This window comes from Sulfitobacter noctilucae, from assembly GCF_000622365.1.
GTDB classification, from domain to species: domain Bacteria; phylum Pseudomonadota; class Alphaproteobacteria; order Rhodobacterales; family Rhodobacteraceae; genus Sulfitobacter; species Sulfitobacter noctilucae.
Window position 1 is genome coordinate 1 of record NZ_JASC01000013.1, and the last position, 111,581, is coordinate 111,581.

Annotated in this window: 124 protein-coding genes, 1 tRNA gene and 2 pseudogenes (1 of these 127 running past the window's edge); 53 read left to right on the forward strand and 74 right to left on the reverse strand. The window is 58.1% G+C overall.

Annotated elements, in window-relative coordinates; translation table 11 throughout:
* From tuf to Z945_RS0106645, 5 genes are all read right to left on the reverse strand, one after another.
* Window positions 1-1,118: elongation factor Tu (gene tuf / locus Z945_RS19490; protein WP_037970756.1), on the reverse strand; the 1,118-nt coding region annotated here is incomplete at its 3' end.
* A gap of 217 nt (window positions 1,119-1,335) precedes the next feature.
* Window positions 1,336-1,917 (reverse strand): hypothetical protein, encoded by a 582-nt coding sequence (locus Z945_RS0106625; RefSeq protein ID WP_025051315.1) that lies wholly within the window; start codon window positions 1,915-1,917, stop codon window positions 1,336-1,338.
* 209 nt (window positions 1,918-2,126) lie between these two features.
* The gene (locus tag Z945_RS0106635; protein ID WP_025051316.1) at window positions 2,127-3,221 is read right to left on the reverse strand and encodes a M48 family metallopeptidase; all 1,095 of its coding nucleotides are present in this window, start codon (window positions 3,219-3,221) and stop codon (window positions 2,127-2,129) included.
* Window positions 3,218-4,612, reverse strand: coding sequence for a DUF898 family protein (locus tag Z945_RS0106640; RefSeq protein WP_241434475.1), 1,395 nt, complete (start codon window positions 4,610-4,612; stop codon window positions 3,218-3,220). Before Z945_RS0106640 ends, Z945_RS0106635 begins: the two co-directional genes overlap by 4 nt.
* Window positions 4,590-6,896 carry a DNA topoisomerase IV subunit A gene (locus tag Z945_RS0106645; RefSeq protein WP_025051318.1) on the reverse strand — a complete coding sequence of 769 codons (2,307 nt, stop codon included), beginning with the start codon at window positions 6,894-6,896 and terminating at the stop codon, window positions 4,590-4,592. Before Z945_RS0106645 ends, Z945_RS0106640 begins: the two co-directional genes overlap by 23 nt.
* A gap of 205 nt (window positions 6,897-7,101) precedes the next feature.
* Between Z945_RS0106645 and Z945_RS0106650 the strand changes: the two genes are divergently transcribed.
* The 6 genes from Z945_RS0106650 to Z945_RS0106675 all read left to right on the forward strand — a co-directional run bounded on the left by Z945_RS0106650 (window position 7,102) and on the right by Z945_RS0106675 (window position 11,331).
* Window positions 7,102-7,692: an SH3 domain-containing protein gene (locus Z945_RS0106650; protein ID WP_241434476.1), complete on the forward strand. Its 591-nt coding sequence runs from the start codon at window positions 7,102-7,104 to the stop codon at window positions 7,690-7,692.
* Window positions 7,693-7,755: 63 nt separating this feature from the next.
* Entirely contained in the window at window positions 7,756-8,598 is an 843-nt protein-coding gene (locus tag Z945_RS0106655) for an SDR family oxidoreductase (RefSeq protein ID WP_025051320.1), read from the forward strand.
* A 56-nt stretch (window positions 8,599-8,654) separates the two neighbouring features.
* Window positions 8,655-8,861: a twin transmembrane helix small protein gene (locus Z945_RS0106660; RefSeq protein ID WP_025051321.1), complete on the forward strand. Its 207-nt coding sequence runs from the start codon at window positions 8,655-8,657 to the stop codon at window positions 8,859-8,861.
* A complete protein-coding gene (locus tag Z945_RS0106665; RefSeq protein WP_025051322.1) occupies window positions 8,861-9,433 on the forward strand; it encodes a cob(I)yrinic acid a,c-diamide adenosyltransferase in 573 nt (190 codons plus the stop codon). Before Z945_RS0106660 ends, Z945_RS0106665 begins: the two co-directional genes overlap by 1 nt.
* Window positions 9,434-9,645: 212 nt before the next feature.
* Window positions 9,646-10,404 (forward strand): electron transfer flavoprotein subunit beta/FixA family protein, encoded by a 759-nt coding sequence (locus tag Z945_RS0106670; protein WP_025051323.1) that lies wholly within the window; start codon window positions 9,646-9,648, stop codon window positions 10,402-10,404.
* Window positions 10,405-11,331, forward strand: a complete 927-nt coding sequence (locus Z945_RS0106675; protein WP_025051324.1) for an electron transfer flavoprotein subunit alpha/FixB family protein — start codon at window positions 10,405-10,407, stop codon at window positions 11,329-11,331.
* A 50-nt stretch (window positions 11,332-11,381) separates the two neighbouring features.
* Here the strand turns inward: Z945_RS0106675 and Z945_RS0106680 are convergent, their stop codons facing one another.
* A complete protein-coding gene (locus tag Z945_RS0106680; protein ID WP_025051325.1) occupies window positions 11,382-12,215 on the reverse strand; it encodes a DUF6473 family protein in 834 nt (277 codons plus the stop codon).
* Window positions 12,216-12,374: 159 nt separating this feature from the next.
* Between Z945_RS0106680 and Z945_RS0106685 the strand changes: the two genes are divergently transcribed.
* Window positions 12,375-13,250 (forward strand): 3-hydroxybutyryl-CoA dehydrogenase, encoded by an 876-nt coding sequence (locus Z945_RS0106685; protein ID WP_025051326.1) that lies wholly within the window; start codon window positions 12,375-12,377, stop codon window positions 13,248-13,250.
* Window positions 13,251-13,361: 111 nt separating this feature from the next.
* Here the strand turns inward: Z945_RS0106685 and Z945_RS0106690 are convergent, their stop codons facing one another.
* The 7 genes from Z945_RS0106690 to Z945_RS0106720 are packed head-to-tail and all read right to left on the reverse strand — an operon-like array spanning window position 13,362 to window position 18,732.
* Window positions 13,362-14,237, reverse strand: a complete 876-nt coding sequence (locus Z945_RS0106690; RefSeq protein ID WP_025051327.1) for a lysophospholipid acyltransferase family protein — start codon at window positions 14,235-14,237, stop codon at window positions 13,362-13,364.
* Window positions 14,238-14,269: 32 nt separating this feature from the next.
* Entirely contained in the window at window positions 14,270-14,539 is a 270-nt protein-coding gene (locus Z945_RS0106695) for an HPr family phosphocarrier protein (protein WP_025051328.1), read from the reverse strand.
* 10 nt (window positions 14,540-14,549) lie between these two features.
* On the reverse strand, window positions 14,550-14,942 hold the full coding sequence (locus Z945_RS0106700; protein ID WP_025051329.1) for a PTS sugar transporter subunit IIA: 393 nt from the start codon (window positions 14,940-14,942) through the stop codon (window positions 14,550-14,552).
* Window positions 14,939-15,856: an RNase adapter RapZ gene (gene rapZ, locus Z945_RS0106705; RefSeq protein WP_025051330.1), complete on the reverse strand. Its 918-nt coding sequence runs from the start codon at window positions 15,854-15,856 to the stop codon at window positions 14,939-14,941. The genes Z945_RS0106700 and rapZ overlap by 4 nt, the downstream gene beginning before the upstream one ends.
* Complete coding sequence (locus tag Z945_RS0106710) at window positions 15,853-16,290, reverse strand: HPr kinase/phosphorylase (protein WP_025051331.1); 438 nt, start codon at window positions 16,288-16,290, stop codon at window positions 15,853-15,855. The genes rapZ and Z945_RS0106710 overlap by 4 nt, the downstream gene beginning before the upstream one ends.
* A gap of 6 nt (window positions 16,291-16,296) precedes the next feature.
* Window positions 16,297-17,997, reverse strand: a complete 1,701-nt coding sequence (locus tag Z945_RS0106715; RefSeq protein ID WP_025051332.1) for a sensor histidine kinase — start codon at window positions 17,995-17,997, stop codon at window positions 16,297-16,299.
* 33 nt (window positions 17,998-18,030) lie between these two features.
* A complete protein-coding gene (locus Z945_RS0106720) occupies window positions 18,031-18,732 on the reverse strand; it encodes a response regulator transcription factor (RefSeq protein ID WP_025051333.1) in 702 nt (233 codons plus the stop codon).
* Window positions 18,733-19,095: 363 nt separating this feature from the next.
* Between Z945_RS0106720 and Z945_RS0106725 the strand changes: the two genes are divergently transcribed.
* Window positions 19,096-20,694: a phosphoenolpyruvate carboxykinase gene (locus Z945_RS0106725; protein ID WP_025051334.1), complete on the forward strand. Its 1,599-nt coding sequence runs from the start codon at window positions 19,096-19,098 to the stop codon at window positions 20,692-20,694.
* Window positions 20,695-20,748: 54 nt separating this feature from the next.
* On the opposite strand, the gene Z945_RS0106730 is transcribed toward Z945_RS0106725, so the two are convergent.
* Together Z945_RS0106730 and Z945_RS0106735 are read right to left on the reverse strand one after the other, a co-directional pair.
* Window positions 20,749-21,465, reverse strand: coding sequence for a hypothetical protein (locus Z945_RS0106730; RefSeq protein ID WP_025051335.1), 717 nt, complete (start codon window positions 21,463-21,465; stop codon window positions 20,749-20,751).
* A 93-nt stretch (window positions 21,466-21,558) separates the two neighbouring features.
* Complete coding sequence (locus tag Z945_RS0106735) at window positions 21,559-22,506, reverse strand: helix-turn-helix domain-containing protein (RefSeq protein WP_025051336.1); 948 nt, start codon at window positions 22,504-22,506, stop codon at window positions 21,559-21,561.
* A 166-nt stretch (window positions 22,507-22,672) separates the two neighbouring features.
* Here Z945_RS0106735 and Z945_RS0106740 point away from each other — a divergent pair, with 166 nt between their 5' ends.
* Entirely contained in the window at window positions 22,673-23,032 is a 360-nt protein-coding gene (locus Z945_RS0106740; protein ID WP_025051337.1) for a helix-turn-helix domain-containing protein, read from the forward strand.
* A gap of 2 nt (window positions 23,033-23,034) precedes the next feature.
* Here Z945_RS0106740 and Z945_RS0106745 read toward each other — a convergent pair whose 3' ends face one another.
* Complete coding sequence (locus tag Z945_RS0106745; protein ID WP_025051338.1) at window positions 23,035-23,799, reverse strand: sulfite exporter TauE/SafE family protein; 765 nt, start codon at window positions 23,797-23,799, stop codon at window positions 23,035-23,037.
* Window positions 23,800-23,954: 155 nt separating this feature from the next.
* On the opposite strand from Z945_RS0106745, the gene Z945_RS0106750 reads away from it, so the two are divergent.
* The 3 genes from Z945_RS0106750 (at window position 23,955) to Z945_RS0106760 (ending at window position 26,627) form a co-directional block, all read left to right on the forward strand.
* On the forward strand, window positions 23,955-25,646 hold the full coding sequence (locus Z945_RS0106750; RefSeq protein WP_025051339.1) for an acyl-CoA dehydrogenase family protein: 1,692 nt from the start codon (window positions 23,955-23,957) through the stop codon (window positions 25,644-25,646).
* 64 nt (window positions 25,647-25,710) lie between these two features.
* Complete coding sequence (locus Z945_RS0106755; protein WP_025051340.1) at window positions 25,711-26,229, forward strand: TetR/AcrR family transcriptional regulator; 519 nt, start codon at window positions 25,711-25,713, stop codon at window positions 26,227-26,229.
* A gap of 5 nt (window positions 26,230-26,234) precedes the next feature.
* Window positions 26,235-26,627 carry an META domain-containing protein gene (locus Z945_RS0106760; RefSeq protein WP_025051341.1) on the forward strand — a complete coding sequence of 131 codons (393 nt, stop codon included), beginning with the start codon at window positions 26,235-26,237 and terminating at the stop codon, window positions 26,625-26,627.
* On the opposite strand, the gene recO is transcribed toward Z945_RS0106760, so the two are convergent.
* From recO to folK, 12 genes are all read right to left on the reverse strand, one after another.
* Complete coding sequence (gene recO, locus Z945_RS0106765) at window positions 26,611-27,336, reverse strand: DNA repair protein RecO (protein WP_025051342.1); 726 nt, start codon at window positions 27,334-27,336, stop codon at window positions 26,611-26,613. The two genes, Z945_RS0106760 and recO, sit on opposite strands and share 17 nt — an antisense overlap.
* On the reverse strand, window positions 27,336-27,665 hold the full coding sequence (locus Z945_RS0106770) for a DUF1491 family protein (RefSeq protein WP_025051343.1): 330 nt from the start codon (window positions 27,663-27,665) through the stop codon (window positions 27,336-27,338). The genes recO and Z945_RS0106770 overlap by 1 nt, the downstream gene beginning before the upstream one ends.
* Before the next feature lie 67 nt (window positions 27,666-27,732).
* Entirely contained in the window at window positions 27,733-28,659 is a 927-nt protein-coding gene (gene era / locus Z945_RS0106775) for a GTPase Era (RefSeq protein WP_025051344.1), read from the reverse strand.
* Window positions 28,656-29,342, reverse strand: a complete 687-nt coding sequence (rnc, locus tag Z945_RS0106780) for a ribonuclease III (protein ID WP_025051345.1) — start codon at window positions 29,340-29,342, stop codon at window positions 28,656-28,658. The genes era and rnc overlap by 4 nt, the downstream gene beginning before the upstream one ends.
* On the reverse strand, window positions 29,339-30,175 hold the full coding sequence (lepB, locus tag Z945_RS0106785) for a signal peptidase I (protein WP_025051346.1): 837 nt from the start codon (window positions 30,173-30,175) through the stop codon (window positions 29,339-29,341). Before lepB ends, rnc begins: the two co-directional genes overlap by 4 nt.
* Window positions 30,176-30,282: 107 nt before the next feature.
* Window positions 30,283-30,693 (reverse strand): holo-ACP synthase, encoded by a 411-nt coding sequence (gene acpS, locus Z945_RS0106790; protein WP_025051347.1) that lies wholly within the window; start codon window positions 30,691-30,693, stop codon window positions 30,283-30,285.
* Window positions 30,693-31,184 (reverse strand): nucleoside deaminase, encoded by a 492-nt coding sequence (locus Z945_RS0106795; RefSeq protein ID WP_025051348.1) that lies wholly within the window; start codon window positions 31,182-31,184, stop codon window positions 30,693-30,695. Before Z945_RS0106795 ends, acpS begins: the two co-directional genes overlap by 1 nt.
* A complete protein-coding gene (locus Z945_RS0106800) occupies window positions 31,181-31,930 on the reverse strand; it encodes a pyridoxine 5'-phosphate synthase (protein WP_025051349.1) in 750 nt (249 codons plus the stop codon). The genes Z945_RS0106795 and Z945_RS0106800 overlap by 4 nt, the downstream gene beginning before the upstream one ends.
* Window positions 31,931-31,942: 12 nt before the next feature.
* Window positions 31,943-32,608, reverse strand: coding sequence for a DUF2062 domain-containing protein (locus Z945_RS0106805; RefSeq protein ID WP_025051350.1), 666 nt, complete (start codon window positions 32,606-32,608; stop codon window positions 31,943-31,945).
* Between the two features lie 56 nt (window positions 32,609-32,664).
* A complete protein-coding gene (locus tag Z945_RS0106810) occupies window positions 32,665-34,806 on the reverse strand; it encodes a RelA/SpoT family protein (protein ID WP_025051351.1) in 2,142 nt (713 codons plus the stop codon).
* Between the two features lie 30 nt (window positions 34,807-34,836).
* Complete coding sequence (gene rpoZ, locus Z945_RS0106815; RefSeq protein ID WP_025051352.1) at window positions 34,837-35,190, reverse strand: DNA-directed RNA polymerase subunit omega; 354 nt, start codon at window positions 35,188-35,190, stop codon at window positions 34,837-34,839.
* A 72-nt stretch (window positions 35,191-35,262) separates the two neighbouring features.
* Window positions 35,263-35,835, reverse strand: coding sequence for a 2-amino-4-hydroxy-6-hydroxymethyldihydropteridine diphosphokinase (gene folK, locus Z945_RS0106820; protein WP_025051353.1), 573 nt, complete (start codon window positions 35,833-35,835; stop codon window positions 35,263-35,265).
* 165 nt (window positions 35,836-36,000) lie between these two features.
* Between folK and Z945_RS0106825 the strand changes: the two genes are divergently transcribed.
* From Z945_RS0106825 to Z945_RS0106860, 8 genes are read left to right on the forward strand one after another with little or no spacing between them, the layout of a single operon-like run.
* Entirely contained in the window at window positions 36,001-36,555 is a 555-nt protein-coding gene (locus Z945_RS0106825; RefSeq protein ID WP_025051354.1) for a LabA-like NYN domain-containing protein, read from the forward strand.
* A gap of 48 nt (window positions 36,556-36,603) precedes the next feature.
* Window positions 36,604-37,554, forward strand: coding sequence for a 4-hydroxy-3-methylbut-2-enyl diphosphate reductase (gene ispH, locus Z945_RS0106830; protein WP_025051355.1), 951 nt, complete (start codon window positions 36,604-36,606; stop codon window positions 37,552-37,554).
* Entirely contained in the window at window positions 37,541-38,074 is a 534-nt protein-coding gene (locus Z945_RS20045) for a putative glycolipid-binding domain-containing protein (protein ID WP_025051356.1), read from the forward strand. The genes ispH and Z945_RS20045 overlap by 14 nt, the downstream gene beginning before the upstream one ends.
* On the forward strand, window positions 38,074-38,688 hold the full coding sequence (locus Z945_RS0106840; protein WP_025051357.1) for a LysE family translocator: 615 nt from the start codon (window positions 38,074-38,076) through the stop codon (window positions 38,686-38,688). Before Z945_RS20045 ends, Z945_RS0106840 begins: the two co-directional genes overlap by 1 nt.
* 4 nt (window positions 38,689-38,692) lie before the next feature.
* Window positions 38,693-39,148, forward strand: a complete 456-nt coding sequence (locus Z945_RS0106845) for a DUF3429 domain-containing protein (RefSeq protein WP_037970758.1) — start codon at window positions 38,693-38,695, stop codon at window positions 39,146-39,148.
* The gene (locus Z945_RS0106850) at window positions 39,145-39,738 is read left to right on the forward strand and encodes a class I SAM-dependent methyltransferase (protein WP_025051359.1); all 594 of its coding nucleotides are present in this window, start codon (window positions 39,145-39,147) and stop codon (window positions 39,736-39,738) included. Before Z945_RS0106845 ends, Z945_RS0106850 begins: the two co-directional genes overlap by 4 nt.
* Entirely contained in the window at window positions 39,731-40,183 is a 453-nt protein-coding gene (rnhA, locus tag Z945_RS0106855) for a ribonuclease HI (RefSeq protein WP_025051360.1), read from the forward strand. Before Z945_RS0106850 ends, rnhA begins: the two co-directional genes overlap by 8 nt.
* The gene (locus tag Z945_RS0106860) at window positions 40,180-40,803 is read left to right on the forward strand and encodes a trimeric intracellular cation channel family protein (protein ID WP_025051361.1); all 624 of its coding nucleotides are present in this window, start codon (window positions 40,180-40,182) and stop codon (window positions 40,801-40,803) included. Before rnhA ends, Z945_RS0106860 begins: the two co-directional genes overlap by 4 nt.
* Before the next feature lie 45 nt (window positions 40,804-40,848).
* On the opposite strand, the gene Z945_RS0106865 is transcribed toward Z945_RS0106860, so the two are convergent.
* The 5 genes from Z945_RS0106865 to def (Z945_RS0106885) are packed head-to-tail and all read right to left on the reverse strand — an operon-like array spanning window position 40,849 to window position 43,521.
* Complete coding sequence (locus Z945_RS0106865; RefSeq protein WP_025051362.1) at window positions 40,849-41,085, reverse strand: hypothetical protein; 237 nt, start codon at window positions 41,083-41,085, stop codon at window positions 40,849-40,851.
* Between the two features lie 4 nt (window positions 41,086-41,089).
* Entirely contained in the window at window positions 41,090-42,004 is a 915-nt protein-coding gene (gene fmt, locus Z945_RS0106870; protein ID WP_025051363.1) for a methionyl-tRNA formyltransferase, read from the reverse strand.
* A 10-nt stretch (window positions 42,005-42,014) separates the two neighbouring features.
* Complete coding sequence (gene def, locus Z945_RS0106875) at window positions 42,015-42,512, reverse strand: peptide deformylase (RefSeq protein ID WP_025051364.1); 498 nt, start codon at window positions 42,510-42,512, stop codon at window positions 42,015-42,017.
* Entirely contained in the window at window positions 42,509-43,006 is a 498-nt protein-coding gene (gene def, locus Z945_RS0106880) for a peptide deformylase (protein ID WP_025051365.1), read from the reverse strand. Before def (Z945_RS0106880) ends, def (Z945_RS0106875) begins: the two co-directional genes overlap by 4 nt.
* Window positions 43,003-43,521: a peptide deformylase gene (gene def / locus Z945_RS0106885; protein ID WP_025051366.1), complete on the reverse strand. Its 519-nt coding sequence runs from the start codon at window positions 43,519-43,521 to the stop codon at window positions 43,003-43,005. The genes def (Z945_RS0106880) and def (Z945_RS0106885) overlap by 4 nt, the downstream gene beginning before the upstream one ends.
* Before the next feature lie 95 nt (window positions 43,522-43,616).
* On the opposite strand from def (Z945_RS0106885), the gene Z945_RS0106890 reads away from it, so the two are divergent.
* Window positions 43,617-44,786 (forward strand): MalY/PatB family protein, encoded by a 1,170-nt coding sequence (locus tag Z945_RS0106890; RefSeq protein WP_025051367.1) that lies wholly within the window; start codon window positions 43,617-43,619, stop codon window positions 44,784-44,786.
* Between the two features lie 25 nt (window positions 44,787-44,811).
* Here Z945_RS0106890 and Z945_RS0106895 read toward each other — a convergent pair whose 3' ends face one another.
* A complete protein-coding gene (locus Z945_RS0106895) occupies window positions 44,812-45,165 on the reverse strand; it encodes a hypothetical protein (RefSeq protein WP_025051368.1) in 354 nt (117 codons plus the stop codon).
* A gap of 156 nt (window positions 45,166-45,321) precedes the next feature.
* Here Z945_RS0106895 and Z945_RS0106900 point away from each other — a divergent pair, with 156 nt between their 5' ends.
* The gene (locus Z945_RS0106900; RefSeq protein WP_025051369.1) at window positions 45,322-46,302 is read left to right on the forward strand and encodes a glutathione S-transferase family protein; all 981 of its coding nucleotides are present in this window, start codon (window positions 45,322-45,324) and stop codon (window positions 46,300-46,302) included.
* Here Z945_RS0106900 and Z945_RS0106905 read toward each other — a convergent pair.
* Complete coding sequence (locus tag Z945_RS0106905; RefSeq protein WP_025051370.1) at window positions 46,299-46,664, reverse strand: response regulator transcription factor; 366 nt, start codon at window positions 46,662-46,664, stop codon at window positions 46,299-46,301. The genes Z945_RS0106900 and Z945_RS0106905 overlap by 4 nt on opposite strands.
* A gap of 201 nt (window positions 46,665-46,865) precedes the next feature.
* Here Z945_RS0106905 and cobD point away from each other — a divergent pair, with 201 nt between their 5' ends.
* Genes cobD through Z945_RS0106925 form a run of 4 tightly spaced genes read left to right on the forward strand, consistent with a single transcriptional unit; the run spans window position 46,866 to window position 50,316 of the window.
* On the forward strand, window positions 46,866-47,813 hold the full coding sequence (cobD, locus tag Z945_RS0106910) for a threonine-phosphate decarboxylase CobD (RefSeq protein ID WP_025051371.1): 948 nt from the start codon (window positions 46,866-46,868) through the stop codon (window positions 47,811-47,813).
* Entirely contained in the window at window positions 47,810-48,724 is a 915-nt protein-coding gene (gene cbiB, locus Z945_RS0106915; protein WP_025051372.1) for an adenosylcobinamide-phosphate synthase CbiB, read from the forward strand. The genes cobD and cbiB overlap by 4 nt, the downstream gene beginning before the upstream one ends.
* A 9-nt stretch (window positions 48,725-48,733) precedes the next feature.
* Window positions 48,734-49,906 (forward strand): lytic murein transglycosylase, encoded by a 1,173-nt coding sequence (locus Z945_RS0106920; protein ID WP_025051373.1) that lies wholly within the window; start codon window positions 48,734-48,736, stop codon window positions 49,904-49,906.
* A gap of 14 nt (window positions 49,907-49,920) precedes the next feature.
* A complete protein-coding gene (locus Z945_RS0106925) occupies window positions 49,921-50,316 on the forward strand; it encodes a rhodanese-like domain-containing protein (RefSeq protein ID WP_025051374.1) in 396 nt (131 codons plus the stop codon).
* Window positions 50,317-50,320: 4 nt separating this feature from the next.
* Here the strand turns inward: Z945_RS0106925 and smc are convergent, their stop codons facing one another.
* Together smc and Z945_RS19500 are read right to left on the reverse strand one after the other, a co-directional pair.
* The gene (gene smc / locus Z945_RS0106930; protein ID WP_025051375.1) at window positions 50,321-53,776 is read right to left on the reverse strand and encodes a chromosome segregation protein SMC; all 3,456 of its coding nucleotides are present in this window, start codon (window positions 53,774-53,776) and stop codon (window positions 50,321-50,323) included.
* Window positions 53,777-53,903: 127 nt separating this feature from the next.
* A complete protein-coding gene (locus Z945_RS19500; RefSeq protein ID WP_025051376.1) occupies window positions 53,904-54,308 on the reverse strand; it encodes a hypothetical protein in 405 nt (134 codons plus the stop codon).
* A 114-nt stretch (window positions 54,309-54,422) separates the two neighbouring features.
* On the opposite strand from Z945_RS19500, the pseudogene Z945_RS21030 reads away from it, so the two are divergent.
* Both Z945_RS21030 and Z945_RS21035 read left to right on the forward strand, forming a co-directional pair.
* Window positions 54,423-54,632: pseudogene (locus Z945_RS21030) on the forward strand (FadR/GntR family transcriptional regulator); the annotation flags it as partial.
* A 102-nt stretch (window positions 54,633-54,734) separates the two neighbouring features.
* Window positions 54,735-55,190, forward strand: a pseudogene (locus Z945_RS21035) (FCD domain-containing protein); the annotation flags it as partial.
* A gap of 81 nt (window positions 55,191-55,271) precedes the next feature.
* Here the strand turns inward: Z945_RS21035 and Z945_RS0106945 are convergent.
* From Z945_RS0106945 to Z945_RS0106970, 6 genes are all read right to left on the reverse strand, one after another.
* Complete coding sequence (locus tag Z945_RS0106945) at window positions 55,272-55,832, reverse strand: F0F1 ATP synthase subunit B (RefSeq protein ID WP_025051378.1); 561 nt, start codon at window positions 55,830-55,832, stop codon at window positions 55,272-55,274.
* A gap of 5 nt (window positions 55,833-55,837) precedes the next feature.
* On the reverse strand, window positions 55,838-56,389 hold the full coding sequence (locus tag Z945_RS0106950) for a F0F1 ATP synthase subunit B' (protein ID WP_025051379.1): 552 nt from the start codon (window positions 56,387-56,389) through the stop codon (window positions 55,838-55,840).
* 100 nt (window positions 56,390-56,489) lie between these two features.
* Complete coding sequence (locus Z945_RS0106955) at window positions 56,490-56,714, reverse strand: F0F1 ATP synthase subunit C (protein WP_011567586.1); 225 nt, start codon at window positions 56,712-56,714, stop codon at window positions 56,490-56,492.
* Between the two features lie 59 nt (window positions 56,715-56,773).
* Window positions 56,774-57,529 (reverse strand): F0F1 ATP synthase subunit A, encoded by a 756-nt coding sequence (locus Z945_RS0106960; protein ID WP_025051380.1) that lies wholly within the window; start codon window positions 57,527-57,529, stop codon window positions 56,774-56,776.
* Window position 57,530: 1 nt separating this feature from the next.
* Window positions 57,531-57,881 carry an AtpZ/AtpI family protein gene (locus tag Z945_RS0106965; RefSeq protein ID WP_025051381.1) on the reverse strand — a complete coding sequence of 117 codons (351 nt, stop codon included), beginning with the start codon at window positions 57,879-57,881 and terminating at the stop codon, window positions 57,531-57,533.
* Window positions 57,882-58,070: 189 nt separating this feature from the next.
* The gene (locus tag Z945_RS0106970) at window positions 58,071-58,958 is read right to left on the reverse strand and encodes a LysR substrate-binding domain-containing protein (RefSeq protein WP_025051382.1); all 888 of its coding nucleotides are present in this window, start codon (window positions 58,956-58,958) and stop codon (window positions 58,071-58,073) included.
* Window positions 58,959-59,335: 377 nt separating this feature from the next.
* Between Z945_RS0106970 and Z945_RS0106975 the strand changes: the two genes are divergently transcribed.
* Window positions 59,336-59,656: an ArsR/SmtB family transcription factor gene (locus tag Z945_RS0106975; protein WP_025051383.1), complete on the forward strand. Its 321-nt coding sequence runs from the start codon at window positions 59,336-59,338 to the stop codon at window positions 59,654-59,656.
* A 173-nt stretch (window positions 59,657-59,829) separates the two neighbouring features.
* On the opposite strand, the gene Z945_RS0106980 is transcribed toward Z945_RS0106975, so the two are convergent.
* Together Z945_RS0106980 and Z945_RS0106985 are read right to left on the reverse strand one after the other, a co-directional pair.
* Entirely contained in the window at window positions 59,830-60,723 is an 894-nt protein-coding gene (locus Z945_RS0106980; protein WP_025051384.1) for a DMT family transporter, read from the reverse strand.
* Window positions 60,720-61,598 carry a LysR family transcriptional regulator gene (locus tag Z945_RS0106985; protein ID WP_025051385.1) on the reverse strand — a complete coding sequence of 293 codons (879 nt, stop codon included), beginning with the start codon at window positions 61,596-61,598 and terminating at the stop codon, window positions 60,720-60,722. The genes Z945_RS0106980 and Z945_RS0106985 overlap by 4 nt, the downstream gene beginning before the upstream one ends.
* 117 nt (window positions 61,599-61,715) lie before the next feature.
* Here Z945_RS0106985 and Z945_RS0106990 point away from each other — a divergent pair, with 117 nt between their 5' ends.
* The 13 genes from Z945_RS0106990 (at window position 61,716) to rpmE (ending at window position 69,549) form a co-directional block, all read left to right on the forward strand.
* Window positions 61,716-62,294 (forward strand): FMN-dependent NADH-azoreductase, encoded by a 579-nt coding sequence (locus tag Z945_RS0106990; RefSeq protein WP_025051386.1) that lies wholly within the window; start codon window positions 61,716-61,718, stop codon window positions 62,292-62,294.
* 237 nt (window positions 62,295-62,531) lie between these two features.
* Complete coding sequence (gene ffh, locus Z945_RS0106995) at window positions 62,532-64,028, forward strand: signal recognition particle protein (RefSeq protein ID WP_025051387.1); 1,497 nt, start codon at window positions 62,532-62,534, stop codon at window positions 64,026-64,028.
* Window positions 64,029-64,290: 262 nt separating this feature from the next.
* Window positions 64,291-64,812 (forward strand): GNAT family N-acetyltransferase, encoded by a 522-nt coding sequence (locus tag Z945_RS0107000; protein WP_025051388.1) that lies wholly within the window; start codon window positions 64,291-64,293, stop codon window positions 64,810-64,812.
* A complete protein-coding gene (locus Z945_RS0107005; protein ID WP_025051389.1) occupies window positions 64,809-65,105 on the forward strand; it encodes a chorismate mutase in 297 nt (98 codons plus the stop codon). Before Z945_RS0107000 ends, Z945_RS0107005 begins: the two co-directional genes overlap by 4 nt.
* Before the next feature lie 29 nt (window positions 65,106-65,134).
* Window positions 65,135-65,536, forward strand: a complete 402-nt coding sequence (rpsP, locus tag Z945_RS0107010) for a 30S ribosomal protein S16 (protein WP_025051390.1) — start codon at window positions 65,135-65,137, stop codon at window positions 65,534-65,536.
* Between the two features lie 19 nt (window positions 65,537-65,555).
* Complete coding sequence (bluB, locus tag Z945_RS0107015; protein ID WP_025051391.1) at window positions 65,556-66,185, forward strand: 5,6-dimethylbenzimidazole synthase; 630 nt, start codon at window positions 65,556-65,558, stop codon at window positions 66,183-66,185.
* Entirely contained in the window at window positions 66,185-66,334 is a 150-nt protein-coding gene (locus Z945_RS20690) for a hypothetical protein (protein WP_169736948.1), read from the forward strand. Before bluB ends, Z945_RS20690 begins: the two co-directional genes overlap by 1 nt.
* A complete protein-coding gene (rimM, locus tag Z945_RS0107025) occupies window positions 66,331-66,852 on the forward strand; it encodes a ribosome maturation factor RimM (RefSeq protein ID WP_025051392.1) in 522 nt (173 codons plus the stop codon). Before Z945_RS20690 ends, rimM begins: the two co-directional genes overlap by 4 nt.
* Window positions 66,852-67,643 (forward strand): hypothetical protein, encoded by a 792-nt coding sequence (locus Z945_RS0107030; RefSeq protein WP_025051393.1) that lies wholly within the window; start codon window positions 66,852-66,854, stop codon window positions 67,641-67,643. Before rimM ends, Z945_RS0107030 begins: the two co-directional genes overlap by 1 nt.
* Entirely contained in the window at window positions 67,640-68,437 is a 798-nt protein-coding gene (trmD, locus tag Z945_RS0107035) for a tRNA (guanosine(37)-N1)-methyltransferase TrmD (protein WP_025051394.1), read from the forward strand. Before Z945_RS0107030 ends, trmD begins: the two co-directional genes overlap by 4 nt.
* Before the next feature lie 62 nt (window positions 68,438-68,499).
* Window positions 68,500-68,661 carry a DUF1328 family protein gene (locus Z945_RS20300; protein ID WP_025051395.1) on the forward strand — a complete coding sequence of 54 codons (162 nt, stop codon included), beginning with the start codon at window positions 68,500-68,502 and terminating at the stop codon, window positions 68,659-68,661.
* 280 nt (window positions 68,662-68,941) lie between these two features.
* Window positions 68,942-69,316: a 50S ribosomal protein L19 gene (gene rplS / locus Z945_RS0107045; RefSeq protein ID WP_025046987.1), complete on the forward strand. Its 375-nt coding sequence runs from the start codon at window positions 68,942-68,944 to the stop codon at window positions 69,314-69,316.
* Window positions 69,317-69,327: 11 nt separating this feature from the next.
* A complete protein-coding gene (rpmE, locus tag Z945_RS0107050) occupies window positions 69,328-69,549 on the forward strand; it encodes a 50S ribosomal protein L31 (protein ID WP_025051396.1) in 222 nt (73 codons plus the stop codon).
* Window positions 69,550-69,608: 59 nt separating this feature from the next.
* Here rpmE and Z945_RS0107055 read toward each other — a convergent pair whose 3' ends face one another.
* Window positions 69,609-71,750, reverse strand: a complete 2,142-nt coding sequence (locus tag Z945_RS0107055; RefSeq protein WP_025051397.1) for a Hint domain-containing protein — start codon at window positions 71,748-71,750, stop codon at window positions 69,609-69,611.
* A 425-nt stretch (window positions 71,751-72,175) separates the two neighbouring features.
* Between Z945_RS0107055 and Z945_RS0107065 the strand changes: the two genes are divergently transcribed.
* Window positions 72,176-72,985, forward strand: a complete 810-nt coding sequence (locus tag Z945_RS0107065; protein ID WP_025051399.1) for a division plane positioning ATPase MipZ — start codon at window positions 72,176-72,178, stop codon at window positions 72,983-72,985.
* On the opposite strand, the gene Z945_RS0107070 is transcribed toward Z945_RS0107065, so the two are convergent.
* Window positions 72,982-73,860 (reverse strand): DMT family transporter, encoded by an 879-nt coding sequence (locus tag Z945_RS0107070; protein ID WP_025051400.1) that lies wholly within the window; start codon window positions 73,858-73,860, stop codon window positions 72,982-72,984. The genes Z945_RS0107065 and Z945_RS0107070 overlap by 4 nt on opposite strands.
* 26 nt (window positions 73,861-73,886) lie before the next feature.
* Complete coding sequence (locus Z945_RS0107075; protein ID WP_025051401.1) at window positions 73,887-74,336, reverse strand: MarR family winged helix-turn-helix transcriptional regulator; 450 nt, start codon at window positions 74,334-74,336, stop codon at window positions 73,887-73,889.
* Between the two features lie 80 nt (window positions 74,337-74,416).
* Between Z945_RS0107075 and hmgA the strand changes: the two genes are divergently transcribed.
* From hmgA to Z945_RS0107095, 4 genes are all read left to right on the forward strand, one after another.
* Window positions 74,417-75,778, forward strand: coding sequence for a homogentisate 1,2-dioxygenase (gene hmgA, locus Z945_RS0107080; RefSeq protein WP_025051402.1), 1,362 nt, complete (start codon window positions 74,417-74,419; stop codon window positions 75,776-75,778).
* 74 nt (window positions 75,779-75,852) lie between these two features.
* Window positions 75,853-77,106, forward strand: a complete 1,254-nt coding sequence (gene fahA / locus Z945_RS0107085; RefSeq protein WP_025051403.1) for a fumarylacetoacetase — start codon at window positions 75,853-75,855, stop codon at window positions 77,104-77,106.
* Between the two features lie 69 nt (window positions 77,107-77,175).
* Window positions 77,176-78,126 (forward strand): MBL fold metallo-hydrolase, encoded by a 951-nt coding sequence (locus Z945_RS0107090; RefSeq protein ID WP_025051404.1) that lies wholly within the window; start codon window positions 77,176-77,178, stop codon window positions 78,124-78,126.
* A gap of 550 nt (window positions 78,127-78,676) precedes the next feature.
* Window positions 78,677-80,341, forward strand: a complete 1,665-nt coding sequence (locus Z945_RS0107095) for an ABC transporter substrate-binding protein (RefSeq protein WP_025051405.1) — start codon at window positions 78,677-78,679, stop codon at window positions 80,339-80,341.
* 70 nt (window positions 80,342-80,411) lie between these two features.
* On the opposite strand, the gene Z945_RS0107100 is transcribed toward Z945_RS0107095, so the two are convergent.
* The 14 genes from Z945_RS0107100 to Z945_RS0107165 all read right to left on the reverse strand — a co-directional run bounded on the left by Z945_RS0107100 (window position 80,412) and on the right by Z945_RS0107165 (window position 93,366).
* Window positions 80,412-80,921 carry a 3-hydroxyacyl-CoA dehydrogenase family protein gene (locus Z945_RS0107100; RefSeq protein ID WP_025051406.1) on the reverse strand — a complete coding sequence of 170 codons (510 nt, stop codon included), beginning with the start codon at window positions 80,919-80,921 and terminating at the stop codon, window positions 80,412-80,414.
* On the reverse strand, window positions 80,908-81,822 hold the full coding sequence (locus tag Z945_RS0107105; RefSeq protein WP_025051407.1) for a helix-turn-helix transcriptional regulator: 915 nt from the start codon (window positions 81,820-81,822) through the stop codon (window positions 80,908-80,910). The genes Z945_RS0107100 and Z945_RS0107105 overlap by 14 nt, the downstream gene beginning before the upstream one ends.
* A 24-nt stretch (window positions 81,823-81,846) precedes the next feature.
* Window positions 81,847-82,269: an acyl-CoA thioesterase gene (locus Z945_RS0107110; RefSeq protein ID WP_025051408.1), complete on the reverse strand. Its 423-nt coding sequence runs from the start codon at window positions 82,267-82,269 to the stop codon at window positions 81,847-81,849.
* The gene (gene boxA / locus Z945_RS0107115; protein WP_025051409.1) at window positions 82,270-83,448 is read right to left on the reverse strand and encodes a benzoyl-CoA 2,3-epoxidase subunit BoxA; all 1,179 of its coding nucleotides are present in this window, start codon (window positions 83,446-83,448) and stop codon (window positions 82,270-82,272) included. It abuts the gene before it with no gap.
* Entirely contained in the window at window positions 83,445-83,615 is a 171-nt protein-coding gene (locus tag Z945_RS20695) for a hypothetical protein (RefSeq protein ID WP_169736949.1), read from the reverse strand. The genes boxA and Z945_RS20695 overlap by 4 nt, the downstream gene beginning before the upstream one ends.
* A gap of 75 nt (window positions 83,616-83,690) precedes the next feature.
* The gene (gene boxB, locus Z945_RS0107125) at window positions 83,691-85,142 is read right to left on the reverse strand and encodes a benzoyl-CoA 2,3-epoxidase subunit BoxB (protein WP_025051410.1); all 1,452 of its coding nucleotides are present in this window, start codon (window positions 85,140-85,142) and stop codon (window positions 83,691-83,693) included.
* Between the two features lie 70 nt (window positions 85,143-85,212).
* Window positions 85,213-86,871 carry a 2,3-epoxybenzoyl-CoA dihydrolase gene (gene boxC, locus Z945_RS0107130; RefSeq protein WP_025051411.1) on the reverse strand — a complete coding sequence of 553 codons (1,659 nt, stop codon included), beginning with the start codon at window positions 86,869-86,871 and terminating at the stop codon, window positions 85,213-85,215.
* 105 nt (window positions 86,872-86,976) lie between these two features.
* Window positions 86,977-87,423: a DUF309 domain-containing protein gene (locus tag Z945_RS0107135; RefSeq protein ID WP_037970764.1), complete on the reverse strand. Its 447-nt coding sequence runs from the start codon at window positions 87,421-87,423 to the stop codon at window positions 86,977-86,979.
* Window positions 87,416-88,243, reverse strand: a complete 828-nt coding sequence (locus Z945_RS0107140; RefSeq protein ID WP_241434477.1) for an alpha/beta fold hydrolase — start codon at window positions 88,241-88,243, stop codon at window positions 87,416-87,418. The genes Z945_RS0107135 and Z945_RS0107140 overlap by 8 nt, the downstream gene beginning before the upstream one ends.
* On the reverse strand, window positions 88,240-89,778 hold the full coding sequence (locus Z945_RS0107145) for a benzoate-CoA ligase family protein (RefSeq protein ID WP_025051414.1): 1,539 nt from the start codon (window positions 89,776-89,778) through the stop codon (window positions 88,240-88,242). The genes Z945_RS0107140 and Z945_RS0107145 overlap by 4 nt, the downstream gene beginning before the upstream one ends.
* A gap of 105 nt (window positions 89,779-89,883) precedes the next feature.
* Window positions 89,884-91,203: a TRAP transporter large permease gene (locus Z945_RS0107150; RefSeq protein ID WP_025051415.1), complete on the reverse strand. Its 1,320-nt coding sequence runs from the start codon at window positions 91,201-91,203 to the stop codon at window positions 89,884-89,886.
* 1 nt (window position 91,204) lies between these two features.
* A complete protein-coding gene (locus Z945_RS0107155; protein WP_025051416.1) occupies window positions 91,205-91,786 on the reverse strand; it encodes a TRAP transporter small permease in 582 nt (193 codons plus the stop codon).
* A 71-nt stretch (window positions 91,787-91,857) separates the two neighbouring features.
* The gene (locus Z945_RS0107160; protein WP_025051417.1) at window positions 91,858-92,889 is read right to left on the reverse strand and encodes a TRAP transporter substrate-binding protein; all 1,032 of its coding nucleotides are present in this window, start codon (window positions 92,887-92,889) and stop codon (window positions 91,858-91,860) included.
* A gap of 400 nt (window positions 92,890-93,289) precedes the next feature.
* Window positions 93,290-93,366, reverse strand: a tRNA-Met gene (locus Z945_RS0107165).
* A 183-nt stretch (window positions 93,367-93,549) separates the two neighbouring features.
* Between Z945_RS0107165 and Z945_RS0107170 the strand changes: the two genes are divergently transcribed.
* Window positions 93,550-94,530 (forward strand): phosphatase PAP2 family protein, encoded by a 981-nt coding sequence (locus tag Z945_RS0107170; protein WP_025051418.1) that lies wholly within the window; start codon window positions 93,550-93,552, stop codon window positions 94,528-94,530.
* Here the strand turns inward: Z945_RS0107170 and Z945_RS0107175 are convergent, their stop codons facing one another.
* From Z945_RS0107175 to clpS, 3 genes are read right to left on the reverse strand one after another with little or no spacing between them, the layout of a single operon-like run.
* A complete protein-coding gene (locus Z945_RS0107175) occupies window positions 94,531-95,331 on the reverse strand; it encodes an SDR family NAD(P)-dependent oxidoreductase (RefSeq protein ID WP_025051419.1) in 801 nt (266 codons plus the stop codon). It lies immediately after the preceding gene.
* Between the two features lie 29 nt (window positions 95,332-95,360).
* The gene (locus Z945_RS0107180; RefSeq protein ID WP_025051420.1) at window positions 95,361-96,359 is read right to left on the reverse strand and encodes a class I SAM-dependent methyltransferase; all 999 of its coding nucleotides are present in this window, start codon (window positions 96,357-96,359) and stop codon (window positions 95,361-95,363) included.
* A 3-nt stretch (window positions 96,360-96,362) separates the two neighbouring features.
* Window positions 96,363-96,704, reverse strand: coding sequence for an ATP-dependent Clp protease adapter ClpS (gene clpS / locus Z945_RS0107185; protein ID WP_025051421.1), 342 nt, complete (start codon window positions 96,702-96,704; stop codon window positions 96,363-96,365).
* 90 nt (window positions 96,705-96,794) lie between these two features.
* Between clpS and Z945_RS0107190 the strand changes: the two genes are divergently transcribed.
* Together Z945_RS0107190 and Z945_RS0107195 are read left to right on the forward strand one after the other, a co-directional pair.
* On the forward strand, window positions 96,795-97,502 hold the full coding sequence (locus Z945_RS0107190) for an HAD family hydrolase (RefSeq protein ID WP_025051422.1): 708 nt from the start codon (window positions 96,795-96,797) through the stop codon (window positions 97,500-97,502).
* 255 nt (window positions 97,503-97,757) lie between these two features.
* Window positions 97,758-99,212 (forward strand): D-alanyl-D-alanine carboxypeptidase family protein, encoded by a 1,455-nt coding sequence (locus Z945_RS0107195; RefSeq protein ID WP_025051423.1) that lies wholly within the window; start codon window positions 97,758-97,760, stop codon window positions 99,210-99,212.
* Here the strand turns inward: Z945_RS0107195 and Z945_RS0107200 are convergent.
* A complete protein-coding gene (locus Z945_RS0107200; RefSeq protein ID WP_025051424.1) occupies window positions 99,193-100,089 on the reverse strand; it encodes a LysR family transcriptional regulator in 897 nt (298 codons plus the stop codon). The genes Z945_RS0107195 and Z945_RS0107200 overlap by 20 nt on opposite strands.
* Before the next feature lie 383 nt (window positions 100,090-100,472).
* Here Z945_RS0107200 and Z945_RS19505 point away from each other — a divergent pair, with 383 nt between their 5' ends.
* The gene (locus Z945_RS19505) at window positions 100,473-100,691 is read left to right on the forward strand and encodes a DUF6552 family protein (protein WP_052862631.1); all 219 of its coding nucleotides are present in this window, start codon (window positions 100,473-100,475) and stop codon (window positions 100,689-100,691) included.
* Here Z945_RS19505 and Z945_RS0107215 read toward each other — a convergent pair.
* The 6 genes from Z945_RS0107215 to Z945_RS0107240 form a co-directional block, all read right to left on the reverse strand.
* Window positions 100,666-101,445, reverse strand: coding sequence for a DUF2189 domain-containing protein (locus Z945_RS0107215; RefSeq protein WP_025051426.1), 780 nt, complete (start codon window positions 101,443-101,445; stop codon window positions 100,666-100,668). The two genes, Z945_RS19505 and Z945_RS0107215, sit on opposite strands and share 26 nt — an antisense overlap.
* Window positions 101,446-101,498: 53 nt before the next feature.
* Window positions 101,499-103,076: an ABC transporter ATP-binding protein gene (locus Z945_RS0107220; protein ID WP_037970767.1), complete on the reverse strand. Its 1,578-nt coding sequence runs from the start codon at window positions 103,074-103,076 to the stop codon at window positions 101,499-101,501.
* A complete protein-coding gene (locus Z945_RS0107225; protein WP_025051428.1) occupies window positions 103,076-104,182 on the reverse strand; it encodes an ABC transporter permease in 1,107 nt (368 codons plus the stop codon). The genes Z945_RS0107220 and Z945_RS0107225 overlap by 1 nt, the downstream gene beginning before the upstream one ends.
* Window positions 104,182-105,267 (reverse strand): microcin C ABC transporter permease YejB, encoded by a 1,086-nt coding sequence (locus Z945_RS0107230; RefSeq protein WP_025051429.1) that lies wholly within the window; start codon window positions 105,265-105,267, stop codon window positions 104,182-104,184. The genes Z945_RS0107225 and Z945_RS0107230 overlap by 1 nt, the downstream gene beginning before the upstream one ends.
* A gap of 9 nt (window positions 105,268-105,276) precedes the next feature.
* Window positions 105,277-107,115 carry an extracellular solute-binding protein gene (locus Z945_RS0107235; protein ID WP_241434489.1) on the reverse strand — a complete coding sequence of 613 codons (1,839 nt, stop codon included), beginning with the start codon at window positions 107,113-107,115 and terminating at the stop codon, window positions 105,277-105,279.
* Between the two features lie 244 nt (window positions 107,116-107,359).
* The gene (locus Z945_RS0107240) at window positions 107,360-107,857 is read right to left on the reverse strand and encodes a c-type cytochrome (protein ID WP_025051431.1); all 498 of its coding nucleotides are present in this window, start codon (window positions 107,855-107,857) and stop codon (window positions 107,360-107,362) included.
* A 127-nt stretch (window positions 107,858-107,984) separates the two neighbouring features.
* On the opposite strand from Z945_RS0107240, the gene Z945_RS0107245 reads away from it, so the two are divergent.
* Window positions 107,985-108,827 (forward strand): prephenate dehydratase, encoded by an 843-nt coding sequence (locus Z945_RS0107245; RefSeq protein ID WP_025051432.1) that lies wholly within the window; start codon window positions 107,985-107,987, stop codon window positions 108,825-108,827.
* A gap of 98 nt (window positions 108,828-108,925) precedes the next feature.
* Here the strand turns inward: Z945_RS0107245 and Z945_RS0107250 are convergent, their stop codons facing one another.
* The gene (locus Z945_RS0107250) at window positions 108,926-109,393 is read right to left on the reverse strand and encodes an SRPBCC family protein (protein ID WP_025051433.1); all 468 of its coding nucleotides are present in this window, start codon (window positions 109,391-109,393) and stop codon (window positions 108,926-108,928) included.
* Window positions 109,394-109,490: 97 nt separating this feature from the next.
* Window positions 109,491-110,459: an NAD(+) diphosphatase gene (gene nudC, locus Z945_RS0107255; protein ID WP_025051434.1), complete on the reverse strand. Its 969-nt coding sequence runs from the start codon at window positions 110,457-110,459 to the stop codon at window positions 109,491-109,493.
* Between the two features lie 159 nt (window positions 110,460-110,618).
* Between nudC and Z945_RS19510 the strand changes: the two genes are divergently transcribed.
* Window positions 110,619-111,581, forward strand: the 5' portion of a protein-coding gene (locus tag Z945_RS19510; protein ID WP_025051435.1) for a 5'-nucleotidase C-terminal domain-containing protein. The gene runs 909 nt beyond the window's last position; the window shows 963 of its 1,872 coding nt (coding positions 1-963); its start codon is at window positions 110,619-110,621; its stop codon lies off the right edge, out of view.

Sequence of the window (111,581 nt, forward strand, 5' to 3'; positions counted from 1 at the left end):
GCGAAGCGCAGGCCCTGCTCCATCGCGATGGGCGCGATCAGCTCTACGTCGAACTTCAGGTTGTCGCCAGGCATCACCATTTCAGTGCCCTCGGGCAGCTGAACGGTGCCGGTGACGTCTGTTGTCCGGAAGTAGAACTGTGGACGGTAGTTCGCAAAGAACGGCGTGTGACGGCCACCCTCTTCCTTGGTCAGGATATAGGCTTCGGCTTCGAACTTCGTGTGCGGGTTCACGGAGCCGGGCTTACACAGCACCTGGCCACGCTCAACACCTTCACGGTCCACACCACGCAGCAGAGCGCCGATGTTGTCGCCCGCTTCACCACGGTCCAGCAGCTTGCGGAACATTTCCACGCCGGTACATGTGGTCTTCTTGGTGTCGCGGATACCCACGATTTCGATTTCGTCGCCCACGTTGATCACGCCACGCTCGACACGGCCGGTCACAACCGTACCACGGCCGGAGATCGAGAACACGTCTTCCACAGGCATCAGGAACGGCTGGTCTACAGCACGGGCAGGCGTCGGGATGTACTCATCCACAGCTGCCATCAATTCCCTAATTTTCTCTTCACCGATTTCAGGTTTGTTGCCTTCCATCGCCGCCAGCGCGGAACCCGCGACGATCGGAATGTCGTCGCCCGGGTACTCGTAAGAGGACAGCAGCTCGCGGATTTCCATCTCGACCAGCTCCAGCAGCTCTTCGTCGTCCACCTGGTCCACTTTGTTCATGAAAACAACCATGTACGGGATGCCAACCTGACGGCCGAGCAGGATGTGCTCACGCGTCTGGGGCATTGGGCCGTCGGCTGCGTTCACAACCAGGATCGCGCCGTCCATCTGGGCGGCACCGGTGATCATGTTCTTGACGTAGTCGGCGTGGCCGGGGCAGTCGACGTGCGCGTAGTGGCGTGTCTCCGTCTCGTACTCGACGTGCGCTGTGGAGATCGTGATGCCACGTGCTTTCTCTTCGGGCGCACCGTCGATCTGGTCGTAGGCTTGGAAGTCACCGAAGTACTTCGTGATCGCCGCTGTCAATGTCGTCTTACCGTGGTCAACGTGGCCGATTGTGCCGATGTTAACGTGCGGTTTGTTACGTTCAAACTTTGCCTTTGCCATGGTGGTAGCACCCTTATGTATTTGAGGGGCCACAGGGGCCCGGACCTTCTTCGGCACACGACAACACGCCCTGCACCGTTATGGCGGGCGATGTATTGGGTCTGGGCGGTAAAATCAAGCGTGTTTCACGCGGCTGCGTGATCTACAACGTCATAGTCGCAAGAGTGTATCTGCTTGGTCGTCTGCGATGCCAAAAGCCGCGGCCGCGATGCCAGCGTTATGCAGGGTCTTCTGCAACAGATTCGCCGACCGCGACAGGTGAGCCATTGAACCAGCCCTGTTCCTTGTTTTGCTTCACAAGAAAGTTCTCGATCTGTTTGGCCGCATTCTGTGACAGGTTTTTTAACTGCTCTTCCGCAGATTTGGTGTAGCCAGACCCGACAACCGGCCCCTGATCAAGCGATTCAAGCACCGTGATCGTATGCGGCTCGGGTGTCAGCTTGAGGTTTTTGGCATCGTCCCAAACAGTCAGCTTGATGATCAGGATGGATTTGGGCGAAAACACCAGCGGAATACCGGGCTGCGCCAGCACATAGCCTTCAACACTCATCCCGAAATGGTAATCCCGGCTGCCATTGTAGCGGCCAAAGCGTTCTTCCGTGGCATCAGAAAGTGCCTTGGCCAGAACCTCTTCGCTCACAGTACGGCTTAACGGACCTTTCTGCGCTTTGGGTGCCACTGCGATGTTATGCACCAAATTGAAATCGCCCAATGGCACCGGTGCGTCCTGCAAGTCACGTGCGCCATTGCAGGCAGTCAGGATCGAAAGACAGGTCAGAATGGCAAACAGGCGGATCATGGCGCGAACTTTCCGGTAACACCCCCAAGCGATAGCGCACGCCCCCTCAAGGTGCAATCAATTGCCACGTTTGCGGGGCGTGGTCAGCCGTTTACCTTCGTTCCGAACACCAAAGGGATTGCGATGGCCGATGACGCAGAGTTGCAGGAGGCGGCGATAAACCTGCCCCTGCGCCCACAGGGCGATGTTCGGTTAATAACAGAACCCGCCTAGTCGCAGATCGTTTGCACGGCGGCCCAGTCTGCGTCCATCATTGACGGGGTGTAAACCGCGTCTTCCTCCACCTCGGCCTGTGCCGCATTAATGCGATCACCAAGCGATGGATGGCTCAGGAAATGGGCAACCAGACCGTCCACGTCTCCGGTCTTGGCCCGCATGTTTTCAAACATGTCGCTCAGCGCACCGGGGTTGATGCCCGCCTGCGCCAACACATCATGGGCAAACGTATCCGCACCGATCTCGGCTGCCTGGCTGTATTGCGCGGCGATCAAGCGCTCGGCCAGAAACAGTACCACCGCACCGCCAGCAAAATCACCGAACAGCAGGCCTAGCACACCGATTGATCCCGCAGAGCGCAGCGCGTGGCGCGTGGGATCGGCGCTGATCACATGGCCAATCTCATGAGCGAGCACGGCGGCCACTTCGTCCGGGCCATTCGCCGCCTCGATCAAGCCGCGGAACAGGACAACAAAGCCGCCGGGCAGCGCGAAGGCGTTGACCATTTCGTGGTCCAGCACCGAAATGGTAACCTCCTGACTGAAATCGCGGTCTCCGCCCAAACGGCCCACAAGGGCGTTCAGCGCCGCAGTCCCTTCCGCGCCCTCGCAAATCTCCAGCGGGCTCAAACCGGATTCATCCAAGGCTTCGCGTATCTGACCAAAGGTCGCCTCGCCCAGCGCACGTTCACCTCCGGGCGGGATGAAGCCTGCGAGATTATCCGCAAGCAGAGGAACCAGGACAAATATTTGAAACGCCACAGCGGCCACCGCAGCCACAGCCCAGGCCACCAACCGCCCGCGTCCCTTTGGCGGTGCGCGCCGCGTCAGATGGGGCAAATGCTCCAACACAGATTTATCCGTCAGGTACAGCCGCCCGACCGGATCGGTGATACGGCGCAGGACAACTCCCGTCTTGCCGGCATGATCAGGCAGTTGGCGGACTTCACCTACAGGCCAACGCAGGGTATCGCCGTCATCCAATCCAATCTGCAACATGCCGCTGGCAATATGCAGGCTGACCTCCTGTGGCTCTGGCCTGTCACCGTCAAAATAGGCGGCCCCCAGGCCATCAAACCCGAGGCTCATATCGCAGCCCCCAGATCCAGAGCTTCGGCAAAGCCTTCTGCCTCGGCAAAATCATCGCGGTCCCTTTGGCTGATCAATCCCAAACCCTCTGTCACCGGCAGCGTGGTGGTACGCGCCATGTGACGCATCAGCGGAAAGGTCACAAATGTATTATAGAGCACGCCCCAAAGCAGAAAAAACGTCAGATACAAGACGGCGAACACTACAACCGATATCCAACGCGGCAGATCGGCAAGATAGTTTCTTCCCCATATGTCGTCAGCCAGCACCATATCCCCCCCAACGAACACCACCAGCGCCAGCAGCACGAGAGAGACAAGCCCCAGCACAAGTGTCAGATAGGCGATGAAATTGCCCAGCACATAGATAAAGGTTACGCGCACACCGCTGAGAGCAGAAGCGAACTGCACGCCGGGACCAAGCTTGTGATTGGCCATAATCCGCTTGCTGACCCACCGGTAATAGATCGCCCCGAAAAGCAGGCCGGACAGAGTGATCGGGATCAGCAAAAGCCGCTCTGGCCCCAGCAAATCAAAAGACGACCAGCTCCCGTTCATTGCATCATCAAGTTCCTTGATCAACTGGGTCGCGGTGATGGCGTCACCATCAAATACCGGATCAATATAGAATACCCACGCGATACTGGCACCCAGCGCGATCAAGCTAAAAACAAAGGGCAGCGTCGCGCGGTAGAGCATGGGCCATCGGCCGCCTTGATAAAGCCGCGCAGACCCAAAGAACATCCTGTCCGTTTTGTATTTTTCCAACAAGAACGTCATGCGCGGCCAAAGGATACCCAGCGTGACAATCGTGCAGAACCAATACCATAGCGCCCGCCAGGCATAACCCCAGGCGCCCTTTTCCAACCCAAAGCGCACACCGCGCCAGCGCGTGCGCGCCAGAACGTAACGTCGCGCCCGATAGCGTGCATAAAACCACAATGGGATCACGCCGGCAAAGCTGGCCAGATAGCCGATGACCGAGGAGTTGAAGACCGAGAAGCTGACGAACATCAGCAAGAGGTTCACCAGACCAATGTAGAACGTCAGGATCACCACAGCGATGAAGAACCCCAAAAGCTTTTCAATTGGATCGCCAGCATATTCCATGGGATGCCCACCGGGCCGCATGGCGGACCAGTACCACCGCCGCAGCCGCGTCTTCATCCAGAACCGGTAAAAGCCCAACGTGAGAATGGTGAAAAACCCGGTCTTGAGCGCCAACCAGAACAGCGCCCCGCGCCGTCCTGTGAAATCGACCCGCATTGTCCCGTCATCTGCTGGACCCACTGGCGCTGCGCTGCGCATTTTCGGGGTTGCGGCCCAGGGGCCTGTCTGGATCGACGTATCGCTCATCCCAACACAGGCGTCAGGACGTAAACTTGTTGTCACGCGGGAACCCACGCGGGGCCATCCGCCCGGCAGAAGCCCGTTTGCCGGTCCATTCGGCCAGCTCTGTCTCTGTCCGGGTGCGGCCCGCCGGGTCCAGCCAGCTCAACCCTTCCTCGCGGGTGAAAGTTGTCGCATCCGACAGTCCACCGTCCCTATATTTCTGCAAGCGTACGCCTTTGCCGCGTCCCATTTCCGGCAGCTCGTCCAGACCAAAAACCAGCACCTTGCGGTTTTCGCCAACGGTCGCCACCGAATCGCCGGTCACCGGCTTGCACACCAGCGCCTGCGAAGGTGCCCGCACGTTCAACACCTGTTTGCCACTGCGCGTCTGCGCGACAACGTCGGCCTCAGGCACCACAAATCCGTCACCCGCAGAGGACGCGAGCAGCAATTTGCCTTCAGGCCGGTGAATGAACAGCGCGACGATCTGTGCCTCATTAGGGAGATCGACCATCAAGCGCAGGGGTTCACCCATGCCACGCCCGCCGGGCAAGTTTGACGCAGATATCGTATAGAACCGACCGTTTGATCCAAAGACCAAGAGCCTGTCCGTGGTTTCAGCATGGAAGATGTGGCGCGGCCCGTCACCGTCTTTGAATTTCAAGTCGCGGGCCAGATCGATATGGCCGGTCATCGCCCTGATCCAGCCCATCTGCGAACAGACCACAGTGATCGGCTCTCTGTCGATCATCGCCTCAAGCGGCACATCCTCGACCTCGCCCGCTTCGGCAAAGGTGGTGCGACGTGCGCCGCCGACCCAATCCTTGCCAAATTGCTTTTTGGTCGCCTTCAACTGCTCGGTGATGGACTGCCACTGCAAATCCGCACTTTCCAGCAGGTCTTCCAGCCCGGCGCGTTCTTCCATTAGCTCGGATTGTTCACGAAGCAACTCCAGCTCTTCCAGACGGCGCAAAGAGCGCAGGCGCATGTTCAGGATCGCATCGACCTGCACGTCTGACAGCTCGCCCTCTCCGGGCGGTGGCGATACGTAGTCGGCTTCGTCCATCGCACGAACGTGGTCTTTGCCCCAATCCTCGCGCATCAGGGCCGCCTTGGGATCATCGTCATAGCGGATGATGTCGATCACACGGTCAAGGTTCAGGAAGGCAATGATAAAGCCTTCGAGTACTTCCAACCGGTGGTCGATCTTTTCCATCCGGTGCGTCGAGCGGCGTTGCAGCACTTCGCGACGGTGATCAAGAAAGGCGCGCAGCACTTCCTTCATCGAACAGACGCGCGGAGTGACCCCGTCAATCAGCACGTTCATGTTCAGCGAGAACCGCACTTCTAGATCGGAGTTGCGATAGAGCATGCCCATCAAGACTTCAGGGTCCACGTTCTTGGACCTCGGCTCGATCACCATGCGGATGTCGTCGGCGCTTTCATCCCGGACATCGGCCAGAATGGGTATTTTCTTGGTCTGGATCAGCTCGGCGATCTTCTCGATCAGCTTGCCCTTTTGCACCTGATAGGGAATTTCGGTGACCACGATCTGCCACAGTCCACGGCCCAGATCCTCAACCTCCCAGCGGCAGCGGAGGCGGAAGCCGCCCTTGCCCGTGCGATAGGCGGTCGCGATGTTCTCGGGCGGTTCAACAATGATGCCGCCCGTCGGAAAGTCGGGCCCGGGCACATAGTTCAACAACGTCTCGTCCCGACAATCGGGCACTTTGATCATGTGGATGCAAGCGTCACAAAGCTCGGCAATGTTGTGCGGCGGTATGTTCGTCGCCATGCCCACCGCGATGCCACTTGATCCATTGGCCAGCAGATTCGGAAATTGCGCAGGCAGCACCGCAGGTTCGGTCAGCGTGCCATCGTAGTTCTCGCGGAAATCGACGGCGTTTTCGTTCAGCCCTTCGAGCATCGCTTCTGCGACTGCGGTCATCCGCGCTTCGGTATAGCGGCTGGCAGCGGGGTTATCCCCGTCAATGTTGCCAAAGTTGCCTTGCCCGTCGACCAGCGGGTACCGGACGTTGAAGTCCTGCGCCAGCCGCGCCATCGCATCATAGATCGCAGCGTCGCCATGCGGGTGATAGTTGCCCATCACATCGCCACTGATCTTGGCCGACTTACGGTATCCCCCGTTCGACGCCAGCCGCAATTCGCGCATCGCATAAAGGATACGACGGTGCACGGGCTTGAGCCCATCGCGGGCATCCGGCAAGGCACGATGCATGATGGTAGACAAAGCATAGGTCAGATAGCGGTCGCCCAGCGCAAGGCGCAGCGGTTCCGAGATATTGCGAGGATCAACCTCGGGGGGATCGGTGATATCTGACATGACGGTTTTTGTATCTCCGTGATGCCGTCTCAGCAAGCGCTTGCTGATGCGGTTGCGACCATTCTGGCACAGATGCCACGGGGGAAAGGTTTCTGTGAATTCCCGTCTATCGTTTACCGAATTAAACGCTATTGGAACTTTGACGCTATTTTTTGTGTTAAACTATCAAGAATCACGAATGTGGGGTAAGGTGATGATACGGTTCATGTTATTGTCGTTCGGCTTTCTCGGCTGGGCCTTTTACGAGATGAGCGGTGGCAGTGATTTCGATGCTGGCGCGATCCGCGAAGCACGCCTAGCTGCCATTGAGGCGGAGAAACCGCAAAAGCCGGCACCTGCGCCCGCCCCTGTGATCGTTGCGGATGCGCCGAAGGTTTTCGTAGATACTGATCCACCACAAACGGGCGATGTAACACGGGTGGCGTTGAACCTGACAGAACTCGAAAGCGCCGTCACCGCCGACGCGCAAGAGCAGCAAGCTGTGCCTCAAAACGTGGCAACTGTGACCTCTTCGGCAGATACGCCCGCGATCATCCCCAGTTTGATTGACCCGAATGATGGCGTGACCAGCGGGCATTCTATTCCTACCTCCGCAGCGGGCGACATCCGCACCGTCACCGGCAACCGAGTGAATGTGCGTGGCGGACCGGGCACAGACTTTGGCATTGTCGCCCGTCTGGTGCGCGGTGACGCGGTGAAAATTCTCCAGGATGATGGCAACGGCTGGGTCCGGCTTGAGCCAATCGACGGTGGCCCCGGCGGCTGGATGGCGGATTTCCTGCTTGAAAGCAGCTGACAGGTTGCTTTGACACCCAACTCACGCGATCAAAGGCCTGCGGTGATACCGGAGGCCTTTTTCATGTCAGAAACCCCGTCCAAGCGATCTATTCTGATCACCGGATGTTCCACTGGCATCGGCTATGCTGCAGCGCACAGCTTGCGCGACCGGGGCTGGCGCGTCTTTGCCGCCTGTCGTCAGACCAAGGACTGCGCCCGCTTGCAGAGTGAAGGTTTCGACGCGCCGCTCTTGGACTATCAGGACGAATCCAGCATCCATGCCGCCCTTGCGCAGGTGCTTGACGCGACGGGCGGACGGCTGGATGCGGTCTTTAACAACGGTGCTTTTGCCATTCCCGGTGCTGTCGAAGACCTGCCCACCGATGCGCTGCGCAGCATATTCGAGGCGAACTTTTTTGGCTGGCACACACTGACCCGTGCTGTGATCCCCGTGATGCGCGACCAAGGGGCCGGCCGGATTGTGCAATGTTCCTCGGTGTTGGGTCTCATCTCCACTCCCTGGCGCGGGGCCTATAATGCCACGAAATTCGCGTTGGAAGGACTGAGCGATACGCTGCGGCAAGAAATGAAAGGCACCGGGATCGAGGTAATCCTGATCGAGCCGGGGCCAATCACATCGGATTTCCGCAAGAACGCGGCAGCGCAGTTTGAACGCTGGATCGAGTGGACCAAAAGCCCGCGCGCCGCGCAATACGAAAACCAGCTGCGCAAACGGTTGTACGATTCGGTGAACAAGGCCTCCTTTCAACTGGAGCCAGATGCGGTGGTAGGCAAACTGATCCATGCCATCGAAAGCCAGCGACCAAAGCCGCGTTACTACGTCACACTCCCTACTTATTTCGCCGGTTTCGCACGGCGCATCCTGCCGACGGGCCTACTTGATAGGATTATGGGGCGCCAATAGCCCTTGCACAGCGCGACAACGCGGCTACATCTCGGTGCCTGACAAAGGGGAATACCATGACCGAAGATCCACTTTTCACCATCGTTCTGCTGGCGGTGTTCGCTGTCCTGGTTGTTTTGATGATTGGTTTGGGGGGATTCGCCGGCGGCGGGGCTTTTAACAAGAAAAACGCGAACCGGTTGATGCGCTACAGGATCATCGCACAATTCATTGCGGTGGCGCTGATACTGGCGTTCGTTTGGCTGCGCGGGGGGGCAAGCTGATGGTTGTGCTGAACAAGATTTACACGAGAACCGGAGACAAAGGCACAACAGCACTTGGCAACGGGGACCGGGTTGCGAAACACGATGCACGCGTCGAAGCCTATGGCACGGCGGACGAATTGAACTGCTTTGTGGGTGTGGCGCGACTTGAGGCGACGGGCGAAACAGATGCCGCCCTGTCGCGCATACAAAATGATCTGTTCGATCTTGGTGCCGATTTGTGCCGTCCCGATATGGCCGCCGATAAAGACGCAGAATATCCGCCGCTGCGCATGGCGCCTGCACAAGTTGACCGGCTCGAGGCCGAGATTGATCTGATGACATCACAACTCGAGCCACTTCGCAGTTTTATCCTGCCAGGTGGATCAAAACTGTCGGCGCACCTGCATGTTTGCCGCACAGTGGCCCGCCGGGCAGAGCGTCTTGCGATGTTGTTGTCCGAACGTGAAGACGTGAATGTGGCGGCCGTGACGTATTTGAACCGGCTCAGCGATTGGTTCTTTGTCGCCGCCCGCATGGCGAATGATACCGGCAAGAAAGATGTCCTGTGGGTGCCGGGTGCCAACCGCTAGGACAGCTAAACGAAGCGGGAGCTCTGTTTTCGCATGGTATGAAACCATGCAAACAAAGCCGATGGCCGCGCTCAGACACGAAACGCGGCGTCCTAAGTGCCGCAGATGCCGATTTTGCCCTGTTTTGACGTGATTTGTTTCGTTAAACCAGCGCAAGAGAGATAAACCGCTCCGCCCCAAAGGCTGGGCAGCAACCAAGGAGAGTAACGCTCATGAAGGTGCTTGTACCTGTCAAACGCGTGATCGACTACAACGTGAAAGTGCGCGTCAAAGCGGACGGATCGGGTGTTGATCTTGCCAATGTCAAAATGTCGATGAACCCCTTTGACGAGATTTCGGTCGAACAGGCGATCCGCCTGAAAGAAGCCGGTCAGGTCGAAGAGGTCGTTGTGGTCTCTATCGGCGTCAAGCAGGCGCAGGAAACTCTGCGTACCGCACTGGCAATGGGTGCAGACCGGGCCATTCTCGTCGTCGCCTCCGATGATGTGCACAATGACATCGAACCGCTGACTGTGGCCAAGATCCTCAAGGGGATCGTGGACGAAGAGCAGCCCGGATTGGTGATGTGCGGCAAACAAGCGATCGACAACGATATGAACGCGACCGGCCAGATGCTGGCGGCGCTGATGGGGTGGTCACAGGCGACCTTTGCCTCTGACGTCGAGATTTCGGGCGACAAGGCCAAAGTCACACGCGAAGTGGACGGCGGCTTGCAGACCATTGAAGTGACCATGCCGACAGTCATCACTGTTGACCTGCGCTTGAACGAGCCGCGCTATGCATCGCTGCCCAACATTATGAAGGCAAAGAAAAAGCCTTTGGAAGAGAAGACACCAGCCGACTATGGCGTCGACGTCGCGAACCGCTTGGAAATCGTCAAAACGGTCGAGCCAGCCGAACGTGCTGCGGGCATCAAAGTCGGATCAGTCGATGAACTGGTTGCGAAACTCAAAGAAGCGGGGGCTGTGTAAATGGCTGTTCTACTCCTTGCAGAAATCACCGATGGCGAACTGGCAATGGATGCCACTGCCAAGGCCGTGACCGCATGTAAGTCACTGGGCGATATCACTATTCTGGCCGCAGGTGGCACCGCCGCAGCTGCGGGTGAAGCCGCTGCCAAAATCGACGGCGTGTCCAAGGTGCTTGTCGCTGAAGACGAGACATTGGGCCATCGGTTGGCGGAATCCACTGCCGCCTTGATCGTGTCGCTCGCGGGCGATTACGACCACATCGTCGCCCCGGCAACCACAGACGCAAAGAACGTGATGCCACGGGTCGCGGCTCTTTTGGATGTAATGATCATCTCCGACGCCTCCGGCGTGGTGGATGCCGACACATTCGAACGTCCAATCTATGCAGGCAACGCGGTGCAGACCGTCAAATCCTCGGACGCCAAGAAGGTCATCACCTTCCGTGGCGCGTCCTTTGATGCAGCAGGCGAAGGCGGTTCCGCCTCTGTCGAAACCATCGGTGCTGCTGCTGATCCAGGCCTGTCGAGCTGGGTTGAAGACAAGGTCGCCGAGTCAGATCGCCCCGAACTCACATCTGCTGGTGTGGTTGTGTCTGGTGGTCGCGGTGTCGGTTCCGAAGAAGACTTTGCGCTGATCGAGAAACTGGCCGACAAGTTGGGTGCCGCCGTTGGCGCATCGCGTGCTGCGGTTGACAGTGGCTATGCCCCGAACGACTGGCAAGTTGGCCAGACCGGTAAGGTCGTGGCCCCAGAGCTTTATGTCGCCGTCGGCATTTCCGGTGCGATCCAGCACCTTGCCGGTATGAAAGACAGCAAGATTATCGTCGCCATCAACAAAGACGAAGAAGCGCCGATCTTTCAGGTTGCCGACTACGGGCTCGTGGCCGATTTGTTCGAGGCCGTGCCAGAGTTTATCGACAAACTCTGATCCTGCCTCAAACGAAGTTCAAAAGGCCCGCCTTCATCGGCGGGCCTTTTTTATCGCAAGGCTGCAATGGCGTTACAAAGCGCTTCCGCAGCCTCGGCATGCGCCGCCGGACCAAGCATTCCAGAGGCAGCAACAACATCCATGTCATCATAGATCATGCCCTCGGTGCCGCGCGATAGCGCGTTCTTGGACGGGACCACTTCGACAACAGATGTGCAATATGGCGCAATCTCATCCATCATCTGACGGGTGACAAACAACGGATCACGGCCCAGGTCGCCGGCTCCATCGTCGCTCTCATCCTCCGGTGCATGATCCGCAAACCACAGCACAATGGACTTGCCCGTAATGCGTTTCAGCATCAGACGCATACGCGCGCTCCAGGCATCCTGAAGCTCTTGGCGAACGGCGGCAAAGCGCTCCGCCGATGTTTGTTTGAGGCAGTTCAGCATGTGTTTATTGAAATGGAAGTCCGAAAAATCCACCTCGCGGTAGATCGTACGTAATAGAGATGCTGTCGTTACGAACCGATCGTTGCGCCGCGGATGCACCGCATAAAAGCGATTCGTCATATTCTGCGCCCCCATCACCTGAATAACAGCAATGTCTGAACCGGATGCCGCATCCATGACAAAAGGATCAGAAGAGAAGGCATCAATACCCGCGTTGATCTGACCGAAGTTTGCACAGGTCAGTCCTGTGGCTTTCTCGACCAGGGCCGGAAACGGCGTTTCGATGAACTTTCCGTATGTTTCGGTTGTGCCGATAAAGGACAGATACGGCTCTTTCAGCTCGCGCCGGGGACCCCGGAACAAAAGTTTCGACGTGCCATAACGGCACGGCAGATAGTCTAGGGGACCCTGCCCCAATGCGTCATAGGTCATCTCACCCACCTTGTTTTACTCACCCAAGGCCCTGTTTGACAAAGCGGGCTTGCGATTCTGTTAAACGCAGCATTTGCCATGTGTTTGAGTGAAACGCTGCCCTTGCGGCGCGCCCCCTGCCCGCCCTATTGTACCCCGAAGACCTAGAAAGGACCTTTGATGGACATCCAGACAATCGGGATTGTAGGCGCGGGCCAAATGGGCAACGGCATTGCGCATGTGATGGCTTTGGCCGGGTATGAGGTGATGCTTACGGACGTCAGCGCCGAAGCGCTGGAAAATGCGATGAAGATCGTTGAGGGCAATATGGCCCGACAGGCCGGACGCGGCAAAATCACCGATGAAGAGATGGTCGAGGCGATGAAGCGCATCGGCACCACAACCACGCTGACCGATTTGGGCAAGAGCGACCTGATTATTGAAGCCGCAACCGAGCGGGAAACCGTCAAGCAGGCGATCTTTGAAGACCTGTTGCCCTCCCTCAAGCCCGAGACGATCCTGACGTCAAATACGTCCTCAATTTCGATCACCCGACTGGCCAGCCGGACCGACCGGCCCGAGCGGTTCATGGGGTTCCACTTCATGAACCCCGTTCCTGTGATGCAATTGGTTGAATTGATCCGGGGCATCGCGACGAACGAGGAAACCTATGCGGCCTGCAACGCAGTCGTCGAAAAGCTTGGCAAGACCGCGGCGGCGGCAGAGGATTTCCCGGCCTTCATCGTGAACCGGATCCTGATGCCGATGATCAACGAGGCGGTCTATACGCTTTATGAGGGGGTCGGTAACGTCAAATCCATCGACAGCTCTATGAAGCTGGGGGCCAACCATCCGATGGGTCCATTGGAGCTGGCCGATTTTATCGGGCTGGATACCTGTCTGGCGATTATGAATGTCTTGCACGACGGTCTGGCAGATACCAAATACCGGCCCTGCCCCTTGCTGACGAAATATGTCGAAGCAGGATGGCTTGGTCGCAAGACCCAGCGCGGGTTTTATGACTATCGCGGCGACACGCCGACGCCGACGCGCTGAAACACAAGCGGGCGGCTTGGGTTGAGAGTGCGGACGGTATATAAGGCCAAAAAGAGAAAGTAGGGCGGCACTGCGACTGCGAATTGGTGCGCCTGCGGGTCGGGGCGCGGTTCAGTCGGTTAGCGAGAGCGTGTGCTTGCGCAGCCAAGCCATGAAACCGCGCGGATCATCGGCGCGGGCTTCGATTTCGGCGTGAGGGATCGGATGGCCCACAATCGGCCCTTGTGGCTTGTTGCAGGCATGCACGATTTCATGCAGCAAAAGACCCTGACGCAGCATCGGGCTGAGTTTGTTGGCGATCTGGTAGGCGCGGCTGTTCTGGCCGGGGAACTTCATCGGCACGACTGTCGCACCGGAGCGGCGGATCATCTTTGCGGTAAAGACGTTCCATTCCGCTTCGACTGCTGGCCCCCACCATGTCTCGGACGCCGCCACCACGCCGGACGGAAAGAGCGCCACGACACCGCCATTCTGCAAGTGTTTCATCGCCTTCGCACGCATCTCAACACCCTTGCGCTGGGCATCAGGGTCATGCGGAAACGGCACGGGGATCATGAAGCTACCAGCGACTTCGTCGATAGACGTCAGGAGCGAGCGTGTGAGGATGCGATAATCGGGGCGGACTCTGCCGATCAGATCGGCAAAGATCATACCATCAACCATGCCATGCGGATGATTGGCGACAACGACCACGGGCCCTTCACGGGGGATGCGGGAGAGTTGGTCCTGCGGGGTGGTCAGGTCGATCCCCATCGTATCAAGCGCACCACGCCAGAACGCCTGCCCTGTGGGCGCGCCGGCACGCTCGAACTTGCGCACAAGGCGCAAAATCGTGAGCTTTCCGGTCAGCAATTCGATCAGCCCGATGATCCGCGATTTCACCGGATCGCTGAACGTGGAGGCATAAGACAAACTGCTGCGGTCGTATTTGACCGGTGCATCTGTATCGGCTCTCGGCTCCGCTATGGACTGTGCCTCATCGACCAAGAAGATCCCCTTTTCAGGTCCGCTTGCAGGCCCTAGTGGCCCTCGCCAAACTTGTCCGCAACCAACGCGGTCAAGGCCTCGGCCAGCGCCTGCGCATCCGGGCCCGAAGTCGTCACTTCAATAGTGCTTCCCCGTGCAGCTGCCAACATCAAAAGACCCATAATACTATCGCCTGATGCAGTCATGCCATCCTTGGCGACCTCGGCGCGGGCGTCGAATGCCTCGACCACTTCGACCAGTTTGGCTGACGCACGGGCATGAAGCCCTTTTTCGTTTACAATTTTCAGAGAAACCTGGGTCATTTTGGGGCCTTTAGCTGACGCTGACATTTTGGCTGTCGATATATTTCTTACCAGCCTCAAGAGCGGCACGCACGGCATCGGGCACATCCATCTGGCGCGATTTCGCCAATTTGATCAACATGGGCAAATTCGCCCCGTATAGAATGCGCCGGTTCTCAGGCTGACAGGCGCGCATCGACAGATTGGACGGCGAGCCGCCGAACAAGTCGGTGACAACCACAACGCCCTGGCCCTGGTCAACTTCATCGGCAGCGATACAGATCTCTTCCTGCTTGCCATCCCGGTCGTGATCAGCGTGGATTGCGATTGCCCGAACGCCGTTCTGAGACCCGACGACGTGTTCAATCGCCGCGAGGTATTCCTGCGCCAATCCGCCATGTGCGACGATCACTATACCGATCACTGACTACCGTTTCCTTCCAACTGACGATCAAGTTCGCGGTGCCTTATTGACACCTGCCACCCCCGTTGCGCAAGGCGCAAAGCGTGGTGCTCTGCCAAGGTTACTGAACGGTGACGGCCCCCTGTACAGCCAAATGCAATCGAGATGTTGGACTTGCCCTCTTCGCGGAATGCTGGAAGCAGAAGATCACTCAGCGACAGCACCTGATCCGCAAAAGAATCAAATCGCGGATCAGCGCTGACGAATTCCGCAACACTGGCCTGTCTGCCATCCCCTTCACGCAGGCTCGGCTCCCAGTAAGGGTTCCGCAAAAACCGGCAATCGTAAACCATGTCGACCGACCGTGGTAAGCCCCGTTTGTAGGAGAAGGACTGCACCGAAATACTGAGCAAACGCTGGCCTTGGGGGGCAAACCACCGCTCTACCTCGGCACGCAGTTCGTGGATGTTCAGATGCGTGGTCTCGATCAGGACATCTGCCCGGAACCGCAGGGGGCGCAAGAGAACCTGCTCTCTCTCGATCCCGGCAATGGGAGGGCCACCATCAGCCAAAGGATGGCGGCGCCGTGTTTCAGAGAAGCGGCGCAGCAGAACATCAGGCGCGCAATCGAGATAGAGCATTTCGACCGAGACGTCAGTTCGTGCGGATAGTTGAGCCAACAAGTCAGTCACGCCGTTGGTCGAGAAATCCTGCGTGCGGGCGTCAATGCCAAGCGCAAGTGCGCCATCACCCGCCCCCTGGTCCAGAAGTTGAGGCAAAAGGCGCAGCGGCAGGTTGTCGATTGCTTCGAATCCGGCATCTTCAAGCACGTTAAGGGTAGTGGAGCGCCCGGCACCGGACGCACCGGTGACCAGAACGATCCGACGCTTCCGCGGCGGTAGCTCAATTTCAGTGGACGACGCGTTCTCGCTCATGGGTGACGAGGTATACCATGGCGCAGGCAAAGCAAGACAGCAGCGGCAAAATCGCCGGTGTCAGGATGCCAAAGACACGGCAATGTGACCCCCAGCACGCTGTAGTCGTGCGGGCGGGGCAGGCGATCAGGTTCTTCCCGATCCAGATCGACCACCAACGCCACGGGCGCCGGTCCTGCTTGTGGTAGTTCGAGCAAACCTACGCCACGTGCTTCGATGCGGCCTTCAAGGGCAGGCGGTACGGAAGCTATGAGTTTGGTGCCGTTGACGTGGAGAGTGGTTCTGTCATCCGCAACCAGCACCGCGCCGTAGCAGATAAGTTGCAACGCCAGCGTGGATTTCCCCGCACCCGATGCCCCTAGGATTAACGCCGCGCGTCCGCCAACACTGATGGCCGTTGCATGAAGCGTTTCGTGAAGCGACTCACTGCTCATGACAGATCAGATGGGCAAACCTACCACAAAGCGGGCACCCAATGGGTCGGAGGTGATATCCGCCTCGGTTGGGCGGATATTCTCGGCCCAGATCACACCGCCATGGGCTTCAACGATCTGCTTGGAAATCGCGAGGCCAAGACCGGAGTTGTTGCCGAAGTGTTCGTCAGGCCGCTGAGAGTAGAAACGTTTGAAGATTTTGGACAGCGCCTGTTCAGGGATGCCGGGACCCGTGTCTTCAACCACAACCAGCACACGGTTTTCGCGCTTGCGGGCCCAGACACGAATCGCGTCTCCGTCTTCGCAAAAGGAAATCGCGTTGGTGATCAGGTTAACGAATACCTGCGCCAAGCGCGCTTCCAACCCGTGTACAAAGATGGGCTTCTCCGGAAGGTCGGTGATGAAATCAATACCTTTGCTTTGGGCATCCTCACCCAGATACTGGCCCAGATTGCCCACCATTTTAAGAAGGTCAAATCGCTCTTCTTCTTCTTTGACCAGTTCGGAATCAAGCCGCGAAGCGTTAGAGATGTCACTGACAAGCCGGTCCAGACGACGCACGTCATGGTCGATCACATCCAGCAGTTTCTCGCGCTGGTCTTCGCGCTTGATCATCCGCAGGGTGCCCACGGCAGAGCGCAAAGAGGCAAGCGGGTTCTTGATCTCATGCGCAACGTCAGCGGCAAATTGTTCGTTGCCATCAATTCGGTTGTATAGCGCCGATACCATGCCACGCAGCGCACCGGACAGCCGCCCAATCTCATCGGGCCGCGCCGTCAGATCGGGGATCCGAATGCGGCCCGGGTTCATCTTGCGAGCATCCTTATCGCGACCCAATTCAGCAGCAGCAGCCAAATCCGCCAGCGGATTGGCAATGGTCGAGGCCAGAACAAGGCTCAGGCCGATGGAAACAAGTGTGGCAATCACGAACATGCGCAGCACGCGCTCGCGTTCACCGCGCACAAGACGGTCGATTTCACCGGCGGCCGAAACGATGGCAACAACGCCGTATTCGGTACCATCCTTCAGGATCGGGGTCAGGACGGTAAAGAGCGTGCCGCCCTCAGCATCCAGCGTGTCCTCAATCCGCGTACCGTTTTCAAGACTGCCGGCAATCAGCGGTTTAAACTGCTCTTCAAGCGGCAGAATAGGCGCAGCATTGCCACTGCTGAAAGGCGCAGAAAGCTTGTCCCAGACCCAGCTCAACCCATCCGTCAGGAATGTCGGTCCGCGCATATCGTCGCCATTGCCTGTCTCGCGAACGGTCATCGTGCCTTCGGACCGCGCGACAAGCTCTGGCACTGTGTCGTAGATATAAACGGTGATGCCACTGCGCAGCTCGATCGCGTCAAGCGTGGCTGCCGCATCAATTGCCCCATCGCCGGACAGGGCAGCCTCGCCCGTATCGGGCAATTTCGCTTCGAACACATTGGCGATCAGCTCGGCTTCAGAGACCAGTCCGGCCGCCCGCTGAACCGCTAATGAATCCCGCGAGGAATTGAGGTAGAGAATGCCCGCAACAAGGATGTTGAGGGCAATCAGATTGAAGGTGATGATCTTGCGCGTCAGCGCGGAGCCCCGAAGCGAGAAAAGCCCCCGCCGTTCCCGGTGCATGCGCATCTCGTCGACACCTGTGCTGTTCGGGGCGACCCAATCGTCGCCCAGTACAACATCACCGTCCCGCGCAGATGTGCTTAGATCACGCACACGATTCCTTTCGGCAATTGCCCTTAGGCAATATCACTCTTCATTATATCTGTAGCCGATACCGTAGAGCGTCTCAATCGCAGAGAATTCATCATCGGCGGTGCGCATCTTCTTGCGCAAGCGCTTGATATGGCTGTCGATGGTGCGGTCGTCGACATAAACCTGATCGTCATAGGCGACATCCATCAACTGATCGCGCGACTTAACGAAGCCGGGACGTTGGGCCAAGGCTTGCAACAGCAGGAATTCAGTCACCGTCAGGGACACGTCATTGCCCTTCCAGGACACTGCATGGCGCAGTGGATCCATCCGCAGATCGCCACGCTCCATCACTTTTGTTTCTTCGGTATCTCCAACTTCGCCCGTATCAACCGCATCCTGGCGGCGCAGCAATGCGCGGATACGTTCGACCAACAGCCTTTGGCTAAAGGGTTTTTTGACGTAGTCGTCGGCACCCATCCGCAGGCCCAGCACTTCGTCAATTTCGTCATCCTTGGACGTCAGGAAGATGACCGGCATCGCCGTCTTCTGGCGCAGACGCTGCAACAGGTCCATCCCGTCCATGCGCGGCATCTTGATGTCGAGCACGGCCATATCGGGGAGCCTTTTGTTAAATGCATCCAACGCGGCCTGACCGTCGTTGTATGTTTCCACCTCAAAACCTTCGGCTTCGAGAGTCATCGACACAGACGTCAGAATATTTCTGTCGTCATCCACCAACGCAATTTTTGACATTGCCTGTTTCCTTGTACTGCTCAATTTTCGTTTTTTGTATTTTGAGCCATTGATCACCACTTTTGCCCGGCGAATCAATCTCTAACTGCGAATCACCCAAGCCTCTGGCCATATTTCCGCCATAATTTGGTTAGGAATGACTAAATTGCCGCAGTTTCCCCGCCGCGATGATCCATAGACTTTGTCCTATTTCACGCTTCGCGGCCAAAGTTTGCCATGATGGCGCTAACTGCCACTTGGCCGTCTGTTCATTTCGCAAATCATCGTGTTAAGAGCCACACATGGCCTGATCCAGGGCCACGGGCGCATCCGCCCTTTCTTAAGCTCTGCGCCTGAAACACGTGCGCCTACAGGAGAGATTACATGACATTTGGACGGGTAAACCCGCAGTTCCGCCTTGAGGATCAACAGATCACCGGGTTGGGCGATGTCTATTACAACCTGATGGAACCCGCGCTGATCGAAACCGCGCTGAAGCGGGACGAGGGCACACTGGGCAATGGCGGTGCCTTTTTGGTCACCACCGGCAAGTTTACCGGGCGCTCTCCCAAAGACAAACATGTGGTCAAGACCGCCAGCGTGGCCGAAAAAATCTGGTGGGAAAACAACGCCGAGATGTCGCCCGAAGGGTTCGACGCGCTTTATGAAGACATGCTGGCCCACATGCAGGGCAAGGAATATTTCGTCCAGGATTTGGTCGGCGGTGCGGACCCGCGTCATTCGATCAACGTACGCATGGTCACCGAATTGGCATGGCATGGCCTGTTCATCCGCCACATGCTGCGCCGCCCGGACCGTGCCGATCTGGATGATTTCATCGCCGACTTCACAGTGATCAACTGCCCCAGCTTCTCTGCTGATCCGCAAAAACACAATTGCCGGTCAGAGACCGTTATCGCGATGAACTTTGACCGGAAGCTGATCCTGATCGGCGGCACGGAGTATGCGGGCGAGAACAAGAAATCCGTCTTCTCACTGCTGAACTATCTTCTTCCTGAAAAAGGCATCATGCCGATGCATTGCTCTGCCAACCATGCGGTAGGCAATCCTGTTGATACAGCTGTGTTCTTTGGTTTGTCCGGTACGGGCAAGACAACACTTTCCGCAGATCCGCAGCGCGTTCTGATCGGCGACGATGAACATGGCTGGTCTGACAACGGCACCTTCAACTTTGAGGGGGGCTGTTACGCCAAAACAATCAACCTCAGCCGCGAAGCGGAGCCGGAGATTTACGACACTACGTCGAAATTCGGTACCGTGATCGAAAACATGGTCTACGATGAAGAGACCAAGGAACTGGATTTTGACGACGACTCACTGACGGCGAACATGCGCTGCGCGTATCCGCTGCACTATATTTCGAATGCGTCAGAGAAAGCGGTCGGCGGACACCCGAAGAACATCATCATGCTGACCTGCGATGCCTTTGGCGTGCTGCCCCCCATCGCACGGCTCACCCCGGCGCAGGCGATGTATCACTTCCTGTCCGGCTTTACTTCCAAGGTTGCGGGCACAGAGCGCGGCGTGACCGAACCTGAGCCGACCTTCTCCACCTGCTTTGGCGCGCCCTTCATGCCACGTCGGCCGGAAGTCTACGGCAACCTGCTGCGCGAAAAGATCGCCCAGCACGGCGCGACTTGCTGGTTGGTGAATACGGGCTGGACCGGCGGCGCTTATGGCACCGGGAGCCGGATGCCGATCAAGGCAACGCGCAACTTGCTGACGGCCGCGTTGGAAGGTGCACTGGCGTCCGTTGAATACCGCAAGGACGCGAACTTCGGTTTCGAAGTGCCCGTCGCGGTACAGGGTGTGCCGGACATCCTGCTTGATCCGCGCCGCACATGGGACAACCCCGAGGCCTATGACCGTCAGGCAGCTAAACTGGTTGGCATGTTCTCGTCCAATTTTGAGCAGTACCTGCCCTTCATCGACGATGATGTGAAATCAGCCGCGATCGGCTAACGCAAATGCGCACAAGAGCCGCCCGATAAGGCTCTTGTGCAACGACAAAAACGATCAGCCCGCTTCAGCCACCAAATCCTCGATCGGGATATCGAGCATGTATTTCGCATCTTGACGGCTAAGATAGATAAGAAACGCCTCGATCAGCTTTTCGCGCCCATGCACCGCCCAGTTCAACGCCCCAGGTTCGCAGTGCATATAGCCGACCCGGCTGGAAAAGCCTTTGAACACGACAGCACGTACCATAAAGGCAAAGATCCAGTCAGGATCCCAACGCCGGATCGCTTCCGTCAGGCCGAAACGTGTCAGAACGGTCGACAGCCCGTTTCCTCGGTAAAGCGTGCCCTCCGGTGCCATCCAGACCTCACCATGGTAAACTGTGCTGCCTCTGATTCCATGTGCACCCGGTGACGAACGATAGCGGGATCTTGAAAAATCCACACCCGGGATCGGCGGTGGAAACTTACAATAGTTGCGCCGCAAATATTGGCTGAGCGGCAGGCCAGTCAAATCGATGGTCTTGAATGCCTGGGTATGTACCAAAACCCCATCGCTATTGCGCCCGATCAGCCAGAAGCCGTTTCCATCCCCAAGGGGATGAAGTTCTGGATTAAAGGGGTCGCCCAGTTTCTGGGTAGGTCTTTCTTCCGCGATAACACGCGCATACTCGGTAAAATCACTGCTGATGGTCACATCAATCCCGTGTCCAGCAAGAATCGTATTGCTGGCCGCGACCAAAGCAGCGGGACCATTCGAAAATTGAAACGTCATGGCCTAGTGCCTCCTTGTCCGTTCACCCGTTAAAGTAGGACAAAAGGCATGGAAATACCCGCAATTTGAATCTCGTCGGCTAAATCTTGTCGTTCAGGGGCCTTCACCCGAGGCCAATGCCTCGAACTTGGCATCCGCCAAGTCGAGCGCCGGGATGCTCAGATCAGCCAATGCGGCAAGATCCTCGCTGGGCAAACCAGTGATTTGAACACTAGCAGTGGGATTTACCAAGGTCATTACCGCAAGGGAGCCATCCGGGAAAAACCCTGATATCATAAGGCGTTCGTAGGCCATCGGGGCCCATCCTTGGCCATCCTCGTCCGGCATTCTTGTAAAAACGTGATCCAGACGGGCCAGCTGCGTTGCCTGCACATCAAAAAATGCCTCGTTCAGCATATGGCCAAATGCCTCTCCGGCGGGCAATTCACCAATCGCCAGCCCGACGCTTGAGCGGGCGTAATCCAGACCGAACCAATCCACATATGCAGACTTCTCGCCGAACTCGACGCAAATCCATTTATTGCCTGATTCGCGGTAGATCATCAGGTACGGCCGAATATGCGCAAAATGTGGACTTTGGATGTGGCCGCCCGCCATTGTCCACGCACGGAAGGCCTCGCGCAGAATTAAGTGCTCCTGCTGCCAGATCAATCCCATCGGTTTCTGCTCTTGGTAGAAGTCCCAATCGCCCTTATGCGCCTTGAGGAACTGCAGCGCCCCAACTGACCCTGCGCCACCGCCAAGCCAGATCTCGCCCCGTGCAAGGATGTCTTTCGCGCCAGGTAGCACCCTTTTGCCGAGATCGGTCAGGACGTATCGGCGCTCCTCAACGAAAAAAAGCGGCCCTTTCATCTCGACTTCGAGGTTCAAAATATGCCGCCTCACGGTTTGCCGGGTGCTGCCAAGTACCTTGACTGCATGACTTAAATTTAGCGTGGAGGCCAAAGTGACAAAGGAACGGATCATCTCGAACAAGAGCGCTGGCGGCGCACTCGCTTCAGGGACCGTCGTACCACTTTCAAAACTTGGATTAGCATTCATAGTGTTATCTTTATAACTGATTGGGTAAACAAATAATACATCAATATAATAAATTTAATACTTCGACTATCTATCCGTGTATCAAAGATAACCAAATGTATGCAATTGATTGAATATGGTGTTTTAGCGAATAACCCTGAGGATACACAACCAGAGGTTAACACTTATGTCACATCCCGTCGATCTGCACGTCGGTCGCAAACTCAAACAGATTCGCACCCTCCGGCGTTTGTCCCAAACGGATGTTGCGAAGAAACTGAACTTGTCCTTCCAGCAAATTCAGAAATACGAAATTGGATCAAACCGTGTCGCAGCCAGCCGCCTGTTTGAACTTGCCCAGATTCTGGATGTGCCGCCGTCTTTCTTTTTCGAAGGCCTGCATGACAACGAAAACAGCGCGCCTCAAAAAGACCCCGGCATGGAGATTGTAAGCGCGCTTGCCTCTATTAAGGACGACGAGATTAAAACGCGCATCGTGACCTTTATAGAAGACGTGTCAGGTGTAACGGTCGCCCGCCGCGGTTAAGCCTAATACAGCGCGCGCCGCATCAGGTTTGCCCCAGCGATCAGCAACATGATCAAGGTAAACCGCTTGAACGTGCGTTGATCCACGCGATCAGAGAATTTACCGCCAGCCCACATTCCGATCAGGGCTGGTAGAACCAATACTAGTGAAAACGGCAGTGTCTCTGCACGCAACACGCCTGATCCGGTATGCGCGAGTGTTAACGCCACAGCGCCCATGCCGTAGATCACGCCTTGCACCCGCATTTGATCCCCTTTCGGCGTGCCAAGCGCTGTCAGATACATGACTGTCGGCGGCCCCCAGACCCCGGCCAGCCCGCCCATTACGCCAGCAACCGCCCCCACCGCTGTCTCGACGACCGCGCTGCGACGTTTGATGGAGAACAACACGCCCAGCAATTGCAGCGCCGCATAGGAAAACGCAGGCAAACCGATCGCGAACAGCAGAACTTCTTCGGGCACCACCCGAACCATTTGAGCGGCCAGCACCAGCGTCACGCCGCCTGCCATCAGGAAATACCGGAACGCCTTGATCGACTCCCAAGCCGCCTGTGGCCCCTGCCGCAACGCTTGGACGCCGTTAGACATCAAAGTCGGGATGATCAGGCCAGCCAACGCCAGTTCCGGCGCGAGAAACAGCGTCAGCCCTGAGATCAGCACGAGCGGCATCGCGAAACCGACCACGCCTTTGACGAATCCCGCGCAGAAGGCGATAGTCAAAGCAAGCAGACCCGTGAGCGGGCCCAGAAATGGGAAAAGCGCGTCCATAGGTCTACATAACAGGTCCATTTCCGACTGCACGACGAAACCGCAATACATTTGGGCGCGCAATTTTAAACCAAATTGACGCAGCAAAACGTATCTTTGTTGTGCTGCACCTGCGAAGGCGCTATGTGCGGGATAACAATATGAGGATAGAAAATATGGCACATGATGGTCAGGATATGACACTCGTGCAGGCACCGGTCCTGCTGGATGACTTGCTTGGTTTGACAGCCGCTGCTGTCCCCCCGGTCGAGGCTGTTTTGGAAAAGGCAAAGGACGCAGTCCGCGCTCTGGTCAGCGACAATGACCGCGTATGTGCCGCCCTTGTCGAACAGCACCAGACCGCATCCCACGGCCTGGCCTGGCTGGCAACCTATACGCAATCCTTACAGCAAATGCAGAAATGGGCCGAAGCCCTGAATGCCCAAGGCAAATTCGGCGAGACTGAACAACTGATCCATCAGATCGCATTTGGCGAATACCTTTGCCAGATCTACGGCGGTATCCAGATGAACCAGGGCGAAATCCTGCGCCTGCAGGATATGGGCCTGAGCCAGGATGACATGCTTGGCCAGATGGAACCTGCCATCCAGACCCTGACGCAGGGTGGCAATACACAAGGCGCACGGACCCGTCTGGTCGAGCTGATGCAGGAGCAGTCTGCCAATATCACTGTCGGCGCTTCAGGCCTTGATGAAGAGCTTGAAATGATTCGCGAGCAGTTCCGCCGCTATGCGGTCGACAAGGTCGAACCCTTTGCCCACGAATGGCACCTCAAGGACGAGCTTATCCCGATGGAGGTGATCAACGAACTGGCCGAGATGGGTGTATTCGGCCTGACCATCCCCGAAGAATTCGGCGGATTCGGCCTGTCCAAAGCGTCGATGTGTGTCGTTTCCGAAGAGCTTTCCCGCGGCTACATCGGTGTCGGCTCGCTCGGGACCCGCTCCGAGATTGCGGCAGAGCTGATTATCGCAGGCGGCACGCAAGAGCAGAAAGAAAAGTGGCTGCCCAGGATTGCCTCTGCCGAAACACTGCCAACAGCTGTCTTCACAGAGCCGAACACCGGTTCTGACCTCGGTTCCCTGCGAACACGCGCGGTCAAGGATGAGAACGGCGATTACAAGGTGACAGGCAACAAGACCTGGATCACCCATGCTGCCCGTACCCAGATCATGACATTGATGGCGCGTACCGATCCGAACACGACAGACTACAAAGGCCTGTCGATGTTCCTTGCGGAAAAGACACCCGGCGATGATGCGAACCCCTTCCCGACCGACGGAATGACCGGCGGCGAGATCGAAGTGCTCGGCTACCGTGGAATGAAGGAATACGAACTGGCATTCGATGACTTTCACGTCAAAGGCGAGAACCTGCTCGGCGGCGAGGAAGGCAAAGGCTTCAAACAGCTGATGGAAACCTTCGAATCGGCCCGCATCCAGACCGCAGCCCGCGCCATTGGTGTGGCCCAATCCGCGCTCGATATTTCAATGCAATACGCACAGGACCGCAAGCAGTTCGGCAAGGCGCTAATCAACTTCCCCCGTGTCTCTTCCAAACTAGCAATGATGGCGGTCGAGATCATGGTTGCCCGCCAGCTGACCTATTTCTCTGCATTTGAGAAGGACGACGGGCGTCGCTGTGACGTCGAGGCCGGCATGGCCAAGTTGTTGGGCGCCCGTGTGGCATGGGCCGCAGCGGACAATGGTCTGCAAATCCACGGCGGCAACGGTTTCGCGCTTGAATACAAAATCAGCCGCGTGTTGTGCGACGCCCGCATCTTGAATATCTTTGAAGGTGCGGCTGAAATTCAGGCACAGGTGATCGCGCGTCGTCTTCTCGGCTGATACCCGCACTAAGCAGAGGAGGCATGACTTGCCTCCTCTACGCCCTCGGGCGTAACAAGGGCCTATGTCCCGTACCCGTCTCTCCCGCGAAAAATGGATCACCGCCGGTCGTGCCGCTTTGGCTGATCACGGTCCGACAGCCCTTGCTGCCGAACCGCTTTCCCGCGCGCTGAAGACGACCAAAGGGTCATTCTACTGGCATTTCAAAGACGTACCCGCCTTTCAGCAAGCGGTAATCGCCCAGTGGCAGGCAGATGCATTGCAACATGTGGTGGAACAGCTGGGTCGAGATGACAGCGCAGACCAGCGGTTGCGCCAATTCGGCAATATGATTCTAGCAGACCGTGCCGAACCGCAGTTGCGCATCTGGGCGCAGCATGATGGTGATGTCCGCGCTGTTCTGGCTGAAGTAGACGAGGAACGGTTGAACTATATCACCCGCCTTCTGGCCCAACTTGGCCTGCGCAATCGCGACTTTGCCCGCGCCCTTCAAGCATCCCTTATCGGGCTGCCTTTGCTGGCTTCGCCGTCCGACAAAGCCCCCTTTGATACACTTGTTGATACGATACTTGCGCTGGAATAACGCGAATGATTTGGCACCTCCTCCTTTCCACCCTGATGATTGCGCATACATTGCAACCCGACGAAACCGTCTGGCGATATGGAGGAGCGGACCGCGAATGGCACCTGGTCTCGCTCCATGGTGATCCGTTTGATGCAAAGGCGACCCTTACTTTTCCCGCCCGGCATGAGGTAGCAGGACGAGGGCCTTGCAACAGCTTTCGCAGCACCAACCGCACCCCGTATCCGTGGATCAAACTTGGCCCGATCATGGCAACCCGCCGCGCCTGTCCGGAGTTGCAAGCCGAGACCGCGTATTTTAAAGCGCTCAGCCTAGCATCAGTCGTCGTGATCGACGGCGACACGCTCACGCTGTCGGACGAAGAAAAATCGTTGATGATTTTCAAAGCCCGCGGCTGAACGCCTCGACAAATCGGGCGCGTGCTTCCGGCAAGGGCTTGTCACCAAGATCCTTCGCCAGATGCGCCGTCAGAAAGTATCCCGTCGTGACAAAACCTTGCGCAATTTCCGCATCCGGTGCAGCGCCAACGCCGCGAAGCACCTCTGGCAGGGGCAAGAGCTTTTCGGCCCATTCGCCGGCCCCTGCGGCCGATACTGCCCGTCCAGATTTGGGCGACACATAAACCAGGCCATCCACCGCCCCTGTTACCGCGCATTCCGTCAGATCAAGGCCGTAGCCCATCTCCTCCAACAGCGCCAATTCCCACTTCAGATAGGCCAGGGGCCACAAATCGCCCTGCCCCAGCAGATCCAGCAAAGCTTCGGTCCGGGCGTAAAGCGGGGGATGCGCCTCGCGCTCGGGCAGACAAAACGCCAAAAGCCCGGTCACCGCGTTCAGCCCCGCCAAAGCCAATCGGTCACTCATCGCAATGGCTGCACGGCTGCGTACCGGCTCCACGGTGAAACTGCCGATATGTTCTTCCAGCCGCCCACGCCAGGAAACATCGAGTTGTGCACCAGGCTGTAGGATGGGAGCGATCTTGCGACTCGTGCCCCCGCGCACAACGCCCGCATGCCGCCCGTGTGACGGCGTAAACACTTCAATAATCGCGGATGTCTCTGCATGGCGGCGCGCACTCAACAGTATCCCCTGATCGCGCCACTCCATCAGGCCAGACCCTCTTGATCCAGAAGATGCCGCCCCTGTCTATCTTCCACTTCGATCACCCAAAGATCGGGATCAAAACTGCGCTGCCGGGTCACCGCCTCGTCCACATCACGTTCTGCCCCGCTGGTCAGTTCGACCCAAGCCCGCTCTCCGCTCATCAGATCGAATGACCGCTGAAACACCACCGCCTGACCATCCAGTGTGGCAAGCTTGACCAGAACCGCGCCGCCGGTGTCATCGCCATGCGTTACAACAAAGGCCGGAATGTCGAACACAGCCAAGCGCGCCAGATAGGCATCGACCCAGAACCGTGCTGTCAGTCTTGGCACCGGCCCTCTCCTTCACCCTTTTTCAAATACCCGACACTGCATTTGCCACCGGCACGGCGGCCTGAGTTCAGCTGTTGCCGTCTTTGAAATCCAGCCCCATTTCGGAATAGCGTTCCGCCTCGTCCAGCCAGTTGGAGCGGACCTTTACCTGCAAAAACAGATGAATGCGGCGGCCAAGAAACTCTTCCAATTCCTCGCGCGCGGCCTTGCTGACAGCTTTGATCGTCTCGCCCTTGTTGCCCAGCACGATGCCCTTGTGACCGTCGCGCACAACATAGATCAGTTGGTCGATCCGCGCCGATCCGTCGGGCCGTTCCTCCCAGTTCTCCGTCTCTACCGTCAATTGATAGGGCAATTCCTGATGCAGGCGCAGGGTCAGTTTCTCGCGCGTCATCTCGGCGGCGATCATGCGCATCGGCAGATCGGCAATTTGGTCTTCGGGGTACAGCCACGGCCCCTCGGGCAATTCTCCGGCCAGCCATTGGCGCAGCGCATCCACGCCGTGCCCGCGCTCCGCCGAAATCATAAATGTTTCGGCAAACTCAAAGCGCTCGTTCATCTTTTCGGTCAGACCCAACAGAACCGGCGCTTCGACCCGGTCGATCTTGTTGATGGCCAGAGCCACTTTACGGCCTTTGCCAATTTCTGACAAACCATCAAGGATGCGTTCCACCCCTTCGGTCATACCCCGGTTCGCTTCGATCAAAAGCACCACCACATCGGCATCCGCCGCCCCGCCCCAAGCGGCGGCGACCATCGCACGGTCCAGTCGGCGACGCGGCTGGAACAAGCCTGGCGTATCGACGAACACAATCTGCGCCTGCCCTTCCATCGCGACACCGCGAATACGCGCACGCGTGGTTTGCACCTTGTGCGTCACGATCGAGACCTTGGCACCCACCATGCGGTTCAGCAGGGTTGATTTACCCGCGTTCGGCTCTCCGATCAGGGCAACAAATCCGGCCCTCTGCGCTGTCGAGGGGGATTGTGTCATGTCTCGTTCTCCAGTTGCGTCAAAAGCGTCGTTGCCGCGGCTTGTTCCGCTGCGCGTTTCGATGAAGCCGTTGCATAAGCCTCATATCCGTTTTCCAACCTGGCCGCGATGGTAAAGACCGGCGCGTGGTCCGGCCCGCTGCGGTCTGTCTGGACATAGCGCGGGGGTTGCAGTTTGCGCGCCTGCGCCCATTCCTGCAAAGCCGTCTTGGCATCGCGGGCATCTTCTTCGACAGATTGAACCCGGTCGCCCCAAAGCCGCAAAATCAGGTCTTTCGCCGCATCAAAACCACCGTCTTGGTAGACCGCAGCAATCACCGCTTCAATCGCATCGCCCAGCAGCGCCTGTTTGCGTCGCCCGCCCGAAATCATCTCGGACCGGCCCAGTTTCAGCACTTTTCCCAGATCGATTTCCCGCGCCACATCGGCGCAGGTTTCCTTGCGGACCAGCGCATTGAAGCGCGGTGCCAGTTGCCCCTCGGCCGCAGTTGGATCAAGCTCCAACAGAGCCTCGGCCATCACAAGACCCAGCACACGGTCGCCGAGAAACTCCAACCTTTGGTTATCATCCCGATTGGCCGAAGACATAGAGGCATGGGTAACCGCGCGCACCAAGAGACCGGGATCGGAAAATACATGTCCGATGCGCCCCTGGAAGGCTTTGAGATCGCCGCTCAGCTTCATTCAACCCCTTTAAAGAAACGGTCGCCGCGCCATGTCCAGAAATACAACATCGAAGACCCGGCCGAACTGAACATGATCCGGTCCGCGCGCCCGATGAGGTTCTCGTAAGGGACGAACCCTACACCGCCCACTTGCTGCGGCAGACGGCTGTCTGCCGAGTTGTCGCGGTTGTCACCCATAAAGAAGTAATGCCCCTCGGGCACTGAATAGATGCCTGTGTTGTCGGACTGCTGGTTCGCGATATTGAGAATGCTGTAAGACACCCCATTCGGCAGGGTCTCGGTCTGGCGGGATTTTGTGCAAACACCACCTTCGCCGACCGGTCCATTCTCGCAGCGCGGGCGCAGCCGTTGTGGCCCCTGTGCGGCCATGACTTCTTCGAAGACACCGGCGTCTTCCAATTCGACCGGCGTGTCGTTGATATGCAGAACACCGGCTTTCATCTGGATCGTATCACCGGGCAACCCCGTCAGACGTTTGATGTAATCGCGGCCCGACACCGGATGGCGAAAGACCACCACGTCGCCGCGCTCAGGCTCGCCCCCCCAAAGACGGGTGTTGTCGCCATCAAAGGCTCCACAAACATCCAGTGCGTCTACTTCAATGCCAAAGCGGGGCAACATCAAAGACGGACAGGAGGCATAGGAATAGCCATAGGCCATCTTGTTCACGAACAGGAAATCACCAATCAGCAATGTCTCTTTCATAGAGCCGGAGGGGATCCAGAACGGCTGAAAGAACAGCGTACGAAACACGCCTGCGATCACCAGCGCATAGACGATTGTCTTGACCGTTTCGACAAAGGCATTGCCGGATTTTTCCTTGTCGGCCATGCCGTATCCTTTTCGATCAGATTTGAGGTTACATGCGGGTGGGCGGCGCTGCTGTCAAGATGGGCTGGCTGTCCCGATGCTTTGCAGTCGTTCCGGCACCGAGCGTGTCAGCCGGTTTGCGCTATAGGCCGCGCTTCGATGAGGACAAAAGCCTGCGCCCAAGGGTGATCATCGGTCAAGGTAACGTGGATAATCGCCTCATGGCCTGCCGGTGTCATCCCGGCCAGACGCTCGGCTGCCCAGCCAGTGACATGCATGATCGGTTGACCGGTGTGCATATTGCTGACGGCCATATCGCGCCAGGCGATCCCCATGCGAAGCCCTGTACCCAAAGCCTTGGAACAAGCCTCCTTCGCAGCCCAGCGTTTGGCATAGGTCCCTGCGACATCCTTGCGCCGCTCGGCCTTGCGCTGCTCTGTTTCCGTGAACACGCGATTGCGAAACCGATCCCCAAAGCGGTCTAGCGTGCCCTGGATACGCTCGATGTTGGCCAAATCAGTTCCGATCCCGAGGATCATCAGTCGGCACTCCAGCGGGTCGCGGTTTCGCGGTAGATGTGATTGACCATTTCGGCGTGGACCCCACCCGCGTAGTCAAACCCACCGCCGCAAGCCGCGTGATACTGCGGCAAAACCAGACTGGGAAACTGGAACATCGCGGCGTCGATGTTTTCTTGTTGCGCGGCAAAGATCACACGGTCGATCCCGGCCCAACGCATTGCAGCCAAACACATCTCGCAGGGTTGGCAAGACGAGATTAGCGTACACCCATGCAGGTGCCGACTGTCCAGCGCTCCAGTTGCCTTGCCGATCGTCACAACCTCCGCATGGTGCGTCGGATTATTGTCTTGTCGCGATGTATTGCGGCCGCGCACCAATTCGCGGCCCTCATGAATGATCGCTGCGGTAAAGGCAGGCCCATCTTCGTTCGCATCAATCTGAAGCGCCCAGTCGTTGATACTGGCCATGATCTCGCGCTCTAACGCTGTGGGCTCAACCGTCCCGTTCATGCACGCGCCTCGTCCATCAAACGCCGCATCTCTTTGATCGCGGGTGCAAGGCCGAGGAATATCGCCTCACCAATCAGAAAGTGCCCGATGTTCAGCTCTCGCACCTCGGGAAAGGCCGCAACGGGAGAAACTGTATCATAGGTCAGTCCGTGCCCCACATGCACTTCAAGACCCAGGTCATGGGCAAACCCCGACATCTCACGCATCTTTTGCAGCTCGGCGTCCGCCTCATCATAACGGCCTTCGCTGTAGGCATCGCAATAGGCACCGCTATGCAGCTCGATCACCTGCGCACCGATGCGGTTTGCCGCTTCAATCTGACGCTTGTCAGCGGCGATAAAGATTGACACACGGCTACCCGCCTCGCGCAGAGGCGCAATGAAATGCGCCAAACGGTTTTCTTCGCGCGCAACTTCCAGACCGCCTTCGGTGGTACGCTCCTCGCGCTTTTCTGGCACGATGCACACCGCATGTGGTCTGTGACGCAGCGCAATCTTCTGCATTTCATCGGTTGCTGCCATCTCGAAGTTCAGCGGAACGGTCAGAACCTCCATCAACCCTTCGATATCAGCGTCGGAAATGTGGCGACGGTCTTCGCGCAGGTGCGCGGTAATGCCGTCGGCACCCGCCTCTTCTGCAATTCGTGCGGCGCGCAGCGGATCAGGATAGGCACCACCGCGTGCATTGCGTACGGTCGCCACATGGTCGATGTTCACGCCCAATCTGAGGGTGTCACTGCCTGACATGTCGCATCCTTCCTATTTGACTTCGTTCACTTTGCGCTTTGCATCCGCCTTTGCAGCACTTTTGGCTTTGATCGCCTCAAACTTGGCCTTGATCAAACCCCGACGACGTTTTTGATAGGCATGCAAAATCGGGACGGCAAGGTAGTAGGCGATCGTGCCGCAAATAACGCCCGGAACGATGCTGCCTATGAGGTAGGGGTAAAACACATCGCGCGAGAAAATCGCGAGGCCAGACCAATCCATTGTCGCATCGGTGAAGGCGGCGACGAAATTGTGCCACAGATCACTGCCCGCATCGCCAAATTTGCGGCTCAATGCGCGCAGCTCGCCTTCCTCCAGGTCGGTACCAAGGATCCAATGGCCCGTCTTGAGAGAGGACAGCGCGATAAACACAAAGGTCAGCGGGTTGCCCACAAAGGTCGCCATCAGCGCCGCAATGATATTTCCCTTCATAAGACGCGCCAGAAGCACGGCAGCCACGAAATGCATCCCGAACAACGGGGTGAAGGTGATGAAAACACCTGCCCAGATGCCGCGTGCGATCCGTTCGGGACTGTCCGGCAGTCGGCGCATCCGGTGTTTGACATAGGTAAACGCACGTGACCAGCCACCGCGCGGCCAGAGGAACTCTGCCATCGCTCGCAATGTCGGCTTTGGGTCACGGCGTTTGAAGATCAAAGTGGCTGTCCTGCGTCAGTCTGTTGCAACGCCAGAAGGCGTAACGGCTGTAAAAGTCATCGAGGGGGCATATGCACGTCAATTTTGCGATACCTGCTTACCGCAGCAACGTCACCCTCAGCTTCAAGCGTCGACATCAGCGAATGCAGATGTGCAACGTCTCTTAGGTCCAGATAGATCAGGATCCTGTAAAAGTCAGGTTTGCGTTCCAAAAATTCCAGATCAGAGATATTTGCCGAGGCTTCACCGATCAAAGTGCAAATGCGCCCCAGCACCCCTGCACCGTTGCCGATTGTCAAATCCAGAACGGTGCCATTGACCGCCGGGTGGTTGCCTTCCTGCCACCGCAGGTCGGTCCAGCGATCAGGCTGGTCTTCATATTCGCTCAGTTTTTCGCAATCAATGGCGTGCACAGACATGCCTTTGCCGCGCGATGAGATGCCGACAATCCGCTCCCCCGGCAAAGGGGTGCAACAGGCCGCACGGGTAAAGGATTGCCCCGGTTCAAGCCCGACCACGGCGCGGTCGCCTGCAATCTGCTCTCCTGATTTGGGCGCGATGTCAGGATAGACGGACTGCACCACTTCGCGCCCCAACAGTTCAGAACTGCCCAACCGCGCCAGCAGGTCCTGTGGACCGTCAAGCCGCATGTTCTTGGCCGCAGTGCGCAAAACCTTATCGGTGGCCTTCTTGCCCACCTGTGCAAAGGCCGAGCGCGCAAGTTCCTGCCCCAGTTTCACAAATCGCTGCTTGTCCGCTTCGCGCAGGGATCGGCGGATCGCGGATTTTGCTTTGCCGGTCGTCGCGATATCAAGCCATGTGGTCTGGGGCATCTGGCCTTGGGCGCGGATAATCTCGATGGACTGGCCGTTCTTGACACGGGTCCAAAGTGGCACGCGCATGCCGTCGATCTTGGCCCCGACACAGTCATTGCCGATGCGCGTGTGGATGGCATAGGCAAAGTCAATCGGCGTGGCCCCTCGCGGCAGTTTGACCACCTCGCCCTTGGGCGTGAAGCAAAAGACCTGATCGGCATACATCTCAAGCTTGACCGCCTCAAGGAAATCCTCGTGATCCTCTTCGGCATTGAACTGCTCGGAAAGCTGCGAAATCCATTTGGCAGGGTCGACTGCGAAAGGGTTCTGGGATCGTTTGCCGTCGCGGTATGACCAATGCGCGGCCACACCTGTTTCGGCCACGTCATGCATCTGGCGCGTTCTGATCTGCACCTCGACACGCTTGCCATCGCGTCCGGAGACTGTGGTATGGATCGACCGGTACCCGTTCGATTTGGGCTGACTGATGTAATCCTTGAACCGCCCCGGCACAGCCCGCCAGCGGCCATGGATCACCCCCAGAATGCGGTAGCAATCCTCGTCGCTACCGGTGATGATGCGAAAACCGTAGATATCCGACAATCGAGAGAAGCTTTGCTCTTTCTCCTGCATCTTGCGCCAAATTGAATAAGGCTTCTTGGCGCGGCCAAAAACCTCTGCCTGAATGCCCGCCTTGTCCAACTCCAAGCGCATGTCACCGGTGATCCGCTGGATGACATCGCCGGTTTCGCGCTGCAGCGTGATAAAGCGGCGGATGATGCTGGCCCGGCCTTCGGGGTTCAGGACGCGAAACGACAGGTCTTCCAGCTCTTCGCGCATCCACTGCATACCCATGCGCCCGGCAAGTGGCGCATAGATGTCCATCGTTTCACGGGCCTTTTTCGCCTGCTTCTCGACGCGCATCGCCTTGATCGTGCGCATGTTGTGCAAACGATCCGCCAGCTTGACCAGAATAACACGCAGATCTTTGGACATGGCCATGAACAGCTTGCGAAAGTTCTCGGCCTGTTTGGTTTCGGTCGAGTTCAGCTGCAGGTTCGTCAGCTTGGTCACGCCATCGACCAGCTCTGCCACCTCCTTACTGAACAACCGTTCAATATCCGCATAAGAGGCACGGGTGTCTTCAACGGTGTCATGCAAAAGGGCGGTGATAATCGTGGCATCATCCAACTGCTGCTCAGTCAGAATGGCCGCGACCGCGACAGGATGCGTGAAATAGGGCTCACCCGAGTGGCGTTTCTGCCCCTCATGCATCTTGCGGCCATAGTCATAGGCCGCACGCAGTGCTCTGGTACTGGTTTTCGGGTTATAGGCCCGGACAAGTGCGATCAGATCATCGGCAGTCGTGTTGGCGCTGTCCATTTAACTGCCTCATGACCTCGAAAGGTCTGGTTAGCCCTGACCCTGTGCTGCCATCAACTGACGCAAGAGCATCTCTTCGGACATACTGTCTTCTTCAGGCTTGTCCTGTTCTGCACCCATAAGCAGTGCCATTGCATCCTCTTCGGGCTCATCCACCTCGATCTGGCTCTGGTTGCTTTCGATCAGACGCTCACGCAGATCATCCGCCGACTGGGTCTCCTCCGCAATCTCGCGCAGGGAAACGACAGGGTTCTTGTCATTGTCCCGGTCTACGGTCACCGCAGACCCGGCCGAGATTTCACGCGCCCGGTGGGCAGCCAGCATAACAAGCTCGAAACGGTTGGGAACTTTGTCCACACAATCTTCGACGGTAACGCGTGCCATGTTGCTGCTCCAATATCATGAATTTAGCCAGAAGACGCGTATGTATGGCCCTTTCATCAGATTTACAACCCGTTATTCAAGGGGTTTGACCGCTTCGACTTCTGCCGGATCGAGGGCGTCGCGCATCTGGGTCACGGTCTGCTGCAACACCGGATGCACCCAATCAGGTGCCACATCGGCCAGGGGCACCAGCACAAAGGCGCGCTCTTGCAGACGGGGATGGGGCAAGATCAGCGTATCCGGCACCTGCTGCATCTGCGCTTTCAACGCCAGATTACGCCATATTGCATGGGTTTTCGCATCCGGCAGCACCAGATCGCCTTGCGCTATCAGATCCAGATCAAGCGTCCGCTGCCCCCAGCGCACATCACGGGACCGGGCAAACATCGCCTCGATCCGGTGCAGTTCCGCGATCGTTTGCTCGGGCGACCATGTGACATCCATCAGTGCAGCGGCGTTCACATAATCAGGGCCGTTTCCCTTTGGGAATGCCGGTGTCTGGTAAAATGCGCTTGTCTTTCGAATCACCGCGCCTGCATCCCGCAATGCCTCCAGCGCAGCCCGCAGAGTCACGGGGGGCGGCCCCATCGGTGACGTCAGGTTAGCCCCGAGCGCCAAAAGTATGCTATGATTGCGTGTGAGCATTTATCCGCCAGTTTCCCCGTGTTCTTGCACTTGCAGCAGGTCTAAAAACCACTAGTTAGCCGAGCGTGCAGGTGATGGTCCCGGTTTTGAATAAAATCATTTGAAGACCAGCATACTAAGAATGTCGGTCGCGAGTATGACGCCAAGACGTCAAAAGGAATAGAAATGTTTTATAAAGACGAGCGCCTTGCGCTTTTTATTGATGGCGCAAATCTTTACGCGGCCGGAAAAACCCTTGGTTTTGACATCGATTACAAACTTCTGCGCCACGAATTCATGCGCCGCGGCAAGCTGCTGCGCGCGTTCTACTATACCGCCTTGCTGGAAAACGATGAGTATTCGCCGATCCGGCCGTTGGTCGATTGGCTGAACTACAACGGGTTCACCATGGTGACCAAGCCCGCCAAGGAATACACCGACAGCATGGGCCGCCGTAAGGTAAAGGGCAACATGGACATTGAGTTGGCCGTGAACGCAATGGAACTGGCCCCGCATGTCGACCATATCGTCATCTTTTCCGGCGATGGTGATTTCCGGCCTCTGGTCGAAAGCCTGCAGCGCCAGGGCGTACGCGTGTCTTGTGTATCCACCATTCGCAGTCAGCCACCGATGATCTCGGACGAGCTGCGCCGTCAGGTTGATAACTTCATCGAGTTAGAAGACCTGCGCGATGTCATTGGTCGCCCCCCGCGCGACAATGAGCCTGTGCGCAACGATTGATCCCTTCCGCCTGAGTGTTTAGGTCTAGGGCAACCCAAGGAGCGCCTGATGACCAAGCCCCCTCTCACCCTCTATCTTGCCGCACCGCGTGGCTTTTGTGCCGGTGTGGACCGCGCTATCAAGATCGTCGAGATGGCGTTGGAGAAGTGGGGTGCCCCTGTCTATGTGCGCCACGAGATCGTGCATAACAAATTCGTCGTTGATGGCCTGCGCGACAAGGGTGCGATCTTTGTCGAAGAGCTTGACCAATGCCCCGATGACCGCCCGGTGATCTTTTCTGCGCATGGCGTGCCGAAATCTGTGCCCAGCGCCGCGGCGGCTCGGCAGATGGTCTATGTCGATGCAACCTGTCCTTTGGTCAGCAAGGTTCATATCGAAGCACAACGGCACGCGGATGCCGGTCTTCAGATGATTATGATTGGCCACGACGGCCACCCCGAAACCGTTGGCACCATGGGCCAGTTGCCCGAAGGTGAAGTCCTGCTGGTGGAAACCCCCGAAGACGTGGGGCGGGTTGAGGTGCGCGATCCTGAAAGACTCGCCTATGTCACACAAACAACGCTGAGCGTTGACGACACTGCCGATATTGTCGCTGCCTTGCGGGCGCGGTTCCCGTCGATCGTTGGTCCGCACAAGGAAGACATCTGTTACGCCACCACCAATCGGCAGGAGGCGGTCAAGGCGATGGCCCCCAAATGCGACGCAATGCTGGTGGTTGGTGCGCCTAATTCGTCAAACTCAAAACGCCTTGTCGAAGTCGGTGCACGCGCTGGCTGCAAATACGCGCAACTTGTGCAGCGCGCCGCTGACATCGACTGGCGCAGCCTTGAGGGCATCACCAGCATCGGCATCACCGCCGGTGCCTCTGCCCCTGAGATCCTGATCAACGAAGTGATCGACGCCTTTGCCACGCGGTTCGATGTGACTGAGGAATTGGTGGAAACCGCCGTTGAGAATGTCGAGTTCAAAGTGCCACGGGTGCTGCGTGAACCGGCCTGAGGCATCGCAGCACTCCGTTATATGGGAGTGGCACGATGGCAGCTATGACCGAGCGCAAATCATCCGCGAAACCCAAGGCTGGCGCGTCGCCGGCCGACACGGCGACATCCGATATCTGATCAAACTGGACGCCGGTTTTCTTTGCCAGTCGCTGGAAGTCACCAGCGATGCGGCGGGCATCACCTTGAACCGGACCAGCGCCGGGTGGTTCGAGACGAACACAGGCCTTTTGCCCGGCAGCGCCAATGTCTTCGACCTTGATCTAAGCTGGACTGCTGTCACCAATACCTTTCCCATCAAACGTCTTGACGGCAATGCGACGGAGGCCGGCACATTTGACGTCGTTATGGTCACCGCGCCCGACCTCGAGATGAAGGTCATGCAACAGTCTTACACGAAGTGGCAGAACGGTTGGGTGTATGGGGAGGAGGAAAGCGGTTACACCGCCGATCTCACAGTAGACAAATTCGGACTGGTGACGGACTATCCGGGTCTGTGCAGCCGAAAGGATTTAAGCTGATGATCTCCCTGCAATTCCTGCTCACCGCCTTTGTTGTGGTCATTACCCCCGGCACGGGAGTGATTTATACGCTGGCGCTCGGTCTCGGTCAGGGGCGGCGGGCCGCTCTTTGGGCCGCATTGGGATGCACCTTCGGGATCCTCCCCCATCTGGCGGCCGCAACACTGGGGCTCGCTGCTGTTCTCCACACCTCGGCCTTGCTGTTCACCCTCGTGAAATGGGCGGGGGTCAGCTATCTGCTTTATCTTGCATGGCAAAGCCTGCAATCCGGCGGTGCACTTGCTGTCAGCGCTGAAAAGACACTCGAGTCCGGTTGGGTCATCGCGCGGCGCGGCGCGCTAATCAACATCCTGAACCCGAAACTGTCGATCTTCTTTCTCGCTCTCCTGCCCCCGTTTCTGAGCGGGACTGCGGCAACGGCAACCGCAGAGATGGCGCTGCTGGGCCTGATCTTTATGGTGATGACCTTTGCGGTCTTTGTCCTTTATGGCGTCTTTGCGGCCGGTGCCCGCCGCTGGTTACTAGGGTCCGAGCCGGTGATGCGGTGGCTGAACCGGTCTTTCGCAGCGATCTTTGCCGCCCTTGCGGGGCGCCTCGCGCTGGAACGGGCCTAATCGCATGCTGGGCCGCATTCCTCCCGCCGCTTTCGTGCTCGGACTTGCCGGGCTGACCCCTTTCCTCTGGGCCGCCCTTCTGGTGCTTGGCCTCTTTAATGTCCCCGATTGGCCAATACCCCAAGTGCTTTTGGGCGACGGCAAGCTGATCATGATCCGCTACGGCGGCATCATTTTACCGTTCATGGCCGGAGTACTCTGGGGCTTTGCGACCAACGCCCGCGGCTCGCAAGCCATCGCGGCTTATGCACTCTCAGTGCTGCCTGCACTTTGGTGGTTTTTCATGCCCGGCACGGGCGTTACATCGGCGCTGACGAATCTGACGACGGGCTTTATCGGGCTGCTATTGCTCGATTATGCCTTTGCCCGTTGGGATCTGGCCCCGAGTTGGTGGATGGCACTGCGGGTCCAATTGACCGCTGTCGTGGTGCTGTGCCTGCTCATCGGCGTCTTCCTGTGACCGATGCGGAAACCCTGCGCACCTATGCTGCCAAGGCCGCTGAATACGCCGATGTGACAGGGCCGGTCATTGCCAAGGATCCTGTCTTCGCCGCCTTTCTCGAAGAAGTGTCGCCCGGTGGGCACATTCTTGATTTAGGATGTGGTCCGGGCCTCTTTGCCGGTGCGATGGCGGCACGGGGATTCAAAGTCACTGCTACAGACGCCGTGCCAGAAATGGTTGAAATGGCCAACACTCACCACGGCGTCACGGCGCAGGTCACTGCGTTCGACGACATCAAAGGCATCGACATCTTTGATGGCATCTGGGCCAACTTCAGCCTGCTGCACGCGCCGCGCAATGCGATGCCGCGCCACCTGGCGGCCCTGCACCAAGCGCTTAAACCCGGCGGCACGTTTCACATCGCGTTAAAAACCGGAACGGGCGAAAAGCGCGACACCATAGGCCGCCTTTATACCTACTATACTGATGCGGAACTGACCGATCTTGTGGCGCAGGCAGGTTTCACCGTCACAGATCGCAACACCGGACGCGATAAAGGGCTGGACGGCACCTATGCCGATTGGATAGCCCTGCGCGCATATGGCTAGATTATACGCATACACAGACGGTGCCTGCTCGGGCAATCCCGGCCCCGGTGGCTGGGGTGCCTTGATGCAGGCGCGCGACGGCGACGCGATCGTCAAGGAACGCGAATTGAAAGGTGGCGAAGCGCAGACCACCAACAACCGCATGGAATTGTTGGCTGCAATCAACGCGCTTGAAGCGCTGGACCGCCCGACCGAAATCACGATCGTGACCGACAGCAATTACGTCAAGAACGGGATCACTGGCTGGATCTTTGGCTGGAAGAAAAACGGCTGGAAGAATGCAGCCAAAAAGCCCGTCAAGAATGTCGAGCTTTGGCAGCGGCTGGACGAGGCCAACGCCCGCCATCAGGTGACATGGGAATGGGTCAAGGGCCACGCAGGCCATCCTGAAAACGAACGCGCCGACGCTTTGGCACGGGCGGGCATGGCACCCTTCAAACCATGAACGTTGTGGCGTTTCTCGACTATGCCGCCGTGCTGGTCTTTGCCATCACCGGCGCGCTGGTCGCCAGCCGAGCCCAGCTCGATCTGGTAGGCTTTGCCTTTATCGCCTGCCTCACGGCTTTGGGCGGTGGCACAATCCGAGACCTGCTACTCGACCGCAATCCGATCTTCTGGATCGACAATCCCGCGTACCTCGGCGTCGCCGCCGGTGCTTCCCTCGTCATCTTCTTCACCGCGCATTTGTTTGAAAGCCGTATGCGGGCGCTGATCTGGCTGGATAGTTTTGCCCTCGCCGTTGCTGTTGCCGCAGGCGCGGGCGTGGCCATATCGCTTGAACAATCACCCACCATTGTAATCCTCATGGGTATGATCACCGGCTGCATGGGCGGGTTGATGCGTGATGTGGTCGTGGGCGATGTGCCGGTGGTCCTGAAACAAGGCGAGCTATACGTCACCGCCGCTTTCGCCGGAGCGGCAACCGCTGCCACCGCCAAACTCTACCTTATTGAAACACCTATTGCGCTGCTCGCCTGCGCCGCTGCGACATGGGTGCTCAGAGCGGGCTCGCTTGCCTTTGGCTGGAATCTGCCCGTCTACAAAAGCACGCCACCCAAGACTTGAGGCACGGCACACCAGGCTTCACCCTTTTAGAAATACCAAAGAGCGTCAGCGCCGCCAGTGAAACGGCACAATAATCAGCGCCCCTATGGAAGACACGATGGCATTCACGCCGGGGCTGGCAAACCCGAACCCGAACATTATCCGCACAAAGTAGAACAAGAACGCCCCACCGATGCAGATGATGATTGATTGCAGATATCCATTATGTGTCCAACCCGTCTTTTCGGAAACATATCCAACGATCCCCGCAATGACGACCGTGCCGAAAAGGACGAGAAACATCGCGCTATACTCCGCTCAGGATGGTGCCGGGGGCAATCTGCGCCCCGCTTTGAAACACATCCACATCCTGCGCTGCCTTGCCCGCCCGTTGCAAGCGCAGCAACTGTACCGCGCCAGTGCCGCAGGCCACGCGAAGACCGGAATCAAGCACTTTGCTCGGTTGTCCAGAACCTTCCGCAAGGGATGAGCGCAATACCTTGATACGCGTGCCATTTAGATCAAACCAGGCACCGGGAAACGGCGAAAGACCTCGGATCAAACGATCCACTTCTGCCGCGGGCCGCGTCCAATCGATACGCGCCTCGGCTTTATCGATCTTGCTGGCGTAGGTGACACCCTCCTCCGGCTGCGGCTCTGGCTGTAATCGGTCCAATGCAGCAAGCGCTTCGACAATTGCCTCTGACCCCAAAACGCTCAAACGGTCATGAAGCTCTGCCGTTGTCTCCTCAGCCCCAATGGCCAGCGATTTGCGCAACAACACATCGCCCGTGTCCAACCCTGCATCCATCTGCATGATGCAAACACCGGTTTCCGCATCCCCTGCCATGATCGCCCGGTGAATAGGAGCCGCCCCGCGCCAACGCGGCAAAAGGCTCGCGTGGATGTTCAGACAGCCCTTCTCGGGCGCGTCCAATATCGCCTGCGGCAGGATCAACCCATAAGCGACAACCACCGCAATATCCGCCTTCAGTGCTGCAAAATCGGCCTGCGCCTCCGCCGTCTTCAGCGAGACTGGGTGGCGCACATTCAGCCCCAACGCCTCGGCACGGGCCTGAACCGGCGACGGGCGATCCTTCTTGCCCCGGCCCGCCGGACGCGGGGGCTGGCAATAGACAGCAGCAATTTCGTGGCCTGCTGCGACCAAAGCCTCCAGGACCGGCACTGAAAAATCCGGCGTTCCCATAAAGACGATCCGCATGGTCTGGCCCCTATCCGTTCAGCTTCCGCGCCTTGCGCAACAGCATGTCGCGCTTGGTTTTGCTGAGATTGTCGAAATACATCTTCCCCGCCAGATGGTCGATCTGATGCTGCACGCTGGTGGCTTCCAGCCCGACAAACTCGCGCCGGGCGATCACACCTTTTTCGTCCAGATACCGGACAGATACTGCACGCGGCCGCGTGATTTTGGCCGAGACGCCCGGCAAACAGGGGCTGGCTTCCTCGTGCTCATTGGGTTTGGCCGAGGCTTCGATCACCTGCGGGTTGGCCATGAGGATCCGCCGCTTGCGATCTGTTGAGGCATCAACTACCGCCAGCCGCAGCATCACGCCGATCTGCGGTGCCGCAAGACCCACCCCCGGCATGGCATCCATAGTCTCGACCATATCCGCCCAGATACCACGCACCTTATCGGTGATCTGCGATACCTCTTCGGCAGGAGTGCGAAGCCGCTTGTCTGGCCATTGCAAGATGGGCCGAACCGTCATTGCGCCGCGTATTCCGTCATCAAGGCGGCCCGGTTTTCAGCATCTAAATGATCAAAGGTTACGACCCCATCCAGATGATCCAACTCATGCTGCACACAAGCCGCGGCAAAGCCGTCAAAGCTTTGCACATAGCGCCCACCGTTCAGCCCGGTCCAGACCATCTGCACCTGTGCAGGACGGCTGATGTCGGCGCTCACCCCCGGAATACTTAGGCAGCCCTCGCTGTTGGTCTGGCGCTCCTCGCTGACCTCCTGCAGCATCGGGTTAATGCAAACGATCGGGTCGGACTTGCCCTCTTTCCAGCCCGTGTCCATCACGAAAATGCGCTGCATCACACCAACTTGGGGGGCGGCCAGCCCGCGACCGGGGGCATCGTACATGGTTTCCAGCATATCCGTCGCCAATTTCTCGATCTCGGGGGTGATCTCGGCCACCGGCACGCAGGTTTCGGTCAGACGCGGATCAGGCCACAGGACAATCGGCAGCACGCTCATGCGCGGGCCAATTCGCGTTTCAGCTTGACCATTTTGCGCGTCATCATCTGACGCTTGAGCGGCTTGAGGTAATCAATGAACAGCTTGCCATCCAGATGGTCGATCTCGTGCTGCACGCAAGTCGCCCATAGCCCGTCAAATGTCTCGGATTGCGGATTGCCGTCGCGGTCAACCCACTCGACATCGACGACTTTAGGCCGCGTCACATCTGCATAAAGATCGGGAAGCGACAAACAGCCCTCTTCATAAGTGTTCAACTCATCCGACCCGGCCACAATCTGAGGGTTGAACATCACCAGGGGGCGCGGCTTGTCGCCCTCTTCCTTGACACAGTCCAGCACAATCAGCCGGTCCAGCACGCCTACCTGAGGCGCAGCCAGCCCGATCCCCGGTGCCTCGTACATGGTGCGCAGCATGTCGCCCGCCAACAGGCGCAGATCGTCGCTCAAGTCAGCGACGGGCTTTGCCACCTTTTTCAGGCGCGGGTCAGGGTGCAAAAGAATAGAGCGTTTCATACCGATGATTTAGGCGATGCCCCCCCGCTGTGCAAGGCAGGGCTTGCGGCCCGCGTCTCAACCGCTAGCTTGGCCCCGAAAACGAGGAGCACCCCATGAGTTTTGACGAAATCATCGACCGCCGCGATACACATTGTGCCAAGTGGGACAAGATGGAGGCGCTATACGGCGTACCGCGCGATACCGGCATTGCCATGTGGGTGGCAGATATGGATTTCCGCCCGCCGCAGGTGGTCCAGGATGCCCTGCGTGAACAGCTTGAGCACGGCATCTTCGGCTACTTCGGCGATGACAGCAAATATCTGGGCGCGATTCAGTGGTGGATGGAAAATCGCCACGGCTGGCAGGTCGATCCCTCCTGGATCTTTACCACCCACGGTCTGGTGAACGGCACCGCGATCTGTGTCGATGCCTTTACCGCGCCCGGCGACGGTGTGGTTCTATTTACGCCTGTGTATCACGCATTCGCCAAGGTGATTACCGCCGCCCAGCGCAAGGTTGTCGAATGTGTGATGGCGCAGGTCGACGGGCGCTACGAAATGGATTTCGACGCCTGGGACGCCCAGATGACCGGGTCAGAAAAGATGCTGGTCCTGTGTTCGCCGCACAACCCCGGGGGCCGCGTCTGGAGCCAGACAGAGCTGCAAGGCGTTGCCGATTTTGCCAAACGCCACGATCTTGTGCTGGTCTCGGACGAGATCCACCACGATCTGGTTATGCCCGGTCAGACCCATATCCCGATGGCCAAGATCGATGGCATCGCAGACCGCCTTGTGATGATGACGGCCACCACCAAGACCTTTAATATTGCGGGCAGCCATGTAGGCAATGTGATCATCGAAAACCCGCAGCTTCGCGAAAAATTCGCAGCTCGCATGGCCGCTTTAGGCCTGTCGCCGAATTCTTTCGGGTTGTTCATGGCTACGGCGGCCTATTCTCCCGAAGGTGCCGCTTGGGTGGATGATCTGGTCACCTATCTGGACGGCAATCGCAAACTTTTCGACGATGCGGTCAACGCCATACCCGGGCTGAAATCCATGAAGCTTGAGGCGACTTATCTGGCTTGGGTGGATTTCGAAGATACAGGCATGGAACGTGCGGACTTCACCAACCGCGTGCAACAGGATGCAGGCATCGCTGTGAACCACGGGCCTACGTTTGGAAAAGGCGGTGAAAGCTTCCTGCGCTTTAACATCGCTACACCCCGCGCGCGGGTAGAGGAAGCCTGCGCCCGACTGGCGGACGCTTTCAAAGATCTTCAATAGGCCGCTTAGCGCAAGAATCTGAGCGCTAGCCGAACTGTTCGATCAAGGCGACCGGCGCATGGGTCGGTCGCTCAAAATCCAGTGCCGCAGCTGTGGCAACAGGTGTGGCCCGCTTGAACACATAATGCATCTCGTCAGCCTCTTGTGCGGCAGTGACGATCAGACATTGGAACAGATGCGTGGCCCCATCGTAAAGATCGACCAGACCGCGTAGCGTAGGCGCATCCTCGACAGCGACCGAAAAGCCGGTTTTCCACATGCCCAGCACGGCAATCTGACGCCCGTTCACTTCCAGCCTCAGCCGCGATTGCTTTCGTAGGCGATGTATCCGCGCGGCGTCCAACCCAGCTTGCACATCTTTTGACAGCATCTCTTCCATTTAGTGTCTCCCCATTCATCCCAGAATTGGCGCAGTTTCGGACGAAATCAACATAATATCTTCTGTGCGCAGATGCAGATCGGTTGCGCTCAGGTTGCTGGGGTCAGACTAGGCGAGGAACGCTACAGTTTGATGAAGAACCGAAGGGAGAATGACATGGGTTTGCTGGTCGACGGAAAATGGCAGGACAAATGGTATGACACCGAGGCATCAGGCGGCAAATTCGAACGCTCCGCCGCGAAGTTCCGCAATTGGGTGACCGCAGATGGCTCCGCCGGTCCATCGGGCGCGGGCGGCTTCAAAGCGGAGAGCGGGCGCTATCACCTCTACGTCAGTCACGCGTGCCCATGGGCCCACCGCACGTTGATCTTCCGCAGTCTGAAAGGTTTGCAAGACCATATTGAGGTAAGTGTCGTGCACCCCGATATGTTGGGCGAAGGCTGGACCTTTGACACGGATTTTGACGGGGCCACCGGCGACAGGTTGTTTGGCCTACCCTATGCCAGAGACATCTACACCAAGGCTGAACCAAAGTTCAGTGGTCGCGTCACTGTGCCGATCCTATGGGACAAAAAGCGCGAAACTATCGTGTCGAACGAAAGCTCCGAAATCATTAGAATGTTCAACAGCGCATTCGACACCATCACAGGCAACACCGAGGATTACTGGCCCGAAGCCCTGCGCGAGGCGATCGAACCGGTGAACGATCGTATCTATGAAACGTTGAACAACGGCGTCTATCGCTGCGGATTCGCCACTACTCAGGAGGCCTACGACGAAGCGGTTGAACCGCTATTCGACACACTTGATTGGTTGGAGGACCGACTGTCTGCCAAAAGGTACCTGATGGGCGACACCATCACTGAGGCAGACTGGCGGCTGTTCACCACGTTGATCCGTTTCGACAAGGTTTATCACCAGCATTTTAAATGTAATCGCCGCCGGATCGTCGATTATCCGAACCTTTGGGGGTATCTGCGCGAACTCTATCAATGGCCCGGGGTCTCAGACACGGTCCACTTCGATCACATCGTGCGGCACTATCACTACAGCCACGAGACGATAAATCCGCACCGCATCATCCCCATCAACCCGGTTCTGGCTTTTGACGCCCCGCACAATCGAGAGGGCATCTAGCCGTCGACTGTCCCGTAGTGTTCGATCATAGCCGCCAGATCATCTGGCGGCGTGGTAGATGGCAGGAAAGCACGCGCATTGGATGAATGACTAAATATCGATCCATCCGAGAAAAAGCTGGTGTTGGTCACAAATATAACCCGCGCGGCCGGTTGACGGTAATTCGCGTAATCCGCCACGGCCAACGCGGCTCCCTCTTCCAACACCAGATTTAGAACGATGATATCAACCGCATGCGTGCTGAGATATTCAGTCGCGGCATCCTGCGTTCCGCACCTGCTGACAATCATGCCCTGTCGTTCAAGGTGGCGTTGCCAAATCTGGCCTAGCGGTTCACTGCTTTCAACGATCAATACTTTCAGACCATTCGTCGAAGCGGGCTTTTCTGGTTTAGGGTGCGAAGTCATATCTTCTGATGTTCCCAATTCCTTAACGAAGTATTAACAGATTGGGAAATCAGTTAACGCCATAGACGAGCCTTGTAGAACCGGCGCTTTTCCGCTTTTGCTAGCTTCTGATATGGCGCACCTCCGCCAAAAGTCGAGAATACGGACAAAGCACGCATGACATTTACTCAACGGGATCACGGCGGCAATCTTGATGCCGCAATCGCCCGTTTTGGCGGCGAGCGCGACGAATGGATTGACCTGTCCACCGGGATCAATCCGGTGCCCTACCCCCTTCCAAACGTGTCAGCCGGGGCCTGGACAGCGCTTCCCGACCAAGGCGCAATGAACCGCTTGATAGACGCGGCCCGCCGCTTTTGGTCTGTGCCGGATGCGGCTGCGGTGCTTGCCGTCCCGGGGGCTTCTGCGGCGATTGCGCATATCCCGCTGCTCGCTCCGGCGGGGCGTGTTTCCATTCCCGCGCCCACTTACAATGAACATGCCGCCAGTTTTGAGAGCGCAGGCTGGCACAGCGCGAAAGACGGCGCACCGCATGACGCATCCGTGCATGTGCACCCCAACAACCCGGATGGACGATTGTGGCAGACCAGCGATCTGACGGGTCATCTGCGGGTCATCGACGAAAGCTTTTGTGACATCCTGCCAGAGGCCAGCCTTATTCAAGAAGCAGCACGGCCCGGCACTTTAGTCCTTAAAAGTTTCGGCAAGTTCTGGGGATTGGCCGGCGTGCGACTCGGCTTCGTGATCGGCGACCCTGAATTGATCCGCCGCCTCGAAACCATGCTGGGGCCATGGGCGGTCGCAGGTCCGGCGCTCGAGATCGGCGTCAATGCTTTGGAAAACACACCCTGGGCCACTCACACCCGCGCCCGTCTGGCCACGGATGCAGCCCGGTTAGACAAAGTGATGACCGACAAAGGGGCCGCCTTGATTGGCGGTACCTCTCTCTTTCGCCTTTACGATGTAGGTGATGCAGCAGACTGGCAAACCCGTCTGGCAAAACATCACATCTGGACGCGGGTGTTTCCTTATAACCCCCGTTGGCTCCGCCTGGGACTACCGGATACGGCGGGCTGGCACCGCTTGCATCAGGCGCTTGCATGAGCGGCCCAGCCATCCTCGCCGCGGCGATGCTGCTTGATGCGGCTTTTGGCGAACCCGGTTGGCTGTGGCGCAGGCTCCCTCATCCTGCAGTGCTGATGGGCCGTTTGATTGGGTTGTGTGATGTGCGTTTCAACACCGGCAGCAGTCGCAAGTTAAAAGGTGTAATGCTCGTCTTGGGCCTCGTCGCCTTGTCCATTATCATCGGTCTCGCGCTTGCCGAACTGGGTGCATTGGTCGAGGTTATCGCGGTCGCTATCCTGCTGGCCCAACGGTCACTGGTGCAGCACGTCACAGCGGTGGCAACCGGATTGCGAATGTCGCTGACCGCAGGACGGCGCGCTGTCGCCATGATCGTTAGCCGCGATACAGCCAATATGGAACAGCCCGCCGTCGCCCGCTCTGCCATCGAAAGTGCCGCGGAAAACCTGAGCGATGGGGTTATCGCACCCGCCTTCTGGTTCCTGATCGGCGGATTGCCGGGAATCTTTTTGTATAAGATCGTCAATACTGCGGACAGCATGATCGGCTATCGCACCGAACGGCATGCGGACTTTGGCTGGGCTGCGGCCCGGTTGGACGATGTGTTGAACTGGATACCAGCACGGTTGACCGCGATTCTCATCGCCCTACCCGGCCGTGTGTTGACCCATTGGCCCGCGATCAGCGCAGATGCAGCGCTACATCGCTCGCCCAACGCAGGTTGGCCCGAAGCCGCGATGGCCAAGGCCGTGGGAGTGGCGCTTGCCGGGCCAAGCGCCTATGATGGCGTGATGCAGAATTTTGCGTGGGTCAACGACAGTGGCCGCAAGACCATCGCCGCGCCGGAAATCGACGCCTGCGTCAGGCAATTATGGCTAGCATGGGGGCTGGCGCTGGCAATGGTTTTGGTCCTTGCTGTCGGAATGGGTTGAGAGATGAAAATGCGACGAACCATTTTTGCAGCGACGGCGCTGCTCATGTCAGTTAGCCAGATGGCCGTTGCCGCGTGCGGAGGATCCTTTGCTACCTTCGTCGATGAATTGAAAGCCGAGGCCATCGCGACAGGCATCGAACCCGTCACCGCGGATGCGTTTTTCGCCTCTGTCCGCCAGGATACCGCCGTGCTGGCCGCCGACCGCAAACAGGGCGTTTTTCAACTGCCATTCATCGAATTTTCCCGCAGACTCATCTCGAACGACAGGATCAATCGGGGCCGCGCCAACGCGGAACGCTTTGACACAGTCTTTGACCGGATCGACCGCGACTATGGCGTGGATCGCGGCGTCCTGCTGGCCTTCTGGGCGTTCGAGACGGATTTCGGTGCCTTCCAAGGAGATTTCAACACCGCCAACGCACTTGTAACACTGGCGCACGACTGTCGTCGCCCCGATCTGTTTCGGCCGCAGGTGCTGGCCGCTGTTGAGCTTTTTGCCCGTGGTCAGTTTGACCCGCGCCGCACCACAGGTGCCTGGGCGGGAGAGATCGGCATGGTGCAAATGCTGCCACGCGATATTTTGGAGAACGGCGTCGACGGGGATGGGGACGGCAAAGTCTCTTTGAAAAATTCTGCCCCGGACGCCTTGCTATCAGGTGCGGCAATGCTGCACGACTTGGGCTGGCGCGCAGGTGAGCCCTGGCTGACCGAAGTCACCCTGCCGTCCGATTTCGACTGGTCGTCAACCGGGCTTGAGACTGTCAAATCCGTTTCGGAATGGTCCGCTCTGGGCGTCACCCCGCGAATGGGCTCCCTTCACGAAGGGCTCGGCGCCTCTGTCCTGATCCCGCAGGGGCACAAGGGGCCTGCGTTCATCGCCTATCCCAATTTCCGCGTTTATTTCGATTGGAACCAAAGCTTTACCTATGTGATGACCGCCGCCTACTTCGCCACGCGACTGGGTGGTGCACCGGTGTTCAATGCGGGCCAACCGGATACCGGACTGAACAGTGACCAGATGAAAACGCTGCAAACCAGATTGCAGGCACAAGGCCATGACGTGGGCAACATCGATGGTATTCTCGGGGCAGGCACACGCACCGCTGTGCGCGCCGAACAGGCGCGGCTGGGTCTGGTCGTCGATGGATGGCCCACGCCTGCGCTACTTTCACTGCTCTAACCAAAGGAAATTCAATGCCGCTCAAGACTTCCGCCGCCCAGATGGTCGCCGCCGCACGTGCCCGCATCGAAGAGATCGAGACCGCCGATGCCATCGCGATGGTCGATGACCCAAACGTGCAGATTGTCGATCTACGCGACCCGCGCGAACGCGAGCGCAGTGGCTTCATCCCCGGTAGTTTTCACTGCCCACGCGGAATGCTCGAATTCTGGGTTGATCCCGACAGCCCCTATTTCAAAGACGTCTTTGCGCAGGACAAAAAGTTTGTCTTTCACTGCGCGTCCGGCTGGCGCTCTGCCATTTCCGTAGCCACGCTTCAGGACATGGGCTTCGACGCGGCGCATCTGAAGGAAGGTTTCGGTGCTTGGGAAAAGGCAGGCGGACCCGTGGAAAAGAAAACGGCGAAATAAGCGCCTAGGCGACCAGCGTTTCAGCCGCTTTCAAATCGACGGATACCAACTGGCTCACGCCTTGCTCGGCCATCGTCACACCAAACAGCCTGTCCATCCGCGCCATCGTCACCGCGTGGTGCGTGATGATCAAAAACCGCGTATCGGTCTGTCGGCACATTTCATCCAGCAGGTCGCAAAAGCGCGTAACGTTGGCATCGTCCAAGGGCGCATCCACCTCGTCAAGCACACAAATCGGTGCAGGATTTGCAAGGAAGACCGCAAAAATCAGTGCCATCGCGGTCAGCGTCTGCTCGCCCCCCGACAACAGGCTCAGCGTGCTCAGCTTCTTACCCGGCGGTTGGCAGAGGATTTCCAGCCCGGCTTCCAGCGGATCTTCGGATTCGACCATCACCAGATTGGCCTCGCCGCCGCCAAAAAGATGCGTGAACAACATCGAGAAATTGGAATTTACCTGCTCAAACGCCGTCAGTAACCGTTCCCGTCCTTCACGGTTCAGGCTGGCGATGCCGGAGCGCAGGGTTTTGATCGCCTCCACCAAATCCGCTTTTTCCGTGGTCAAGCTGTCATGCTCTTCCTGCACTTCCTTGGCATCTTCTTCGGCACGCAGGTTCACGGCACCTAATGAATCACGCTGCCGCTTCAGGCGGTTCACATCCGCTTCCAGCGTATCTGCCCCCGGCATCTGATCGGGATTTATGTCCAGAGAAGTCAGCAATTGATTGGGCGTCTGCTGGCTGTCCTCGGCGATCCGTTCAGCCGCAGCTGCAACCATTTCTTTCGCCGCTTCCGTCCGTGCCTCTGAGCGCGCACGCGCCTCGCGGGCTTCTGATGCAGCGCGTTCCGCCTCGCGTTCGGCAGTGGTGGCGTCGCGCAATGCCGCCTCCGCTTTCGATAGCGCATCTGCAGCATCGGCGCGCCGGGCTTCTGCTGTGGTAATCGACTGGCTCAATTCATCGCGCTTGGCAGCCAGCTCATCGGGCGCGGCACTGGCTTCTTTCAACTCGACCTCTGCGGAGAGTTTACGGTCAGCGAGTTCGGCGCTGTGTTTCTCGGCAGTCTCAAGCCGGTGTCGCCACCCGCTCAGTTCTTTCGTGACTTCCTGCGTGCGCTTCACCCGTGCCTCGCCTTCGCGGCGCAATTCATCATGGATGGAGCGGCGTGACATCATCGTAATGCGCGCCGCTTCAACCGTCATGCGCAGATCTTCAATGCCCGCACGGGCCTCTGCTAGATCACCAAGTTCTGCCAAGGCACGCTCGGCCTCAAGCACCCGGCCCCGTGCGGCCATCGCTTCATCTTCATGCCGTTTGACGGCCAGCCCAAGGCTTTCCAAACGTCCTTCGGCCAATGTGCGATCCGCCTCGACCCGGCTCAGCGCCCGGCCGGCATCCGCCAGCGCCCGGTCCGCATCGCGCCGCGCTGCGCGGGCCGCTTTGTCAGCTTCGGTTTGTGACTGCAGACTGCGCGTCAGACTATCATGCGCAGCGCGAGCACCTTCGGCCCGCTGGCTGGCCTGCTCCAACGATTGCTTAAGCACTTCCAAACGGTTCAACTGCTGCAACCGCAACGCCGCCGCTGAGGGCGCATCTTCTGCCCAAGCGCGAAAGCCGTCCCAGCGCCATAGATCGCCTTCAACCGAAACCAAGCGCTGTCCGGGCAACAAGCCCGCCTGCAAGGCCGCACCCTCATCCGTGTCCACCAAGCCGATCTGTCCCATGCGACGCACCAGCACATCAGGCACCGACACATGCTGCGTCAGCGGCGTGACCCCACCGGGCAAAGGCTGATCTTGGTCATACCCGGGCAGAACGGCCCAACCGGAGGGACCATCCTGATCAACCTGAGGGGCGCGCAAGTCGTCAGCCAGTGCGGCACCTAATGCCTTTTCGAAACCATGCTCAACCTGCAACCGGTCCAAAATCTGGCCACCTTCGGCAGTATCGCGTTCGACCAGCTTGGCAAGCGCCCCGACTTCTGCCCGCAAGGCGTTCATCTCGCCTTCTGCCTCCGACCGCTCCGCCCGTGCGTCCGCCTCGCGCGATTGAGTCTCAGCGCGGGTTTCTTCGGCCTGGATCAAGGCGGCATCCGCAGCAGCAGCGGCCGCCACGGCAGAAGTTTCCGCCCGTTTGGCGGTGTCGAAATCCGTCGCAGCCTTTGCAAGGGCTTCGCGACTTTGGGCAGCAGCCTCTTGCGCCTTGGCCGCGTCGGTTTCAGATTTGGCTTGGGTCTTGCGACTGTCTTCCAACAGGCGCTCGGCAGAGCCATAACGCGCGGCCAACCGCGCCACGTCTTCAGTTTGTTTCGACAGATCGTCCTCGCGCGCCTGCAATACCCCTGCCGCTTCGCGCGCCGCTTGTGCTGCAGCTTCGAGCGCGTCGGTATGGCCTTCACCTGCTTTAGAAAGCTCCTGCGCCTCCCACTCCAACCGCTCGATTGTCTCGCCCGCATCGCGGTTCAAACCCGCTTCCCGCTCGATATCGCGGGCAAGTTGCGCGATGCGCCCGGTGAGCGTCGCGATTGTCTGCTGCGCACGCGCTTCCTGATCAGCCAGTGTATCCCGCTGCACGGCAAGACGTTGCAGAATGGCAGCGGCGATCGCTTCTTCCTCGCGCAGAGACGGCAAGGCGTCTTCTGCTGTTTGCCGGGCTTTGGCGCTTTGCTGCACCTCGCCCTGCGCTTGCGCAGCGGCCGACACCCGCGCGCGCAGTTCCTCGTCCATACGCGCCCGCGCATCATCCGCTTCGCGCCAGCGGCGGTACAGCAGCATGCCTTCACTGCGCCGCAACGCGTCGCCGATCTCGCGGTAGCGGGCGGCTTGCCGTGCCTGTCGCGCCAATTGTGCCAGTTGCGCGGCCAGTTGTTCGATTACATCATCGACGCGGGCCAAGTTCGATTCCGCGCCGTTCAGCTTCAACTCCGCCTCGTGGCGCCGCTGGTAGAGGCCGGAAATGCCCGCCGCCTCTTCCAGAATGCGGCGGCGGTTCTTGGGTTTTGCGTTGATCAATTCCGAAATCTGACCTTGCCGGACCAGCGCCGGACTATGGGCACCGGTGGAAGCATCGGCGAAGAGCATCTGCACATCGCGGGCTCGCACGTCCTTGCCCGCGGCCTTGTAGGCGCTGCCCACATCGCGGGTGATCCGCCGCACAATCTCTAACGCATCAGTGTCGTTGAACCCAGCCGGGGCAAGGCGTTCGGAGTTGTCGATATGCAGGGCGACTTCGGCGAAGTTGCGCGCAGGCCGTGTTGCGGCCCCGGCAAAAATTACGTCTTCCATACCGCCGCCGCGCATCGCCGTCGGCCGGTTCTCCCCCATGACCCAACGGAGCGCTTCCAGCAGGTTCGACTTGCCACAGCCGTTTGGCCCCACAACGCCGGTCAGACCATCGGCGATGATCAGATCAGTGGGGTCCACAAAGCTTTTGAAGCCCGTCAGTCTCAGTTTGGAAAAGCGCACCTGTTCTGTGGCTCCGATGATTCCCAGCTTGATCGAAACTGCGTGTTGGACCCCTATGCTGTCAAGCAAACCCCACAACCAGCGGTGCCATAGGCCATGTTATCCACAAGATATTGCGGAAAACCGCTTAGGCAGGGTCGCAATCCAGCTCAACACGCAGTTGGCCAATCTCTGGTATCCCGCTACCGCGTACCGGCACACAATCTAGTTCGCGTGGCCGCCTTACTCGCCGTGCGGCTTTGGTACCGCACTTCAAGCGCCCGAAAGCCTGCGCCTGATCGCCTGATACGCTCAATACGTCGCACCCGCTGACCAATTGCATCGCCAGTGCAGCGCGATACCGGATTGGGCCAAAGCGCGGGGCATATTCGGGATTGATGCGAATGGCTTCCGCCCGCAGCCCCTTGATGCGCACATCGAATGTTGACCCTTCGACTTTTACACGCGTTGCAGCGGCCCCTCGAAACGCAGGGCTCGGCATATTACAGCCCACACAAACCGCAATCATACCGAAGAGCAAAGACCACCTCATCCGATGACCATGACGCCGGAAGGTTAACAGGTCGATAACTGACGCCTGCCAAAGGCGCGGCCATTGCCGTTTCGCCCTACTGGTCATATGTTATTACCAATTTCAGGAGACCCCATGCCCTTTCGCCCCGTTACATCGGAAAAGCTGTCCAATGCTGTTGTGCGCCAAGTCGAGGAGTTGATCCTGCGCGGTATCCTGCGGGCGGGCGAGCGTTTGCCGTCAGAGCGCGAATTGTCAGATCGGCTCGGTGTCTCGCGTCCCTCTTTGCGCGATGCAATTTCCGCCTTGCAAGAAACCGGGCTGTTGAACGCAAGACCCGGTGCCGGGATCTTTGTCGCGGACGTATTGGGCAGCGCCTTTTCACCCGCGCTCATACAGCTGTTCGCGCGTCATGATGAGGCAGTCTTTGACTACCTGTCTTTTCGCCGAGACATGGAAGCGCTTGCGGGGGAACGTGCTGCCCAACATGGATCCGGCACCGATTTGGCCGTGGTGCAAACCGTCTTTGATAAAATGGTTGCCGTGCACAGCAAACGGAACGCCGAGGAAGAAGCACAACTGGACGCGCAGTTTCACATGGCGATCATTGAGGCGAGCCATAATGTCGTGATGCTGCACATGATGCGGTCGATGTATGAATTGCTGCGTGGCGGCGTTTTCTACAACAGACAGGTGATGTTCAAACAACGTACCAGTCGGGCCGCGTTGCTGGAACAGCACCGGGCGATTAATACAGCCCTTCAAGCGCGCGATCCCCTGCAAACCCGCACAGCCATTGAGGCGCATCTGAACTACGTTGAAAAATCTTTAAGCGATCAGCGCAGGGCAGAGCGCAACGAGATCATTGCGCAGCAGCGGCTCCAGCATGAGGTGGGCGGGTAAAATATTTCGCGCCACAGCCTGAACGCAAAAAGCCCCGGTAATCTACCGGGGCTCTTTCTATATGTCGTTGACTAAACCGGCCTAGTGCAGCTTGGCGTCAACCTGCGCAATAGCGTCATCGATCAGCTGATTGCCATCTGCTGCCGTCATTTGCTTGGCGATCACTTCGCGTGCGGCTGCAACGGCGATCATCGCCGCCTGATCACGCACTTCCTTGATCGCGGCAGCTTCGGCTGATCCGATCTGGTCTTCTGCAGCAGCCATGCGGCGGGCCACAGACTTTTCAAGATCAACACGAGCTTGCGCGGCAGCGGCTGTTGCTTCATCTTTGGCGCTTGCAACAATCCGGTCTGCCTGGTCCTGCACTTCCTTCTGCTTGCGCTCGTAAGAGGCCAACAAAGTCTGCGCTTCTTCACGCAGGCGGCGTGCTTCGTTCAGTTCAGCGCGGATATCATCGGCGCGCTTGTCCAACATGCCGCCCAATAGGCTCGGCACTTTGAAATAGAAGAGCACCGCGATGAACAGCAAGAAGGCCAGCAGGACGACAAAGTCCGTATTGCCCAGTGAGAAAAACGGACCTGTTGCCGCAAATGCGGGCGATGCCGTCAGACCGACGAGAGCGGCGGTGAGAGTAAAACGCATCCGGTTCATCCTTTCATCCGCGCGGTCACCGCAGCGTTGATGGTCTTGGCATCTGCCTTGCCACCCAAAGCCGCGACGATTTCTTTGGCAGTGTCTTTCGCAACAACAGCAACATTCTCCAAAGCAGAGGCGCGAATGTCGGCGATTGCCTTTTCAGACTCTGCGGATTTGGCTGCGATTTCTGCATCTGCCTTGGCAATTGCAACGTCCAGATCGCCTTTGATCTCGGCCTTGGCATCCGCCACAATACGCTGTGCTTCAGCACGCGCATCAAGCAATGCTTTGTCGTAAGCCGCTTCGGCTTCGACCGCTTTTGCCTTGAGGTCTTCGGCGGCAGCGATGTCGTTGGTGATGGTCCCGGTCCGTTCGGCCAGAACCGCACCAATCCGGGGCAGCGCCACGCGCGACAGGATCAGATAGATCGCAATCAACGCCAGAACGAGCCAGAAAATCTGGTTGCCCCACCAGTCGAAACACAGTTGCGGCATACCAATGGCAGAGCCGTTCGGCCCTACGCAGGTGCCTGCCATTTCGATATCAATTGGTTCAGTTGCCATATTGGCTTCTCCTTGGAAACGAGACCCTGAAAACTTGGGGCTTACAAGCGGACAGGGGTGTGCCCCTGCCCGCGCATAAGAGTGTCGTTACCGTGAGGTCTTAGACAGCGAACATCAGCAGCAGAGCGACGAGGAACGCGAAGATCCCCAGGGCTTCTGCGAAAGCGATGCCGATGAACAATGTTGCTGTCTGCGATGCAGCAGCGGAGGGGTTGCGCAATGCGCCGGCAAGGTAGTTGCCTGCAACGTTACCAACACCGATTGCGGCTGCGCCGGAACCGATTGCTGCCAGACCTGCGCCGATGTGTGCGAGTTCGCCTTCCATGAGAATTCTCCTATGCGTTGGAAGTAAAGAGTGTGGGCGGGGATATCCCCGCCGCGTCGTTAGTGGTGAGGGTGCAGCGCGTCCTTGAGGTACACGCATGTCAGGATGGTAAAGACGTAAGCCTGAATGAAGGACACGAGGACCTCCAAACCGTACATCGCCGTGATGCCGAGGATCGCGATGGGCGAGACCGCCAGCAAGGCTGCAAAGCCCGCGAAAACCTTGATCACCGCGTGGCCCGCCATGACGTTACCCGCCAGACGAATGGAATGGCTGACCGGACGCACGAAGTACGAGATCAGCTCGATCAAAGCCAGAATGGGGCGCAGCGCCAGCGGTGCCGAGGATACCCAAAAGAGGCTGAGGAAAGACGCGCCGTTCTTGACAAAGCCAAGCACGGTGACTGTCAGGAAGACCGCCAGGGCCAGCACAACCGTCACGGCGAAGTGCGACGTCGGCGTAAAGGCCGTCGGGATCAGACCCAGAAAGTTTGCGCAGACGATGAACATGAACAGCGTCATGATGTAGGGGAAGTATTTAACCCCTTCTTTGCCGCAGATGTCTTCGACCATCTTATAGACAAAACCATACGCCAGTTCGGCCACTGACTGCATCCGCGAAGGCACGACCGCCCGCTTGGAGCTGCCGACAACCAGAAGCAGGAATACTGCGATCACAGCAAGGAACATCCAGACGGTTGCGTTGGTCACCGTATACCATGCCACCTCACCACTGCCGAAGAACGGCTTAATGATAAACTGGTCCATCGGGTGAAACACCAGACCGCCTTCTGCGCCGCTTGTATCTGTCGCCATCTCAGGCTCCTTCGTTCTTGTCAGCCCCGTTCGGGGAATTCATCACGGCCTCATCAGCCATCTTCTTGGCCTGGATTTCCTGCGCAGAGCGGAGCATCGTCTTTACCCCGGCCGCAAGACCCAGCATCGTAAACAGGACCATGAATATCGGCAGCGTGCCAAGCAGCACATCCAATCCGTACCCAATGCCAAAACCGATCCCAAGACCGGCCACAAGTTCGATCACCATCCGCCACGCCAATTGCGCCTGGGAGTAGTGCTCTTCCTGATGCGGTTTCGCCGGCGCCGACCGCGCTTTGGCGGCGTTGATCTTGGCTTCAAGGTCTTGAAGGTCTTGATCCGGCATCGACAATTCCCCACTGGAATTCTTGGCTGTGTGCTACTGGGGAAGCGCAAGAGAGTCAACTGAGCAAAGCTGATCCGTAACGTACTGATTCACTTCACTTTATTCACGCCGATAGGCAGAGGTGCTGCGCAAAATACCGACGCAATGCCACCTCAGGTGCAAGGCGCAATATTCAACTGGTTGGTTGATTATAGCTCAGCCCGCATGTCGCCAGATTGCCGTTTCTGCCAAAAGCCACTCTCGAAACACCCGCACAGGCTTGCGCCGCAACACACCGTCGCCGTGCAGCAGATGATACCCTCCCTCACGGAACCCGACATCCGACACGCGCTCCAACCGCCCGGCGGCGACCTCTCCGGCAACCACTTCATCCGAAATCAGCAGGATACCCTGCCCGCAGATGGCCGCTTCCGCTTCCAAATGGGAACTCATCCGCCAGGAGGACTGCGGCACCTCGTCCGGTGCAACACCTCCGGCAAGGGAGAACCACAAATCCCAGGTTCCTGTCGTTCGGTCCCGCAACAACGGGTACGACAGCAGATCGCGCGGCACCAACGTGGTGCCTTTCGTCAGGTCCGGCGCTGCGTAGGGATGCAGCGGCGCATCACTCAACAACTCCGAACCGGGACACCACCCACCGGGGCTGACAAAACGGATCGCCAAATCTGCCTCATAGCGGGCGACATCCGCAAGGCGGCGCGAGGCCTCAAGCCTGATATCCACGTCTGGGTGCAGAGCCCGAAATGCGCCTAGACGCGGTACCAGCCATTTTGTCGCGAACAAGGTCTCTGCATTCACCGTGACCGTCCCCTGCGGCGTCTCTGCCAATCCTTCGGTCGCATGGGAAATCGCATCAAAGGCGGGCGATACCTGCGCCAGAAAAGCGGCACCGTCCTGCGACAGGACCAGCCCGCGTGAGGCCTCCCGAAACAATTGCACGCCCAGACGATCTTCCAGACCGCGCACATGGCGACTGATCGATGAATGGCTGACGCCCAACTCTTCTGCCGCCCGCGAGAAGCTTTGATGGCGGCCTGCGGCTTCGAATGCGCGCAGTGCGTTAAGGGGAGGCAGGTTTCGCATGAGCCGAACTTGTGCATTTTTCGCACATTATATGTCAAGGAACTCTTTTTGTTCTTGCCTGTCGGACCTGCGATGTTCGGCAAATACAGCGACAGGGAGAGCCAAATTGATCAAAATGCTTCAAAACATGCCGTGGCGCGATTGGAAAGTATGTGCGCAAATCGCACAGGCTATTGCCTCGCTTCGGTCTACAGTACCACCACACACACCCGGTCGCTTTGATCATGTAAACAATCTGGACGACCATCTAACCCGCGATATCGGTTTGGACCCTGTCAGCCGCGCCTATCGCCGGCATCGACACCCGTCACAGCACACCCATCATCCGCGCGGCTGAGCGACTTTCCCTGCCCGCGCCCAAGGGCTATTATCCCCCAATGAGCATAGATCAGGTATTTGCCGCGCTAGCGGACCCGACGCGGCGCGCGATCCTTGCGATGCTGCTGGAAGACGATATGGCGGTGACAGATGTGGCTGAACCCTTCGAGATGTCGCTCGCCGCGATTTCCAAACATCTGGGCGTGCTGACCTCTGCGGGACTGATATCGCAGGAAAAGCGGGGGCGGGTGAAATGGTGCAAGCTGGAGCCGGATGCGCTTAGGGATGCGTCGATCTGGATGCAGGGGTTTGGACAGTTTGAGCCTGTCCATCTCGACGCCTTCGAACGTTTTCTGGAAACGGAATTGCGTCAGAAATAATTAAAGACGCTGACCAGGGAAGTCAGCGCCATTGGGGGTGTTCTATAATACGAACTGGACGATCGCCAAGACAATGACGACGAGACCGACAAGATAAATAATACCGCGCATAGTGTTTCCTTTCATTCACTTGGATACAGAACGTCGCAGGACGCTGAAAGGTTCCCCAACTTTTAACACTTTCGAACTTCATCGTCCCGCAGCAATAAAAACAACGCCAGAACCGTGAGCATGACACCGATCAAGACGAGTGCTGGTGGCGTGTCATTGCCCAACAGGACTTCCCAGATGATCACCCAGCTTGGCACCAGATACGTGTAGGCCATCACCTTTGCCGAGGGCAGGCGCAGGGTGGCAAACTGCAAAATGACCACGGTAACAGCGGTCGCAAAAAACGCTGTATAGAAGAGTGCCACCCAAACGCGCAGAGGCAGGTCCGCCCAATTCACTGCGACAAGATCGGACCATGCATAAATGCTCAGAATAATCCCGCCGGCGACCACTGTGCCAAATGTGAATGTGACCGCTGTCTCGCCCCGGTTCAGCCGCCGCACCATCGGGGTATAAAGTGCATGGCTGGCACAGCCGATGAAATAGACCGCCTCGCCGCGCCCTAAATCAAACGCCAGAAGGGCCTGAAAATCTGCACGGAAAATGACCCACAGCGCGCCAACAGCACCCACCGCAAGTGCGAGCGACATCCGGCCCGTCATCACTTGCCGCAACAAGAGCCAGGCAAATCCAGCCGCCATCAGCGGCACGAGGGTAAAGACCGCAGCCGCACTGACGGGTGGCGCTGTCTTCAGCCCTTCGAACATTAAAACAAAGTAGAGCCCGAACAGTCCGCCCAAAACAGCATACCGCCAGGGAGCCCTAAAGCTGCCCGTGCCGAACCCGCCGCGCAGACTAGCAAGCATGCCGACAAACACTGCCGCCAGCCAGAACCGCACTGCGGTAAAGGCAGCAGGGTCAATATCATTGGCCATCAATCCGCCCAAGGAAAATGACCCGGCCACCAGTGCAGAGAACGCCAGCATCGCCAGATGCCCTTGCGCACCGGGGCTCAAAGCGGATGCTCTGCGACGTAGTGTTTGATAAAGCTCAAAAGGGTCTGAACCTTTGTCGTGCGGTGCAAGTCCACATGTGACACCAACCAAAGTGGGGCTGACCAATCCGGCCGAGGTGCGTGGATCTGCACCAGCCCCGGCGTCCTGCCTGCTTCTATTTCCGACATAAAGCCGATCCCTGCACCGGCACCGATTGCCGCTGATGCCGCCCGCCAATCAGTACACCGAAAGGTAATCGCGCTTTCCGGCACCGTCTGCCGCAGCCATATTTCCGTGGGGGCCCGGCTCTCGCGGTCATCACTGCCAATAAAACGGTGGCTGGCATAATCTTCCGGCCCTTCCGGAACACCGTACTCCGCCACATAGGCGTCGCTCGCGTAGGCCCCGGTGGTCAGATCGGTCAACCGTTGGACAACGTTGTCCGGCTGGTCCGGCGCTGCGCCGGCCCGAATTGCCACATGCGCCTCGCCATATTCCAACCGGAACAACCGTTCGCCGGTCAAATAGCGGACGGATACCTCTTTATGTTCCTGCTGAAAGGCCGCGAGCAGTGGCGCAATATAATCCGCCAAAACGGTCAAAGAGGTCACCACCATGTCGCCGGATACGTCGGCACCGCGCCCTTTGATCCGCCCCGCAAGCTGGTTCAGTTGATCATGGGTTGCTTGCGCCACCCGCAGCAGATCATTCCCCGCTTCGGTTGGCGTATACCCCCGCGCGTGGCGCTGGAATAACTTCACGCCCAATTGGCCCTCAAGCGCATCTATATGCCGGATCACTGTGGCGTGGTGAACACCTAACACTTCTGCGGCACCACTGACCGTCCCGATCCGCGCCACCTGAAAAGCTGTCCTGATCTCGTCCCAACTGTCCATTTCAAACCATGTGCAAATGTGAACACTTCCTGCGCCATACTGCCCGTTGCGTTCGCAAATGCAAGGCGTACCTGCTCCATAGAACAACAGACTATTATCCAAAGGAAAGGCCCGCCCATGAATATCCTCCGCATCGACAGCTCCGCCAATCTCACGTCATCGGTCACGCGAAGGCTGACCGACCAGATTGTTGCAAAGCTTGGTACATCAAACATCGTCATCCGCGATCTTGCGAAAAGCGGTTTACCCCAGATTGACAACGCGTGGACGGCGGCCGGCATCACGCCCAAGACCGAACGCACGGCAGACCAGCACGCCGCTTTGGCGCAATCGGATGCCTTGATCGCGGAAATTCGCACTGCAGATACCCTTGTCATCGGGATACCGATCTACAACTTCTCCGTAGCCGCATCGCTCAAGGCATGGATCGACCTGATTTGCCGCGCCGGTGAGACATTCCAGTACACCGCCACCGGTCCCGTTGGCCTACTGAAAGGCAAACGTGCGATCCTCGTGCTGGCATCGGGCGGCACGCAAATCGGTTCCGAAATGGACTATGCCAGCGGGTACATGCGCCAGATCATGAATTTCATCGGCATAGAAGAGGTCGAGATCGTTGCAGCCGACGCTCTGATGATGGACGCCGACGCCGCGCAGGATCGCGCCGCCACCGCGATCGACAAACTGGCCGCCTAAGCGCTAAGGCATGCAGCGCTCCCCGCCGCTGCATGTCTTGACTCCTTCCCTCTAAACGCCTAATTGCCGCTCAATCCCGGAAGCAAAGCCTTCCGGTCCCATTGCCATGAGGCAGGGATCGCCCTCCGTCAGCGCGTTGCGCCCACGGGGGCCGCTCCGCTTTGGGATTTGCGCATTTTCGCGGGCCTTCCTAAATAGGAGGCATCCCGCAACCGAACCGAGAAAGGGGCCAGCCCCATGTTTGAGAACCTCAGCGAACGCCTTTCAGGCGTCTTTGACCGCCTCACGAAACAGGGTGCCCTGTCAGAGGAAGACGTCAAAACTGCCCTGCGCGAAGTGCGCGTGGCTTTGCTTGAGGCGGATGTGTCCCTCCCGGTTGCACGTGACTTTGTCAAAGCGGTGCAGGACAAAGCCACCGGTCAGGCCGTCACCAAATCCATCACACCCGGCCAGCAGGTCGTCAAGATCGTTCATGATGCGCTGATTGATGTGCTTAGCGGCGAAGGCGAACCGGGTGCGCTCAAGATTGATAATCCACCGGCACCCATCCTGATGGTTGGCCTGCAAGGCGGCGGTAAAACAACAACGACAGCGAAACTTGCAAAACGGCTGAAAGAACGTGATGGCAAGCGCGTGCTTATGGCCTCGCTCGACGTGAACCGCCCCGCCGCGATGGAACAGCTGGCGATCCTCGGCACCCAGATCGGCGTCGACACCCTTCCCATCGTCAAAGGTGAAGACCCCGTTGCCATTACCAAACGCGCCAAGACCCAAGCCGGGCTTGGGGGCTATGACGTATATATGCTCGACACCGCCGGGCGCCTCTCAATCGACGAAGAGCTTATGGCCCAGGTCGAAGCCGTCCGCGATGTAGTCACGCCGCGCGAGACACTTCTGGTGGTCGATGGCCTGACAGGTCAAGACGCGGTGAACACCGCCGAAAACTTCGACGACCGCATCGGCATTACCGGCGTTGTCCTCACCCGGATGGACGGCGACGGACGCGGTGGTGCCGCCCTTTCCATGCGTGCCGTAACCGGCAAACCCATCAAGTTCGTCGGCCTTGGCGAAAAGATGGACGCGCTCGAGACCTTCGAGCCCGAGCGCATCGCGGGCCGTATCCTTGGCATGGGCGACATTGTTGCCTTGGTCGAGAAAGCACAGGAAACTATCGAAGCCGAGCAAGCCGAGCGCATGATGAAGCGCATGGCCAAAGGTCAGTTCAACATGAACGACCTCAAGATGCAGCTTGAGCAGATGATGAAGATGGGCGGCATGCAGGGTATGATGGGCATGATGCCCGGCATGGGCAAAATGGCCAAACAGGTCGAAGACGCAGGTCTCGACGACAAGGTGCTGGTCCGTCAGATCGCCCTGATCCAGTCCATGACCAAAAAAGAACGCGCCAACCCGGCGTTGCTGCAAGCCTCCCGTAAGAAACGCATAGCCAAAGGTGCGGGCATGGAAGTCTCCGACCTCAACAAGCTGATGAAAATGCACCGCCAGATGTCCGACATGATGAAAAAAATGGGCAAGATGGGTAAGGGCGGCATGCTCAAACAGGCCATGAAAGGCATGATGGGCAAAGGCGGCATGGACCCTGCGGCGATGGCCGGACAGATGGACCCCAAAGCCATGGAAGCCGCCGCCAAAGCCATGGGCGGCAAACTGCCGGGCATGGGTGGCGGCATGGGCCTGCCCTCAGGCCTGAGCGGGTTTGGCAAAAAGAAATGATGCAGCCGATCCAAATACCAACCGGTAGTTCTGCACGGGGTCAAGGATGCCGCAGGCACCGCGCCCTGCGCGGCCTGTCCTTGACGCCGGGTGGAATCGCCACCTACCCTCGCACAGGTGCCTTGAGCGCAGACCTGCGGCTCAAGCACCTCTCAGCAACAGGGGCAAACGATACCCCGCGCACAACACTCCAGTCTTGCGAGCACGGCGCGACACGCACCCATAATCGAATCGCGCTTCAGCGCGGCACTCAGGTCACGTCATGCAACAGATGACTGATCCCATCCCGGTGCTCGACACCCAGCGCCTGACCCTGCGCGCGCCCAAAGCGTCGGATCTGCCGACCCTGACCGCGTTCTATGAAACAGAACGCAGTCATATGGTCGGCGGCCCACGCAGTGCTTCACAAAGCTTTACCTCGCTGGCCTCGCGGATCGGTCATTGGGCGCTGCTGGGCTACGGCCTTTGGCACATCGACAACCGCGAAAACGGCGACTTTCTAGGCTGGGTTGGCGTGCTCAATCCGCCGGATTGGGATGAACCTGAACTAGGCTGGACGCTCTTTGCCCATGCCGAAGGCAAAGGATACGCCTTTGAAGCCGCCCGCGCGGCCCGTGCCTATGCCGCGCAGGAATTCAAGCTTGATGGCATGATCAGCTATATCCGCGCTGACAACACCCGTTCCGCCAATCTCGCCCGGCGCCTTGGTGCCACGTACGAACGCGATGGCGAAGTCATTGGTACGCCCTGCCACATCTGGCGCCATCCAAAGGAGGCCGCATGACCGATCCTGTCAAACTCGCCGCAGAAGTGCTGGCCGATCACCGCGCCTCCATCGACCGTCTCGATGCGATCCTCGTCTATACACTGGGCGAGCGGTTCAAACACACACAGGCTGTGGGGAAACTCAAAGCCGAACACGACCTTCCCCCGTCCGATCCCAACCGCGAAGCGGATCAGATCGCGCGGCTCGAAGATTTGGCGACAAGGGCAGACCTTGATCCCGAATTCGCCAAGAAGTTTCTGAACTTCATCATCGCTGAAGTCATTCAGCATCACAAAAGTCACCAATCGTAAAACGACAATCAACTTAAGGACTACACATCATGGCTATGAAAATTCGTCTCGCCCGCGGCGGCTCCAAAAAGCGCCCCTTCTACCGTATCGTTGCAGCGGATAGCCGCATGCCACGCGACGGCCGCTTCATCGAAAAGCTGGGCACATATAACCCATTGCTGCCCAAAGACAGCGAAGAGCGCGTGAAAATGGACGTCGAAAAGGTCAAGGAATGGATGGCCAAGGGTGCCCAGCCTACAGACCGCGTGCGTCGCATGTTGGAAGCCGCAGGCGCCCTGCCCAAGACAGAGCGTAACAACCCCAACAAAGGCACACCGGGCAAGAAAGCCCAAGAGCGCGTGCAGGAGAAAGCCGACAAGGCCGCAGCCGCAGCAGAAGCCGCCGCCGCACCAGCCGAAGAAGCACCTGCGGAAGAAGCCGCATCCGAGTAAGCAAACAGGCACGCCCGGCATGGACAGATTTTCTGATGACTTCCGTGCCGGGCTGCACGATCTGATGCGCTGGCGGCGCGATGTGCGCCACTTTCGTACCGATCCGGTGGATGAGGCATTGCTTAAGCAATGTCTCGACACCTTCTCCCTCGCCCCTTCTGTCGGGCTGTCAGAACCTTGGCGCATTCTGCGCGTCACTTCGGACGCTGCCCGTACACAGGCCATCGAAAATTTCACTGACAGCAACACGCAGGCTTTGGCCGGTTTCACCGGGGATCAAGCAAAACTCTATGCCTCGCTCAAACTTTCGGGCATGCGCGAAGCGCCCGAACACCTTGCGATCTATTGTGATGACAGCACAAGCAAAGGCAGCGGTCTGGGTGCCGCCTCCATGCCGGAGATGCGCCGCTATTCGGTTGTGGGCGCCATCACCCTCATGTGGCTCACGGCCCGCAGCCTTGGTCTTGGCATCGGCTGGGTTTCGGTCCTTGACCCCGTCCGTCTGAACGCTGATCTTGAGGTGCCGAAGGGTTGGACACTGGTGGCTTACCTGTGTTTGGGGTGGCCTGCCGAAAACACCACAACCCCCGAACTGGAAACCAAAGGCTGGGAAACCCGCGCCCCCGCCTTGCACATTGAAAGCCGTTGATGTTCCGCCTGATCTTGCCCCTTCTAACGCTCGTCATCGGTTTTGCCATCGGCATCTGGTATGACCGCCATCAAATGTCGGTCGAATGCGCCACGGGCGAGGGCCAATGGACCGGCACAATCTGCGTCAACTCGGAGCTGTTACAATGACCGATCTCATTCCTGTGGGTGCCATCGCAGGTGCCTATGGCGTGCGTGGCGAACTGCGCGTCAAAAGTTATTGCGCCGTGCCCGAAGACATCGAACGCTACAGCCCTCTGTGGACCGAAGACCGTGCCAATCAATTTGCCCTCGCGATCCTGCGCCCGATCAAGAACGGGTTTGCCGCCCGTATCCCGGATGTGGCCACCAAAGAGGACGCGGACGCCCTGCGCGGCACGGTCCTATATGCCGAACGCACACAGTTGCCCTCGCTGCCGGATGATGAATTCTACTATGCGGATTTGATAGGGCTTGAGGTATTCGACACCGGCGGTGTGCTTTTGGGCCGTGTGAAGACAGTGAACAACCACGGTGCCGACGATCTGCTGGAACTGCAATTGGCCGGCTCTTCCGAGACCGTCTTTCTGCCCTTCACCAAATCGGCAGTGCCCACGGTCGATCTGGCCTCTGGCCGTATTGTGGCGGACCCGCCTTTGGGCATTCTGCCACAAAGCGAAGACAGCTGATGGCGCGCCGGATTATCCTGCATACAGGGTTTCACAAAACCGGCACGTCCACCCTGCAAGCAACTTTGCGTGAAAACCGCGTGGCGCTGAAACACCATGTGGCACTGCGTCTGCGCTGGCATCTCAAGGATGTTGTCGCCGCCGCCCGCGGGTATTCGATGGATCACGATCCGCTGACCCTGATCAAGGTACAGACCCGCTTTGGCCAGATGGTGAATGAACTACCCGGCATGCCCCGCCGCACGCTGATCATCTCGGCTGAAGAACTCTTGGGGCACCTTCCCGGTCGCGACGACCTTGCCAATTACGGGGCTGCCCCCGTTTTGCTGTATGCCTATTGGGAAATACTCAAGTCACGGTACCCGCAAGCCGAGATCCTGATCTATCTGACCACCCGTGCCCCAGAAGCCTGGCTGGCTTCGGCCTATGCCGAACATGTAAAGTCCTCCAATATGACACTTGATTTCGACAGTTTCCGCGCACGCTTTGCCGGTGCTGCCGATCTTGAGGCGACGGTGGCAGATATTGCCAGCCGCGTGCCCGTGAAGGTTCACAGCATCCGCCTTGAAAACTGCCGCGATCTGCCCTTGGGCCCATTGGATCCCCTGCTTGATCTGGCCGAAGTTCCATTGGCCCTGCGCCCAGAGCTGGTCCCTGCAAAGTATGTCAACCGGCGTCCCAGCGATACAGTTCTGCAGGCATTGCTAGCCGCGAACCAAACCTACGCAAGCGACGCGCAAGCCCGCAACGCCGCCAAGGCCGCGATCCTTTCACAGGCGGGTCTGTCATGAAAACGCCTGCCCGCTCTCATGGCCGTCAATCCGTGACGGCGTCGCTCAAGCCGCGTGAATTGATGCAGCCGCAGCCCGACTACAGCGGCGTCTGGCAGGCCCGTGTCATTACACTGTTTCCTGATCTCTTTCCCGGTGTTCTGGGGGGCAGCCTGACGGGCAAGGCCCTGCAAGAGGGCCGCTGGCAGTTGCACACGCATGATCTGCGCCGTTTCGGCATCGGCAAACATCGCAATGTCGATGACACACCTGCGGGTGGTGGTGCGGGCATGGTCCTGCGAGCCGATGTGGTTGGCCCCGCGATCGAAACTGCACAGGCCCAGGCACGCGGGCGTTGGCCGATCCTGTATATGTCACCGCGCGGCCGCCGCTTTGACCAGGCGATGGCGCGTGACCTGTCCACCTGTCAGGGCGTGACAATGCTGTGCGGGCGCTTTGAAGGTGTCGATGAAAGGGTGATTGAACACTATAACCTGACCGAAGTTTCGCTGGGCGACTTTGTCATGACTGGTGGTGAACTGGCGGCGCAGGCCATGATCGACGCCACCGTGCGGCTGTTGCCGGGTGTCTTGGGCAATGCGGACAGCACCGTTGAGGAAAGCCATTCCGCTGGCCTTCTGGAGCATCCTCAATACACCAGGCCCCCTGTCTGGGAAGGCCGCGAGATACCCCCGGTGTTGATGTCAGGCAATCACGGCGAGATTGCAAAATGGCGCAAGGCGCAGTCCGAAGCTTTGACGAAACAGCGCCGCCCGGACCTGTGGAATGGTCACATAAACGATGGAGAGACATAGGCCGCGCGGAACACTATCGCGATCTCGGGCGTTCTGATGGTATATCAACTGGAGGATTTCCCGTGCTCAACATCATTCTTATTCTGCTTATTGTTGCCGCTGTCGCGGCCTTGCTGGGTTTTGGCCGCATATCCGGTGTCGCATTAACCGGTGCCAAGTTTCTCATCGGTGTGGTCTTGGTCCTCTTCCTGCTTGTTGTGCTGGGCTTGATCGCTATCGCCTGACGGAAATCGGCAAAATACCGGGGCTTAGGGCACCCATGCCGTTATATGCGGCGCGGGTGCCTCAATTGCCCCCTTGATTACTACCCGTAAGCCACATAGAACCCGCGCAACTGGAATCGCTTTGCCGCCTTTCCAGCGCTTTGCGTTTTGCGCCAGGCAAACAAGGAAAGACGATGCTACCTCCGGCGGGCCACCACGGTGCAGTCCCGATAGACCCCGAAGCTCTTGGATCGCGTAAAAACTTCGTGGAACACCACGAGCATTAAAGGAGAAGCATCAGATGAACCTGATTGCAGAGATTGAAGCGGAACAGATCGCTGAACTGGCCAAGGAAATCCCCGATTTCCGTGCGGGCGATACCATCCGCGTCGGCTTTAAAGTGACAGAGGGTACGCGTACCCGTGTACAGAACTACGAAGGCGTATGCATCGCGCGCAACAACGGTCACGGCATCGCCGGTTCGTTTACTGTGCGCAAAATCAGCTTTGGTGAAGGTGTGGAGCGTGTATTCCCGCTGCATTCCACGAACATCGACAGCATCACCGTGGTCCGCCGCGGTCGCGTGCGTCGCGCCAAACTGTACTACCTGCGCTCGCGTCGCGGCAAATCTGCGCGTATCGTCGAGAATTCCAACTACAAGCCGAAAAAAGCGTAAGGGGCGGACCGATGAAAACCGATACACATCCCGAATACCACATGATCAACGTCAAAATGACAGACGGTACCGTTGTGGAAATGAAATCGACATGGGGCAAAGAAGGCGACCAGCTGTCGCTTGATATCGACCCATCCGTGCACCCTGCGTGGACCGGCGGCACAAGCCGTTTGATGGACACCGGCGGCCGCGTGTCGAAGTTCAAGAGCAAGTACGCAGGTTTGTCGCTGTAAGAAGCACTACCTTGTCGAACATCAAAGGGCGCAGCTTGCGGGCTGCGCCTTTTTTCATGTCATGCGGCCAGTAGCATACCTTGCTGGCGTTTCAGACTGGGCCGCACGGCCTGACCATAGCCATTTGGATTGCTGCGCAATTCCGGAAATAGCCGGAACAACTCATCCCGCGCGCGGTCGTCAAGTCCAGGCAAACTGTAGCTGCCGGGCTGATAGCTTTCGGACCAGGTGCCGCCCGACAGAACGAGTTCATGCGTGTCGAACAGCAGATGAAAATAGCTGACGGAGGCCATCTCTCGCCGCACGACCGTATCGCCGTTCACCAGAAAATGAGCGGCCGTCAACACTTCATCTTCGCCAAAATACATGGACGCGCGGTAGTCATCGATGAGCATCCGGTGTTGTGGCGACACGACGAGCCGATCTTTGTTGCCGATACTGCCCGGCGCGAATTGGATAGGGGCAAAACTGCCTGCGCCCGCAACAGTCCTTGATCCGACCCAGCGCAGCGGCTGTGGCCCGTGATCGCGGGTCAGAACCAGATCACCGGGGGCAAGGTCTTCGACCCGGCGGGGCCCGTAAGGTGTCTCAACGGCCGTTCCTTGTGCAAAGCAGATGATGCTTTCGATTTCGGAAAATGTAACCGTGCTGCCATCAAGCAGTGTCGCTGTGCCGCTTTTTCCCGGTCCGGGACCGTCGCTGTCCGTCAGCACAACCGATCCGGCAAGCAACTGCCCGTTGAAGTCAAGCACATCGCCGGTGGTCTCGTCCCCTTCGCCACCGACGACTGACAAACCAGTTCCGTTCAGGGCACCGGCATCGATCAGGAAGGTGTCGTCGCCATCGCCGCCACTGGCGGTATCCCCGCTGCCGACATTCAGCGTGTCATCCCCGGCATCACCGGACAGCGTGTCAGATCCGATACCACCGCTGATCGTATCATTGCCGGTACCACCACTGACGGTATCATCACCAGCGCCAGCTTCGATGATGTCGTTGCCGGCACCCGCTTCGATGGAATCGTCATTGCTGCCGACAGGGATCGCATCGAATTCGATATCAGAGAAATAGATCGCCTGACCGGTCGTTCCGCCGTTGCCGTAGACGACCTCAATCTGGGCAACCGGTCCTGCAATCTCGATCAACGCAGAGGCTTGCGCAGCCGTGGGAGCATAGTTGGTCAGACCGGCCGTGATCGTGTTGCCAACAACCGTATGGTTGCTGCCTCCGGTGATATTGACCGGGATTTCATTGCCCGCAGCATCAAATGCACGGACCGTTACAATGTCCTGAAAATCGTTCGTGCCGTTGTTTATTCCATCAAGGTCGCTGATGCGAAATGCCACATTCTCGACACTGTCGACAAAGCCCGACCCCGACACGGCGGCGAAGTCGAAGGTGATAATCGAATCATCGGCAGCGCCATTGGAAAACAGATAGCCTGCTGAATTGTTGCTGAAGGTTTCGCCGGGGGCGACATAGACACCGTTGTTGGTGCCTCCACTCAGTTCAGCCGAAAACTCTTCATTCGTCTGCACATCAGAATAGCCAACGGTGACATTGATGCCGCCCGTATCCTGCGGTGCTGCGAGGTTGCGCAAATCCTGTTCATCCGCATAGCCCGACCAGTTGAAATCAAGCGGCGTTGGCGCGGCGGCCCCCGGTGCATCGTTCCCGTCGACAACGTCATTGCCCGGGTCGCCGTTATAGCTGCCGTCGATGACATCATCGCCGGCGGTGCCCGATACGATCCCGTCGGAAACGGCGTAGTCCGCATAGCTGAAGGTGTCGTCGCCGTTGGCGGTATTTGGCGTCGTGTCATAGTCGAGGGTCGTATATTCGCGCCCCTGCACCAGCGGAATCTCGGACAGCGTGTAATAGCCCGTGTTCGGCCCCGCGTTGACGCGGAAGGTGATCAGTTGAAAGATCCGCCCCGTTTCCTCGTCGCGCAAGGTCCATGCTTCCTCTGCATATATCTGCCGCGCCGTGTTGTCCGTGACCCCGTTCAGGACGGTCGTAGCGGTTGCTGTCTCGACGGCTACGTCCTCAAGGAAGGCACTGCCAGTACCCGCCGCATTGTCCGTGATGACAGCCGAGCCGTCAGCGGTCGCTGGACCGGAGTAAACCCTTGAGAAATTGGTTGCAGTCTCAAACGCACCAAGGGGGTCAAACTCATATACCTGTACGGATGTAACTGGCATCGCCTCGCCTCAAATCATTGCAAGTGAGGTGACCCCGACCCATACTAGGGGGTGGGTTCCTCACTGTTTCTGATTTGAATTTAATTGAAGACTGTGGTGCAGTTTGGTGCCGAACAGGGCGACAGTCAGAAAATTTAAGACAATTTTAGGGCAATTTTTTTCGACTAAGCTAACCGTATCATTCACTTTGTGATCCACGTTTCCGGCGCGCAACCCGGTGCTGTTTGCGCCGGTTGCAGCCAAAAAGTCACATTCAAATCGCCCAAAGTCTGCATATGCAGGGATGCGTGACAGATCATGCTGATGGCTGGTGCTGAACTCCGATCAAACCAAAGCAAAGCCGCACTTCCAAAAGCGTACCGCCCCACATATAGTTATGCCTAACTATATCCTGTTAGTACGCAGGTGGGCAAAGGGACAGGTACATGGCGCATATTATCGTTGTCGGGAACGAAAAGGGCGGCGCGGGGAAATCGACGGTTTCCATGCATGTTGCAACGGCCCTGGCCCGCATGGGACACCGCGTCAGCGGGCTTGATCTTGACCTGCGTCAGCGCACCTTCGGGCGGTACATCGACAACCGCAAAGCATTCTTGAAAGACGCCAATCTAGAACTCGCAAGCCCAACCCTGTGCGAACTGCCCGAAATTGCCGAAGCCAACCTGAAGCCCGGCGAAAATATCTATGATCACCGTCTGAGTGCCGCGGTCGCATCAATGGAGCCAAACAACGACTTCATCCTGATCGACTGCCCCGGTTCTCATACGCGCTTGTCTCAGGTGGCCCATTCCTTGGCTGATACGCTGGTTACACCCCTGAACGACAGCTTTATCGACTTTGATCTCTTGGCCCATACCGATGCAATGGGCGACAAGATCACCGGTCCTTCTGTCTATTCCGAAATGGTCTGGACCGCACGGCAGCTACGCGGCCAAGCAGGTTTGACGCCGATTGACTGGGTCGTGGTGCGCAACCGCATGGGTGCCCAGCGCATGGTGAACAAAGACAAGATGGAACGGGCGATCAAGAACCTCTCCAAGCGCATCGGCTTTCGTGTGGCACCCGGCTTTAACGAGCGGGTAATCTTTCGCGAGCTGTTTCCACGCGGCCTGACCCTGCTTGACCTCAAGGACATCGGTGTGAAGCAGCTTAATATCTCGAATGTCGCAGCGCGGCAGGAATTGCGTGACCTGATCAAAGCGCTGAACCTGCCGGGCGTGACCGCCGATTTCTAAAGCGCGCGCCTTTTGATCCGGTGCTGGCGCATCAGCAGCACAAGGTTCGAGATAAACAGCGCCCCGATCACGATGCTGCCCCCTACCACCGCATAAGAACCGGGGTTCTCCCCGATCACGGCCCATGCCAGAAGCGGCGCAAAAACCGACTCCAGCAACACCAACAACCCGACTTCCGCCGAAGTGATGAAGCGCGGGCCGATGGCCAGCAGCACTGAACTGAACAGGATGAACCCACCGTGGGCCAGCACCAACGGTGCTTGCTCCGGCGGAACGGAAAAGGGCTGCGTGAAGGGCAGGATACAAAGCGCCGCCAGCAAGCATCCCATTGCCACCCCCGGCACCATCGATGTTGCCCGCGCATGCCGCGCTGCTGTCAGGGCCGCCGCGAAAAGGGCCGATACCCCCAACGCCAGCAAGTCACCTGCAAGACTGGCATGGTCGGTTTCCCCCGACCCGTAGGCGATGATTGCCAATCCCGGCACAACGGCGGCGATGGTCAGCAAGGTGCGGCGGCTGAACGGTTCGAACAGGAACACGCGGCTGAAAATCGCAGCGAAAATTGGCAGCGAAGCGATGATGAAGACCACGTTGGCCACGGATGTCAGGCTGACCGCGAGCACGAACAGCACGCCACTGGCCCCGACGCCAATCATATAGATCAACCCATACCGCCCGGTACGCAAAACCGCGCGAAAGGGTGCAGTGCCGCCAGTCACCAGCACCCACGTTGCCGTCAACCCGCCGGATAAAAGCAGGCGCCAAAAGGCGACCGTCAGCGCATCCGCATCAATCAACCGCACAAAAAGTGAATCCGGCACGACAAAAAGCACACCGAAAAACGTGATCAACAAACCTTTGACTTGATCGCTCATGTCCCAGCCGTGACCGCTATTGCGATTTAAGTAAAGTCCTGTGGCGCAGCACCTGACAGTTTCAGCAAGGCCTGCCGCAGGGCGCCGACTTCCTCGGGGGCCAGTTGCGCCAGCAGATTACGCTCATAGGTCTGCGCCACGCTGCGCAGGTCGTCGTAAGCGGCCCGTCCCTGTGCTGTCAGCGTCAGATGCGCCACCCGCCGGTCGGCCTTGTCTGTGACCCGCTCGATGAAACGCCGCTCTGTCAGACGGTGCACAGCGCGGCTGATCTTGGTCTTGTGCATCCGCGCACGCGCACCGATGTCACTGGCCGTCAACTGGCCGTACACGCCCAAATGAAACAGCACCCGCCATTCCGTCCGCAACATCCCGTAGCGCTTTTTGTAAACCTGTTGAAAGGCCAGCGAACTCGCCTCTGCCGCTTGGTTCAAGAGATATGGCAGGAAATTCTCAAGCTCGAATTCTGGGTCAGGCATCAGATCATCTGTTGTTAGTTACAAAAACAACTATTACATAGAGTGCCAAGACTGCACAGACCAAAAAGGGAAGGCCAGATATGAACCGCCAATTGAATCCCACCGATATGACCAGCGCTGCGACACCGACTGGCACGCAGGAAGGCTACATGCCGGGCTTTGGCAATGATTTTGAGACCGAAGCCCTGCCCGGTGCCTTGCCGCAGGGAATGAACTCTCCTCAGAAGTGCAACTACGGCCTCTATGGCGAGCAGTTGTCCGGGACCGCTTTTACCGCGCCCAGCCACCAGAACGAACGCACATGGTGCTACCGTATCCGCCCCTCGGTCAAACATTCTCACCGGTACGAACGGATCGACCTGCCCTATTGGAAGTCAGCGCCCCATATCCCCGATAACGTCACCAGCCTTGGCCAATACCGCTGGGATCCGGTGCCCCATTCCGAGAACAAGCTGACATGGCTCACGGGCATGCGCACGATGACCAGCGCGGGTGACGTGAATACCCAAGTGGGCATGGCCAGCCACATCTACCTGGTGACCGACAGCATGGTGGACAGCTATTTCTACTCCGCTGATTCAGAACTGTTGGTTGTTCCGCAGGAAGGCCGTTTGCGCTTTTGCACCGAACTGGGTGTCATCGACCTCGAACCAAAGGAAATCGCGATCCTGCCGCGCGGGCTGCTGTACCGGGTCGAAGTGCTCGAAGGGCCGGCGCGCGGATTTGTCTGCGAAAACTACGATCAGAAGTTCGAATTGCCGGGCCGTGGACCCATCGGCGCGAATTGCATGGCGAACCGGCGCGATTTCAAAACCCCCGTGGCCGCATTTGAAGACCGCGAGACCCCCTCGACAGTGACGATCAAGTGGTGCGGGCAGTTTCACGAGACCAAGATCGGCCACTCGCCGCTGGACGTCGTGGCATGGCATGGCAATTACGCCCCGGTGAAATACGATCTGACAACCTATTGCCCGGTGGGCGCTGTCCTGTTCGACCACCCCGATCCGTCGATCTTTACGGTTCTGACCGCCCCTTCCGGCGTCGAAGGCACCGCGAATATTGACTTTGTCCTGTTCCGTGAACGCTGGATGGTGGCCGAGGATACTTTCCGCCCGCCGTGGTACCACAAGAACGTCATGTCCGAAATGATGGGCAATATCTATGGCCAGTACGATGCCAAACCAAAGGGCTTCATCCCCGGCGGCATGTCCCTGCACAACATGATGTTGCCGCACGGACCGGACAAGAACGCTTTTGAAGGCGCATCGAACGCGGACCTCAAGGCAGAAAAGCTGGACAACACCATGTCCTTTATGTTCGAAACCCGCTTCCCCCAGCATCTGACAGAGTTTGCCGCCAAGGAAGCGCCCTTGCAGGACGATTACATCGACTGCTGGTCCGACATTGAAAAGAAGTTCGACGGCACCCCCGGCAAGAAATAACCTCGGCATACCGCTCCCTGCCCTGCATTCGGACCGCAGGGCGGATCACTCTGCCGCGCGTATAAGGAATACCAATGACACGACTGACCTCATGGGTGGAAAGCGCCAATTCCCCCGACACCGATTTCCCGCTCAACAACCTGCCTTACGGCGTCTTCTCGACCAATAGCCTCGAGGCACGCTGCGGCGTGGCCATCGGCGATATGGTGCTCGATATGGCCGCGCTTGAGGAGGAGGGCATCCTGACCCTGTCCGAAGAGCCCGTGTTCGACGTGCCCTATTGGAACGACGTGATGGAGCTTGGGCCAGGGACGTGGAAATTACTGCGCGAGCGGCTCATGGGCATGCTGCTGACCGGCTCTGCCGAACAGGCCCAGGTCGCGCCGCATCTGGTTCCGATGGCCGATGTACGACTGCACATGCCGATGGTGGTCTCAGAATACACCGATTTCTACGCAGGCCGCCATCACGCGACCAATGTGGGCACGATGTTCCGGGGCGCAGAAAACGCCCTGCCGCCCAACTGGCTGCACATCCCCATCGGCTACAATGGCCGCGCCTCTACCGTGGTCGTCTCGGGTACCGATATCATCCGCCCCAACGGGCAACTGAAAGCACCCGACGCCGATCTGCCGTCCTTCGGACCGTGCAAAAGGCTTGATATCGAGCTCGAGATGGGCGCGATTGTCGGCACATCGACCGAGATGGGCGAACCGGTTACGGCCAAAGACGCCGATGCGATGATCTTTGGCTATGTGATCCTGAACGACTGGTCGGCCCGCGACATCCAGGCCTGGGAATACCAGCCGCTCGGCCCCTTTCAGGCCAAAGCCTTCGCCACCTCGATCTCGCCGTGGATCGTCACCACCGCCGCACTGGAGCCGTTTCGCGCCCCCACGCCAAAGCGTGAATTCGACCTTCTCCCCTATCTACAAGAAGACGGTGACACGCTTTATGACATTGACCTCAGCGTCATCATCGAACCAAACGGCGGCACGCAAGAAGTCCTCGCACGGACCAACTACAAAGAGATGTACTATTCTGCTGCCCAGCAGATGGCGCATCATTCCTCCTCGGGCTGCGCGATGAACGCCGGCGACCTCTTGGGCTCAGGCACCATTTCAGGCGCAGAAAAATCCGAACGCGGCAGCCTTTTGGAACTCAGCTGGGGCGGCAAGGAGCCGATCACGCTGGCAGACGGCAGTACCCGCAGCTTTATCGAAGACGGTGATACATTGATCCTGACAGGCCATGCGCAAGGCGAAGACTACCGCATCGGCTTTGGCGCGTGTTCAGGCACGATCCTTCCGGCGGTGAAATACCCCTGATCTTCACCCTTTTCATAAATACCAAATCCTGCCCGACCCACCGGGCACCGCAACAGACAGGACACTACAATGGCCAAAGCATTCGCTTCCCAAGGGGACATGACCGAAAAGAAAATCACCTTTGACGAGGTGGGCCGCGACCTTTGGGCCTTCACCGCCGAGGGCGATCCGAACTCTGGCGTGATCATCGGTGATGACAGCGTGATGATTGTCGAGGCACAGGCGACCCCGCGTCTGGCAAACAAGGTCATCGAAAAGGTCCGCGAAGTTACGGACAAGCCGATCACCCATCTGGTGCTGACCCATTATCACGCCGTACGCGTATTGGGCGCCAGCGCCTATGGCGCCAACCAGATCATTATGTCCGACGTGGCGCGCGGCATGGTCGAGGAACGCGGGCAAGAAGACTGGGACAGCGAATTCCAACGCTTCCCCCGCCTGTTCGAGGGACACGAAAGCATCCCCGGCCTGACCTATCCCACCACCACATTCAGCGACAGCATGACCGTCTATCTGGGCAAGCGGCGAGTCGATATCAAACACATCGGCCGCGCCCATACGGCTGGCGATGCGGTCATCCATGTCCCGGATGAAAATGTGATGTTCACCGGCGATATCGTCGAAGATCACTCTGCCTGCTATTGCGGTGACGGATATTTCGGCGATTGGGGCGGCACATTGGACCGGATCGCGGCCTATGACGTGGATGCCATCGCGCCCGGTCGTGGCGGCGCACTGATTGGCAAAGAAGCGGTCAACCGGGCCATCGACAGCACGCGTGACTTTGTGGACAGCACCTATGCTCCCGCCGCGAAAGTGGCCGCGCGGGGCGGCAGCCTTAAGGAAGCATGGGACGCCGTCCGCGCCTCCTGCGACCCGAAATTCAAGGATTATGCCATCTATGAGCACTGCCTGCCCTTCAACGTCGCCCGCGCTTATGACGAAGCCCGCGGCATCCTGCACCCCCGCATCTGGACGGACAAACGCGACCTCGAAATGTGGGCTGATTTGCAAGGCTGACGCCGATAGGGCGCAGACGGCAGCGCGATCGGAAAGGCGCTGCCTCTCTATGGCTTGGGATTGGCCGCGCTGAATGGCGTGTCCTCCTCGACCGCCCCCTTGCAATTTCGAGACAAGAATCGGGACGTTCCTGTGCGAAGCGTCCCGGTTGTTTTACTAAAAGTCAGAAAAGACCCGCGGGGCGGGAATGATCTAAAGCCTGCCACCGCGAATTCTAAATACAGGCCCAGCTCAGCTGGCATATCCGGTGGATGTGACGGTTCTGAAAATCTTGCTCTTTACCGACACGCATCGGCCTGCAAACGGCGGCACAGACATGAGAGCGGCAAGAACAGTCTCGTTCACCACGTCTTCGCAGCCCGCATGTGTCAGTTTCCCTTCATATTAAGGGTACCCGAGCCTTACAACTTTGTGAGACAGGCTTGACCTTTGAACTCACTGTGTTTGACTATGAAGGATGTTCCAAAAGGGGCACAACAATAAATGCGGGCAAGCCGCATCACCGACCGGCGACAGACAGACTGGCGCTATCCAACAGAGAGGAAGAATAATGAGTTTTTTGACACGCACGGGTAAGCCCCTGCCGCAGTCCATTTTGGACAGCGCCGAAGCCGCCAAAAAAGACCCGGTCAACCGCCGTGAGTTTTTGGCGCTGGCCAGCGCATTCGGTGCCACGACAGCGACCGCTTATGCCATGATCGGCATGCCCGCCCCTGCGCAGGCAGCAGCCCACAAAGAGGGCGGCACCGTCCGCATGCAGATGGAAGTCCGCGCCCTTAAAGATCCGCGTACGTACGACTGGTCACAGATCGCCAACTTTTCGCGTGGCTGGCTCGAGTATCTGGCCATCTGGGAAAACGACGGTACCTTCACCCCTGCCCTGTTGGAAAGCTGGGAAATCAACGATGATGCGACCGAATACACGCTGAATGTCCGTCAGGGCGTCAAGTGGAACAACGGCGACGACTTTACCGCCGAAGACGTGGCGCGCAACATCACCGGCTGGTGTGACAAATCGCTTGAAGGCAATTCAATGGCCGGTCGTTTCGCCACGCTGATCGACGAAGAAAGCGGCAAAGCCATCGAAGGCGCGATTGAAGTCGTCGATACCCATACCGTCAAGCTGAAGCTGCCAGCCTCGGACATTACGCTGATCCCCGGCATGGCAGACTATCCTGCGGCCATCGTTCACAGTTCTTTTGACGCCGAAACAATGCTGGATAACCCGATCGGCACAGGCCCCTATCTGCCTGAATCGCTTGAGGTTGGTGTCAAAAGCGTGCTGGTCAAAAACCCCGATCACACATGGTGGGGCACCGATGTTTATGGCGGCCCCTACATCGACCGCCTGGAGTACATCGACTACGGCACTGACCCCTCTGCATGGATCGCAGCGGCGGAAGCGGATGAAGTCGATGCCTTCTACTCTATGGAGGGCGAGTACATCGACATCATGTCCACCTTGGACGGCTGGGTCGAAAACTCAATCGCGACAGCGGCGACAATTGTCATCCGCCCCAACCAGCTGGCCGAAGTTGATGGCAAACAGCCCTATGCAGACAAACGTGTGCGTCAGGCGATTACGATGGCGGTCGACAATGCTGTCCTGCTTGAGCTGGGATATGCGGGCAAAGGTCTGGTTGCCGATAACCACCATGTCGGTCCGATGCATCCCGAATTTGCGGAAATCCCACCACGCAAGGTTGATCCCGCAGGTGCCAAGGCGTTGATGGAAGAAGCCGGCATGGCCGATTTCGAGCATGAGCTGTTCTCGATCGACGATGCATGGCGCAAGGACACCACCGACGCGGTCGCGGCACAGCTGCGCGATGCAGGCATCAACGTCAAACGGACGATCCTGCCCGGCTCCACGTTCTGGAACGATTGGACGAAGTACCCCTTCTCCTCGACCAACTGGAACGCGCGTCCGCTGGGCGTGCAAATCTGGGCACTGGCATATCGCTCGGGTGAAGCATGGAACGAATTCGGCTGGTCCAACCCTGAGTTCGACGCATTGCTTGCCGAAGCACTGGCCATTGCGGACGTCGAAAAGCGCCGTGAGATCATGGCAAAGGGACAAGCGATGATTCAGGACGAAGGCGTCACGATTCAGCCATACTGGCGGTCTCTCTACAACCACACCAAAGAGGGTTTGGCAGGCGCAGGCCACCACATTGGGTTCGAATACCACCCGGCGCGGATGGCCTGGACCTAGGGTCCAACCCCAACCAGCTATCAAGGGCCGCGTTCTGCGCGGCCCTTTTTCTATCAAAAACGAAAAACGTCTAGCCTTTGATGAATGTCGAAACTTTGCCTGCCGGAAAGCTCAGACCCTGCACCAGTAACTCCCCAAGGCTCTCTTTTGTCAGGCCATTGCCTCGCAATTTTGCACAGACATCCCGCAAGGCGCTGTGCATCTGGGTGACAAGGTCGACGTCCGCCAATTCGGATCGGGTGACTTTACCGAACCACGCTTCCTCAAGGATCAAATCCTCGATCAGCGGATCAATGACTGCCCCACCCCCACCTGGATATCGGTAATAACCTACGCCACCACCCTTCCCCATGCGCCCTTCGGCCACCATGCGCGGCAAAATGGGCACTGGCCGGTCAGGGTTTCGCGCCAGCACCTTCTCAAGCCCCGCCAGATCCTGTGCTTCGCAGGGGCCCATCGCATAGCCCCAGTCGCATAACGCTTCGTCCAGCTCCCACGGATTGGTGTGGTGGTACATGAGGTGTTCAGCCTGCAGCCAGAAGGCATCCTGTATCCGGGTCAGCGCCTTAGCGTTGATCATGGGATGCAGCGTCGAGGAATCGATTCTTGGCAACCACGGCCATCAGATCGTTGAAAGAAGACCGCACAGCCCGGTTCGCGGTGTTCACCTGCGCTTCGGCCTGCGCATAAAGCGGCGTGCGCGCCTTCAACAGCTCCTTGAGCTGCGCCATGGCGGCGGGGTTGCCTTGCATTGGACGATAATCGCCCTGTGCGCGCACCCGCTGCATATGCTCGGCCGGGCTGGTTTTGATCCAGACCGTGTGAAACCGCTGCAAAAGATGGGCATATGTCTTTTCTTCGGCCACAATCCCGCCGGCAACGGCTAGGATAACGCGGTCATGCCGGGTCGAGACCCGTTCGAGCGCCTCAGCCTCCATCCGGCGATAACCGGGCTCCCCATAAAACGCCATGACTTCGGCCAGCGGCATGCCCGCCGCATCCTCGATCTCGCGGTTCAGTTCGACAAAAGGGATGTCGAGGGCCGCACCCGCCATCTGCCCCAACGTCGACTTACCCGCACCGCGCAACCCGATCAGACAAATACGGCCGGAGCGCATGACCGCAGGGTTCTGCTCCGCCAGCATGCCGCGCACTTCTTGCTGCACAGGCGCAGGTGCCTGTCGAAATAGGGCGGCCACCCGTTGCACATCATGGTCCAGCGGAATGTCTTCGGCCAGAAGCGCCTCGATCCGCAGATCCAGTGCATCCGCCACGCGTTGCAGCAACAGAACAGAGATATTGCCCTCCCCCGCCTCCAGTTGCGCCAGATAGCGGGGTGAGACACCGGACATTTCCGACAGGACGCGCCGTGGAAGCCCTCGCAGGCGTCGTGCCTCGGCCACACGGGCGGCAAGGCGTCTGATCATACGTATGCCACTGTCTTCGTCGTTCGCCTGTGTCTGGTCGAGCGTCACCGTCACCTCAACTTACCTGTTCTTTTTGCGTCACTCCGCACGGATCAATGGTTCGATGATCGCACGCATCTCGGATGGCACTTCGCGGCTTTTGAACTGGTCTGCGATCGTGAAAACGCAAGTGAACTTGCCGTCGAAACACAGCACATCATTCTGGCGTCCCTTGACTGCGAAGCTGATCGACTTTGTCCCAAGCCGCACAGGATAGGTTTCGCACATCAGCATATGACGGGGCGTGACCGGGCTGTGGAATTCCATCTCCAGTTTTACAAATGGCGTGCCCACATTGCGGTCGATTTCCATCTGGAACCAGCCATCTCCGTCCAGATGCGCTTCCCACCAGCCATTGATCGCGTCCAGCGCGAAATAGGGCAACCGCGCGGTGTACGCGATACGGGCCGGGTCACAATCGCCCCATGTCACATTCACCGGATGCACAAAAGGCGCAGTCATTCAGTAGGTTTCCACATGATAGCGCCCATCTTCGCGCATGGCATCCCGCAGGGCGGTCCATTGTTGGCCGATGCTTTCCGCGATGGAAGTCATGGCTTTTTCGACGCCTTCTTCCATGCCGCGCAAACCGCAAATGTAGATATGGGTCTTGTCATCCTGCAAAAGCGCGGCAATCGCATCTTCTTCAGCGACCATGCGGTCCTGCACATATTCTTTCCCGGCATCCGGCATACGGCTAAAGACAAGATGCTGCTTCAACAGGCTTTCCGGCACTTTCTTGAGCGGGCCGAAGTACGGCAGGCTTTCAGGCGTGCGGGCACCGAAGAACATCGTCATGCCACCCGTTGCCCCACTGCGCTGGCGCTGCATGGTGAAGGCCCGCATAGGGGCCGATCCTGTGCCGGTGCAGATCAACAGTAAGTGTGCGTCGGAAGTGGAGGGCATCAGGAAGGTCGCGCCGAAGGGACCGGTCACATCAACTGTCGCGCCCTGTTCCAGATCGCACAGGAAGTTTGAGGCAAGACCCTTGTCCTCCCGCTTCACCGTCAGGGATATGTTGTGATAGCCCGCACGCTCCCCGTCACGCGGACTGGAAATGGAATAGAGCCGCGGCAAATGAGCGTTGCCATCGGCATCTGTGCCGGGCGGGATAATGCCCACCGATTGCCCCTCAAGCACCGGAAAGGGCAGCGCGCCGGGGTCAAGAATGATGTGGCGCACATCATGGTCAGGATCTTTGGTAAGCGGATAATTCCCCTGCACCGTCATCTTGGCCGGTTTGCCTAGGTTGTACATATTCACCGTCGGCTTGCCCGCCGACACCGGTGCCTTGGCCTTGCCACCAGCCCCCTTGTGCGCTTCGGCCAGCAACGCCGCCACAGGATCCACCGCTTCTTCGTCGCTGCTTGCGGGAGCAGCTTCGATGTCTGCCTGCTCTGGCAGTTCGTCCATCTCGTACTGCTGTTCCAGCGTGTAGGGTTCCATCACCACGCGCCATTCGTCGATGCTGCCTGTGGGACAGACGGGAATACAGTCCATGCAAAAGTTGCAGACATCCGCGTTGACCACGACATTGTTGTCGTCATGCTCGATCGCGCCGATCGGGCAGGTCATCTCGCAGGTATAACATCGGATGCAGATTTCAGGATCGATCAGGTGTTGCTTGACGGCTTTGTTCATGCGTGGCGGTCTCTCAGGATCAGGTCAGGGACCAGTATGGCATCAAACAGCGCCTGACAGATACCCTGACATCCGGCACATCCAACACAGGGGCCTTGCAGAGTGTCCAGATCATCCGCCAGCGCCTGGGTGCGCGGGGCATGTCCAACGATACGTTTTGCTTGCATGGAGAGGCTCCCTTGGGGTCTTTTGGATTTGAAAAAGCCCCCGCCCATGCATGTCACGGATGGGGGCAAAGAGCTTTAGGCCATGTGCAGCTTCACATACTCGAAATCACCCGGCTTGTTGTCGATGCCGACCTTGGGCGCGGCAATCCACGAAGCGTATTTGCCCGGCTCGTAGCATGGCACCATGAGCGACTGGATATAGTCGCCATCCGCCTTTGTCGGCAGCCATTCGTCGCGACGCTTGTGCCACTCGTCCGCGCTGATGATCTCGCCATCGGGGTCCACGGCCACGGTGCTGAACACACCGATCTGGCGGTGAAAGCCCTCGTGCGGCAGTTTGAGCGCAAATTCGATACCGGATTTCGCAATCTGCTTGTTCCAGCGGCCCACACCGCCCGCTGCATCGCGGACATAGTCATCGCGCAGGCGCATGTTGATCGCGGTCAGGGCGGGCACGTCTTCGGTGACGATCTTGCCATCCTTAATTGATGTCACAGCGTAAGTGTCGTCCTTAAGCTGATGATCATCGTCGATCCGCTGCTCCATATAGCGGCCCTTGATGCCGTAGTTGAAAGCATTGGCCGCGTTTGTCGACACTTCCTGCCCGAACAGATCAAGCGACAGCGTGTAGTGCAGGTTCAGCTTTTTCTGAATGGTCGGCAGGTCGATGACGCCTAAATCGCGGATCTTGTTGATGTCGTAGGGGTCGGTGATACCGGCCTTGTTCATTGCCTCAAGCGTGGCTTGAATGGTGCGGCCCACGCCGGTTTCGCCCACGAACATATGGTGTGCTTCTTCGGTCAGCATAAAGCGGCAGGTGCGCGACAGCGGGTCAAAACCCGACTGTGCAAGGCTTTCCAGCTGCATCTTGCCATCGCGGTCGGTGAAATAGGTGAACATGAAGAACGACAGCCAATCAGGCGTTTCCTCATTGAAGGCACCCAACATGCGCGGCGCATCTTCGTCGCCTGAGGACCGGACCAGCAGATCGTTGGCTTCTTCCCGACCATCACGACCGAAATACTTTTGCAGCAGATAGACCATCGCCCACAGGTGGCGGCCCTCTTCGACATTGACCTGAAAGAGATTGCGCATGTCATAGAGCGATGGCGCAGTAAGGCCAAGGAAGCGCTGCTGTTCGACTGACCCTGGCTCTGTATCGCCCTGAATAACGATCAATCGCTTGAGCATGTTGCGGTATTCGCCCGGCACTTCCTGCCACGCGGGTTCGCCCAGATGTTCGCCCATCGGGATTTTGCGGTCTTCGACCTGCGGGGCCAACAATACGCCCCAACGGTATTCGGGCATCTTCACATAGTCGAATTTCGCCCAGCCTTTTGGGTCCACGCTGACAGCGGTGCGCAGATAAACCATCGATTCCTGAAAATTTTGCGGGATCAAGTCGTTCCACCAGTTGATGTAACCAGGGTGCCATTTCTCCAGCGCTTTCAGCACCTTCTTGTCTTCTGACAGGCCGACGTTGTTCGGGATTTGCGTGTCGTAGCTTACGTTGATCAGATCGAGCATTGGTTTCCTCCTCTTGGGGGTCAAATTCTTTCAAAGAATTTGGGCCGGATTTTTCAAAAATCCGCGCCCGTTAAACACGTTCCATGTTGTATTTGCCGCGTACACCTGTGCCGTAGCGCTGCAGCGCACCGTCCTCGCCGACTGCGTTGGGGCGCTGGAAGATCCAGTTTTGCCAGGCGGTCAGACGCCCGAAGATGCGGGTCTCCATCGTTTCGGGTCCGGCAAAGCGCAGGTTGGCTTCCATCCCGGTCATCGCATCAGGGCTAAAGCTCGCGCGCTCCTCCATGAACAGGCGCACTTCGTCTTCCCAATCAATGTCGTCATAGGCGTAGGTGACAAGACCCAGTTCTTCGGCGGCATCAGCCTCCAACGCCTCGCCAACTGACGACTTCAATTTCTCGATTTGCTCCGGCGTGCCAAGGAATCGTGTTTCCAACCGCGTGAGGTCATTGCTCATTGGATAGGTGCCGAAATTGCCATCGCTCATCGTGACAGTCGCCAAAGGACGGTTATCGCCGTCGAATTCCTCAAGCATCATATAGCTGCGATCGACCGACCACAGGAGTTCCGCCAGCGGCCCGGCAAAGCAGGAGCCGTGTTCGACAATCGCGACCAGCGAACGTGAGGTCATGTCGATGCGTTTCAGCAGGCGCTTCCAGTATTGCAGCACTTCATTGGCCAGCCAGTGATCCTTGTTCTGAAGCAAAAGCGCTTCATGTCCGATCACCAACTCCGGATCGCCCTGCGTCTGAAATTCGATCAGACCCATTTCTTTTTCATTGTTCCTCAGGTGCAGGATGGCATCGTCCAACTCACGCGCACACCGCAACATCCAAGCCTCCGCACCTTCGGCCGCCAGCACGTCCATGTCCGCAGGTGCCGCACCCTCCGGCCCTTTGATCGTGACGGTGGCGCGCATTTCGTCGCGGTTAAACGCGACCTCAACAGTGGAATAGGTGACCCCATCCTCGGCAAAGCTGCGGCTGATCGGGGTCAGTTCGATACCCTTGGCGACGTCCACCTTGTCCGATTTCTCTGCCAACTCATTGGCCCGCTCGGCAACTTTTTCATCAAAGCTGGAATTCGGAAACACCTCATCTACCAAGCGCCACTCGACGGCCCGCTTGCCCTTCACGCCTTCTTCGATCGAGCAAAATACATCCGCCAGATCGCGCCGCACCTTGCGCTTGTCCGTTACGCGGGTCAGCCCCCCCGTGCCGGGCAACACCGCCAGCAGCGGCACTTCGGGCAGGGCGACAGAAGATGTGGAATCGTCGGTGAGCATCAAGTGGTTACATGCCAGCGCCAATTCATATCCGCCGCCGGCGCAGGCTCCCTTGATCGCACAGATATAGTTCTGACCGCTGTCGGCCAAAGCGGCCTCATAGGTATTACGCGTCTCATTGGTGAATTTGCAAAAGTTGACCTTATGGGCATGGGCGGCACCGCCAAGCATGCGGATGTTGGCACCGGCGCAAAACACCTTGTCCTTGGCCGACTGCATCACGATGACTTTCACATCGGGGTGCTCGAACCGCATCCGCTGGACAACATCTGCCAGCTCGATATCGACACCCAGGTCGTAGCTGTTCAACTTCAGGTCATAGCCTTCGAACAGCCCGCCCTTTTCATCCACATCCATCGACAGCCACGCGATGGGGCCGTCATAGTCGACCTTCCAATGACGGTATTTCGTTGGATCGGTTTGAAAGTCGATCACTTTGGTCATTGCAGGATCCTCCCGAAGGTCAGTGTTGAGAACTATAATTCATCTAGGTACTGCCTTAGGCAAGCATTCCGCAGTTTTTTCCGGATATTATGCGCTATAGTGCACCTACTTGCAGGATATCGCCGCTTCGCACGCGTTCAGCCAACCGCGCACCCCTGCAACCGTCAAGCCGAGAATCACCTGATCAGAAGGTATGCGCGCAAGATGCTCTCCGACCATCGCAACCAACCGTTTCGCCGCCTTCGGCCGCTGCATCAGCAGCTTCAGTCGGGCATTTGCGAGCTGGATCAAGGCTTGCACCATATTGCGTTCCGCTGACCCTTCTGGCGTTTGCAACCAGACGGCCTCAAGCACCTCGTGACATTCCCAAAAGTACCCTCGTTCCAAATACTTCAAGCCCGCGCGGAAAGCGGCAGTATGATGCATGCCAGCCAATATTGTGCCGGGGTGAACAGAAGATTTGATCTCGTCGAACCAATCCTCTGGATGGCGGGCGTTTTGCCCAGGGATATAGGCGTGGGGCGGCAACGGGATGGTGCCGTCCTCAGCCAAGTGCGACGCCTTCCCGCTCCAACCGCATCAGACGGGCACAGAACTCTGTGATCGCAGCCAATGTTGCATCGGCTTTTTCCAGATGCGGCGCGTGGCCGGTCCCGTCAAGGATCAGGGTTTCCACCGGCGCATACATCCGCTCTTCGACCTCGGCAATCTGGGCCAGCGTCCCGTAAGGGTCTTCGCGGCCCTGTATCGCCAGCACGGGAATACGCAGATGGTCGATCGCGTCTGCGACATTCCAACTGGCAAAGCCCGGATCAGTCCAGGCATCGTGCCAGCCATTGAAGGCCACATCCGCATTAGCGTGATATTTCGCCAACCGTGCGCGCAGATCACCCGTCCTGAACGCCTCCCCTACAGCGCGGATCGCGGCAAGCCCCGCCGGTTCGGTGAAGAAGTGTGGTGCCAAGAGCACCAGCCCGCGCACCCGCATGTCGGATATTGATCCGGCATAGATGGTGGCGATTGTGGCCCCGTCCGAATGGCCCAGCAGCACCGCTTGCGTGATACCCGCCGCGTCCAATACAGCGCCCAGCGTGTCTTCGGCTTCGCGGGTCATGTAGTCCAGGGGGCGCGGGAGCGACACGGGGTCAGAGCCGCCGTAGCCCGCACGGGAGTAAGCGAACACGCCCATGCCGGTTTGCGCGGCCAGAGCTTCTGGCACGTCCTTCCACTGCGCCACCGATCCCAAGCCTTCGTGCAACAGCACAAGTGTTGGCGCATCCCCCGGCGACGGCCCCCAACACGCGTATTCCAAAGCTGTGCCATTCACATCCAAGCGGGCGGCGGGTGACGTGGTCCATTCGATAGCCATCATACAGACTCCCTCAATTTGAAGCGTTGGATTTTGCCTGTGGCCGTCTTGGGTAACTCTTCCACGACCTCGATCCAGCGCGGGTATTTCCACAGACCGATCTTGGATTTCACATGGTCCTTCAGCGCATCTCGCAGTGCCTGATCCCCCTCACCCGATTGCAAAACGACGAACGCCTTGGGCTTTTCCAAACCGTCCTCATCCCGGTGCGCAACCACCGCTGCTTCCAAGACCTGCGGATGATCGACTAACGCGCCCTCTACCTCGAACGGCGACAACCAGATGCCCGACACCTTGAACATATCATCCGTGCGCCCGCAGTAGACCAGCCGACCATCTTCGCGACGCTCGTATTTATCGCCTGTACGGGTCCAGACCCCTTCAAATGTACTGCGCGACTTATCACGCTGGTTCCAATAGCAATTGGCGGCAGAAGCCCCGTTGACGAGCAGTTCGCCTACTTCACCTGCCCCGACCTCTTGGCCGTTTTCATCCACCAACCGGAGTTCATATCCCGGCACCGCCACGCCGGAGGTGCCATAAGCGACATCACCCGCCTGATTGCTCAGAAAGATGTGCAGCATTTCGGTTGAACCAACGCCGTCCAAAATCTCTACGCCAGTGTGCTTTTCCCAGCGGTTTCCCACATCTTCGGGCAAGGCTTCGCCAGCGGAAATGCACAACCGCAGCGGCGCATCCGGCGCGCCGGATCTGTCCATTTCGGCGACCATCGCCGCAAAGAGCGTCGGCACGCCGCAAAAGATTGTGGGCTTTTGCGCAGTGATCGTGCTGATCATACTGGGTGGCGTGGGCCTGCCGGTGAACAACACGGTGGTCGCGCCGACTGACAGGGGAAAGGTCAGAGCGTTTCCTAAACCATAGGCAAAAAAGAACTTGGCCGCCGACAGCACAACATCATCTTCGCGGATACCCAGCACCTGTGCGCCATAGGTATCAGACGTTGCCTGCAAGGCGGAATGTATATGCGCCACGCCTTTGGGCTGACCTGTGGAACCTGAGGAGTAAAGCCAAAAGGCCACCTCATCGCCGCTGACTTCGGCGGTGTCCTGCGCGGGCGCATCTGCGATCAAGTCCAGATAGGGTGTCGTGCCCGTCGCCGCGCCGCCGATCATGACCACCTGCCGAATATAAGGATTGCCCGCGACTGCAGGGGCGACCACATCCCACAAGGGGGCCGACACAAACAGAATCGCGGCACGGCTGTCGCGCAGGATGGCGTCATAGACAGGCGTGGCCAGCAGCGTGTTCATCGGTACGGGTACAACCCCGGCCTTCAACGCCCCGAAAAAGATTTGCGGGAATTCGATCTGGTCCAACACCAGAACCGCCGCACGTTCCTCGGGCCGGATCCCCGCACGGGTCAATGCCCCTGCAAGGTGTGCTGACCCTTCGGCCAAACCGCTATACGTCAGGGTTCGACCTGTCTCTGCTTCGATAAAAGCAGTCTTGTCGCCGCGGCCCTCGTTTATATGACGGTCCACAAAATACGTCGCCGCATTGGCAGTTGTTGACAGCATTCACCCCTCCTCCGTTACGCATCATTGTGCACCTGCGACGCATTGACACAACAATATCGAAGGCTTTGTGCACTTTACTGCGCAGCCTGCGGCTGAAGACGGATGTCAGTCCGGCAGCAGGAAGAGCGTGATCGCTGGAAAGGCGACAAGGATGATGACACGCACGATATCGGAGCCAACGAAATACATCACAGCGCGATAGGTTTGTGTCATCGGCGTTTCGCGGTCCATCGAGTTGATGATGAACAGGTTCATCCCCACCGGCGGCGTGATCAATCCGACCTCGACCACGATCAGCACCAGAATACCGAACCAGATCGCCACATGCTCGGGCGTCATACCGAAATCCAGCGCCATGACGACCGGGAAAAAGATCGGCACGGTTAGCAGGATCATCGACAGGCTGTCCATCAGGCAACCGAAGATCACATAGAACACAAGGATTACGCACAGCACCAGCAGCGGGGAAAGGCCTTGTTCAACCACCCAACCGGCCATGAACTGCGGCACCCCGGAGAGCGCCAGAAAACCGTTGTAGAACCCAGCGCCCAGCACGATGAAAAAGATCATACCGGTGGTCCGGGCCGTGCCGATCAGGCTTTCACCCAGCACGCGCCAATTCAAACTGCCTGACAACAGTGCCGCCAACCCGGTGGCGGCGGCCCCGATGGCGGACCCTTCGGTGGGCGTGAACCAGCCCGCATAAATGCCACCTACCACGACGATGAAGATCGAGAGCACAGGCCAGCAATCGGCCAAGGCACGGAACCGCTCTTGCATGGGAACAGGCGCACGCGTGCCAGCCGCATCGGGGTGCAGACGGACATAGATGGAGATGGTAAGCATATATCCGACGGCCGCGAGGATGCCGGGAATGAAAGCTGCAAGAAACAGTTTCGCGATGTTTTGCTCTGTCAGGATCGCATAGATTACCAAGATCACCGAAGGCGGGATCAGAATGCCCAGCGTGCCGCCAGCGGCGAGTGTGGCAGTGGAGAAGCCACCGGAATAGCCGTATCGTTTCAGCTCTGGCAAGGCGACCTTGGACATGGTCGCCGCTGTGGCCAGCGACGATCCGCAGATCGCGCCAAAACCCGCACAGGCACCCACCGCCGCCATCGCGACACCACCGCGACGATGGCCAAGAAAGTTCTCGGCTGCTTTGAACAAGGCTTGGGACATGCCCGACAGGGTCGCAAACTGGCCCATCAGCAGGAACATCGGAATGATGCTCAGCGAATAGCTGGAAAAGGTAGTGTAGGTTTCCGATTTCATCTTCGCCAACAATGGCGTCGGGTTGCCCCCCATCGCAAAAAACCAACCGCCAAAACCACACAGCAACATGGCAAGGCCGATGGGCGCGCGCAGAAAAACCATGATCAACAAAATAGGGAAGGACCAGAACCCGAGCTCGAGGTTGCTCATCTCAATGCTCTCCATGCTCGGAAGGAAGAATACTGCGGTCACCCACAGCTTCAAGAATGCGCGCTCCGGCGCAATAGACAGCAGTAATGCTGGCGATCACGCCGGCACCAAAGCTCGCGGCATAGGCCCACCACACCGGAAACTGCAGGAAAAGCGTGGTCTGACCATTGCGAATATAGCGTTCCATCCCGCCATAAAGCTGCACCACAATCAGGATGATCACCGCCGCCAGCACGACTTCCCAAAAGGCGGCAATCCCGCGATTGCTGCGGTTTGGGAGGAAAGACGTGAACACATCCACCGTCGCATGGGCGCCATAAAACTGGCAAACCGGCAAAAACGAGAAGATGGCAAAGGCGACACCTGCCTCAAGCAACTCATAGCTGCCGTTGATTTCACCAACGCCCAGATCAAGCATCCATTGCGAAAAGCCGGTGAGGCTTTCGCTGAAGAAATCATTGTGCAGCAGCTTGTTGATGGATCGGCCTATAATCGACAGGGTGGTCAGCGCGATCAGGCCGATAAGGACAATACCGCCCGCCAATGCAACAAGGCGGGCAAGCGTCTGGATGGCGCGGTGCATTGCATACTCACTTTTATCAGAAGACCTGCGCCAGCAACCAGCCGGCGCAGGTCATTTCTGTGGATCAGAACTTAGTTATCGTAGGCTTCCATCAGGGATGTCGCCTCGTCGATAAGCGCCTGACCGTCGATGCCTTTGGCGTCCATATCAGCGATCCACTCGTTATAGATCGGCTGGGCCGCATCGCGCCATGCCTGAACGTCGTCGCCCGATACGGTGACGATGTTGTTGCCGCGATCCACGGCAATCTGACGCGCCGGACCATCGCTGTCGGCCTGCGTACCACCAGCAAAGATCGAGAACTCAAGACCGGAGTTGTCATCAATGACTTTCTTCAGATCATCTGGCAGACCTTCGTAGCGATCCTTGTTCATCGCCAAAACGAACGTCAGCACGTAAAGCGCCTGGCCTTCGAACTCGGTGTGGTTCGACACCAGTTCAGGCACTTTCAAAGCGGATGTTACTTCCCACGGGATCGTCGTGCCGTCGATGACGCCTTTTGACAGGCCTTCAGGAATTGCAGGAACCGGCATGCCCACGGGCGTAGCGCCGGTTTTTTCCAGCAAAGAGTTCACCAAACGCGAACCGCCCCGAATTTTCAAACCCTGCATGTCGGAAGGTGTTCTGACTTCCTTGTTTGTGTGGATCATGCCGGGGCCGTGGACCCATGTGCCAAGGATATGAACGTCTTTGAACTCTGTATCCTTCATGTGCTTTTCAAACATCTGCCAATAGGCAGAAGAGGCCGCCCGCGCGTTCGTCATGATGAACGGTAGCTCGAAGACTTCGGTCGAAGGATAGCGGCCCGGCGTATAGCCCACCACGGTCCAGACGATATCGGCTACGCCGTCAATCGCCTGATCCATCAATTCCGGCGGCGTACCGCCCAGCTGCATGGAGGGATAGCGCTCGACCTTGATACGGCCTTCGCTGGCCTCTTCGACATTGTCGGCCCAGACATCCAGCACCAGCTTGGGCACATTGGCCTGTGGCGGCAGGAACTGGTGCATGCGCAACGTCACATCCTGCGCCATCGCCGAAGTCGCCATCATGGCGGCCACCGCGGCACCTGCCATGCCGATCATCGTTCTGCGTAAAATCATAGTCTTCTCCCTTGTGTGTCTTGAAGGCCGCCCTTGTGTCGGACGGTCCGAATAATTTGTCAGGTCGTGGATTGGGGGGCTGCCTTGCTTCCGGCAATTGCGCGCTTAATCCTGTGGCAAAGCAGTGCGACCGGCGATTTCAATGCTCCTCCCAAGCGCGGTATGACCTGCATACCATTACATACGCTAAGACATGCTTTGGCCCTTGTCACTTATCATTTGGCAATTGTGAGACTACAAAAGCAACAGATTGATTATCTATTAGTTTCAGTGGCTTGCCGCAGATTCCAGGGTACACTTCCCGCAAGACGCGAAAAACCGCCCTGATGAAGGCATGCACTATGATGCACAGCTCACATGCTATGGGGCAGTGCAAGACGCCGTGTCTGGATAGGAACGATGGTGGCGTTACCTGGATTTGAACCAGGGACCTAACGATTATGAGTCGTTCGCTCTAACCAACTGAGCTATAACGCCATCGGCGCGTGAACTATGCCAGCACCCCGTTGCCGTCAAGCACAAAACCGACAGGTCCGCGCAAAGCCCGATTTTACCCGCGTCAGGCCTTTCACCCAATTGCCCCCGCCGTGCCCCAATATAGTCTGAAACTTACGGCAACTGTCAGTGGCGCATACCCGCGCGAAATACTGAGAGACCGCTATGCCGACTGACACCACAGCGCAGTTTTCCGCATCATCCGTCGCCAAGACCGGATCAAACGCCACGCTGCGTGGCCTGCAACAGGCGTTCTTTCCACCCGAACATCTGATGATCTTGCTGACGATCTGCGTTGGCGTCTGGGCCTTCGCGCTATCGATCCGCTTTGACCAAGCCGTGGCATGGTCTGCCTTCATGATTTCCTTTGCTCCGGCAGTGGGAATGATTCTGCTGGGCCTCTATATCCGGACCCACAAGAATATGCCGCGGGCCGCGATGGCGGCGATTGGTACGGGGGTCTATATCGGCTTTACCGGCGTGGTTACGATCCTGATCTACCTGCGTTTTCCCTTTCAAACCCCGATGATCGACGCCCAGCTCATGCAGATGGACGCGGTACTTTTCGGCTATGAATGGGCCGGGTTCACAAGCGCCGTTGCCGCCTATCCCATCTTTGGCAGAGCTTTGGGCTGGGTCTACGGCACGTCGTTGCTCCAGCTGTTCGGCGTCCTTTTTCTGCTCAGCTTTCTGAACCGCCAAGTTGATCTGCACAGAGTAATGATCACCGGTATTCTATCTCTGCTCTTTGCCGTGATCATCTGGTGGGCGTGGCCCAGCTTGGGCCCTTCGGCCTATGTCACCCTTCCCCATGAGGTAGAGGCAGCACTTGGATTGGTCCACGGCGAAGCCGCAGGTGCGCGGCTGATGCAGATGGCCGAAACCGGGAACGCTGTTATCTCGCCCCAGATCATCATGGGGACGATTGCCTTCCCCTCCTATCACACGGTGATGACCTGCCTTGCTGTGGCTTTTGTCCGGAGGACCTGGGCGTTTTGGCCCCTTATGGTGCTGAACCTTGCCATGTTGCCTGCAATCCTGTCGCACGGCGGGCATCATGTCAGCGATATGATCGGTGGCGTTGCAGTCTTTGGCGCGGCGTTATGGTGTGCGACGCTGCTTGTGCCACGCACAAAGCCTGAATAATCAATGCGCGGGCGCGCGCACCGCGTCCAGCAGGCTGCGCCCGCCATCCAGTACCATTACTTCGCCTGTCATGAAGCCAGAGCTCTCAGCGGCCAGAAATTGAACCGCCTCGCACAGCTCGTTCGGGCCGGCAATCCGGCCCAACGGCGTGTGTTCGCGAATATCGGCGCGCCACTCGCGGTTCTCGGCAACCGATGTGCGCAGCGAGCCACTCATCACCGAACCAAACGAAATGGCGTTCACCCTGATCCGGTGCGGTGCCAGCACAAGCGCCATTGAACGCGTCATCTGCTGCACTGCCGCGGCCGCGACGGAATAGGCCATCAACTCCGGCTGCATATGGGTGGCCGCAATAGAGCTGAGGTTGATGATCGAGCCTATCTGCCCCTCCTCCTGCTCCTCAGCCTGTTTGATCATGCGTTTCGCGACATACTGTGTCAGTTGCAGCGCCGTCAGCAGATTCTGATCCAGCAAATCCTTTACAGAGGTATCTTCGACATCCAGCGCATCCGTCAGCAACATCTGGCGCGATGCATTGACCAGAATATCGACCTGATCAAAGGCATCAATTGTCGCCGAGACAAGGTTTGCGATGGTCAGCCGTTGGCGCAGATCGCCCGCAAAGATACGCAGATTGCCATCCTCGGGCGCATCGCCCAGTTCTTCGACCAGCTTTTTTTCGTGCGAATCGGCGCACATGACGTTGGCACCCCGGTCCGCCAGATGGCGCGCAATGGCCAGGCCAATACCATCCGCCGCCCCTGTCACGATGGCCGTTTTACCCTGAACCGAAAAAGACATAGACGGTTATCCTCGTTTTTTGATCGCGTTTACGGCCTGCGGCGGGCGCGCAAAGGACGCGTTGCATGGAACAGCTTGAAGCGTGAATCCCCACCGATTTCGGATACCTGCGCAAACCGCTTCTTCAATTCCGCCTCATAGGGCAGATGACGGTTTGCCACCATCCACAAGTCGCCCTGCACCGTCAAAAGGCGCGCCGCGGTCGCGACAAAAGCCTGCCCGATCTGCGGTTCTGCAGCCCGGCCAGTATGAAATGGCGGGTTCATCACAATGCAATTCACCTTGCCGGTGGGGTCCCACTGCGTCGCGTCTTCCCAATGGAAGTGGGCCCGTTCGTCGGTGACATTGCGCTTGGCACATTCCAGCGCCATATGGCCTGCCTCAACCAGATGCACAGCGGTTACATCGGGCCGTGTAAGCACATGCGCCGCGAGAAAGCCCCACCCTGCGCCCAGATCAGCCACTTCGCCCGACAGGTGTTCCGGCAAGGCATCGACCAATAGTGCAGACGCCAGATCTACCCCATCGGCAGAAAACACGCCCGGCGCGGTCCAGAAGCCACCATCGGTTTGCGCGGGCAGCTGTGTCCAATCGGCAAAACAATCCGCCGCCGGTTCCGAAATCCAGAACATCTTGCCATGCGCTTTGGCCACAGGACCCTGTACCGTCACACGTCCGCGCATTGATTTAAGGATCGAGTCCGCCCCGTCAGTCTTCTGACCGTCGATAACCACCACCCCTTCCGTCACCGAACAGGCCAGCGCGATCATATGCCGGGCTTCGGCCTTGGCACGCGGCAAACAAACCACAGCGGCCACATAGGGGCCAGCGGGCGTTACCAGCGTGTCGTAGCCGCGTCCGGCCCATGCGTCATAGGAAGGTTTGAAATCGTGGATGATGTCACAGCGATCCGGCACGATGCCGCGCAAGTCTGCGTCTATCGGCGGATGGAAAACCGCGATGCGCCCCTCCTCCGGCAAGTCCAACCCGCCACCGTTCAGGGCCACTTGCAATCGGGCATCAATCACTGGTTATTCTTCTTTTTCCATAGTGCATTGCAACGGGTGCTGATGCCTGCGGGCAAAGTCCATAACCTGCGCCACTTTTGTCTCTGCGATCTCGTGGCTGAACACGCCAACCACGGCCAGACCCTTCTTATGAACGGTCAGCATGATCTCGAAGGCTTGCGCGTGGTTCAGACCAAAGAACCGCTCCAGCACATGCACAACAAATTCCATCGGCGTGAAATCATCGTTCAGCAACATCACCTTGTACAAAGGCGGTCGCTTGGTCTTGGGCTTTGTTTTCGTCAGCAGGCCGGTGTCGCTGTCGTCGTCGGACCGGTCTGCCATCATGATGGGGTCACAGCGCATGACGGCTCCGATTGGTTGGTGTGAAGGATTGTGAGTCGTTAATGGGGGTATATAACCTCATGTACCCTTTAGAAAAGAGGCATGCGGCAAATGAGCTTAACGTTGACCACCGTCGGACTGGATGCCGATGATACGCTTTGGCACAACGAACGCTTCTTCGCGCTGACCCAGGACCATTTTGCCGATCTGCTGCGTGACCATACGGATAAGGATCACCTGATGGACCGCCTGCTGGCCGCAGAGCGACGTAATCTGGCCCATTATGGGTACGGAATCAAAGGCTTTACCCTATCGATGATTGAAACGGCGATCGAGGTAACAGAAGGCAAAGTTCCCGCAGAGGTCATTTCGCAGATCCTTGATGCGGGGCGCGATATGCTGTCCCATCCGGTCGAGGTTTTGCCGCAAGTCGAACAGACGCTCAAAAGGCTCAGACCACAGTTCAAACTGATCCTGATCACCAAGGGCGATCTGCTGGACCAGGAACGCAAGCTCGCGCAATCCGGCCTACGCGATCATTTCGATGCAATTGAGATCGTTTCCGAAAAGACGGCTGCGATCTATGACGCAATCTTTGCCCGTCATGGCACCGGGGCAGATCAGGGTTTGATGGCGGGAAACTCACTGGCGTCTGACGTCATTCCGATGATCGCTGCGGGCGGCTGGGCGGTGCATCTGCCCCACGATCTGACTTGGGCACTGGAGCATGCACAAGCGCCCCTCAGCGCGCCCCGCTTTGCGGCACTTCGCACTATTGGTGCCTTGCCTAACCACATCTCTCGACTGCTCGCTGACTAGGTTATTTTAGCGCTCAAATCGGGCAAAAGGAATCTGGGCAAAGACGCCTTTGTGCTGCCACAAAGTTGCCACATTCGCCGGTGTAGTAGCACCGCACCGCACTGCCCCCAAATCTGGGTCACGCGGCTCTCAAACTTTCGCATATTCCCTTGATTCACAGGGTTTATCGAAAATACGACTCGTGTTAGCTTTGTCTTATAAAAATATGGCCAGTCGAAAAATCGGCGGTCTTGAGGCAGAAAAAGGCAGGTTATCATGAAGGCGCGACGCGTTCCGTCGGCCCGTTTCGGGTTGTTTTTCATTGCGGCGATTTGGCTTTTGGTGATTGTGCCAATCAGCGCCATGTCAGCCCCCTATGCGGCTTATGTGATCGACGCGCGCACCGGCAAAGTGCTGCACGAGCAGAACGCGAATACGCGTCTGCATCCGGCTTCCCTTACAAAAATGATGACGCTTTATATCGCGTTTGACGCGATCCGCCGAGGCGAGATTTCGTTGGATACAAAGGTGACGATCTCCAAGAAAGCGGCGGCGGAGCCACCCAGCAAGCTGGGCCTGCGTGCCGGTCAGCGTATCGCGCTACGGTACCTCATTCGCGGGGCGGCGGTGAAATCAGCCAATGACGCCGCGACCGCCATCGGGGAGGCGATCTCGGGCAGTGAAGCGCGGTTTGCGCGGCGCATGAACGCCACGGCCAAGGCTCTGGGGATGACCCGCACAAGCTTCAAGAACATGCACGGTCTGACCGAAGCGGGCCATTTGTCTACGGCGCACGACATGACCATCATGGGGCGGCATCTGCTTTATGATTTCCCTCAGTATTACAACCTGTTCTCACGCATTGAAGCGGATGCAGGCGTGCGCAAGGTCAGCCACACCAACCGCCGCTTTCTCAATTCCTACAAAGGTGCGGACGGGATCAAAACCGGCTATACCCGCGCGGCAGGCTTTAACCTGACAGCCTCTGCCGAACGCGGCAACGAGCGGATCATTGTTACCGTCTTTGGCGGCAAATCCACCACTTCGCGGAACGCGAAAGTCGCCGAATTGATGGACCTTGGGTTCCGCCGTGCGCCTTCCAATGCGCCCTTGCGCAAGCCGCAAAAGCCCAATGTCGCCAACGTCGACACAGCGCCTGCCCACAACAACGCCAACCCCGGGTCTGTTGCCGGAGGTGCGGGTAAGACGATCCGACTGGTCGGCGCGGTCAAAACCTCCAAACGGCCACAGTTGCGTCCCGTTCCGGATACGCCAGTGCTGGTCGCCCAGGCCGCACCGGTGGAGCAACCCGTCACCAACGCCGACATCACCGCGGCACTTCAGGAAGCGGTACAAACGCCTGCCCCCCAACCTACTGTGACACTTGCCGCCGCAGGCACGTCGATCCGCCCCGCTGTGCGTCCAAAGACCACGGCAAAGCGGAAAAAGCGTGTGGTCGAACAGGAGGTTGTCACGCGCGTGTCGACCTCTGGCGGGCGCCATTGGGGTGTGAATGTGGGCCGTTATCCCTCGCGCTATGCCGCCGAAAAGGTACTGCTGAAAACAGCGCTGGCAGAGATGTCGACGCTTGACGGCACCCTGCGCAAAGTAGTCCGCCGGCCCCAGGGCTTTGACGCGAATTTTCTTGGTATGACCCGCGACACCGCTGATCTGGCCTGTCGCAGACTGGCTGCCCGCAATGTCAGCTGCTTTATGATTGGTCCGGGATAACTTCAGGGCGCCGCGCCTCACGCCGCAGCCATGTCACGAAGGCTTTGACCCATTTCCGAGCTGGCCCCTTGCGGGTCACGATCTGATATCCGGTATCCGGCATCTCCTCTCGATACAGTTCTCTCAGCCGTCCGGCAGCAATATCGCGGGCCACAAATTCGCGCACCGTCACAACAACGCCATGCCCGTCCCGTGCACCGTCCAGCATGAAATTACCGGGCAGCTGCATCATTCCCGGCTTTGACTGCGGCACCCCAAAGCGACGCAACCAGCGGGTCGCCTCCGTGGTGCCGAATTCTTCGAGCCAGGGAAATTCAGACAGCTGGTTAAGATCGTCAAAAGGCGCATCTCCAACCAATGCGGGTGCGGCCACCACCACCAACGGCGACGATACCAACATTTCGGCATCGACACCGGGCCAAGGCCCCGTGCCATAGCGGATCGCCACATCGATGCCACCGGTGTCAAGCGATACGACTGCTGGCGACGGATCAATCATCAGATCAATGTCAGGATGTGCAGCGCGGAATGTCGGCAGACGCGGCATAAGCCAGGATGCGGCAAAGCTGGGCGTCACCGAGATATGGAGCGGCCGCCCCTCGTGCTGGCCGGTGATCTCTTCTACCGCTTCGATCATCTGGGCAAAGCTGCTTTGCAAGGCCTGCGCCAGACGTTCGCCTGCCACAGTCAGCGCCATGGCCCGCCCCGTGCGATCCAGAAGGGCGACCTCCATCTGCTGTTCCAGCGCCCGCAGTTGTTGGCTGACCGCCGCGTGACTGACGCCCAGCGCCTCACCTGCCGCGACAATATTGCGGGTTTGCGCAAATGCTGCAAAAGCACGCAATGCGGACAGGGGGGGAAGACTACGCCAGTTCATATTAAATACTGACTTACATAACCAGAAATTCGATGACTCGCATTGAACGGCAATTAGGCTTTATTTGGAAGTACGAAATGAGAAACGGAAGGAAGTCACATGTTAAATATCTATGCAAACAGCATGATGCATGCGACACGGACTGGCTGTGTCACCCTGCGCGATATGCCCAAGACCACTTCATCAAAGCGCAAGCGGTGGTTTTCGCGTAACAAGACACGCTGCGTCAACCCTAACGAATTGTGAGCACTCCCATGGCACTTGCCTCAACCGCCCAACACGACAGCTTTGACGCGGGAACCCTTGTGGGGTCTCCGCTGACTGGATCCGAGCCGAAGGCACCCGTCCCCCCGGCCCGTTTCGGGATTGGCCCGAACGGTGTGATGATCCTGAAATGGGGCGCATCCATCGTCCAAATTCTGGGCTATTCCGCCACGGCATTCGGGATGACGCCGCTGAACATCTACCTGTTCCTGGTTGGATTGATCGGATGGTTCGCCGTAGGCGTCATTTGGCGGGACAAGGCAATCATGCTGATCCACGTTGTAGCGCTTGTCGCGATGGGTGCCGGATTGCTCAGCTCGGCTGGTTCTGCTCCGTAACCGCCGAATATAGATGCCATGTCGCGTGCCCCAGCACCGGCATGGCAACAAACAACCCCATGAAGGCGGGCAGCATCGCCGCCAAGGTAATGATCGCCAGCAAAGCGCCCCAGGCAATATAGATGACCGGTGCTTCTCGAACGGCCCCGATCGAGCGCAGCATCGCCGTGATAAAATCAACGTCCCGATCAAGTATCATTGGCATGCCCAACACGCTGATCGAAAAGACAAACAGCGCGAAAGCCGCGCCGACAAGCGTACCAAAACCCAGCATCGACAGTCCTTCGGTCGTGCCGAAGACCGCGAACGAGGTGGATACATTTGTCATCGGGGACAGGCCCAGAAACAGGGCAAAGATCATGTGACCCAGAAAAAACCAGAACATGAAGGTCACGATGATGATGACCGCAAGCCAGGGAAACTGCCCCCCCAAATGGTTCCAGACCACCCCGACCACATCGCGCAATCCTGTGGACAGGCCCTGTGCCCGGCGTCGGCTGACCTCATAAAACCCCAGCGCAGCAAGCGCACCAACCAGTGGAAAACCCATGACCGCCAGGATCAACCAGAAGGTCTGGCCGGTGGCGTAAGTGATTGCCGCCATAATCAACCCAGCAATGACAAAGAAGCTGGCAAAGAACAGATCCGCCACCGGAGCCGAGGCAAAATCCCTAGCACCGGCAGCTAGGCTGCGCGTCACATCGCGGAATGTAGGTCGGCGCAGCTTTGGTGCGCCGGTGCGGGCTTCGGTCATATCCGCAGTATCGCCGCTCTGGTACAAAAATCAATCACCAGCGCGTGGCGGCATCAGGCGGTCGCTTGCAGCAGGGTGCGCGTGTAATCGGACTTTGGCCGGTCATACAAGTCGGCGGCAGGCCCGTATTCCACAACATCACCGCGTTTCATCACCATCACCTTGTGCGACATCGCCCGCACAACTTTCAGGTCATGGCTGATGAACAGATAGGCCAGCCCGTATTTCTGTTGCAGGTTGCGCAGCAGTTCGACGATTTGCACTTGCACCGTCATGTCCAACGCCGAGGTTGGTTCATCCAGCACCAGAAGCTTGGGCCGCAGCACCATGGCGCGGGCGATCGCAATGCGCTGGCGTTGACCGCCGGAGAATTCATGCGGATAGCGGTCCATCGTTGCCGGATCGAGGCCCACTTCAACCATCACGTCATACACAAGCTCGCGTTGGTCACGGGTCGGATCAACCTTATGGATGGTTAGCCCTTCCGCGATGATCTGGAAGCAGGTCATGCGCGGGGAAAGCGAGCCAAAGGGGTCCTGAAACACGATTTGCATGTCTTTGCGCAAGCGGCGCAGGGCACGCGTCGACCACTGGCGCACATCCTGATCCATGAAAGTGATGTCCCCCTCTGACGCGATTAGGCGCATGATGGCCAGCGCCATCGTCGTCTTGCCAGACCCGCTTTCGCCCACGATGCCCAGCGTCTCGCCCGCACGGACAGAGATCGTCGCATCGTTAACTGCCTTCACATGGCCTACCGTGCGCCGCAGCAGCCCCTGCTGGATCGGGAACCAAACTTTGAGATGCTCGGTGCTGACAATCTGCTCGGCCCGCTCAGGAACGGGATCAGGCTCGCCTGTCGGCTCTGCGCTGAGCAGTTTGATCGTATAGGGGTGCTGCGGGTTGGCAAAGAGTTCGGCGGTTGGTCCCTGCTCTACAATCTCGCCGTGCTGCATGACGCAAACACGGTCCGCGATCCGACGCACAATGCCCAGATCATGGGTGATGAACAGCAGCCCCATGCCTTCGCTGTCCTTGAGGTCCTTCAACAGATCAAGGATTTGCGCCTGAATGGTCACATCCAACGCCGTTGTCGGTTCATCCGCAATCAACACATCGGGCTTGTTGGCCAGTGCCATCGCAATCATCACCCGCTGGCGTTGCCCGCCAGACAGCTGATGCGGATAGGCACCCAAACGGCTTTCGGCATCATTGATGCCCACTTTGTCCAACAGCTCCAGTATCCGCGCCTGCGCCGCAGCACCGGCAAGCCCCTGATGCAAAGCCAGACTTTCGCTAAGCTGCTTTTCAATGGTGTGCAGCGGGTTGAGCGAGGTCATCGGCTCCTGAAAGATAAAGCTGATGTCATTGCCGCGCACCTTGCGCAACAATTTCTCATCCGCACCTATCATCTGCTGGCCGTCATAGGTGACAGAACCGGACACCTCGGCGCTTTCGCCCAACAGGGACACGGTGGACAAAGCCGACACAGACTTGCCCGACCCACTTTCGCCCACCAGCGCCACAGTCTCGCCGCGCTCAACGTGGAACGACACGCCCTTGACCGCATGGGTCAAGGCACCATCCTGCCGAAAGGACACGCGCAGGTCTTTGACTTTCAATAATGCCATCAGGAAAACGTCTTTCGCGGATCAAAGGCATCGCGAATGCCCTCGAAGATGAAAACCAGCAGCGACAGCATGATCGCAAAGGTGAAAAACGCGGTGAACGCCAGCCACGGCGCTTGCAGGTTCTGCTTGGCTTGCAACGTCAGTTCCCCGAGTGACGGGGCCGAGGACGGCAAGCCAAAGCCCAAGAAGTCGAGAATCGCAAGCGTGCTGATTGTACCGGTGATGATGAAGGGCAACATAGTGACCGTGGCGACCATCGCATTGGGCAGCATATGGCGAAACATGATCGTCACGTTGCCCACGCCCAGCGCACGGGCCGCGCGCACATACTCCAGATTGCGCGCACGCAGGAATTCGGCACGCACCACGCCCACCAGCGCTGTCCAACTGAACAACACCAAGAGGAACACAAGCAGCCAGAAACTGCGCCCCAATATCGCGAACATGATGATGATCACATACAGCGACGGGGTAGAGGACCATATCTCGATGATCCGCTGAAAGATCAGGTCAGTCCAGCCGCCAAAGAACCCCTGTACCGCGCCCGCGATAATCCCGATGAGTGAGGCAAGACCGGTCACGATCAGTGTAAACAGAATAGACAGCCGGAACCCGTGGATCACCCGCGCCATCACATCACGTTTGGTGCCATCGGTGCCCAGCCAGTTCTGGCTGTTGGGCGGCAGGGGGGCGGCACCGGGCCGGTCCACGGCGGTGTTGAACGAATAGGGGATGATCGGCCAGATGGACCAACCTTTTTCGATTTCCTCGCCTTCGATCACGCCATCCTGCGCGTCTTCGATGTACCCATCAGGGTCATCGAAACACAATTCCAACCCGCCAGTCGCGATCAGGCACTTCACTTCCGGATCGCGATAGACAGCTTCGGTCTGGAAATCGCCGCCAAAGGCCGTTTCCGGATAGAAGTTAAAGATCGGCACGAAATAGTCGCCGCGATAGTTCACGAGGATCGGCTTGTCGTTGGCGACAAACTCCGCGAACAGCGAAATGCCGAACAGGATCGCGAAAATCCAAAGCGACCAATAGGCGCGTTTGTTCTTTTTGAAATTGCTCCAGCGGCGGGCGTTCAGCGGTGATAGGGCCATCAGCCTTCCCTCCGCTCAAAGTCAATGCGCGGATCGACCAGCACATACATCAGGTCCGACAGGATGCCGACCAGCAGGCCGATCAGGCCAAAGATAAACAGCGTGCCGAACACGATGGGATAATCCCGCGCCACGGCCGCCTCAAAGCCCAGACGCCCCAGGCCATCCAGGCTGAAGATCGTCTCGATAATCAGCGAGCCACCAAAGAACACCCCGATGAAAACCGCCGGAAAGCCCGCAATCACGATCAGCATCGCGTTGCGGAACACATGACCATAAAGCACCCTGCTTTCCGACAGCCCCTTGGCGCGGGCGGTCATCACATAGTGTTTCTTGATCTCGTCCAGAAAGCTGTTCTTGGTCAGCAGCGTCAGCGTGGCAAAGGCGCTGATGGTAGAGGCCAGCACCGGCAGCGTGATATGCCAGAAGTAGTCGCCAATCTTGCCCAGCAAGCTGAGTTCCTCGAAGTTGTCGGAGGTCAGGCCGCGCAGCGGGAAAATCTGGTAATAGGATCCACCCGCGAACAGTACCAAAAGCAGGATCGCGAACAAAAACCCGGGGATCGCATAGGCCGCGATGATCGCGCCAGAGGTCCATGTATCAAAGCGTGAGCCGTCGCGCACCGCCTTGCGGATGCCCAGCGGGATCGACACCAGATAGGCAATCAACGTGGACCACAGCCCCAGCGTGATCGACACCGGCAGCTTTTCCTTGATCAGGTCGATCACTCCGATGGAGCGGAAATAGCTCTCTCCGAAATCGAAACGCATGTAGTTCCACATCATGTTGAAGAACCGCTCGACGGGTGGTTTGTCAAATCCGAACTCGGCCTCAAGCTCCGCGATGAATTCGGGCGGCAGACCGCGTGCACCGATGTAATTCTCGTTTCCACCTACGTCTGTGGCACCGGCATCATTGCCGCTGCCCGAGAACCCTTCGAACACATCGCCGCCCCCCTGGATGCGGGCAATCGCCTGCTCGACCGGACCACCGGGCACGAATTGCACCAGTGCAAAGTTGATCAGCATGATCCCTACCAAGGTCGGGATAATCAGCAACAGCCGTCGAAGAATATAGGCGCCCATGGGTTCCGCTTACCGCAAGGCGCCTGCGGCCCGCAAGGCGGCAGCTTTGTCAGCGTTGTACCACCAGAAATCCAGGTTACCCAATGCGAAATCCGGGATCACCTCGGGGTGCTCGTATTGATCGTAATATGCCGCCCAATGGGTCGCCTTGTACCACACCGGGATCATGATGAATTCGTACCGCAGGGCACGGTCCAGCGCGCGCAGCGTGGCTGCCTCTTGCTCCGACGTTTCGGCCCGCAACGACGCCTCGATGATCGCATCGACCAGAGGGCTGGCCAGACCGGCGGGGTTGAACAGGGAATACGCCGCGTCCTCCGAGCCGAAGCGCTGGATTAGGCCCGTACCTGTGCCCAGAAAGGCCGCATATTGGTCAAAAACCAGATCATAGTCGCGGTCGCGTTCGCGCAGGGTGTACTGGCTTGAATCCACCTTCTCCAGCACGGCGTCGATGCCCATCGCCGTCAGATTTGACATGAAATTCTCGACCGTGGCCGCCAACGTGGCAGAGCCTGACGAATTCAACAGGAAGGTAAGGCGTAACGGCTCCCCCGCCGCGTTCCGCCGTTTGCCGTCATCGCCCACAGACCAGCCCGCATCGTCAAGCAATCGCATGGCACGCCGTGCATTGCGTCGGTCCAAGAGCCGGTCGGCGCTGGAGGTATGCGGCGTCACCACCTCTTCGCTCAACATCTCCGGCGGGACCAAATCGCCAAGCGTTTCCAGAAACGCCAGTTCGTCGCCTTCGGGAAGGCCGGTCGCCATCAGCTCGGTGTCCTGCGAATAGGACGCCCGCTGTTTGAACAGACCGTATTGCAGGGATTCGTTGGTCCACTCGAAATTAAAGCCCAAGGCGACAGCCTCGCGCACACGTTTGTCCTGCAGAATCTCGCGGCCCAGATTGAACACGATGCCCGTCGGCGTGGGGGGGGAGCCATCCGGCAGCTCAGCCTTCACCACATAGCCTTCGCGCACTTTGGGGAAATCATAGGCCGTGGCCCATTGTTTGGAATTGCCCTCGTTGCGGAAGGTATATTCGCCCGCTTTGAATGCCTCGAACGCCGAATTTTCGTCCCCGAAATACTCGATGCGAATGCGGTCAAAGTTGTTCCGGCCCTTGTTGAAGGGCAGATCCTTGCCCCAATAGTCCGGGCTACGTTCATAGACAATGCGGCGATTCACATCGATGTCCGCAATCATATAGGCACCTGACCCGGGCGAGGTTTCCAACCGGCTTTCGTCCAATCGTGCACCGGATTCCTCGTACCACTTCTTGGACCACGCCGGCACACCGCCAACCTGTTCGATCAAACTGCGCCGCGACACGCCTTCGGCAAAGTAGAACTTGATCGTATGATCGTCGATCACCTCAACCTTCGGGATCAGACGGCGCACCGCATCGGCATAGGATTTCAATCCTTGGTCCAACAACAGATTGTGCGAAAACTCGATATCATAGGCGGTCACCGGATCGCCCGTAGAAAACCGCGCCTCTGGCCGCATGTAGAAAATCACCCAATCCTTGCTGGGCGGATATTCGACCGTGTGCGCCAACAAGCCATAGTATTCCGAATAGACATCGGCGGGCGCAGGTGCGTTCACCCCCTCACCCAGCAGGCTTTCGTACATCACGGTGGACAGCGCGCCCCCGCGACCCTTGCGGCTGTAGGGGTTCATCGAATCGAATGTACCCAGCGTCGATAGCGAAATCTCGCCTCCTTTGGGTGCATCAGGATTCACATAATCAAAATGCGTGTAATCAGGCCCATATGTCAGATCGCCAAAAAACGAGTATCCGTGGCTTTGGATCAACTCGTCCTGCGCCCGAACCATACCGCCCAACGCCATACCAACAACAAAAACTCCCAAGGCAAGCCAGTGCAGACGGCTCATCAACCCCATTGGGTGAGAAACAACAGATGTCGCGGGTTTGGTCATACTGCCCATCCTTTTTGCCGGAACCGGATTTGTTTGATGTAAGCTAACGGTGTGGCATGCCAAGAGACAAGTTGCGAATATGTTATCTGCACCTTCACAACGAAAAAGGCCGCCCCCGCTGGGACGGCCTGACATAGTAAATAGAGCCTCGGCGTTATTCTGTGCTCTGCAAATATGCGATCACGTTCGCCTTATCTTCGGGCTTTTTCAGACCCGCGAAACCCATTGATGTGCCCGGAGCCCATCCTTTGGGGTTCAGCAAAAAGGCGTAAAGGTTCTCTGGCGTCCAGGCATCCGCTTGTGCGGAAAGCGCACCGGAGTAGCCAAATCCGTCAACGGCCGCGACCTCGCGACCAACAACACCGTTCAGGTGGGGGCCAACCGCATCTTCACCATTGAGCTTGTGACAAGCGGAACACTTGCGGAAAACGCTTTCGCCTTTGCCGACATCGGCAGAAGCCAGCAGCGCGGCCACATCGATTTCTTCCTCGGGCTCTTCTGCTTCGGCACCGGCCACCTCGATCGCGTATGATGGCTCTCCGTGCAATTCAGCATGGTAAAGCTCCTCCGCACCCCACTTTCCCAAAAGAAGAATGAGCCAGGCCCCGAACAGGCCGCCTGCGATTTTCGTGATGGTCATTGTATCGAACATATATCTGGTCCGTATCTGTCTACTGAGGCTTTTCAAGCGGGTATCTATTGCTTTCCCTTATCGCAAGCAAGGTGTAGTTAGCGCGACGAAACGCCCAATGCCGCTCAAAGTGCCAAGGATTGTGCTGATGTCCGACAAAATTGCCCCGCGCATCGCCTTTCAGGGCGCTCTAGGTGCCTATAGCCACGAGGCCTGTTTACAAGCCCGTCCCGAGATGGAGCCCGTGCCCTGCACCACCTTTGAAGGGGTGATCCGTGCCGTACGCGAGGGCCGTGCCGATCTGGCTATGCTGCCGGTTGAAAATACAACCTATGGCCGGGTTGCCGACATTCACCGCCTCCTGCCTGAAAGCGGCCTGCACATTGTGGCCGAAGCCTTCGTTCGGGTGCGCATCGCCCTGATGGCCCGGCCCGGCGTGACGATGGCGGAAGTAAAGCATATCCGGGCTCACATGGTGCTGCTGCCACAGGCCCGCAGCTTTCTGGATCAACACGGCATCACCTTCGAGGCCGCCGCCGACAGCGCCGGTGCTGCCGAAGAGCTTGCCTTGGCCGAGGGATCAACCGAAGGCGTGCTGGCCAGCGAGGTCGCCGCCGATATCCACGGGCTGGACGTTCTGGCCCGCGATATTGAGGACCTCGATCATAATACCACGCGTTTTTTGCTGATGGCCCCCGACATCGACCTGACCCGCCGGGGCGACAAGATGCTGACGACTTTCGTTTTCGAGGTCCGCAACATTCCCGCCGCGCTCTATAAAGCGATGGGCGGATTTGCCACGAATGGCGTCAACATGACCAAGTTGGAAAGCTATATGGTCGGCGGCTCGTTTACGGCCACACAGTTCTACGCAGACATCGAAGGGCATCCCGATGACCCAGCCGTTGCACGCGCGCTGGAGGAATTGGGCTACTTCACGAATATGCTTGATATTTTGGGCGTGTATCCCGCGCATCCGGGGCGCGGCTAGAATAGGGCCAGCTCGCCTTCGAAAGCAGGCCGTCAGGACCGCCTACTCAACTCGCCGAGTTGCATGTTCAGGAATTTGCGCACGCAAAAACAAGCGCGTTAAGCGCGTCCTGCGTAACGCTCTTCCATCGCTTTCGCGTATTCAGCGACACGCAGTTTGAACTTTTTGGTCAGCGAGCTTTTGGCCAACTTCAGCGACTGGACCAGCAAACGGGAGGACAGGTTCAAAGGTTTGATTTCAAGCTGGACCAACACCCGCGTTCGGCTGCGCGACAGCGCAATCAATTCAAAGCTTGTCGTGCCAAGTATACCGGGAGAGGTGCTTTCCAGAACCATCTCATTCGGGCGGTCAAACACCGCCATCTCGACTTCCATCTCACGGCGTTTGCCGCGCAAATCAAACGCCGCCTGCCAAAGCATGCCGACACCCGGTGCCGCCATCTGGTCCCGTCGTTGCACTTCAGCGCCACGCCGCATGGCCGAGCGCTCGAAACGGTCGAATTCACACAACATATCAAAGACAGCGTCAATTGGCGCTTCCACATCTTCGTTGGTCGAAAATTTCATCGTTCTCACCTGCCTCGACGGTCAACTTGAAGCCGCGAACCGGCATCTGTTGATGCACTTTTCGCCGCCACTAACCACTTGTTAACTATTTCTCGCCTCAATCCAAAGTATCCGCAAGCCAGTTTTCTAGTAGAAAGTGTGCAATGGCCCCCTTCCGGGCCGGAAGAATCTGCGGATGCTCGCCTGCAAAAACATCCATCATCTCTTCGCGCGTGACCCACAGCGCATCCTCGATTTCGACCGGGTCAACGTTGATCTCCTCACTCAGGGCTTCACCCTGACAGCCAAACATTAACGACGCAGGAAAAGGCCAAGGCTGACTGGAAAGATAGTTAACAGCCCCGACGCGGATGCCCGATTCTTCAAAAACCTCGCGGCGCACGGCGGCTTCGAGTGTCTCACCCGGCTCCACAAAACCGGCCAGCAGCGAATACATCCCGCGTGGCCAGCCCGGAGAACGCCCCATCAAGACCGAATTGCCCTTGGTGATCAGCATGATCACAACCGGGTCGGTGCGGGGAAAATGACTGGTATGGCAAGCCGGGCATTTGCGCTGCCATCCCGCCTGACCGATCTGCGTAGCCGCCCCGCAGGTGGCACAAAAACCGTGACTGCCGTGCCAACTCAAGATCGCTTTGCCGGTCGCAGCCAGTTCCGCATCTCGCGGTGTCAGCCATGTCATCACCCGGCGCAACTCTGCAAAGGCTACGTCCTCGCCCAGCGCCGGATGCCTTTGCTCGCTCGGGTCCAGAAAGCCGCCCAACTGGGCCGCGTCCAGGTCTTCCGGCTCCCAATCAGAGATATCAAAGGCAAAGCGTGCAGCCCCGTCCTCGCGCCCCAGCAGAATCGGTTCTTCGCGTGCCAGATCGAGCACCTCGTGATCCATTGGCAGGCGCACCAAACCAGCGGGCCGCCCCATCTGGATCAGCGGCTTGCCACGCCAGAACAGCACTGCACGGCTGTCCGCGGCAGCCCGCGCAAACCGTAGCACTGCCGCATTATTGCGGATCTCGCCCGCCCGGTCCAACGCGGATCCCCCGAATGTCACTGTTTCCGCATGCCGCATTGTCGTTCCTCGCCTAAATCACTCAAACTCTTCGTCCGGCCTTTGTGTTGCATTGGGCCCAAAGGCACAATCCGGCTAAAGCAGGCAGGCTTGCATAATTTTGGTTGTCGTGATTGACTGCCGCGCAATCATTAGTTGTATTGGTACGCTCAATTTCCGATGAAAGACGCCTTCGCACCCGCCCAGAGCAATGAGAAGGAAGCCGGACAGAGCCAGTCAAGGTGTCTGACAGCGCGCCTTCGGGTGCTTGCGACAACAGATGTCCACATGCAGCTTCTGGGCTATGACTATGTGCGGGATAAAGCCCTGGCGCACCACGGGTTGGCCGGTCTGGCCACGTTGGCGTCAGAAGCGCGTGCCGAGGCGAAGGCAGAGCACCGCACCAGCATTTTGTGTGACAACGGGGATTTTCTTCAGGGTTCTGTTCTGGGCGATATGCTGGCGACCCAGCAGGTGACACCGCGCCATCCCGTAGTCCAATGCATCGACCACATGGGATTTGATGCAGTCGGTATCGGCAATCACGATCTTGATTACGGCCTGACCTACCTGCGCGATGTGGCAAGATGCAGCACTCCGCCCTGGATCAGCAGCAATCTGATCATCTCAGACGATGTCACTCTGCAACCATCCGTGATCATTACCCGAAAGATCAGATCCGAGGACAACACCACAGACAATAATTTGCGCATCGGGATTCTCTCGGCCTTGCCAGAGCAGACATCCCTGTGGACACGAGACACTTTGGCCGGACGTGCGGAAGTGCAGGACGCCCGGGAAAGTGTGTGCCGCCAAGTTGCCGATCTTCGGGCGAAAGGGGCGGATATTGTCATATTGCTCGCGCATTTCGGGGTCGAGGACCGATCCGCAAGTGATCAAAGCGCGCTGACACTTGCCGCTCTGCCGGGGATTGATGCTGTTGTGGCAGGTCACACGCATCTGCGCTTTCCAGGCAAGGATCACGCCGGCGTGGACGGTGCCGATATCACCCGAGGCACGCTTGCTGACTGTCCTGCGACGATGCCCGGCTATGACGGGTCCGATCTTGCGGTTCTGGATCTTGATCTATCGCGCAATGCGCAAGGCATCTGGCAGGTTGACAGCCATCAAGCACAGCTGCGC

Bases quoted from the DNA above. Each gene is read 5' to 3' on its own strand.
- Z945_RS0106645 (WP_025051318.1), bottom strand. From the start codon at position 6,896: ATGTCAGATATCACCGATCCCCCCGAGGTTGATCCTCGCAATATCTCG.
- boxB (WP_025051410.1), bottom strand. From the start codon at position 85,142: ATGCTCGATCTGATCAACGTAAGCTACGACACGCAAATCCCGAACAAC.
- Z945_RS0106810 (WP_025051351.1), bottom strand. From the start codon at position 34,806: ATGGACAGCGCCAACACGACTGCCGATGATCTGATCGCACTTGTCCGG.
- trmD (WP_025051394.1), top strand. From the start codon at position 67,640: ATGAAAACGCCTGCCCGCTCTCATGGCCGTCAATCCGTGACGGCGTCG.
- fmt (WP_025051363.1), bottom strand. From the start codon at position 42,004: ATGCGGATCGTCTTTATGGGAACGCCGGATTTTTCAGTGCCGGTCCTG.
- Z945_RS0107065 (WP_025051399.1), top strand. From the start codon at position 72,176: ATGGCGCATATTATCGTTGTCGGGAACGAAAAGGGCGGCGCGGGGAAA.
- Z945_RS0106730 (WP_025051335.1), bottom strand. From the start codon at position 21,465: ATGACGTTTCAATTTTCGAATGGTCCCGCTGCTTTGGTCGCGGCCAGC.
- def (WP_025051364.1), bottom strand. From the start codon at position 42,512: ATGACGGTTCGGCCCATCTTGCAATGGCCAGACAAGCGGCTTCGCACT.
- Z945_RS0107190 (WP_025051422.1), top strand. From the start codon at position 96,795: ATGAGCTTAACGTTGACCACCGTCGGACTGGATGCCGATGATACGCTT.
- ffh (WP_025051387.1), top strand. From the start codon at position 62,532: ATGTTTGAGAACCTCAGCGAACGCCTTTCAGGCGTCTTTGACCGCCTC.
- era (WP_025051344.1), bottom strand. From the start codon at position 28,659: ATGACACAATCCCCCTCGACAGCGCAGAGGGCCGGATTTGTTGCCCTG.
- Z945_RS0106865 (WP_025051362.1), bottom strand. From the start codon at position 41,085: ATGTTTCTCGTCCTTTTCGGCACGGTCGTCATTGCGGGGATCGTTGGA.
- Z945_RS0106860 (WP_025051361.1), top strand. From the start codon at position 40,180: ATGAACGTTGTGGCGTTTCTCGACTATGCCGCCGTGCTGGTCTTTGCC.
- Z945_RS0106660 (WP_025051321.1), top strand. From the start codon at position 8,655: ATGACCGAAGATCCACTTTTCACCATCGTTCTGCTGGCGGTGTTCGCT.
- def (WP_025051365.1), bottom strand. From the start codon at position 43,006: ATGAGCGTGCTGCCGATTGTCCTGTGGCCTGATCCGCGTCTGACCGAA.
- rnc (WP_025051345.1), bottom strand. From the start codon at position 29,342: ATGAAGCTGAGCGGCGATCTCAAAGCCTTCCAGGGGCGCATCGGACAT.
- Z945_RS19500 (WP_025051376.1), bottom strand. From the start codon at position 54,308: ATGAGGTGGTCTTTGCTCTTCGGTATGATTGCGGTTTGTGTGGGCTGT.
- Z945_RS0107055 (WP_025051397.1), bottom strand. From the start codon at position 71,750: ATGCCAGTTACATCCGTACAGGTATATGAGTTTGACCCCCTTGGTGCG.
- Z945_RS0106895 (WP_025051368.1), bottom strand. From the start codon at position 45,165: ATGGAAGAGATGCTGTCAAAAGATGTGCAAGCTGGGTTGGACGCCGCG.
- Z945_RS0106710 (WP_025051331.1), bottom strand. From the start codon at position 16,290: ATGAGCAGTGAGTCGCTTCACGAAACGCTTCATGCAACGGCCATCAGT.
- Z945_RS0106725 (WP_025051334.1), top strand. From the start codon at position 19,096: ATGACATTTGGACGGGTAAACCCGCAGTTCCGCCTTGAGGATCAACAG.
- Z945_RS0106740 (WP_025051337.1), top strand. From the start codon at position 22,673: ATGTCACATCCCGTCGATCTGCACGTCGGTCGCAAACTCAAACAGATT.
- Z945_RS0106985 (WP_025051385.1), bottom strand. From the start codon at position 61,598: ATGGACAGTTGGGACGAGATCAGGACAGCTTTTCAGGTGGCGCGGATC.
- Z945_RS0106960 (WP_025051380.1), bottom strand. From the start codon at position 57,529: ATGGCGACAGATACAAGCGGCGCAGAAGGCGGTCTGGTGTTTCACCCG.
- Z945_RS0106955 (WP_011567586.1), bottom strand. From the start codon at position 56,714: ATGGAAGGCGAACTCGCACACATCGGCGCAGGTCTGGCAGCAATCGGT.
- Z945_RS0106925 (WP_025051374.1), top strand. From the start codon at position 49,921: ATGCCGCTCAAGACTTCCGCCGCCCAGATGGTCGCCGCCGCACGTGCC.
- Z945_RS0107110 (WP_025051408.1), bottom strand. From the start codon at position 82,269: ATGACTGCGCCTTTTGTGCATCCGGTGAATGTGACATGGGGCGATTGT.
- Z945_RS20690 (WP_169736948.1), top strand. From the start codon at position 66,185: ATGTTCCGCCTGATCTTGCCCCTTCTAACGCTCGTCATCGGTTTTGCC.
- Z945_RS0106685 (WP_025051326.1), top strand. From the start codon at position 12,375: ATGGACATCCAGACAATCGGGATTGTAGGCGCGGGCCAAATGGGCAAC.
- Z945_RS0107000 (WP_025051388.1), top strand. From the start codon at position 64,291: ATGCAACAGATGACTGATCCCATCCCGGTGCTCGACACCCAGCGCCTG.
- Z945_RS19505 (WP_052862631.1), top strand. From the start codon at position 100,473: ATGATCCTGAAATGGGGCGCATCCATCGTCCAAATTCTGGGCTATTCC.
- Z945_RS0106720 (WP_025051333.1), bottom strand. From the start codon at position 18,732: ATGTCAAAAATTGCGTTGGTGGATGACGACAGAAATATTCTGACGTCT.
- Z945_RS0106750 (WP_025051339.1), top strand. From the start codon at position 23,955: ATGGCACATGATGGTCAGGATATGACACTCGTGCAGGCACCGGTCCTG.
- cbiB (WP_025051372.1), top strand. From the start codon at position 47,810: ATGAGCGGCCCAGCCATCCTCGCCGCGGCGATGCTGCTTGATGCGGCT.
- Z945_RS0107250 (WP_025051433.1), bottom strand. From the start codon at position 109,393: ATGAAATTTTCGACCAACGAAGATGTGGAAGCGCCAATTGACGCTGTC.
- Z945_RS0107145 (WP_025051414.1), bottom strand. From the start codon at position 89,778: ATGCTGTCAACAACTGCCAATGCGGCGACGTATTTTGTGGACCGTCAT.
- cobD (WP_025051371.1), top strand. From the start codon at position 46,866: ATGACATTTACTCAACGGGATCACGGCGGCAATCTTGATGCCGCAATC.
- Z945_RS0107100 (WP_025051406.1), bottom strand. From the start codon at position 80,921: ATGATCAACGCTAAGGCGCTGACCCGGATACAGGATGCCTTCTGGCTG.
- Z945_RS0106665 (WP_025051322.1), top strand. From the start codon at position 8,861: ATGGTTGTGCTGAACAAGATTTACACGAGAACCGGAGACAAAGGCACA.
- Z945_RS0107215 (WP_025051426.1), bottom strand. From the start codon at position 101,445: ATGACCGAAGCCCGCACCGGCGCACCAAAGCTGCGCCGACCTACATTC.
- Z945_RS0107195 (WP_025051423.1), top strand. From the start codon at position 97,758: ATGAAGGCGCGACGCGTTCCGTCGGCCCGTTTCGGGTTGTTTTTCATT.
- Z945_RS0107220 (WP_037970767.1), bottom strand. From the start codon at position 103,076: ATGGCATTATTGAAAGTCAAAGACCTGCGCGTGTCCTTTCGGCAGGAT.
- folK (WP_025051353.1), bottom strand. From the start codon at position 35,835: ATGCTCACACGCAATCATAGCATACTTTTGGCGCTCGGGGCTAACCTG.
- bluB (WP_025051391.1), top strand. From the start codon at position 65,556: ATGGACAGATTTTCTGATGACTTCCGTGCCGGGCTGCACGATCTGATG.
- Z945_RS0106970 (WP_025051382.1), bottom strand. From the start codon at position 58,958: ATGCGAAACCTGCCTCCCCTTAACGCACTGCGCGCATTCGAAGCCGCA.
- Z945_RS0106635 (WP_025051316.1), bottom strand. From the start codon at position 3,221: ATGAGCCTCGGGTTTGATGGCCTGGGGGCCGCCTATTTTGACGGTGAC.
- rpoZ (WP_025051352.1), bottom strand. From the start codon at position 35,190: ATGGCACGCGTTACCGTCGAAGATTGTGTGGACAAAGTTCCCAACCGT.
- Z945_RS0106670 (WP_025051323.1), top strand. From the start codon at position 9,646: ATGAAGGTGCTTGTACCTGTCAAACGCGTGATCGACTACAACGTGAAA.
- rpmE (WP_025051396.1), top strand. From the start codon at position 69,328: ATGAAAACCGATACACATCCCGAATACCACATGATCAACGTCAAAATG.
- Z945_RS0106625 (WP_025051315.1), bottom strand. From the start codon at position 1,917: ATGATCCGCCTGTTTGCCATTCTGACCTGTCTTTCGATCCTGACTGCC.
- rapZ (WP_025051330.1), bottom strand. From the start codon at position 15,856: ATGAGCGAGAACGCGTCGTCCACTGAAATTGAGCTACCGCCGCGGAAG.
- clpS (WP_025051421.1), bottom strand. From the start codon at position 96,704: ATGCGCTGTGACCCCATCATGATGGCAGACCGGTCCGACGACGACAGC.
- rplS (WP_025046987.1), top strand. From the start codon at position 68,942: ATGAACCTGATTGCAGAGATTGAAGCGGAACAGATCGCTGAACTGGCC.
- Z945_RS0107005 (WP_025051389.1), top strand. From the start codon at position 64,809: ATGACCGATCCTGTCAAACTCGCCGCAGAAGTGCTGGCCGATCACCGC.
- Z945_RS0106920 (WP_025051373.1), top strand. From the start codon at position 48,734: ATGCGACGAACCATTTTTGCAGCGACGGCGCTGCTCATGTCAGTTAGC.
- Z945_RS0106800 (WP_025051349.1), bottom strand. From the start codon at position 31,930: ATGTCAGGCAGTGACACCCTCAGATTGGGCGTGAACATCGACCATGTG.
- Z945_RS0106990 (WP_025051386.1), top strand. From the start codon at position 61,716: ATGAATATCCTCCGCATCGACAGCTCCGCCAATCTCACGTCATCGGTC.
- Z945_RS0107200 (WP_025051424.1), bottom strand. From the start codon at position 100,089: ATGAACTGGCGTAGTCTTCCCCCCCTGTCCGCATTGCGTGCTTTTGCA.
- Z945_RS0107075 (WP_025051401.1), bottom strand. From the start codon at position 74,336: ATGCCTGACCCAGAATTCGAGCTTGAGAATTTCCTGCCATATCTCTTG.
- nudC (WP_025051434.1), bottom strand. From the start codon at position 110,459: ATGCGGCATGCGGAAACAGTGACATTCGGGGGATCCGCGTTGGACCGG.
- Z945_RS0106650 (WP_241434476.1), top strand. From the start codon at position 7,102: ATGTTATTGTCGTTCGGCTTTCTCGGCTGGGCCTTTTACGAGATGAGC.
- Z945_RS0106890 (WP_025051367.1), top strand. From the start codon at position 43,617: ATGAGTTTTGACGAAATCATCGACCGCCGCGATACACATTGTGCCAAG.
- rpsP (WP_025051390.1), top strand. From the start codon at position 65,135: ATGGCTATGAAAATTCGTCTCGCCCGCGGCGGCTCCAAAAAGCGCCCC.
- Z945_RS0107240 (WP_025051431.1), bottom strand. From the start codon at position 107,857: ATGTTCGATACAATGACCATCACGAAAATCGCAGGCGGCCTGTTCGGG.
- ispH (WP_025051355.1), top strand. From the start codon at position 36,604: ATGACCAAGCCCCCTCTCACCCTCTATCTTGCCGCACCGCGTGGCTTT.
- Z945_RS0107155 (WP_025051416.1), bottom strand. From the start codon at position 91,786: ATGCACCGCGCCATCCAGACGCTTGCCCGCCTTGTTGCATTGGCGGGC.
- fahA (WP_025051403.1), top strand. From the start codon at position 75,853: ATGACACGACTGACCTCATGGGTGGAAAGCGCCAATTCCCCCGACACC.
- Z945_RS0107175 (WP_025051419.1), bottom strand. From the start codon at position 95,331: ATGTCTTTTTCGGTTCAGGGTAAAACGGCCATCGTGACAGGGGCGGCG.
- Z945_RS0107160 (WP_025051417.1), bottom strand. From the start codon at position 92,889: ATGATTTTACGCAGAACGATGATCGGCATGGCAGGTGCCGCGGTGGCC.
- def (WP_025051366.1), bottom strand. From the start codon at position 43,521: ATGAAACGCTCTATTCTTTTGCACCCTGACCCGCGCCTGAAAAAGGTG.
- rnhA (WP_025051360.1), top strand. From the start codon at position 39,731: ATGGCTAGATTATACGCATACACAGACGGTGCCTGCTCGGGCAATCCC.
- Z945_RS0107235 (WP_241434489.1), bottom strand. From the start codon at position 107,115: ATGGCGTTGGGCGGTATGGTTCGGGCGCAGGACGAGTTGATCCAAAGC.
- Z945_RS0106745 (WP_025051338.1), bottom strand. From the start codon at position 23,799: ATGGACGCGCTTTTCCCATTTCTGGGCCCGCTCACGGGTCTGCTTGCT.
- Z945_RS0107140 (WP_241434477.1), bottom strand. From the start codon at position 88,243: ATGATGGCTATCGAATGGACCACGTCACCCGCCGCCCGCTTGGATGTG.
- Z945_RS20695 (WP_169736949.1), bottom strand. From the start codon at position 83,615: ATGCAAGCAAAACGTATCGTTGGACATGCCCCGCGCACCCAGGCGCTG.
- boxA (WP_025051409.1), bottom strand. From the start codon at position 83,448: ATGAACAAAGCCGTCAAGCAACACCTGATCGATCCTGAAATCTGCATC.
- Z945_RS0106655 (WP_025051320.1), top strand. From the start codon at position 7,756: ATGTCAGAAACCCCGTCCAAGCGATCTATTCTGATCACCGGATGTTCC.
- Z945_RS0106675 (WP_025051324.1), top strand. From the start codon at position 10,405: ATGGCTGTTCTACTCCTTGCAGAAATCACCGATGGCGAACTGGCAATG.
- Z945_RS0107170 (WP_025051418.1), top strand. From the start codon at position 93,550: ATGCCGACTGACACCACAGCGCAGTTTTCCGCATCATCCGTCGCCAAG.
- Z945_RS0107095 (WP_025051405.1), top strand. From the start codon at position 78,677: ATGAGTTTTTTGACACGCACGGGTAAGCCCCTGCCGCAGTCCATTTTG.
- lepB (WP_025051346.1), bottom strand. From the start codon at position 30,175: ATGGCCGACAAGGAAAAATCCGGCAATGCCTTTGTCGAAACGGTCAAG.
- Z945_RS0107150 (WP_025051415.1), bottom strand. From the start codon at position 91,203: ATGAGCAACCTCGAGCTCGGGTTCTGGTCCTTCCCTATTTTGTTGATC.
- Z945_RS0106760 (WP_025051341.1), top strand. From the start codon at position 26,235: ATGATTTGGCACCTCCTCCTTTCCACCCTGATGATTGCGCATACATTG.
- rimM (WP_025051392.1), top strand. From the start codon at position 66,331: ATGACCGATCTCATTCCTGTGGGTGCCATCGCAGGTGCCTATGGCGTG.
- Z945_RS0106950 (WP_025051379.1), bottom strand. From the start codon at position 56,389: ATGGCAACTGAACCAATTGATATCGAAATGGCAGGCACCTGCGTAGGG.
- hmgA (WP_025051402.1), top strand. From the start codon at position 74,417: ATGAACCGCCAATTGAATCCCACCGATATGACCAGCGCTGCGACACCG.
- Z945_RS0107090 (WP_025051404.1), top strand. From the start codon at position 77,176: ATGGCCAAAGCATTCGCTTCCCAAGGGGACATGACCGAAAAGAAAATC.
- Z945_RS0107230 (WP_025051429.1), bottom strand. From the start codon at position 105,267: ATGGGCGCCTATATTCTTCGACGGCTGTTGCTGATTATCCCGACCTTG.
- Z945_RS0107030 (WP_025051393.1), top strand. From the start codon at position 66,852: ATGGCGCGCCGGATTATCCTGCATACAGGGTTTCACAAAACCGGCACG.
- Z945_RS0107225 (WP_025051428.1), bottom strand. From the start codon at position 104,182: ATGGCCCTATCACCGCTGAACGCCCGCCGCTGGAGCAATTTCAAAAAG.
- Z945_RS0106845 (WP_037970758.1), top strand. From the start codon at position 38,693: ATGCTGGGCCGCATTCCTCCCGCCGCTTTCGTGCTCGGACTTGCCGGG.
- Z945_RS0106795 (WP_025051348.1), bottom strand. From the start codon at position 31,184: ATGAACGGGACGGTTGAGCCCACAGCGTTAGAGCGCGAGATCATGGCC.
- Z945_RS0106755 (WP_025051340.1), top strand. From the start codon at position 25,711: ATGTCCCGTACCCGTCTCTCCCGCGAAAAATGGATCACCGCCGGTCGT.
- recO (WP_025051342.1), bottom strand. From the start codon at position 27,336: ATGGAGTGGCGCGATCAGGGGATACTGTTGAGTGCGCGCCGCCATGCA.
- Z945_RS0106840 (WP_025051357.1), top strand. From the start codon at position 38,074: ATGATCTCCCTGCAATTCCTGCTCACCGCCTTTGTTGTGGTCATTACC.
- Z945_RS0106900 (WP_025051369.1), top strand. From the start codon at position 45,322: ATGGGTTTGCTGGTCGACGGAAAATGGCAGGACAAATGGTATGACACC.
- Z945_RS0107245 (WP_025051432.1), top strand. From the start codon at position 107,985: ATGTCCGACAAAATTGCCCCGCGCATCGCCTTTCAGGGCGCTCTAGGT.
- Z945_RS0106975 (WP_025051383.1), top strand. From the start codon at position 59,336: ATGAGCATAGATCAGGTATTTGCCGCGCTAGCGGACCCGACGCGGCGC.
- Z945_RS0106695 (WP_025051328.1), bottom strand. From the start codon at position 14,539: ATGACCCAGGTTTCTCTGAAAATTGTAAACGAAAAAGGGCTTCATGCC.
- Z945_RS0107070 (WP_025051400.1), bottom strand. From the start codon at position 73,860: ATGAGCGATCAAGTCAAAGGTTTGTTGATCACGTTTTTCGGTGTGCTT.
- Z945_RS0106680 (WP_025051325.1), bottom strand. From the start codon at position 12,215: ATGACCTATGACGCATTGGGGCAGGGTCCCCTAGACTATCTGCCGTGC.
- Z945_RS0106825 (WP_025051354.1), top strand. From the start codon at position 36,001: ATGTTTTATAAAGACGAGCGCCTTGCGCTTTTTATTGATGGCGCAAAT.
- acpS (WP_025051347.1), bottom strand. From the start codon at position 30,693: ATGATCCTCGGGATCGGAACTGATTTGGCCAACATCGAGCGTATCCAG.
- boxC (WP_025051411.1), bottom strand. From the start codon at position 86,871: ATGACCAAAGTGATCGACTTTCAAACCGATCCAACGAAATACCGTCAT.
- Z945_RS0106945 (WP_025051378.1), bottom strand. From the start codon at position 55,832: ATGCGTTTTACTCTCACCGCCGCTCTCGTCGGTCTGACGGCATCGCCC.
- Z945_RS0106735 (WP_025051336.1), bottom strand. From the start codon at position 22,506: ATGAATGCTAATCCAAGTTTTGAAAGTGGTACGACGGTCCCTGAAGCG.